The sequence below is a fragment of the Mesorhizobium sp. WSM4809 genome (assembly GCF_055811655.1).
The window spans coordinates 1-97,501 of sequence record NZ_JBVVQW010000019.1; the positions used below are offsets into that span (position 1 = coordinate 1).

Consider the following 97,501-nt stretch of genomic DNA (forward strand, 5'->3'; position numbering starts at 1 on the left):
CTGAGACCATCGGCGGGATCATGCCAAAGGCCTGCACGATAACCTCGACACGTCTCTTGAGGCCATGCTCAAGCAAAAAACGCTCCTCGATCGAGCCTTTCAGCGTCGGCCCAAACTTGGCCGCAACGTGCCTCATCGACATGTATCTCTCGAATGTAAGCTGCTGCGGCAGTTGCTTGTTCCTGGGGCAGCCCACGCACACGAACGTGTCGTCGAACAGCGCCGCTCTTGGATGCGCGTTCGACATGAACAATTCTGGACAAATCAGAAAATCGACGTCACCGCGCCGGAGAAGCTCACCGGGGTCCTCGTCGAGCGGCAGCAATTCGAAGCTGACGGCGGGAGCTTCGCGTGCAACACGCTCCACGACCTTTTCAAAAAACACGAGTGTGGCGAAATCAGAAAGGGTGATCCTGAAACGGCGATCGGACTGAGCCGGATTAAACGGATCCCAAGAAATAATCGAACTCTGGATTTTCAAGAGTGCGCCGCGAACAGCGGGCGCGAGTGTTTCCGCACGTGGGGTTAGAACACGTTCGCGGCCGTTCATCGTAAACAGTTCATCCTTGAAATAGTCGCGCAGCCGGGCGACGGCCGCGCTCATGGCCGGCTGACTTAAGTTGATGCTGCTTGCCGCCGCCGTAAGGTTGCGTTGGGTCAGCAGCGCGTCAAGCACAACGAGAAGGTTCAGATCAAGGCCTTTGAAGCGCATCGCTTTCACTTATCCATAGCGTGGATGCTCGCGATCTAAACAATCGATTTTACCAAACTTCCAGGGCGCTGCATAGACGACCGCACCTGAGATGCACCCGATCAGGCCACTGCTTCTGAGTGTGTGCTGGGAAAATGACTTGCAAGTAGCCGATTATTTCGAACTCTCCTCCATCTTCCGAAATGGCTATCGGCCGACAAGGGTTTTCAGGTGGTCGTAGCTGGGCCGGTGCAAGTCCGCAGGTTCGCGAAATCGGCCCTATGTGCACAGCGCAGTGGCTCACTTGGACCCGCCGTTTCATCCTGGTTGGCGAGTTTGATTTCTTGGTAGGCGAACTCGGATTGTACAGTGTGCATCCGGATCTTGAGAGACTCGAATGAGCCATTCTGTCCGCGTCATGCGTCCGGTGCTGCAGCAGCTTGTCATTCCATTCGCATTTGGCACGGTTCGGCACGCGCTGCGGAACCGTAGCGAGAGGTCCTGCAGAGACGGCCTGGCGACGATAGTTCCGGGCGTTCGCGTCGCCACACTTGATCGCGACCGCCACTGCGCTCCAGCTTTTGCGATCAGGTACTGGGAATTTGTCCGCTCGGTTGCAGCCAGTCGGCCTTCGATACCACGCCGCGATCCGCGCAAGTCCCGATCCTTTTCACCGAAACTGGCGCGCTCGCCGTGCCCACGGCCGGTAGCAACCGCAACTGATGGGCTTGAGTCTGATGCTTGATCAAATAACAGGTGGAGCGAAGGGACGCGGCTCGCGCCCAGAGGAAATAAAAGACCGAGACCTAAGCCTCGATTTCGCCAAAGGTGTGCTAATTACTTTGGTAATAATTGGACACCTAATACAATATATAATTTATAGAGGAACTGACGACTTCTGGACGTCTCCGTATTATAACATAATATACATATTTCATATGCCTCTCTTTATGGCGATAAGTGGATATGTCTCTTCCGGGGCAATTATTCGAAAATCGTTCACTCAAGGGGTCCGTGATCGAGCAGTACAGTTACTACTGCCAATGTTTGTTTGGTGCGCGTTTATTTTCGCTCTAAAGTCCGCTACGATTTATCCAACGAAGGGTCCAACTGATGTATTGCTGGATCTATCGATGGAAATCATGGGAACATACTGGTTCATATGGGCGGCGTTTATTTCATTCGTTCTAGTTCGTGTTTTTGCAACTTTCAAACAGCTACCGATGTGGATCATAAGCGCATCCGCAATCGGGGTCGCATTCGCGCCCGTCACATTGTCAATAAGCCCGTTGGTAAGATACACTTACCCATTTTATTGTTTGGGGGTCTTGTTTGCCCAGCCAATTGGATGGCAGAAAAGTATCATCTGGACTCACAAATCGACCTTTGTACTCTTGCTTTCGATAATAGCTGTCATATCATTACTTCTGTGGGATAAGCAGACCTACGCCTTCAACAATCATGTTTTAATAGATGATGAAGAATCAGCCAAACAAGTGCTGCTGATGTTCGCCGGCTCTGCAGCGGCTTCCGCGGTGGCAATGCAGTTTATGGTCCAATGCTGGAGAGCTGCCTCCTCAACTAGAATAGCTCAGTTTGTCGCGATGCAGCTCGGTCAGAGCACGCTGCTCGTTTATCTTGTTCAGGGTGCCGCGTTTCGCCTCATGGATTTCATCCAGTTTGGAGAAGCCTGGAATCTCACGACCAGAATTGCGTTCGCAAGTGTGCTTGGAGTGACGATTGTCGCCGCAGCGATGGCAATTCGCAAGATTGCGCGCGACCTTGGATATGTGTCGCAGATCCTTGTCGGAGCGCCGCCACGCCCACGTCTGCTCAAATCTCAATCTGCAATAAATTAGCCGCCCACAATGGTCGCGATGACAAGCAACGACGTTACGGACAGATGAGGCATGCGTTTCAAAGGCCTTGATCTGAACCTTCTCGTCGTGCTCGACGCACTGCTGACCGAGCGCAACCTTACGGCGGCGGCAAGCAGCATCAACCTAAGTCAGCCGGCCATGAGCGCGGCCGTCGGCCGGCTGCGCGATTATTTCAACGATGAACTGTTTACGATGAGAGGCCGCGAACGTGTTCTAACCCCACGTGCGGAAACACTCGCGCCCGCTGTTCGCGGCGCACTCTTTCACATCCAGTGCTCGATTATTTCTTGGGATCCGTTTAAACCGGCTCAATCCGATCGCCGCTTCCGGATCATAGTTTCGGATTTCGTCACACTCGTGTTTTTTGAAAAGGTCGTGGAGCGTGTTGCACGCGAAGCACCCGCCGTCAGCTTCGAATTGCTGCCGCTCGACGACGATCTCGATGAGCTTCTCCGGCGCGGTGACGTCGATTTTCTGATTCTTCCGGAATTGTTCATGTCGAGCGCGCATCCGAGAGCGGCTCTGTTCGACGAGACATTCGTGTGCGTAGGCTGCCCGACGAACAAGCAACTGCCACAGCAGCTTACATTCGAGAGGTACGTGTCGATGAAGCACATTGCGTACAGGGTGGGCCGTGCCCAGATGCCATCCATCGAGGAAAGGTTTTTGCTTGAGAATGGTCTCAAGAGGCAAGTCGAGATCATCGTGCCGGCCTTTAGCATGATCCCGCCGATGATCTCAGGCACAGCCCGCATAGCGACCATGCCCTTCCGGCTGGTTGAGCATTTCAAAAAGACCTTCCCTCTGCGGATCGTCGAACTTCCGCGGCCACTACCCACGTTCACCGAGGCCGTCCAATGGCCCACCCTTCACAACAGCGATCCGGCAAGCACCTGGATGCGGCAGATAATGTTGCAGGAGGCATCTCGCATGTGAAGCCGCGGGCCCTCCGGGTCAACGGCACGCAATTCGATGATCTTGCATGACAGTGTGGTGCTGATTTTCCGGCGATGCTGAAGATGCAGTCGCATCAGCCGCGCGGTGCGCCGCGTGCTGCACTGGCGTGCGTGAGGCGGTCTAAATTACCAAGCAGCGCAATGTCATCCCGCTTTGGTAGGGCTGATCAACCCGTATCAGCGACGAACCGATGAGGCTCGCGAAAGGCATGATCGCAATGCCGCGCGAGCGGGCACGGGTCGAAAACCATATTTGCGAGTCTGCCGGATGTGGGATGCGTGCGCCGTTCGGCTTTGCCAAGCCAAAGGCAAGAGCCGCATTGGTTCTGCTTCGGGCACCGAGCGCACAGTGAACAGTATTTGCAGGGGCAAGATGATCACTCCGCCAAACGTCAAAATTTGACTACTCGCATCGCTCGATCGATTGCCAGCAGGCTATGGAGCAGGATCTCTCAATACTTTCTTTACTGCGGCTAGTGCGACATTCCGGCAGGAGCAACGGAGGTCGGAAATTATGGCCCGCAAAGTCGAGTTCCAGGATGACGATGTGCTGGTCACGTCGCACAACCCGCTGAGAGGCACCTTGCTGCTGATCATGTATGACGATGATGAGATCGCACTGCAACTCGACAAGGAAACCGCCGAGGCGTTGCTGAGTGCGCTGGGAGCCTTTCTGATGGAAGGCGTGGTCGGTCCCCTATAGCCCCCCCTGCCAAACCCACAAGCGTGCGTTCCTGCCGACCGCGGTCGTACGCCGCCCTTGCCTGTACTCGCCTCGGACTTGCCGGCGGGGCGACTCCGCTCCCCGATGTGTCGAGGTTTCAACCACAGGTGTGGTCCGCTTCTCCTCAATCAAACGCGCGCAGTCGCCCAGCGTTGGGAGGTGCCAACACTCTTCGACGTTTGCCTCGTCGAGGGAAACGAACCACCATTCTTTCTTCCCGGCGACGGCCACAGATGCTCTTCCGAACCATCGCTGAGGTCGGAGTCGTCGAACCGCACCCGAAGGATCCCCAGGGCCTTCGAATAAAATAGCCTTCGTCGATACGGATCCGCTTCGAGCGGATCCGGCCGACCGGGCTCGGGCTCTCCATATCGGCAAGGCGGTCTTCAAAAGTGTGCCGCCTTCCACAACGCCGATGCCGCCGCGCGGGTCGCGGAGCAAGTCTACTCAACCCATTCACAGCGCGACTTGGTGCTGGCCGATCTCAGCCGACCGCGTTCCAGATCGTTTGAGAGTCGCAGTGGCGAGGTCACCGATGCGCCAAGAAGGACAGCTACCTGGGGACCTGAAAGACAAAGGCCATCCATCCGGAGTGCCCGGCCATTGAAGGTCTGTGCTGGGTTTCGCACCGGACCGTGCTCACAATTGTGCTCTTCGGCATCGGGTTGCTGCAATCGATCTCGCACGTGGACCCTTCAAGGAGCATGCTTGAGGATGTGGAACCTCTACTCTGACTTCCTGACCACTGACGAAGCTGTCGGGGTCAACGTGGTCGGCTACATGCCCGGCGCCGTGGCGGATTAGTTCGGCCGAGCAAAATGGCCGTGCAGGTCCTTGAATCCTCCAGCACATCGCTAAAAGCATGCTTGCCAGCTTAACTGCACAGTCTCTGCGCTCTGTCGGCCATCGGTCAGATTCGTTCTTCAGATCAAGGCAGCTTCAAGGACCCACACACCCGCACCATCCGGCTCCCTCAGCGATGCTGCCGGCGATTGCCGCGGTACCTCGGGTTCGTTACAGCCTGACGCTCAGCTCTCGAATTGACTTGCACCTGTCTTGGTCAACAGCAACCCATCGCACCAAACGTGGTCTACGCATCCCCACTCACAGGCGGCAGCCGCATCCGGAAAAAACCCACGTCCATTAAGATTTGCACTCGTGTTGCAGAGCAGCGAAATGCCCGTGAGCTTCTCATATTCTATCAGAAGTTCTGCAATTGGGTGTTCAGACGTTCTCGAAACTGTCTGTAGTCGCGCAGTCCCGTCGAGATGGACGACCGCCGGGATCTTCTCTTTCCACTCCGAACGGGTTCGGTGATCGAACAGCATGTAAGGATCCTGCGTGCCAGGGTCAAACATGTCAGGTGCACGATCCTCCAAGCATATTGGCGCTACCGGCCGAAAGTGCTCTCGAACTTTGATTTTGTTGAGATGGTCCTTCATTTCCGGCGAAGTTGCGGCCGCCAGGATGCTTCTGCCTCCCAAAGCACGTGGACCAAGCTCTGCGCGGCCTGCAAGGAACACAACAGGCTTGTTGTCGGCGAGCACACTGGCAAGTTCTTTCAGGCTGCAAGCAGCGGATTGCCAACCAGGTGGAACCTTGCCGTGGCTCACATTGGGCCCGCTGTAGACTGACCAGTCGAGATGCACGAAACCTTTGTCGGCGGCCAGCGCGCAGCAAGCGGCACCGATCGCCGATCCGCTGTCGTTTGGAAACGGAGGCACCCAGACTTCGTCGAACAAACCGCTCGCCCGGAGGGCGCTGTTCCATTTGATGTTCAGCCCGCATCCGCCGGCTATGCACAGGTTTCGGGTATTGGGAACCGAGTACGTACGCAGCGCGCTGGTCATCCCCCCGACGAGAAGACGCTCCACGAAGGCATGGAACGAAGCAAGTATGTCCTCGGGCGTTTCGGGGATTAACCGCGACGCGCTTGCATCGAAGAAGTTGTGCACAGCCGTGTGTAACGCGTCTTCGCTGTGGCTGTTTTCCCTGTAACCAAAGGCAAGGTCCGTATCCCCGGCGAAATGGTCGTCGTAAAGCTCCTGAAACACGTTCACGATGTGTTCATGGACCACTCCGAGCGCGATATAGGCCATCAACTTGCCGGCGATACCGAGATCCCAGCCAGTCCGCAGTTCTCGCATGTAAGGACCAAAATGTTGGCCCGCAGCGGCATACGCATGGCCTATCATCGGAAACAGGCACCCAACAAATCGGACTCCACTTGGCTCGACGTAGTAAAGCCGCGGAAAGATGCAGCCGTCCCAAACCAGACAAAATGCTGGTTCCTCTAGTTTGGCGAATGAGCTGGTGCAGTATGCGGAAGCAACGTGCCCAAGAACATGCGGGTAGCTTTCATAAGAAAATGCCCCATTGTCGAGCATGAGACCGGAACCTTGATAGGCTGTCAGGGGATTTTCGGCGTCCCGCTCCACATAAGGCGCGCCGTTGAGAGTGATAGGGGAGCCGTTACTCAGAACTTGAAATTCCGACTGGATTTCACCGTCCCATCCGTCAATAACGAACCGGTCGATATCGCTCGGAGCAAGCCCGTTTTCCGCCAAAACGGCGGCGACCGTCTCAAGCCGCTCGATATGCTGGTATCGCGGGTTATTGTCGAGCTTTTCCTGCTCGATGCAAAAGACTAATCTGCCGTCTTCCACGATAGCGATTCCCCCGTCGTGCGTCAGCTTGATACCGCAAATGCGCATAGTAGATCCTAGTCAAAGTGAGAGTGACCGCGGGTTTTGACGTCGCGCTATGCGCGATGATGGGGGGGGCGGTAAACTAGATTGTTTGGATGTGAGCATCCGCGCGGTGAATGATAAGATTTGCCGCGTGATCGAGAACAAGATGGCTGACATGCAATTGCGAGGCAGCACTGTGGGGCACAGTGAGAAGGGCTGTCCACCGCAAGCCGCTGGGCAAGGATGTGCACGGTCACACGTCACCGGCGCCACGGGAGGTGCCGCGCTCCCTCGGCACCGAGCGTGCGCGCGCTGAGCACGAAGGTGGTCGCTTAGAAGAGAGCCTTCCTCGATCAAGCCACTTTTTAATCTCTAGTCGAAAGTTTTTTCAACGGCGAGGGCAGCGCCCAAAGGAATATCCCGCCTGCAGCTAAGCGCGTGTCGGGCTAGCGCGGGGTCGGTAGAAAGGGCATTGTCTCGGCTCACAGATCAGTGGTACCGGGTCGGCTCGGTAAAGACGAGCTGGGCTCAATTGACGGATGATCGCCTTGGGGGGCGGAGAGATGACCGGCTTGCAAAGATTTGAGAGGGCGGTCGTTGTTCAGGTTGGCCGCCACAGTTCTGAGCGTATCGTATTCGATGTCAACCAGGCGGCCGTTATCCTGATCCGTGACCTTCATCGTCGGACCGAGAAACGGAAGGTAGCGATGGACGCTTGTCTGCAGGTATTGCGTGGTGAGGCCTATCCACCAGCTGCTCGAAGGGCTTTTGTGGCAGCCGCGCTTGAAGCAAAGATCCTGCGCAGCGATTGAATGCTGTTGGCGCATCAAGGCTTTGATGCTTCGTGTGGAAGTCGGAGAAATGTAGGGGGCAGGCCCGGAACGCAGCCTTCCTCCCTCGCCGATACGACGTTCTGCCAATCGAACGCTAAGATTGGCGTCGAGACCTGTCGATCCATCGGTGATCAACACGCAGCGCATTGTTCCCGACCAGATGAGGGAGAAGATCTCGGCTACTATAGGCCCATCGAAAGATCGGTGCGTACATTTTCTCCCGGCGATATGAAGTCGCGCGGCTTACGATCCGACACCTGATCCTAGACGGTCCAGGACGCCGGCGAGCTGGCACTTCGCGGCAGCGGAAAGTGGCTTGATCGGCCGTGGGGGCTCGGCGGAACAAATTTCGAGGAGCTCGGCGATTGCGTATACGACGCGAAGGCTCGAGAACGTCTTAAAAAGCTCCCACACCGGGGCCAGGGTGGCGTCGATCCGGTGTGCTTCAGCATGGTCGCCGTGCTGAGCGGCTCTGACCATCCTCAGGCACGGGTCGGGCAAGATGCCCCCGAGGACGCTGTACCATGTATCGGCTCCGGCGATCAGGGCCTCGGTGGCGTTCCAGTCGCCGCTGTAGCCGATCGAGAATCCTTTCGGCACAATTTTTTTCTGGTGCGCAAGTTGGCCTTTGATGGCATCGCCCCGGTCGGCCGAGTTCTTAATAGCGAGGATCTCAGGCAGCTGTCCCAGACGCTCGATGAGCGCTGGCGTGAAGCGAAAATGCGTGTTTGCGGGATTGTCGTAGATCACGATCGGCAGGCCGCTGTCGCGCGCCACCGTCGAAAAATGCTCGAAAACTTCGTCCTCAGTGAGCGGGGTGTAGGAAACAGCCGCGAGCAACCCCGCGGCTGCGCCGAGGGCCTTCGCATCACTTGCACATTTTACCGCTTCATCGGTGCGCAAAGCGCCCACGCCGATCACGAGCGGGACTCGTCCACCCGTCTCGTCCAGCGCCTCGCAAAGCGCCCGGCGGCGTTCCTCGCGCGACAGATAAATATAGGTGCCGGTGCTGCCGAGCAGGCCGATAGAATCCACCTTTGCTGCGCAAAGCCGCGCTATCAGCTTTCGAAGCGCCAGGACATCGACGCCGCCGTCGCTGTCGCTTGGCGTTATTGGGAAGGCCGAAAGGCCGCTCAGGAATCCCATGCTGAAGCTCCCGTTGTTATATTGGGTCAAGCGTTGGGCATCAGACCCAGTCCAGCGCCTGCTCTAGATCCGCGATCAAGTCGGCGGCGTCTTCGAGCCCTACCGACAGACGCATGAGATCGTCGCCGACTCCGTCAGGCAAATGCGCGTCCTTGCGAATTGACTCGCGCGAGCGGGTCAGGCTTGCTGGATGATAGATAAGACTGTCAGCGTCGCCGAGACTGACCGCCCTGATGATGAGCTTGAGCCGGTCCATCATACGGCGCGCGCCCTCGAACCCCGTCTGGAGGCCGAGTGCCAACATGCCCGAGCCTTTCGACGTCTGTCTGCGCGCGATCTCATGTTCGGGATGAGAGCCGAGAAATGGATAGCTAACCCAAGCCACAGTCGGGTGCGCCTCGAGCGCCTGGGCGACCGCAAGCCCAGAGGCACTGTGACGCTCCATATGCAACGTGAGTGTCTTCAACCCGCGCAAGATCAGGAACGCCGACATGGGCGAGAGCGCTGCCCCGGTGAGATAGCGCAGGCCAGTTTCGCGCAGCAGGTGCAGTGTTTTTACGTCGCCCAGTATCACCCCGCCCAGAGCATCGTCATGGCCATCGATGTACTTGGTCAGCGAATGGATCACGATGTCGGCTCCAAGTTCCAGCGGACGCTGGAGGGCGGGCGAGGCGAAGGTGCTGTCGACGGCGACCTTCACGCCGCGAGAATGGGCGTGTTCGGCAATGGCGGCGATGTCGAGGAAACGGCCCAGCGGGTTGTTGATTGGCGTCTCGAAGAACACGAGCCGGGCCCTGTCAGTGATGGCGCCATTGAGATTGCTGGGATTAGACAGATCGACGGCAACGACCTTGATGCCAAACTGCGGCAGCCCCTGTTCCACCATGGCGAGCTTATTCGAATAGAGTGTCTTGTGGACAATGAGTTCGTCACCTTGGAAAGCAGCGAAAGGATCAGCGTACCGAAGGCGGCCATCCCCGAGGCGAGTACCAGCCCAGCTTCGGCTCCTTCTAGATTGGCGAGCCGCTTTTCGATGTTTTCGGTGGTCGGGTTGTATTCGCGTGCGTAGAGCCTTCCCCCAAGCGCTGCGGCGGCTTCGTTTGCCGCCACGCTTTTAAATCCATAGGTCGATGTAAGAAACACCGGCGTCTGAACGGAATTGGAAAAGCCCGCCGGATCGAAGCCATGATGGATGGCCCGGGTGGCGAATGCGAGACCGACGTCGTTCCGGGACGGCGTTGATGTTGTCTCGGCTTCAAGCTGATCTTCGGCGCTGGTCATCGGCTTTAGCCCTCTTGATTTCGGCGACAATGCCTTCACACTAACCCGGGTGGAACGTCCAGTTGGCGATGAAAGAAATGGTCCAGCCTTCTCCTTCCGCGTCGATAGCTCGCTCGCAAGGTCTGGGCGCGCGCCAGATCTGCGAAGCTCTTCGCGAGCAGATCCTAGGTGGAATCTATGAAACGGGCAGCCAGCTGCCGTCGTCCCGCGGCCTAGCAAATGAACTCGGTGTGTCGCGGACCACGGTCACCGTGGCATATGACCAGCTGGTCGCCGAAGGTTTCATCGAGGTCATTCAAGGCGCAAGACCTCGCGTTGCATCTTCGCTCGTGCGGAGTAAAGAGACCAGCGCGGTGCCCAAACGGACTGGCCCGATCCATCTTTCCCGTTACGGGGAGCGACTGCGCGCCAGTCCACCACGGCGCGATTACCTCCCCAACCGCTTCAAGGTCGATTTCCGTTATGGCGACCTCGCCCCATCTGATTTCCCGGCGCTGACGTGGAAGCGTGCGATGAACGCGGCAATGTCACAAAGTCCCGGAAGGCTAGCCTATCACGATCCACGCGGCTCGCATCGCTTGCGCCAGGCGCTGCAGGGATATTTGTGGCGTGCCCGAACGCTGAGCTGCCAGGTCGAGCAGATCCTCGTCGTAAGCGGATCACAGCAGTGCCTCGACATGTGCGCGCGCCTGCTACTCGATCCTTCCGACAGCTTCGTGATCGAGGATCCCTGCTATAGCATGGCGCGCCAAGTCTTTGCCAGCACAGGAGCCACGCCCGTCGCTGTCGCCGTCGATAGCGAGGGCATGAAGACCGAGCTGCTGCAGGAGATCCCAGCGCGGCTAGCCTACGTCACCCCGTCGCACCAATTCCCGCTCGGCGGCGTCTTGTCGATTTCGCGGCGGCATCAGCTCCTCGAATGGGCTCGGCGCAATGACGCCTATATTATCGAGGACGATTACGATGGCGAGTACCGGTACGACATTCGACCGGTGCCCCCGCTGCATAAGCTGGAAGACCGCAGTTCCGTAATCTATGTTGGCACGATCTCCAAGACACTGTCGCCGATGCTGCGCATCGGCTACCTGGTGGTTCCGGCCGAGTTGCAAGACGTCTTTGCGATGGCCAAGCAGCTTCTCGACAGGCATTCTCCGGTTGCGGAACAGGAGGCCCTGGCCTCACTCATTGAGAGCGGTGGTTATGAAAGCCACGTGCGCCGCGTCCGCCGTCTTAACGGGGGGCGGCGAGAGGCACTGCTTGCTGTCCTTCGACGTGCGTTCGCAGACAGCATTGCCATCGAGGGGGCCGATGCAGGGCTGCATGTCGTCGTCTGGTTCAAGGATCTTTCTCGGTCGCTGGAGGAGGTCATGGTTGAAGAGGCGCGGCGGGTCGGGGTTGGCATCCATCCGATTTCATCGCTGTACAACCGAGATGAAGGCCGCGCTGATCGGATTGGATTGGTGATGGGCTATTCTGCCCTGACCATTCGGCAGATCGAGAATGGTGTTCGCCTCCTTGCTGGCGCTGTCCAACGGGTCAGAAGCTTTGCCGAAGATTCGGCAAGACGCTCAATGGCCGCCCTGACAGCGAGGGGGCCTGGCTCCTGACCTCAGAGTCGCGCCGCATTGATCGCAGACTGGATCAGCAAGACTTGCCAGGACTGGCACTGTCGGCCAGTCCGGGTCCAGGACAGGAGTATGCCCCTGGGACGGGGGAAGGGAATTCTTGTGGAGCTCTCAATTCCGGTCGAAGCAAAGGCGCCCTCGCGACTGGCTTAAAGGAGAAAGGGTTGTTGGATTTTCCGCTCATCGACGAAGAAATAGCAGAGGTCGCACCTGACTTTCGCGCAATCAGCATTCTTGTTGATGCACAGGACAGTGCGCGAGGCGTCATGGCTCGGGACGTGTTGGGGGAGGCTTGCGATTTCGTCCGAGCGGGGGGACCCGCCTGGGGAGAAGCGCACTTGGCCAATTGGGCGCAGGCATACGTTCGGTTCGGCGCGAAACCAAACCGGACGCCGTGCTCGGCGCAGGCATTGAAAAAACGGGTGGAGAAGGATGGCCGAATCCCATCAATAAATCCAATCGTTGACCTCTACAATGCCGTGAGCCTGCGTTTTGCAATACCGATTGGCGGCGAAAATTTTGATGCATATGTCGGCAAACCGCGGCTGACGATTGCCATAGGAACGGAGTCTTTCCACACTGTTTTGAATGGGGAAGCGGTCGTCGAAAGCCCTTCCAAGGGGGAGGTCATCTGGCGCGACGATCTGGGAGCTACATGTCGCCGCTGGAATTGGCGGCAGGGCACGCGCACCCGGTTGGAGACGGTGGGCGGCCGCATGTGGTTTATCTTGGAAAGCTTGGCGGCCATGCCGGAAGAGGCGCTCGGGCAGGCGGCTAACATGCTGGTGAGCGGTCTGAGAGAGCTGGCACCAGGGTGTAAGGTCTACAAGCAGGAAATCACACCGCTAAAGCCTTTCGCCGCCGGTCTCGACAGGCGGGTCGGTTGAGGAATGTGCCCGCCCCGGTGTGATCGGTTCGCTTGCAACCAGTGTTAGTTCCTTTGCGGCTGGGTCTCCTAGTGCTGCGATGGGAGGGGACGCCTCTGGCCATTTCGTACTCAGCAGGCCAGCGGAAGGTGCACCGCATTATGATTCGACCCTGCGCCATGGTAAAGATTGCTCGGGTTGATTAATCTCGACGTCAGACGCCAGTCCTGGCACTCCAAGCCGTCATAACATCTCGTGGCGAAAGCCGGATGGAATTCGGATCGAAGCGGTCTCGAGACATCTGCCATCCTTGGGCAGACTCGTGGCTCCGCCGAGGAGGGGATGCGGATGATGATTCATTCCGCTTGCCTTATCGGGGGCAACCACGGCAGTTGTACCCGATCCGCCCTCGGGCCGCGGCTGCGTGCGGCAGTGCTCGATCGCCCCATGACCTTGAGCTGCCGAGGCTGAACTGGCCTGCATGCCATGCGCGACCTGATAGGCAGGCCGGGCAGCACGGAGCATATCGGCGATCTCAATCGAGTGGCCGCACGGGCGAGCTTTCCGCCTCCTTGAAAAGGCCAAGTTCTCGCGCGGACTGGCCTGCAGCACATCTACAGGTCGGGCTTGCGCAGAGGCCGTGTGTGTCGAGCTTGCTTCCCCCCAGAAGGACCTGGGTAATTCCGACGTCGGCGCCGGCCTCAAGGCCTGGCGAAGCTTTGACGCAGCGTGTGCCGGCCGGACCCCTTGACGGTGTTGGCGCAGTTGCAGTCTCGGCGACGACCCGATGGATGTGCAGCGTCGGGTAATCGCGTGCTGCGCCGGGAACAGCCAGCCGCGCAACGGCGCCCGAGCTTCCATCTGTAGCGCAGTCGGCCAAGCCGGCCGGCCGACAGCATGGCATCACGGCATCGTGCGCCGTGCCACGCTCGATAGGAAGCAGCATGCGCTCGTTGTGGCCGTGGGGCCATAATGCACCGGCCGCTCCTACTTCCTTGAACGAGCCGCCGAGGTGCGCCATCTCCGGCGTAGATGTCTTCAACAGCACCCATCAGGGGCGCCAGAGAGGCTGCCCCTGATTCTATCCTTATCGCCGGAAACTCGGTAGCACTACGCTGGCGACGGCGGAGCCACTGACGGTTGAGTCAGACATTTCGGGGCGCAGAAGCCGTGGAGGGCCTCTCTGTTGGATCGCCAAATATTAGCCCGATGATCCGGCCCGCCATGCCACTTCACCAACTGGACGGCTTCAAATGCAACTAACTGGCTGTTTCCAGAGGGCCAGATTGCAAGTATCTGATCTGTAACGCACACACGGAGTTCCGCCGATGTAGACCTCTCCGGCCTTCCGAGATGATGATGATATCGATTTCCTGCGAGCGAGCATCCGCGCAGCGCCGCTGTCGAACTTAGTCTCTGCCACGGCCCAATGCTCTTCGCCTCGTCACCGCCCTCTTGCTTGATGCGAGCGAGGGCGAGCACGGCGTGATCTACGGGCTACCTCGCGAAGGCTACGCATGCCGATCACAAGGCTGGAGACCAAGCGCAAACTGACTCGGAACCGGAACGCTGCCGATCGCGCTGGCGTGGCTGCGGGCCTTGCGCGCCGCTGGGCGACGGCTTGGCCATCTCATGGGGCCGGACACTTATGGACGCCGGCATGGTATGCGGCCAAGCAGGAAGCGGGAAGGTCGTCCCGACTTGGAATTACATCGCCGTCCACGCCTATGGCGTTCGGGAAGAGTGCTGGACGTCGTGAATGGCCTGACTGACCACCACGAGGGCGAGCGCGCCTCGCCTTGGGCGGTGTCGGACGCCCGCTGGATTTTGCACAGGCGCAACTCTCGCGGAATCGTTGGCTTGCGGCCGAGCGAACGGGCATCTGACCGCGAGATCGCCGCTTCCAGAATAATCATGAACTTTGTCGGAATGAACCAATGATGCCAGAACTGACCCCATTCGCCCTGTACCTCGCCGCGGCCTCCGTGCTCGCCATCACGCCCGGTCCGCGGAGACTCTATGTTATAGCCCGCAGTCTCGCCGGCGGTCACGCCGATTGCGTTCAACACGCTGGCCGACATGTTGCCCTTGTTGCCAGCGGCATTCAAGGCCGCACGGCAGCGCGTCCTGGATGGATCCAGAGCCTGAGGGAGGGGCGGAGAGGCGCGCTAGGATCGCGCTGGGCACCTCGCTACGAAGAAGCAGCTGCCACATCAGTTTGGCTCCGGATCGGTCCAGCTTCCTTTCCGGGCGCCTACTCTGCGGAAACAACTGGATAGCCTCGAGCGATCTTCCGTCATTTCGCAGCAGATCAATGTTCTCAAGAGGCGCGGCAGTATCCGTTGCGTGAAAGTCGGCTCACAATGAATCACGATCGCGTGAATAAAGAGCGGGTCAGTTCGATTGGCTCGCCTCCCTATGCCGATCATTTCGGCCAAACGGCAGAGGCCAGTCAGCCGAGAATGGCGGCCGCCTTCATGAAGGAAAGCCACTCCGTGCGCCAGGCGCCACTTCGGTTTGCACTCGACTACATGGCGGCGCCCGGACTTGACGTCAAGACGTTCTTCGCGCTTGCCCGCGATCTCGGTCTGACCGACGTGCAAATCCGGAATAGTCCCTGCAGCAAGGCTGTTGTGCGCGGCAAGCCGCCGGCGGATGTCCGGTCTGCCGCTGCCGAAGCGGGCGTCACCATTATCTCAGTCAACGCCCTACAGCGGTTCAACGAATGGACTCCCGCCCGCAGGGCCGAGGCCAGCAAGCTCGCCGATTATGCGGCCGCTTGTGGCGCTCAGGCGCTCATGCTGGTGCCGGTCAACGACGGTTCGTGGTCCGCCAATGGCGGGCGCAATGGCAATCTGCGCGCCGCCTTGAAGGCGCTCAAGCCGATACTTCAGTCGCGGGGCCTGATCGGACTCATCGAACCGCTTGGCTTCCAGACCTCCTCGCTTCGGTCAAAGAACGAAGCGGCTAACGCTATTGCCTGGGTTGATGGCCAGTCCGTCTTTCGGCTTGTGCACGATACATTCCACCACACGCTCGCCGGCGAGACGTCTTTCTTCTGCGATCTGACCGGTCTCGTGCACCTTTCAGGCATAAACGATCCAACCTTCTGGGTTCACCCGGATCGCATCCTGGGAGGTTCCGACAATTGCAGCCAGATTGGGGCGCTACTTGATGGCGGCTATACGGGTCCCTTTTCTCTTGAGCTCGTCGAGGAAGTCCACGCGTTGAATGACTCTGCAGGCGCATTTGCCGCCAGCATTGATCTCATCCGAAACGGGCTACTGGCGCGAGTGCCGGTCTAAGGCTATGAGCTCTCGGAGGTCGGACAAGAATTTCAGGGTTATTGCAACCCCAGCTTCCTCTTCAGTTCCGCGTTTTCCTTGCGCAGGCGTTCCGCGAGCAGGCTCTTCAGTCGGTTGTTTTCTTCCTCAAGAGCGACCAGGTCCTTCAGATCGTCACCAACCGGTGTAGGCAACGCAGCTTTCTTCCATTGATAGTAGGTCTGTTCCGAGATCCCGGCCTGCTTTACGGCGCCCTTGTGAGTGGCGCCACCACTGATAGACTTCTGGATCAGGGCGAGCATCTGGGCGCGCTCCTTTTCAGAGTAGATCTTACGTCCGGTCCGAACAGCCGCTGCTTCCTCCGCCTGAGACGCCGCATTGGGCACATTCTTCCGAGCAGGCTGCCTGGGCTCGGCCTTCGCTTTCGGCGACCGTTGGGCATTCTTCTTCTGTGGCCTCTCTACTTTGGCTGCCGGTTGCATAGCGGTTGCTATTGGTTCTGCGTCCAGGGAATTTGCCATGTGATACTCCGCTCGCGGTTTGTTAATGTGTTCAGCATCAATTGCAACAACACTTGAGTCAACAGGGCGACCATTTGGCAACTCCATCTCCTCGAGTTCCCTTGTTGTCTCGGCCATTGCTGCGGTAAGATCGACATCGCTCCAGATCGAACCACTCCGCTTTTGAGAGCTGCGCTTCTGTTTGATCTCCACCGTGAAAGCTCGGGGCTGCCGCCTCATAGGTCGTTCCTTGTTGAACACGAATTATGCAGTAAGTCGCGGCAGACGACGAATGAAGGTCTGGCCGCCTCTTCTGTAGCCGAGCTATATACATCCGACCGCCCGAGCAAGCCCTGCTGGCGACGCACACTCCGGAACAGAGCGGTTCCTATGAGTACCTGGGAGCAAGTAGGCAATGCCATGTCGGACGAGGAGGTGGTGGATTCCCGCAGCATGCAAAAGCTATCTCCCGTGTTTTCAAGGGCAGAGCGACGAGGGCTGACATCGGAACTGAAAGGAGCTGCTCAAGAGCTGTGATCCAATCTGCGTTGGCAGTGCAGGACGGCATACCTCCGAAGGGCGCTGCCACCGACGCTAGCCTGCTGATTAAAAACAGAGAACCGCCATCGGTTGCGCCGAGGGACGAACAGCTGCCGGAATTGGGGCGCGGGGAGAGTGGAGGACATGAGCCGTGTCGAGCTCGCAGGAGCGTCGTCCGGCAGCTGCGTGCATGACAGGCTTCAACGCGCCGCTCCTGTTCGGGACACCGCATAAAGCGAAAGAGCCATTTTGGTGGACCCGTATGCTTCGTCCAGCAAACGATCGGCGCCTTGACGGACGCGAGGGGCGGAATGCATCCGAATGCAGCGTCCACAATTGACGGAGCTCCTTTGTAAGAGCTGCACGCTCAGCTTCATCTAACTTATTGAGTTGAAGAGATCCCCCAGCACGGCTTTGCCCTCGATCTGAATGAGCAGAGCGTACACTTCATTTGAAATACGCACACCGTCCCCAGCGCAGTGGACTGCGGCGTTTATGAAAGGAATGTCGGCCAGGGCGATAGTTCGCATCATTTCAGATGTTTTCCGGCAGGTAGATGTCAAACGGGAGAAATGTCTGCCCCGGGGCGTCCGCGGTGCTGGTCTTGATGGCGCGATCCATCAGCAACATCAGCTCCTGGCAAAGTCGGCGCAGCGGCGTCGCCACCGCCATCGTAATGATGTCGTCCGCGAGGGCCGCCCGCGACTCCGGCGTGATCTCATTCACGATCGCGACGAGATCCTGGCCTTTGCCCTCTTCCCGGAGCGCGGCGATAGCCCCCTCCATGCCCCCGCCGGCCATGTAGAAGCCGACGAGCTCAGGTTCCCGGTGCACAAGATCCAGCAGCGCCTCGTAAGTGATCTGTCGCTTCTCAAGATTGACGAGCGTATCCAGCACCTCGAATGCCGGCTCATTCTCACGGAAATAGGAGCGAAATCCGCTTTCCCGCAGCTCATGACCCTGGAAACGGTGGCTGCCGACGAACACGGCCACCTTGCCGGACCGTTTAGCGACCTTGGAGAACATCCAGGCTGCCGTCCGACCCACGCTGCGATTGTTGAGACCTATGTAACCCTCGCGCACGCCCGCGGCGAAGTCAGAAAGCAGCGAAAAGACCGGGATGCCTTTCGCCTTGAGCTCCTCGACTGCTGCCGTGATCTTCGGGTGGTCTGGCGCCACCATGGCGATGGCGTGGCATCGGCTACCCAGATCCTTAAGCAGTGCCGTCAGATCCCCCGGCAAATGTGACGGCGCGAATTCGATGAGCGGAATGCCGTGGAAGCAGTGGGCCGAACTGACAGACGCCTCGACCTCGCGCGCGAACTCCCGGTAGAAATGCTGGGACGGTTTTCTCAAGATGAAGCCCAGCCGGTAGCGCGGCAGGTCCTGTCGCATGCGCTGTTTGATAAGTCCCGCATTATGATAGCCGATCGCGTGGGCCGCGTGGTGAACGCGCCGCACGGTCTCCTCCCGCACCGGAAGGCGAGCGTTCAGGACCCGATCGACCGTTGCCACGCTCACCCCGGCTTCGCGGGCGAGATCGGCAATTGTAGGGCGCTTTGCCGTTGCTCCAATTTTGATCGGCTGGCTCTCCGTCATCAGGTGCATCCCGGCGATGAATTGCGGCGGCAACCTGAAGATTTCGGCATCCTCCCCGATCGACGGCCCATACAGTGAACAGCGCTCCATGCGCACCTGGGCGCTTCTCGGTCTACGGTCCGTTTTCTCAGGGCGTCCATGCTTCTTGTCCTCACCGCGTTTGGTGCTTCTGATCTGTGGCCCCGCGAAGCGCTGTGTAGACCAGCGAGCCGATTGTTGGTGCTGATGAGCCCGGCGAGTTGGTCGCGCTGCAGCAATCTTGCCGGGCGAGGGGCTCTTAATCTCTCGGCCAACCCCTGAAGGCGGAATTCATGCGCGTTTCGTCCAGTTCGCCTTCCCAGCGTGCGACAACCAGCGAGGCCACCGCGTTGCCGACCACGTTCGTCAGCGCTCGGCATTCGGACATGAAGCGGTCCACGCCCAGGATCAGAGCCATCCCAGCAACGGGAACGCTTGGTATTACGGAAAGCGTAGCGGCCAAGGTGATGAAGCCGGCGCCTGTTATACCTGCGGCACCCTTCGAGGAAAGCATCGCGACGAGCAATAGCAGCATCTGGTCATAAACCGACAAGTGCGTGTTCGTCGCCTGCGCCAGGAAGAGGGCGGCGAGCGTCATGTAGATATTGGTGCCGTCCAGATTGAAGGAATATCCAGTGGGGATGACGAGACCCACGACGGAACGCTTGGCGCCGGCCTTCTCCATCTTCTCCATCAGCGAGGGCAGCGCGGCCTCGGAGGAGGACGTTGCCAGGACCAGCAGCAGCTCTTCCTTTATGTAGCGCACGAGAGAGAAAATCGAGAAGCCGTTATATCGGCAGACCGCACCAAGAACCCCGAAGACGAAGAGGAAGGCGGTGAAATAGAACGTCGCGACCAGCACGGCGAGGTTGGCCACCGAACCGATGCCAAATTTGCCGATGGTGAAGGCCATGGCGCCGAAAGCGCCGACAGGCGCAGCCCGCATCAGGATGCCGACCAGCTTGAACACCGGCGCGAGAAGCGCCTGAAGCAACGAAAGCACAGGCTTGCCCTTCTCGCCGACCATCGCGAGAGCGACTCCGAACAGAACCGAGAAGAACAGGACCTGCAGGATGTCGCCGTCCGCGAAGGCACTAACGATCGTTGATGGAATAATGTTCATCAGGAAGCCGGTCACCGACTGGTCATGGACCTTGGCGGCATAGCCCTTCGCGGCCTGGGCATCGAGCAAGGCCGGATCGATGTTCATTCCGGCACCTGGCTGAACGACGTTTGCGACAATGAGACCGACAATCAATGCGAGACTCGAGAAGGTGAGGAAATAGATCATTGCCTTGCCGGCGACCCGGCCGACCTTCTTGAGGTCATTCATGCCGGCAATGCCGGTCGTCACGGTTAGAAAGATCACCGGCGCGATGATCATCTTGACGAGCTTGATGAACGCATCGCCGAGCGGCTTTAGGCTCTCGCCGACGGCCGGGTAGACATACCCAACTGCGACACCCAGCGCGATGGCGGTAAGCACCTGAACATAGAGCTGCGCGTAGAAGGCCTTGCGGGGCGTTGGACCCGCGCTTCGGATTGGTGAAACCAACAGCTTTTCTCTCCCTGACCGAATCGGGCTGGGCCTCCTCCCTTCCCGCGCTTCTCCCATCGCGGCGCTCCGGTCACGCGCTGCTGGCATGTCGCCGCAAGTCTTGTGCCAAGTTGAGGCGCGCCCAAATACGCGCATTCCTCCGCTCGGTGAGGCAGCCTCAGTAAGGGCGGGTTGTGCGGGTTTTCGCACTTTTGCCGTCATCTCGGGCGAAATCCCGCCCTTGCGCCCAGCTTTGCACCCCTGGCTGTAAGCTTGGCAGCCACAAGTCGGTATCCCGGGATCCGCCGTGCCCGTTCGCATCTTGGTCGCACTTGCGACCCGGCCGGGCGCGGCAGTGGAGGACTCCCTACACGACCGGTTTCTAACTGCTCTTCCGCTGCAGCCACGACCACCCGACGGGTCGTTTATACGACCGAATAGTTCGCCGGACCTGGCGCGCATCGATGCGAGTCACAAGATGCTTCATAGCGCCAACACCTTTGCCGCTCGACGACACTTCTAGCCGTACTGTGTGCCCAAGCCGTCTCAATGCCGACAGCGTCCCGCAAGCTTCGACATCAGCAGGCTTCGCGCGCCGGGCATTGAAAGCCGGGGTAGCTTTGCTGTTCGACGTCCATCTGTCGGCAAGTCTCAGTTGATGGATTTCTATCATGTCCTCCTGCTTTCCTTTCATAAATGCAAGAAAAGCTCGGTTGACTAGCCATCCTCATTCCCGCTCTGTAGGGCAACGTGTGGTTGCGCTCCGGAGCCTGAGCCGCGCCTCCGTTCAGTAAGGATAGCCAAGCCATGCATCAAGCCTTGCCTCCGGCCTCTTTCGTGCTTGCCCCTGGTCAGGGCCTGACGGACGCCCAGAACCATGACCCAATCTTGATCCTATGCAAGGCAGTATGTCACCTGCGGAAATCTGGCGCACTGCCGCCGACACATCACGATTACCCGCATCAACGTCTCAAGCGTTCCGGCAAGCGGCTCCCAGGCGCGAGCAAGTTCGCCAATTATTTGGCGGCTCGTGTGGCGAAGACATTCTTGTTGCTGCCGGCCATCGGTGGCTTGGGTCCTGATGCCATCTGATGCGTCTGCGCCGGGGGACATCGCAGATCCAGGTGGCGCGGCGTTGCTGTCGCGGCCCAAGATCGAGGATGACATGTCAGATCAGAACAATGGTCGCCGAGCTGAAGACAGTGCTGAGGAGACTTCGTCAAGCTGCATATCACTCCAAGACTCCAAAAGGGACGACTGGGAACCCACCATTCTGCCGTCGCGCGCGAGCGCGCTTGCCGGCATCCACGAAATTTCGAAAGCACTCACCGCCTCCTCCGCGCTCGAGGTCAGGCTGGCCAAGGTCGTAGATCTGCTGCGATCGTTTCTTCAGATGCGGCACGGCTTCATCTCACTTGTCGACGCTGACGGCGAACTGGAAATCATCGCAGGCGCCGACCGGGCCGAGAGCTGCAGTGAGCGCTGCCGGACCTACCTGCCGCGGAATGCAATCGACCAGGTTTTGGCAACGGACAAGCCGCTGGCCACCGAGAACATCGCGGTTCATTCGGCTTTCACCGCCGCCGACAGGGACGTGCTCGGGGGTTGCGACGACATACCAGTATCCTTCATCGGCGTTCCCATTCGCGTCGATGCAAATGTCGTGGGCACGCTGACCATCGACCACGCACTGCGGCATGGTTCCAGAGTTTGGCTCGATTACGGCCTTTGTCTGCTCCCGCTAATCGCCAACTTGGTAGGGCAGACGGTGAAGTCGCATCGCTCTTTGGAGGGCGACCGCGAGCAACCGACGGCAAGGCAGGACTCCCTGCCAAAGCAGAAGCGCCTGGCCCCGCAGCGTAACACTCACGTGGAGGGGATGATTGGCAACAGTTTGGCCTTGCGCGGTTTGCTTGAGAAGGTCGCGCTCGTAGCCAAGGCCAAGATTGCGGTTCTGTTGCGAGGCGAATCCGGTACCGGCAAGGAGCTGGTCGCCAAGGCTATCCACGAATTGTCCCCGCGCGCCAAGCGGCCCTTCATCAAGCTCAATTGCGCGGCGCTGCCCGAGACTGTGCTGGAATCCGAATTGTTCGGCCATGAGAAGGGTGCATTCACGAGCGCGTTCAACTCGCGCAAGGGGCGCTTTGAGCTCGCCGACAAGGGGACATTGTTCCTGGACGAGATCGGCGAGATTTCGGCCTCGTTCCAGGCAAAGCTGTTGCGCGTGCTGCAGGAGCAGGAGTTTGAGCGCGTTGGGGGCAACCAGACCATTAAAGTCGACGTCCGCATCATCGCCGCCACGAACAAGAACCTGGAAGAGGCAGTTGCCAGAAACGAGTTCCGTGCCGACCTCTACTACCGCATCAGTGTTGTTCCGTTGCTGGTGCCGGCGCTACGCGAAAGGCGCAGCGATATTCCGCTCCTTGCCGCTGAGTTTCTCAAGAATTTCAACGATGAGAACGGCCTTATGCTGACGTTCGATCCGAGCGCAATCGAAGTGCTGATAAACTGCGACTTTCCCGGCAACATTCGCGAACTGGAAAATTGCGTGTATCGGACCGCGGTTCTGGCGGCGGGGCCATCAATCGGGAAAGAGGACTTTGCATGCTGCCAGGGCAAATGCTTCGCCGAGGCGCTGCATAATTGCAAACTTGGCAAAGTCGCGCTGCAACCTTCGCCCATCGGGGCGCTGCCACTGGATCGGGCCGCACCGCCGGCTGCTGGGGTTAGCTCTGCCGCCGTCGCAGCCCCATCAGACACCCTAGGGCAGCCGCCGCTGAACGCAGCTGGGGTCGTCCACTCCGCAAGAATGGCCGATGCCGAACGTGTCATCCAGGCGATGGAGAGATGTGGCTGGGTTCAGGCAAAGGCGGCACGCCTGCTCGGACTGACGCCGCGCCAGATTGGCTACGTGTTGAGGAAATACGGTATCGAGATCAAGCGTCTTTGAACAAATCACCGAGCCGAGCATCTGGGACAATAAAGCGCTCGTGACTTTGCGCCTTGAGACGAGTGATGCGGTGCTCGTCCAATTCCGATCCGATCCCATAGGCCGCGCTGCCCCCACGGTAGTCCCCACGAGGCGGTCCGACGGCGGCGCTTTCGGTGGTCCAGCCCATGTCTCAATCCCAAATCGTGCCCGACACACGGAACCAGAAACGGAGAAAAATTAATGTCTGATGCAAAACTTCAAGCTGTGCTTTCTTCCCTTTCGCAAGTCGCGAGACAGCTGGATGTTCTGCTGTGCGACAAACCGGCGTCGGATCCTTGTTGCGTCAAGCTAAACACGAACGAGAACCCGTTTCCGTTGCCGGAAGCCATAATGCAAAGTGCGATGGCTGCTCTCGGACAGCAATATCTATATCCAGAAGACGACAACGCCAGCTTGAGGCAAGCAGCGTCGAAAGCCTACGGCGTCTCGAAGGATCAGGTGATCGCCGGAAACGGATCGTCTGAACTGCTCGGGCTTATCTACAGAGCTTTTCTGGTTCCAGGAGACAGAATGGCGATGTTGTCGCCGGGGTTTTCGTTCAACCGCAAACTTGCCCGTTTGCAGGGTGCCCAATTCACCGAAATCGGATGGGGCGCGGATCATTCCTTGCCCGTCGACGACTTGCTTTTGGGACCGGCAAAAGATGCCAAGTTCATTCTGCTGGCTAACCCAAACAATCCCACCGGAACGTTCGTTCCTGTGGCCGATGTCGAACGCCTGGTATCACAATCAGACCGCCTGATTGTGTTGGATGAGGCGTATGTCGATTTTGCACCGGACAATGGTCTGCATCTCCTCAATCGTTATCCAAACCTCCTGATCTTGAGAACATTCTCGAAAAGCTATGCCACCGCCGGCATTCGCGTCGGTTTCGGACTTGGCCACCCTGAAGTCATTGGCAGGCTGCGGGAGCTTCAGAACGTCTTCAACATGAACGTGATCGGCCAGGCTGTTGGCATCAGCGTGCTTGGGCACCGTGGCGCCTACGCCGAGAACCATAAGCGCATCAAGCATGAAAGACAGCGAGTGACGGTGGCCCTGTCGAAACTCGGATTTTCCGTAATACCTTCTCACGCAAATTTCCTACTAGCGCGTGTGCCAGCGGGGCAGGAAGGCTCATGGTGGCAAGCAGCCTTGGAAAGGCAAAAGATACTCGTTGCCTTCTTTGAGGATGCAGGGCTGGAAAATTACATCCGCGTCAGCATCGGTACAAAAGCCGAGATGGATGAATTTCTCGAGGTCGCCACAGAGATAGCTGCAACGGCGAAGGAAACGATCCCGTTGTGCCGGCCCTCGGCGGCCGCTGCTTCTGCCTTAGCCAGTCGGTAGTTCCCCGGCGATTTCAGCGCACCATTAATTTGAACTTGCTTGCACCATAGCGAGCCACGAACTGTTGCAAAGAGTTGGAGAAAATTCGTGAAGAATGCCTTCCCCGGCGGCCTAACCTTCGGCATATTCGTCCATCTCGACGAGGACGGCTGCGAGATTGCGCGGCAATACGCCGATCGCCTGAGTTTGGCAGAGGCGTGCGACGAGCTTGGCTTCTACGCATATCATCTGGCAGAGCACCACTGCACTCCGCACGGGATGGGGCCATCGCCGAATCTGTTCTTATCCAGCGTCGTCCAACGCACCCGGCACCTTCGCGTCGGCCCGATGGTAATGCTCCTTGCCCTTTATCATCCGCTGCGTGCCTTCGAGGAGATCTGCATGCTCGATCAATTGAGTGGTGGCAGGGTCGAACTGGGTATAGGGCGCGGCTCTCTCCCGGTCGAACTGGGTTACTTCGGGATTGCTGCGGAGGCGGCGCCAGGTCACTATGCGGAAGCCAGCGAAATCCTCATCAAGGCGATGAAGGGCGACACGCTGTCCTATCGTGGCCGCCATTTTGAGTTGAATGACGTCCCTTTGACGCTGAGATCGCATCAGCGCCCCCATCCACCGACATGGATCGCCACCAATAGACCGGAGTCCGCCACCTGGGCCGCTGTCAGTGGCGCCAACATCGCGTGCTTGGGGCCGGCCTCTTCGGTTCGCAGAATTACGGATGCATTCCGAGCCTGCCTGGAGCGCAGTGCCGACGCGGACGAGCGACATCCATTTCTTGGGATGCTCCGAATGGTCGTGATCGCGCGATCGGAAACGGATGCACATGCGCTCGCGGCACCCGCTTACGAACGATGGCTCAAGAGCTTCAGGTTCCTCTACGACCTTAATGCGCTCCAGACGCCCCCCAAATCTGCCGCTGAGCTTGGATGCAGCAATCGAGAGCGAGTTGTGCGTGGTGGGGACGGCATCTTCCGCGCGACAAGCTCTTCTTGATCAGCTCGAAGAGGCCGGTGCTAATTATCTACTTTGCCAACTTGCATTTCGGAATCTGTCCTTAGACGCTTCGCTATACACCGCCAGGGCGATCCAATCTGAAATCATGGCTCAAGTTACCTGACGGAAATGCGCGTTCGCGTTCGGAGTCGAATTTCTCGGCGCACCGGTCCCGCGCATGATGCCGACATAGTGCTTGGTGTGTGGGAGGGCGGGCACGCTTGTGGAGGCCGTGGACAGTTGGAGCGACCGGCCCGCCGATTAAGAAATCGCCCCGATTGGAACCGCTGGAAAGCGAATTCCTGCTGCGATCGGGTGAGTTCCTGGGTGTCTTTCCGCACGTCGATTCTAACGACCGCGACCAGATATGCATCGATCTTATCAGCGAAGAGGCCTTGAAGACCTCAGCAATCGAAGGCGAGTACCTCAACCGCGAGAGTCTCGCGATCAGAAACTCCACTACAGGTGAACAGCTATGGGAATTTGCATCTCCAAATCCTCCGGATCGACTCGACATGCCACAGACACGGAAGAGTCGCCGCGAGAATCAACGGCGTCGGGGATTGAGGGCAGCATATCAGCGCTGAGAGTCTCCCTGGGAACGCCTGCCGACAGGTTGCGACGGGGCGGAGATGCTCCTCTGGAGCCACATCAGATCCAGCAGGCCGCCTACCATATGGGAGCATGTGTCGTCGGTGACGACGTCACGAGCCCGACAAGACTCGCGACAGCGGGGCAAACAGTTCACGACGTTCGCCTGCTGCTCAAGCATGGCCGGGGAAACGTTAAGGTGGACGACATTCCCTCTCACGGCCACAACGGCATCGGATCGTCGGTTGCAATGATGGGAGCAGACCACAACATTAAGGTTGCCGTGGCCGTAGTCATGGGAGCCGCGTGCTGCAATCAGACCGCTCCCCTTTCCGCTATCGTCCACGCCCCACACATGGCGGCCGACGAGCGGAGTATTACCTCTAGTGCTTCCGTGTCAATGAAGGAGATAACCGACGAAGGTGATGAGATCCCAGTTAAGACGGGCCACATTTGGAACGAACTGCGGCGCGGAAGCCGCGACCCGAGGTCGACCGTTGTCATGGATGCCTGGGCCAACGGTCCCGCTGTTCGGTTGAAAGACAGCGCATGGAGCGGAGTGCCGGCCAGGGAAGGTCATTGGTCGATGGACAAAAGCACCGCCGAATTCCTGAAAAACCGTGTTGAGGGGTTGATTCCGTTCGTGCACCCGGACACAAATGAACAAACTGCCAACGATTTGCGCCGGAAGCAAAACGCACCCGTGTCGTGGGAGAAATATGCAGAAGTACAGGTGATCTCACCCGAGTTCGCCGATAGTGTACGCAACGCATTGTCCCGTATTCCTGAAGACCAACAAAGGGAAATCGCCTCACTGATGATTCAGGAAGCCTACGGAATGGATCCTTCCTTGTGCACGCACCAAGACGCAGTGGAATCAGTTCTGGTGGCCGCCAACCAACTGGACTCGCTGCCCCGGCCTCCTGTCGAGCCGCCGGAATTGGCGGCGTATCACCAGTTCGACGCAAATCAAGAGGCCCAAGCTCACGCAGTTCCTGGCATGCAAGATATCTTGCCGCACATGACTCCGCCGCAGCATGCAGCAGAGGAACGGAATGCGAATCTGGACGGCCACATAGCAGATCTTGAGGCTGAAGTCCGTGCGACAGGTACGCAAATCTCCTATGAACAGCTGCGGCGGGGTGGTCTAGTCGGACAGGCCATAAACCGCGACTTCAGTCACGCCCGAGACGACCTGATGGCTGCCTCGAGAAGCAGAGATCGCTCCGGCCGTTGAGGTCTCGGCCATGGTAAGCAGCATATTCGATCTTTTCGTGACACACGAGATCGGTCACGAGCTGAGAGCGATGTCGTAATGGCTGGATGAACATCGTGATCTGCTCGGATTGGTGAGCCGAGACCTGGGTCGAGACGACGTCAAGGCCACCCGGATGGCAAGGTCTGCCCGCCGAAGCCGTCTTGCGTTGCGCGTTGCTCAAGCAGTACCGCCAGCTGAGCTACCAGGAGCTGGCGTTCCATTTCGAGGACTCCGCGTCGTTCGAGCCTTTGCCCGTCTGCCGCGGTCATGGAGCTCGCAGAAGTCGGTGCTACAAAAGACGATCAGCGCGATCCGGTCCGAAACCTGGGAAGCGATCAATCGCGTGCTGATGACCAATGGGCCGGCGGGCAAAGCCGGAAGACGGCGCTGTCGTGCGGCTGGACAGCACTGTGACTTCAGCACTCATGCACGAACCGAGCGACAGAAGCCTGCTGTGGGACGCAGTCCGGGTCATGATGCGCCTGTTGAAGCACGCTCATACCTTGATCGGCAGCGCAGGTTTGGCATGGCGCGATCATTGCCGCGCGGCTAAGAAGCGTGCCCGCAAGATCCAGTTCACACGTGGTCGACCCAACCGCGTCGAACTCTACCGTGAGCTGATCGGGATCACCCGCGCCACACTGGCCTATCCGCAGCAGGCAGCGGCGCGGGTTGGCGGTGGCGACCACTCCGTTCGTCGAACTTTGGCAAGCTCAGGTTTGCCACTATCGGCCGCTGATCGAACGCATCATCACACAGAGCGAAAGGCGAGTGTTGGGCGGCGAACCGCGGGCGTCCTGTTGTAGTTGTGCCTGGATCGGTGATGGCCAATCATTCTTCACGATTGCTGCGTGTCACTCGAGATGTTTCCCGTCGGCTGGACCACATGCGGAGGGACGAGCGCGCGGGCTAGACGATCAGATACGGCTCGCAAGGAGCATCAGGTACGAGAGGCGGCTTGTCCGTTCGGATCGGCTCCCTCTTCGGGAATATCGTCAAATGACGAGTAGTTCAGATTATAGAGTTTGGAATAGAGCCCGCCCATAGCCATCAGTTTTTCATGGTTGCCGGTCTCAATAACCCGGCCGTTCTGAAGCACGATGATACGATCGGCACCTCGGATTGTGGCGAGACGGTGAGCGATGACAAGCGCAGTCCGGCCTTCAAGGAGCTTTCTGAGGGCCTTCTGGATCAGCATTTCCGTGTAGCTGTCGATGCTGGCGGTGGCCTCGTCAAGAACGAGGATCTTGGCGTCGGCGACGAGAGCGCGGGCGAAACTGACAAGCTGGCGCTGGCCGAGAGAAAGATTGCCGCCGCGTTCGACGAGTTGAGTTTCATACCTGTCGGGAAGGCTCATGATGAAAGCGTGGGCTCCGACCACCTTGGCGGCCTCGATCACTTTGTCCCGCGTGGCTTCCGTCTTGTGGTAGCGGATGTTCTCGAAGATCGTGCCGGTGAACAGAAACGGCTCCTGCAGCACCATGGCGATCTGGTTGCCTAGCGATTCCTGTGTGAGATCGCGCACATCATGTCCACCGACCATCACTTGGCCTTGCTGAGCATCATAGAAGCGGTGAACGAGGGCCATCGCGCTCGATTTGCCAGAGCCGGTCGGCCCGACTAATGCGACCGTCTCGCCGGGATTGACCCGGAAGGAGACGTTTTTCAGCACCGGATGGTTGGGCTCGTAGCCGAACGTGACGTTCCTGAACTCGACCGAGCAGTCAATTTCCGGCGAAAGGACCCACGCATCCCGTTTGTCCTGGACTTCCACCTTGACGTCGAGCACATCGATCAGGCGCTTGCCGGAGGCCATTGCGCGCTGCATGACTGAATACTGCAGGGTAAGGGATCGAATTGGATCAAAGAAGCGTTGAATATAGAATATGTAGGCCACCAATACGCCTACACCGATGCGGCCATTCATAATCATGGAGCCGCCGACCACAATGACGACGGCCATGGCGAGACCGGTGAGGCCATCGACGATCGGGACCATGACCTGTGCATACCTGGCAGCAGTCAGGTGAGTCCGGAGGTCGGCATGTGCCTTATCGTCATACAATACGAAGTTTACGCACTGGCGGCCCATGGACTGGACGGTGCGCACGCCCTGAATCGCTTCGGCCAATGCGCCGTTGACGACTGAATTGGTCTCTTGCGCAGCCATGAAGGCCTCGCGAGCACGCGGCAGCCACACGATGCGAATAATTAACAGGGCCGGTAAGACCGAGAGCGTCAGAAAGCCGAGGCTGAAGTTGACCGACAGCATTACAAAAATGATGCCGAGGAGAAGCGCAATGTCGCCCACGGAGTAGATCGAGTTTTCGAGAAATTCGTGGATAGAGTTGACGTCGCCCTGAAGGCGAGACATCAGGCGTCCTACCTCGGTCTTGTCCATGAAGGAGAGCGATACCTTCTGCAGATGGGCAAACATGGCGCGGCGAATGTCGAAAAGGACGCTCTCGGCCATTTTCCCTACCACGGTTTCCTGCGCGTAAGCGGCCCCGAAATTAACCAGAATGGCAAGCGCAAACGCGACGGCGGCCTTAAGCAGGGCGGAGGCATCAGCGCCCGCGGGAGTTATGGCGTGGTCGATGGCGTAGCGGATGATCAGCGGGATAAGAAGCTGCGTGCCAGTGAAAATCAACAATGTGGCAAGCGAGACGACCGCCATGGCTCGGTAGGGATGAACGAAGGCCCATATGCGGCGAATGATGTTCTTGTCAAAAGCTCGGCCAAAGATCTCCTCCTCGATGCGATGGGACCCGACGACCGCGCGCGGAGGACGTCTACCGCTATCATTCGGTTCGACTTCGAGTTCGTTGGCGTGCCGCTTGGGCATCAGGGCGCGCCTCCAAACGTGGTCGCAATGTCATCTCCAGGGCGCAACTGAAGATCATAAAGGGCCTTATAGCGTCCTCGCTTGGCCAAAAGCTCTTGATGGGTGCCGCGTTCCACGATCTCGCCGTTGTCGACAAACAGGATCCGGTCGGCGTGCTTGAGGGAACTCAGCCGGTGCGCGATGATGATCGTCACCCTATCTTTGGCGAAACGCCCTATCGCCGCGCTGATGCGCTGCTCTGTGGCGGCGTCGATCGCGGCCGTTGAGTCGTCGAAAACGACGATTGATGGGCGCAACATCATCGTGCGAGCTATAGTGAGACGCTGACGCTGACCACCAGAGAGAGATCCACCACGTTCGCCGACGACCGTCTTGTAGCCCGCGGGCAGGCCAAGGATGTAATTGTGCAACTGGGCGGATTCGCTAGCGCGTTCAATCCGCTGTTCCTTCGCCCAGGGGTCGCCATAAGCGATGTTGTTCTCGATCGTGGTGGTGAACAGGTATGCATCCTGCTGTACGACGGCGACCGCCTTGCGAAGCGTAGCCAGGGTCACCCTGCGGATGTCCTGCCCGTCAAGCATGATGGTGCCGCCAGTCACGTCATAAAAGCGAGGAATTAAGTGAGCGATTGTCGATTTTCCCGAACCCGGCGGACCCACGATCGCGATCGTCTCGCCCCTATGGGCGCTAAACGTGATGTTCTTCAGAATAACGCGGTTTCCGGCGCCGGGATATGCAAACGAGACATTGTCGAAGCGCAGGGTGCCTTCGCCGATCTCGAGCTGTCTTGCACCGGAAGCATCCCTGATCGTGATGTCCTGGTCGAGCAGACCGAATACACGCGAACCGCAAGTGTAAGCGCGGGCGAAGCCGTTCACCATCAGCCCGATCTGGCGGACGGGCATTTGCAGTATGGTCATGAACGTCAGGAACATCGTCAGCGTTCCAACGCTGATCTGGCCGGCGATGACCTTGTTGCAACCGATCCAAAGAACCAACCCCATGGCGAAAAAGAAGGCGAGGGTCATTGCCGAGGTATTGGTCACATAAACGTTAACCTGCTTGTGGGCGAGTTTGAGCGCATTTTTCGAGGCGCGGTCGAACTTTACCATTTCATAGGCTTGTGCCGAAAACGCCCGGACAACGCGGATGCCCGCGAGGTTTTCCTCCATAACGCGGCCTAAGACGGAAAGCCGCTCCTGCAGCTCGAGCCAGATAGCGCGTAGCTTAAGCTGTGTGACCGACGACCGCCAGGCCACGAAAGGCATGAAGCTCAGCGCGATGAGACCGAGCACCGGGTCGGTAGAAATCATCGTGCCCGCGCCGATCCCGATCAGCATGATGAGCATAAGCAACCGAACCAGAGCGGTGGAAAAATACATCCGCACGCCGTCGAGATCGAGGATGCCGAGGGTGATCAGGTCGGCTGAATGCACCCGGTCGTGAAAGGAAAAGCTCAGGCGCTGGACCTTCTCATAACAAGCCAGTCGCAGTTCGTACGCGGCGTGGTGCCCGACGGCTTCGGAAAAATAGTTTTGCGCCATCGTGAAGAGGCCGCGCAGCAAACTCGCTGCGAGCAGCAGGAGAGCCAGAGTCCAGAGCGTTTGTTCTACAGCCTTCCCCGTGAGATCACTCCCGATTGCCACCTGGGTCTGGTCGACAGCCCAGCCGAGAAGCCACGGAATTAGCAACTGCAGGATCACGGCTATGATGGTCGAACCGAAAGCTAGCGCGACCTGCCACGGGTGCCTCAAATTGATGCGCGTAATGCGCAGTAGTATGTTCAAGCCCCCGCCCCACGCGGCCGCTTTCACATGCGCGGAAGATTTGAGAAGGGTCGCGCCAACAGCATCACTGCCCACAGAATGTCCCCGACTGAATTTTGTGCCTTCGGAAGCGAGCCGGTCGACTCACACCAAAGATTTCCTCCAAGGTGATCCTGGCCACCATCGGCTCAAGACGCGGATCCGGCGAGTTGCGCCACGGCTTCGCTCGCTGGCATGTCGATCACAGTGATTCCGCTTGCCGCAAGGAAACGGGCCTCGTTTCTGGTCAGCGTTTCACCATCCATGATCGCGTAACGGGGGCCTTCCGAGCGCTTCATGATCTGCCTGGCGTAGATGCGCAGCATCTGATCATTGAAGCGGCAGCCGACGAAGAAAAACCCTCGGTGGACGCGTCGTTCCTTGACCACGTCAGGAATGGGCGTCTGGATATCGATTTCAGTCAGGGCTTCGACATAATCAGAGTCGGCGATGAGGAAATTCCCGGCCGGCCTGATACTGCCGTGAGGCGCATAGAGAACCGTCTCTGTCGCTGCTCCGGCCTCGAGCTCCTTTCCGAACAAATCGTAGGTTCTGGTCCAGATGTCGCGAATTTCGTTTGCCCGCGTGACGCCTTGTATCTCGGCAACGTCGGTTCGCCCGGTCTCAGCCAGCGCCGCCCTCATGGCGCCTTCGTACCAGCTGTCGATGATGAGGGAGAGCGGGAGCTTTGCGAGCCATGTGTGCAGGAGCGTCGGCGCCGTCGGCCCGGCGAATATATCTGTCATCCAGGCTTGAAGTGTGCGGCGATGCCGGCGCTGCTCGATGAATTGCGCGACTGACCACATGTTGGTGCGGATCTTCGAGGGGGCTGGCGCCCGCGTGTTGAGCGCGGCGGCGACGGCCTCCGGGGTACACGGTACAGCCGACTCCGCTGAGCTTAGCCGCAGCAGACCCGGACCGAGATATGGGATCACCTGATCCGAGACGAGCGCTTGTCTGGCCAGCTCAAGCAGCTTTCGGGCGAAACTGTCCCGCACGACGACGAGGTGGCCCGAAGTCGGGATCGTGTTCATGCTCTTTTCCTCTTGACGCCTCTCATTGAAGGGGCAGCATCAGTCCTCGCCGGGCAGCTTCCTTGCCTCGACGGTGATTGGCAGGCGCGTATGTGGCGGAAGATCGGGTAGGAGGAGCCGCCACCCGTTCCTGAGCGTTACGACCCCGCCCCAGAGGTCTTGGTTCTCGAACTTGATGATCGGCTCTTCGAGATCCTTTTTGGGGACATACGCCGACAATCCCGAATCGGTCCTGCGGATCATTACTTTCATCCGGCCGTTCCTTGTTTGGCGTTTTCTTCGGGTTTGTCCAGGCTCATCAATTCACGCGCTCGCATGCCCACGACCGTCCCACGGTCGATCCATTCGACCGCGTAGATGAAGAACTGCTGGAGAAAAGTGCCAATGTCGCGCACATAACCCTCTTCACCCTTGCGCACGAGATTTTCGCCGATCTCCCTGCCAGGATAGGTGCCGTCATTCCTAACGTGACGAGTGGCACGGACCCGCTCTCCCGGCTGAAATTGGGGAGGTCTGCGGATTTCCACCTCCTGTTCGCGTCCGAGCCACATGGCGAATCCTTGGTTCTTTAGGGCTACTGTCATTGATGAGGCGCGCAGGCATTCCCGGGGGCAGCCACTTGTGTGGGTAACCAGTGGACTCAGGCAGGAACGCAGGTCTTCGGCACAGGACACACCGAAGCACATTGCTGCGTTTCGAAAGCTCCCTCGCATTCGGTGCACTTCTGCAGCTCGACCACGTAGCTCTCGCCTTTGAACTTGATAGCGCCCGACGGGCATTCGAATTCGCAAGCGCCGCATTGTGTGCATTGGGATGCGATGATCTTGAAAGCCATTTTGACTCCTGATTCGAGTAAATGAGATGGGTTCAGGCCGTCGCCGCGCGTGCCTGGACGCCGAACTCGGCGGCGTAAACCGCGCCGATTGCCGTTTCGATGTAGTCATGGCCGTAAGCGTCGGTTGCTCGGATGCCGGCGGCCGCGAGCTGATCCTTGGGGCGGTCCCCGATTTTGACGCAAAGCACGACGTCCACGCCTTCCAGCGCAGCGATGACCCCGTCGAGAGTGGCCTTCTCGCCCCAACCCCCGAGGCAATACTGCTCAACCTTGCGATGCCCGACAAAGTTGATCCCCCGCGTTGAGGCTTCATACATCTGGAATTCCTTCGCATGGCCGAAGTGTTCGTTGACGCGACCGCCGCCCTTCGTCGCCACCCCGATGAGAAGGGAGTTCCCGGAACTCGATGTCTTCATCACTCCGATCGCTTCGCTCCTGGCCGCCAAGTGATCGCGGCGCTCGTCCGCGACCAACCGCCGGTAGGCTTCACGTTTGCTGGCATCGTAGGTGAGCTCACCGGGGATGTGGTCGAGCGTGAATTCCTGGCCACGATCCTCACCCAGCAGGCCGACGGCATCGGCCCGGCACTGCCGGCAGTGGCGCATCAATTTGGCGCCGCCTTCAAGACGATCCTGAAGAGCCTTCAGCTCCATTGCATTGGGGCCACGCTGTCCGGTCAACCCGTAGTGGGTACCGTGCGCCGGGTCCGAGATCAGAGGCATGACGTTATGGAGGAACGCGCCGCGCTGCTTGACCCACTTGTTCACCTCAATCAGGTGCTGGTCATTCACTCCAGGGATCATCACCGAATTGATTTTGGTGAGGATGCCGCGTGCGCTGAGCATCTCCAACCCCAGCATCTGCCGCTCGTGCAGGATTCTGGCGCCTTCGACGCCGCAATAGCGGCGGTGACCGTAAAAGATCCAGGGATAGATTTTTGCACCGATTTCCGGATCGACCATGTTGATTGTGATCGTCACGTGATCGACATTCATGTCGGCAAGCTGGTCGACATGGTCCGGCAGCGCGAGCCCGTTCGTGGAGACGCAAAGCCTGAGGTCGGGGATTTCCCTGACGACGCGTTCGAACGTGGCCTTCGTCTTCTCCCAATCGTAGCAGGCATCACCCGGTCCGGCGATGCCAAGCACCGAAAGCTGCGGCACTTCATTGGCGACCGCGATCACCTTGCGTACTGCCTGATCGGGCGTCAGCCTTTCCGAGACAACCCCGGGCCGGCTTTCGTTGGCGCAGTCATATTTGCGATTGCAGTAGTTGCACTGGACATTGCAGGCCGGGGCGACGGCGACGTGCATGCGCGCGAAATAGTGGTGCGCCTCTTCTGAAAAGCACGGGTGGTCCTTGATCTTGTCCCAGATGGTCGGATCCACATCGTCCGGCCCTGTCGACGCTCCGCAGGAGGAAGATGTGCAACCACCCGACTGGGCACTCACCAGCAACCGGTCGGAGACCCTCGCGCCGGTCAGGCTCTCAACTGAAATCGCCGGTGCGGCCATTGAGCGGCTCCATTACGGGTTAACGTCGCCGTTCGAAGCGCAAGAGCAATGCCAACTCAAAACGTGGCGCTAGCTCACGAATTGGGTTTCCGCGTCTGAGATCATGGAGTTGCTCCGACATAGCTTTGTCGGACTTCTAACAGGGGCACGCTTAGAAGGAGGGGAAGACGACTGTGGCCGGACAATCAGTTCAAGAAAGACAACATGCTCGTCGGAAGACCGGTCGGAGTTGCGCCGAGGGCGATCACGCGCGCCGACCGCTCAGCCGGCTCTCGGCCACGCGCATTCGTCCGTGGTGAAGTTGCCACTGCTCGACTGAGTCTGCAGGGTTCCGGTCCAGGAGGGTGGGGCTCTCCTTTCTGCGATCGGCAAGACGACGGAAAGGGCAGGTGATAAAGGGGGCGTGACCGCATCACACGCTCGCGCTACTTTGGCCTGGGCTCCGACACAGTTCGCGTAGCTGGCGCAGTGTTCTCGTTCTCCACCGTCATGAGGATGCTAAAATTTCTTCACCTCGATACCGTGTCGGCGCAAAGCGTACCCGACCTGTCGCGGCGTGACGCCGAGGACACGAGCGGCCTTGGCCTGAACCCAGCCGACCTTCTCCATCGCATCGATCAGCCGGTCGCGTTCCGTCAGGCGCGGGCCTATTGCGGGGAGAGCGGGATCCTCCTTTGCAGGGTCGGCAGTATGGGGTCGCACGTTGTCCTGCGGGGCGCCGAAACGCCCGCCCGGCATCGGCAATCCGGCGGGCATCATATTGCTTCGAAAGCGCTGGTTGCCGGTATTGCCGCTGTGCGAGTGATCAGCTCTTTTCCAAAGGAGCCAGGACAGGCATTGGTTATTGTTGCAGGCAAAATCCGATGGAGCGATTGTCCTTGAACGCGCTAGCGTAGCCGTCCTTTGTATGCAGTTCTCCAATTCGCGGACGTTACCGGGGAAGTAGCATTGCGAGATAAACTCGAGCGCCGGCGGCGCGAAGGCGAGTTCGAGATGGTTCTCCTTGTTGAATCGCTCGAGGAAGGCGTTCGCAAGCCGAGGAATATCCCCCGGTCGCTCTCTGAGCGGAGGCAGGATGATTGGCACCACATTGATGCGGTAATAAAGGTCGGCCCTGAAATCCCCGTTTACGACAGCCGATTCGAGATCCCTGTTGGTGGCGCATATAAGTCGCACGTCGACCTGCAGCGTCTTGCTACCACCGACACGCTCCAGTTCGCCTTCCTGCAAGACGCGTAACAGCTTGGCTTGGAAGGCAGGCGAAATCTCGCCGATTTCGTCGAGGAGCAGCGTTCCCCCATTTGCCAGCTCAAAACGGCCGGCGCGCTGGGAAATTGCCCCTGTGAAGGCACCTTTTTCATGTCCGAATAGCTCCGACTCCAGAACGCTTTCGGACAGTGCGGCGCAGTTCAACTTGACGAAAGACTTCGCTCGCCGGCGCGAGAGCCTGTGTATGGCTTGCGCGAAAAACTCCTTGCCGGTGCCGCTCTCGCCCCTCAGAAGCACGGTGGAATTCGTCCTTGCTACAATGGAGACTGTTTCGAGCACCTGCTTGAGTGCGGGGCTTTCCCCGATGATCCCATCAATTCTGACAGGCGCACGCGGGACCGCGTCGGTCCGGGCCTCATCGGACGAAGTCTCCGCTCCCCAGAGCTCATCGACGCGCCGCTCACGATCGTTGGTCAAGCCGCGATGGAGGCGAACGGTGCGGCCGACGAGGTCGGCCACCATCGTCAGGAAGCAGATGTCCTCATCGTAGCGGGACCCGCAGGCGTTGTCTCTTACGATCGACAACGTCCCAAGGATCCTGTCCTCGGCCTTAACCGGGACGCCGATAAAGGCCATCGGGAGAAAATTGACGCCAGGACGTGTCTGAAGGTCGCTCTGAAAAAACTCGGACGTGCTGAGGTCCGCGATGACGAGCCGCGTGCCGGTAGCGACAATTTGATTTATTGCGGCCTTTGGTATGACGGGACGCGTGCCTGATGGGGCGCCGCTGCCAGCACTCGCGGCGATCTCCGGCTCACCTTCTGACTCAAGGACAAAGATGGCTCCATGACGCATTGGCACAAATGACGGGAGTGTGTTCACGACGTCGGTGAGCGTAACCTCCAGCCGGGTGGGAGCCATCAGCGCCTTCGAGAGCTCGTAGAGTCCCCTGAGCCAGTCATCTGCTTCGAACATCCCCTCACTGGCGGGTTTGCGGAAGGTGTCTCGACGTCCTGCTTCGTTGACCCGATCCGGGGATATGTGAGCCATGGAAAGACCTCAGCGGTTGTGGTCAGGGGTGCTCCTCCCAAGCACCTTTTCATCAGTTCAGGACGTTTCACCCCTCCGCACTTGGGGCGCGATGGTGCCGACAAGATTGCGCTTCGTCGAATTTCGGGGTGCACAGCTGCACACCCACTGAAACGGGTGCCAAGGCCGATCATCCGAACTTGAAGAGGACGCCGAAGCCACCACGCGGATAGTTCCATTCGATCTCGCCGCTGGCCTCGCACAAAACGCGGCAGGTGCCGCACTCCATGCAGCCATCGGCGGTTATTTCAACCTGACCTTTGTCGTTCAGCTCATAGCATTTCGCGGGACAGACGTGGGTCAGCGCGAGCAGACTTGCGCTCGGTTGCTCGTGCGGTCGCACCTTTATATGCGGACGGCCGGGGTCCACCAAATAACGGTTCTGGTAAAGCTTGTCTTCGACACGTGATTTCGTCACCGGGTTCGCCATGTCGTCAGTGCCCTCACCGCCACGCCAACGCCAAGCGAACCGCGTCGCTGATCAGCCCGCAGCGCGAGCGCGCCTTGATGAAGGCGGCCGTCGTCGCCTTTTCCTTCTCGATCTTTGGCGTGCCGTCGACACGCATGAAATTCTGCGCGGCTTGCGACATCAACCAAGGGTAGGTCGTGAAGAAATTGGAGGCGTTTGTGTGCAGTAAAGCGGGCATGTCTTTGTATTTCCGCAGGTCTTTGATCACGAAGGATTTGTCCAGTATTGCCTTGTATAGGGCCAGGTTTCGCTTGGTCATAGGATCGTTGCGTCTCTTGACCTGGATGATAGCCTCCGCCGCCATGCGGCCCGAGGTCATGGCAAGATTAGAGCCCTCGCGGTGAACGGCGTTGTTCAATTGCGCGGCATCGCCGACAACCACCCAACCGTCGCCAAAGAGCTGCGGAATTGCTTTGTAGCCACCTTCGGGAATGAGATGCGCGGCATATTCTTTCACCTCCGAACCGGCAATCAGCGGCCGGACCGAAGGATGGTTTTTGAATGCGTCGAGAAGGGCGTACGGGCTCTCCATCTTGGCGGCGAAATCCGAGACGAGGCAGCCGATGCCCAGTGAGATCGATTCCTTGTTGGTGTAGAGGAACCCGAGCCCGGCCATGCCGCGGGAGATCGTGCCGACTGCTTCAATCACACAGCCTTCACCCCCTTTCACGCCGAACCGCTGCTCAATGACCTCTTCGGGCAGGAAATGCATTTCCTTGACTGCGAGCGCAACGGATTGCGGCTTCAGCATCTTGCGCAGGCCGCCCCGTGTGCCAAGCAGTCCGCAGACACCCTCTGCAAGAACAACCACGTCCGCGTAGATCACTCCGCCAGCCCGATCCGTGCGGACGCCGATCACCTTGCCCTTGGTATCGCGGACGAGGTCCGTCACCGTGGTCTCGCACAAAACGGTCGCACCGGCCTCCCGCACCCTGCGCGAAAACCATTTATCGAACTGGGCACGGATGATCGTATAGCGATTGGGCTTTACCTCGTTGAAGTCGTCGGACCGATAGTGAATTCCGGTGTGGGAGGTGTCGTCCATAACCCATAACCGCTGTTCAACCAGATGCCGCTCGAGAGGTGCATCATCGCGGAAATCCGGAATGATCTTCTCCAACATGTTCGCATACATGATGGCACCCTGGACATTCTTAGAACCCGGATATTCACCTCGCTCCAACTGGAGCACATTCAAGCCATCGCTTGCCAAAGTGTAGGCAGCTGCGTTCCCGGCCATTCCGGCGCCGATGACAATGGCGTCGAACTCTTCCTTGATCATCTGCATCTGCCTTAGCTCGCAAGCTTGTCGCGACTGTGTGGTGACAGCCGCCGGGTGAAGGCCTCGATCAAAGCCGGCAAGAAGCGCACCGCATCGGTGACGATCCCGAGGTGAGCGAAATCGAAAATCGGCGCATTCGGGTCGGTGTTGATGGCCACGATGAGATCGGCTCCCTCAACTCCAACGCGGTGCTGGATGGCGCCGGAAATGCCGGCCGCTATGTAAAGCTTTGGCCGGATTGTCTTGCCTGTTTGGCCGATCTGCCGATCGGCCGACATCCAGCCCTTTTGAACCAGGGGCCGCGAACAGCCGAATTCGGCGCCTATCACGCGCGCGAGACTCTTTATAAGCTGCATGTTCTCCGCTCCGCCGAGACCAAGCCCTCCCGCAACAACCACGTCCGCATAGGCGAGATTGGCGATGCCCGACTGGCTATCCGGAAGGAATCCCAGCACCTTGGTGACGATGTCGTCCTCGGCGAGCGACAGCTTGTGCGGGATGACACGCCCGATCGCTCTGTCGGTCCGCTGCGGCATTGGCATGACCCTCGGTCGCACCGTCGCCATCTGCGGCCTGTAGTTGAGCGTGTAGATCGTGCATAGCAAGGAACCGCCAAAAGTCGGGCGGGTCGCGGCGAGCGAACCGTCAGCATCCACGTCGAGTTCGGTGCAGTCGGCGGTTAGCCCTGTCAGCAAGGTGGTTGCGACGGACCCGGCGAGATCCCTGCCGAGCGTGGTTGCGCCCAGAAGCAGGATCTCGGGTTTGTAAGTATCAACCAGATCCGTCATCGCCTTGGTGAAAGGCTCATTGCGATAGTCGGTGAGCAGCGGCGCCTCAACGAGGTAGACGAGATCGGCGCCATAGGCGAAGGCCTCGGCGACTGCGTTCTGGGTGGCATCTCCCGGGGGTCCGAGCACAGCACCCGCGAGCTGGACGCCAAGTTCGTCCGCCAGCTTGCGGCCCTCGCCCAGCAGCTCGAAGGATACCGGGTGGACATGGCCGCGTTCGAGCTCGATGAAAACCCAGACGTGCCGATAGTCCCTGAAACGCTCGGGAAGCTCTTTCTTCATCCCGGCACGGCCTGGGGGCCGCCGAGGGGCGTCTGAGTTCGTGCTCGACATATGGTCTGCTCCTTGCCGTCACGCGCCCTCGAAGGCGAGTTCCGGTTCCAGCGCCGGCTGGCGGGTGAAGATTGCACCGATCAGTTCGTCGGCGACATCGCGCAGTGTCTTCTCCGCGGTCTCAATCTGCGCGGCCTTTTCCGACCGGGCGCTAGGGGCAAAAACGCGTTTGACGACCGTCGGCGAGCCACGCAAGCCGCATTTGGTGAGATCTTCAATGCCGGCCTCGGCCGCGCTCCATTTCACAATCTGGCTACGTGCGGCGCAAAGCGCGTCTTCGATCGAACCCCGGCGCATCTCGTTTGTGCCTTCCAGCATGGTGATGAGGCATGGCAGCCTGCTCTTCAGCTTCTGGGTGCCGCCTTCGCAGCGGCGCTCGACCGTGATCTCGCCTGCGGCGAGATCAATGGAGGCGATTTTCGCGACATAGGTGAGTTGGAGCAGATCGAGACGCTTGGCGATGCCGGGCCCGACTTGGGCGGTGTCGCCGTCGATCGTCTGTTTGCCCGTGAAGACCACGTCCGGCGTGCCGAACGTATCGCCGATCTTCGCGATTGCCTGGGAAAGAGCAAAGGAGGTGGCCAGCGTGTCGGAACCGGCAAAGTAGCGGTCGGTCAAAAGCACCGCGCGATCGGCGCCGTAGCCAAGCGCCTTGCGCAGGGAGTCCTCGGCCATAGGTGGTCCCATGGTCAGCACGGTGACCTCCCCACCATAGGCGTCGCGTAGCCTGAGTGCTTCTTCCAGCGCGAACAGATCGTAAGGGTTGATGATGGTCGGCACGCCCTGGCGCATGATGGTGTTCGTCACCGGATGGACCCGTATCTGTGCCGAGTCCGGCACCTGCTTGATGCTGACGACGATATGCATTGGCGTTCTCTGCGTTATCCCGATGCGGGCTGGCGGTGCGCGTTCCTGTTTGCATCATTCGTGCCAGGCATTTTGCGGGCGCCCGTGTCCATTGAAGCCCCCGGTTTCGACGTCCGAATTGTCGGTTTGTCGACATTGTCGCGTCGCAACTATGTGGCTTATTCGCCGAACCGCTTCAGGACTGTGTCGAACGGAACGAATGTGCGGCCTGGCGTGTGAGATTTGTCCGGATCATGGTCTTTGAGCACCTTGAAAATCCGGTGGGTGAGCGGCGAGGAAATCGCGAATTCCTCGTAGGCGCGTACCAGCATGGCGCGCATGCGCGCGGCGATCACCTGGTCGGGCAGGCCGGAGAAATCTTCCTCGACAAGGTATTGGCCCACACGCTTGAGGATATGCAGACGCGAGACATTGAGCACCTTCGGATCATACGTGACGCCAAGGACAGCGAAGAACTCCTCGGCAGATGAGAGGCCTTTCAGGCGCGTGAGTATGTTGGTGACGTCGATGGGACTGCTGTCAGCGGAACAATTCATTGCATTCTCCCTTGTCGGAAACGGTGGTTTTGTGCGTTCGTCGCACATTCGACATGCAGCCCCGAAAGCCGCGGTTTGATGAACGAATGCGGCTCAGCCAGACGCGGCAATCGCCTCGTCGACACAACTGGCCTCGTTGCCTGGCGCTCGGCCACACGGAGGTCTGGCGCGAGCACCAGTGACAAGAGAGGCCGGATTACGCGCCTTGAGAGCCGGTCGCGGCCGCGCCCGACCATCTGCTCGATGAGCTGTAGCGCTCCTTCCCTGAGCCCGCTTGGTGGCAACTGCACATATCCGATGGAAGACAAATTGAGGGCGCAGACGCCGCTCTCGACTGACGCATGGAGGTCCTGTGAGGTCATCCGGCACCATGTCGTGAGCGCACCGAGACCCTCCGTACGACCACGGCGCAGATTGCCTCGAACCGTCAGTCCCCATGACCGCGTGCCGATCTCGATCCCAGGCAAGCCGGCTGCCGCAAGCCGGCGGTCGCAAGCTTTCCGCCCTCGAGGCAACGCCGGGAGCCTGCTCGACCTCGCGCAGGGTGGCCTCCTCGAGAAGACCTGGCTGCTCACGAATGGACGCCAGTTCTTCTGCCGCTGAGACCTGGAACGCATTGGAGAGCATCGGCGCTGCTTCTATTCGACCCGGAACTGTGGGCGTGGCGCAGCTTCTCCACAATCGAAGGCAAGACCTCGAGCACCCGGTCCACGTCTTCTTGTCCGTTGTCACGCGCGAAAGAGAAGCGGACCGCCGCATGTGGCATTTCCATCGCTCTCAGCACATGGCTTGGCTCCGCACAGCCTGATGTGCAGGCGGACCCCGAGGAGCAGACGATACCCTCGCGGTCCAGGAGATGCAGGATCCCATTGCCTTCAATACGTTCGAAGGCGATGTTTGCGGTGTTCGGCAAGCGCACCAGGGGATCGCCATTGACGAAGCTGTTTGGGACACGCTGGATAAGCCCGTTCTCCAGCCGGTCGCGGAGCCACTTTATCCGCTTGGTCTCGTCATCCATGAATTTCAAGGCAAGTTCGGCGGCCATGCCGAGCCCGACTATGCCGGGCGTGTTTTCGGTGCCCGCACGCCGGTCGCTCTCTTGGTGACCGCCCTTGATCATAGCGTGGAACGGCAGGCCGCGCTTGACGAAAAGTGCGCCAATCCCTTTTGGCCCATGGAATTTATGGCCGGAGAGCGACAGCATGTCGATAGGGGCTGATTTCAGGTCGATCGGGAGCTTGCCGACGGCCTGCACGGCATCAGTGTGGAAAATGGCGCCGACATCCTTGGCCAATTCGGCGAGCTTGATGACCGGGAAGATCGTACCAGTCTCGTTGTTGGCCCACATGATCGAGACGACCGCCACGTTTGGGGTAAGCGCGGCCCGGTAAGCATCGACGTTCAGCCGGCCATGGCGGTCCACCGGGATCCTGTGCACCTTAGCGCGGCCCGTCTCCTCAAGATGAGCGCACAGGGTCAGCACAGCAGGATGTTCCACAGCGGACGTCACGATCTCCGTTCGGTCCGGCATCACCTCGAGCGCCGAAAGAATGGCCGCATTGTCGCTTTCCGTTCCACCCGAGGTGAAGGTGATCTCATCGTCGAACTGCGCCCCGATCAGCGCCTGCAACTGACGCCTCGCCTTTGCCAAAGCAGCGCCGGCAAAGGCGCCAAAACGGTGCGCCGACGAAGGGTTGCCGAATTGATCGGTAAGGAACGGCAACATCGCATTAACGACCGCGGGATCGACCCGGGTCGTTGCGTTGTTGTCGAGATAGACAACTGTCATCGGTGGTCTCCAATCGAGCGGAATGCCGTCAAGCGCGGCCTGGTCGCATCGAGCCTGCGCCGTTGAGAGTGCGATCCAGAGCCTGCGCAAGTCTCCACAGATTGAACGCAGGCCCGGGACCAGGGCCACCGCCAAGCTCACCGAAGGCGCCCTCTCCCTTCTTCGACGATCAGCCGAATGACTTGCCGCAGGAGCACTTTTGTCGCGCGTTAGGATTGTCGAAAACAAAGCCGGAGGATTCGAGACCCGTGACGAAGTCGACGGCCATGCCGGCGACATGCGATTGGGAGTCGGCGTCAACAAACACCTTGATCCCATCTGTCTCGACAATGGCGTCGCCCTCGCGCGAGACGCTCTCCAGGCCCAATGAATATTTGAAGCCGGAGCAGCCGCCGGCCTCAACCATGATACGAAAGCCGTCTGCGGGCTCGCTAGCGGCGGACAGAGCGGTCTTGACGGCGGCAACCGCCTTGTCGGTGAGCGTGATCATGGCTCGTTTCTCCTCGATGCGGACGAATTGCGGATTACCGTGCATGGACCGTGCCAATGGAAAAAGCCGTTTTCGAACAGCGTGACATCCTCAACACGCCCAGGATTCCGCTTTCGGAATTGCCGCGTATACGTCGAGCATCGACGAGTATTGTCGGATTTGTCGGTTTCGCCACACCTGCATGGACCCGAGTTCCTCGTCGAACTGCATGCAAGCGAGGTTTCCGGGATGATTCCAGGAATTGGTACGCCTTTTGAGACTCCTCGTGGCGAGGGCTAAGGCTCCCAACACCGACAATATGCGCAACGGAGGGGTTAAAACATGCACCAGCGCGAGGAACTTTCGCCGGAGGCAATCCGGCGTGCACGCGAAGACTGTCCCACCATCCGCGGCCGCGATCTCGCCGCCAAACTGGGCATTTCGGAAGCGGAGCTCTACGCGGCACATTGCGGCTTTGGCGCGCTGCGTATCGAGCCGCGCGTCAATGATGTGCTTACCGGCCTCGAGGCCGTCGGCGAGGTGATGGCGCTGACCCGCAATGACAGTGCCATGCATGAAAAGATAGGCGTCTACGACAAGGTGTTCACCGGCAACCATCGCGCCATGGTGCTCGGCAATGACATTGATTTGCGCATCTTTCCGAAGGTGTGGACGCATGGCTTTGCCGTGGAGACACGCGAAGCGGAGGAAATCCGCCGCGGGCTGCTGTTCTTCGATGCGGCAGGCGAGGCAGTGCACAAGGTATATCTGAGACCGTCCTCAAGCGTCCATGCCTATCGAAAACTGATAGACGAGCTCCAATCCTCCAACCAGGAGCCGATCATCTCGGTTGAAACGAGGTCGGCCGAAAACGACGCAAAGATTCCGAACCAAGCCGCTACGGTCGATGACCTGCGCGAGCACTGGAGTCAGCTGACCGACGTACACCAGTTCTTTGGCATGCTGAAGGCGCTCAACCTTAGCCGCCGCCAGGCGGTGCGCATGGTCGGCGAAGACTACGCGTGGCTGCTCGACCATGCTGCGCTTGGCTCCATGTTCCATCGTGCGGCCGAAGACGAGATGCCCATCATGTGCTTCGTCGGCAATCGTGGCTGCATCCAGATCCATTCCGGCCCAATCAAGACGATCAAGCAGATCGGGCCATGGATCAATGTGCTCGACAAGACCTTCCGCCTGCATCTCAGGACCCACCACATCCGCGAGGTTTGGGCCGTGCGCAAGCCGACCCGGGATGGCCATCTCACGTCACTTGAAGCTTATGGCGCTGACGGCAAGATGATCATCCAGTTCTTTGGGATGCGCGAGGAAGGCGCACCCGAGCGCGACGACTGGCGGTTACTAGCCGAGGACCTCCCGCGCATTCCCCGTTCGACCGCTGCTTGATCAACAACGATTCGTCTTGATTTCCGTTCTCGCGCGGTGTGCAGGCCGCCACTTTGGACTTCCGACCATCGCTGTGCCGCGAACCCCAACCAGGGCACAGCTGCGATTTGGGGCCGCCGCGGATCGCCTCCAGTCACAAGCTCCATTCCCTCGAGCGTTTCCGCGTTTGGCGAGAATCGCTGCCGTTGCGGTGAGCCCCAACCCGAACCCCGCGGTAAAGCTGCTCAATGCAGGCACAACGCGTCCGCTGGCCGCCGGCGGTGTGTGTCAATCAATTTTCCGGGTGCCCGCCATGTACGGCAGCGGCGGCAGGAATTTGGTCCAGGTGAAGTCGATTGGCGGCTGCGTCAAATTTCCAGAGGAGGCCTCCTCAAAGGCATCCTCGAATTTCCATCAGCATCAGGGGCCTAGGCGGCTGATGCCGAGCTCGAACAGCTAGTCTAGCGTCCGGATGCTTATGCACGGCCCGACATAGGTCTTCTTTCGCCTCCGGCCAAGCAAAATTGGGCTTAGGCCGGCCCGAGTGCCACACACGGGGCGTTACACATGGTACTTGGTATGAGCGTCTGGGTCGTTCGCATTCCCCCCGGTTAGATGCGCGTTCGCATCGATATGGAGGGCATGTTCGGTATCGGGCGCGTTACAGCCGGTGGATGAATTTCAGCGCCAATGCCGTTGAATTGGGTGAACCGTTTTTGACAGAGACTGGTTATCGGAGCTTGCGGGCGCATTCACGCGGAGCTCCTACCTGACGCGTTCGCGATCGAGATCATCGCCTTCCGGCGGGCAGGCAGTTCCTCATCCAAACTGCGCCCCTCCGCCTAGTATTTCACTGCTGTACGCATTTTCAGCAAATGCTGAAAGCCGGCATCATAATGAAATTCTGTAGACGGCATTCACCAAATATGGGCTTGCTGACATGATGCGTTCGACAAAGATCCCGTCAAAAGCCAGGCGCAATTTCCCTCGAAATCCAGAAAATTAATGCCGGCTTCGGTGCAGATGTCCCGCGTCTGCGGCGTTAGCAACGGGGTGATAGAAATCAGAACGGCTTGCTTTTCTAGCCGCGCGGCTGACCGCTGTAGCTGGGAAATAGCGTCGCGAGCCTGACGGGGCTGCCCTATTGATTTGACCTCAGCCAGCAATGTGCGTCTCAGGTCGGTCCTCGAGCCTCCCTCGGATTGGTCTCAGCGATCCGAGTTATCGAGCAAGTGTCGACGACGACGCAAAGCCGCTCGCTCGCTACGGCGCTTGTGGAGGGCGCGCGGCGAGCGGCTTTTCTGCCGCCGAGATGCGTCCGGAGTGGCAGGTAACCTCGATCGATACTCGGCCTCGGTCCACTAGGCTCCCCGTTCGATCTTCATGCGCCATCCTGTCGTGTCTGGAACGGACAAGAATGTCTGATGCCCGCCAAATGTTAGCCCCATACGGACCGCCGCAACGCAGAATGAGCGGGGTGCCGATGGTGCGCTTGCTCGGCACGCAACTTGCTCGATTTGGTCATCGGAGGCGTGTCGGCGGTGCATTGTGCCCAGCGGTGGCGAACAGCCTTGCGATCTCAACCGAGCGTAAACGCCTGAACTCAGGAGAACCAAATGGCGACCCACCCGGTTCCAGATCATGTCCCGCCGGAAATGGTAGGCGACTTCAGCCTCTTTTCGTCGCCAGGCATGGCTCCGGCGCCCAACGGCGACCCGCACGCAGCAATCGCTTGCGTGCATGCCGGACCGCGAATCTTTTATTCGCCCTGGAACACGCGTACCGGGGAGGGTGCTTGGGTCATCACTCGCGCCGCAGATCAGCGCCGGGTGCTGCAGGAGACCGAAAACTTTTCCAGTCATCGCAACGTTTTCGCATCCGCACTGGGCGAAGACTGGCCGACGATCCCGCTCGAACTCGATCCCCCTTCCCATGCAGTCTTTCGCTCATTGCTCAATCCGCTCTTTTCGCCGAAGCGTGTAACGGAACTGGAGCCCGCCATCCGCGAGCGAGCGATAGCGCTTATCACGAGGATCGCCTCGTCGGGCACAAGCTGCGATGCCATGAAGGATTTCGCCTTTCCTTTCGCGGTCAGCATCTTCCTTCGCTTCATCGGACTGCCGGAGCACCGTCTTGAGACGTTTGTTGCCTGGGCGAGAGATCTGCTCCACGGCGATGATGTGAGAAGGCCGGCGGCGGCTCGGACGATTGTAGCGTTCATAGACGAGCTGGCGGCGATGCGCCGCAAAAAGCCCGTCGACGATTTCATGAGCTTCATTGTGCACGCGCAGGTCGAGGGCCGCGGGCTGACAGACCAGGAGGTCCGTGGCATTGGCGTGCTCGTTTTGGTGGCGGGGCTCGACACGGTCGCTACAGCCATAGGCTTTGACTTGGCCTATCTCGCGCGAAACCTGGAAGATCAGGAATTGCTCCGAAAAGAACCGGACCGGATCGTGCGCGCAGCCGAAGAACTGCTGCGCGCCTTTCCGACCGTCCATCTGATCCGCGTGGCACGAAGAGATATCGACTTCGAAGGCGCGCCGATCCGCAAGGGGGACTTTGTTTCCTGTGCCACCATGATCGCAAATCGTGACCCGGCGGAATTCGAAGACCCCAACACCGTCGATCTGGCGCGAGAAGGCATCCGCCACGCCGCCTTTGGCTATGGTCCCCACCGTTGCCTTGGCTCACATCTCGCCCGGCGGGAAATTGTCATTGGCCTGGAGGAGTGGCTGGCGCGCCTGCCGCCCTTTCGGATCAAGGAGGGAACAGCACCCATCACCCATGGCGGCCAACTGTTCGGGATTGAAAATCTGATCCTGGAGTGGGGCTAAACCTAGCCCGGCCTGAGCCGGGAGCACAGACGTTGGAGGTCGCCTTGCGCATCATCGTTCACCAAGCCAGATGTCAGGGTCATGCGCAATGTTCGGCGCGAGCGCCGGCAGTCTTCAAGCTGGACGACGCAGGTTACATCCTGCCCGGTGACATCGAGGTTCCGGACGGGGAGCAAGTGCTTGCGTCGGATGGGGTGCGATCCTGCCCCGAACTTGCGCTGGAAATCGACGATCCCCCCGCTGCGCGAATGGTTTCGGAGGCCCCCCTCGAACCGAAGACAGAGGTCCCGGGACACGTCGGAACCGCCGAATCTGCGACAGACCCGTCTGGCCAAGCAAGAATCATCGAACTGCTCGACCGCGAGGCGATCCGCGACTGCCTCTTTCGGTATTGCCGCGGGACAGACCGCGCCGATGAGGCGGTGCTGCGCAGCGCCTACTGGCCGGACGCGCATGACAGCCACGGGGCGTATCGCGGCTCGGCCGAGGGCTTCATTCGGTATGCGCTCGATGTCTTCAAGACCGGACCGCGCAACATCCATCAGATCACGAACGTCCTGATCGAATTCATTGACGCGGCGGAGGCCACGGTCGAGAGCTATTTCACCGCGCTGCAACGCGGACCGGACAAAGGCGGAGAAGTGCGTCAGATCTTTTTATGCGGGCGCTACTGCGATCTGTTTCAAAAGCGGGAAGGGGAGTGGCGGATTGCCGAACGGACCGTTGTCTATGACTGGCTGGAGGAGCAGATCCCAACCTTGGTCCTGGAGGCAGAACGCTTCGGCACGCGACAGCCGATTGGAGCACCGTATCCGCACGATCCGGTCTATGCGCTGGGCAAGCGTCGCATTGCTTCTCATGACGATGCCTTCACAACCTCTGAACCGCATCAATATGACTACGGACTGTGAGCCTTCCAACGCCACCGCGACACCTGCAAGGCAGGGATGGGCCGGCAGGAACCCCGGCGTGAGAGCGGCAACGCCCCGGTCTGAAACCGTGAGCGCACCGAGGACGCCGGTGGTTTCGATTTGCTGGAGCTTGGCAGAGCCGCTCATCGATCTTGAACTGGTCTAATCGCGCTACGGACCGAGTTGGGAGACTTCGACCAGGGACAATGATGCCAGACCCGAACTGGGGAGACCGGATCATCCCCATCAACAACGCTATGGGTCATGTCTAGCGCGGTGACTTCGAAGGCCAACTTGGTCAGCTGTATTGGCGTTGAGCCCGCGCCGGCGCGTGCCCGTAGTCGGACCCATGCGCTCTCGGCAGGGCCGCTGCATCGCGAAAACAAACCAGGAGAACGGGACCATGTCCGCCCAGAAAGACGCATGTGTCGGCGCCGGCCAATGTCCCGCCATCGAGCCCGAGAGGGGGTTCGACGAGCATGTTCTTGCCTGCGTTCTCTCGTGTGCGCTCAAGGAGGTCGAGGCTGGCGAAGCGACTGCGACGGAGTCGACAGGCCTGTCCCTCGCCGAGCTGCGCCAGGTCCTGCCTCGGGGTTTTTCCGCAACCGCACTGGCAACCTTAGCCTTGGAAGACGTCAGCGATCCTGAGACGGGCATGGAGGAAGAACTTCTGCGCGGCCTGCTCCTGGCGCATGCCCGGCCGAGCGACCCGGCGAGCGCGCGCTTCGCCAAGATCGTTGCCCGGCGTGCCATGCACGATGACCACCTGTGGCAAGATCTTGGTCTTCTCAATCGGGCCGAGCTCAATCGCCTGCTTGCCACGCATTTTCCGATGCTCGCGGCCGGCAACACACGAAACATGAAATGGAAGAAGTACTTTTACCGCAAACTCTGTGAGGCCGAAGGGTTCTCGCTATGTCCTGCGCCCAATTGCCGGGAATGCAGCGATTTCGACAGTTGCTTCGGCCCGGAGGAGCACGAACGCGGAGAACGCATCACCTTTGATCTAGGGGCCACGCTTGGTCACGAGGCCTTGAGGCCTTGATCGCCGTCGCGCCACAAGCGCTTTTCCCGGCGCCGCTGTATGGAGGAGGGGATGTTCATCGCCTCGCGATATTTGGCGACCGTGCGGCGAGCGAGATCTATGCCGCATTCCTTGAGCCGGTCAGCGATGTCGTCGTCAGAGAGCATGTTATCAAGCGATTCTTCGGCGACCATCGCTCTGATCCGATGGCGGACAGCTTCAGCGGAGTGCGCGTCACCGCCTTCGCAGGAGGCGATCGCGACAGTGAAGAAATATTTGAGCTCGAACACACCGCGTGGGGTAACCATGTACTTGTTCGACGTAACCCGGCTGACAGTCGACTCGTGCATGTTGATCGCCTCAGCGACCGTCCTGAGATTGAGCGGCCGCAGGTGGGCAACGCCATATTCCAGAAAAGCATCCTGCTGGCGCACGATTTCCGTGGCGACCTTAAGGATCGTCTTGGCGCGCTGATCCAGGCTGCGGATCAACCAGTTCGCGTTTTGCAAGCATTCATTGAGAAATGTCATGTCCTTCGATTTTTTGGCGGCTCGGCAGGAAACCTCCGCTACATAGCTTTGGTTGATCAGCACCTTGGGCAGCGTGTTCGGATCAAGTTCGATCTGCCATCCACCTCCGGGCGAGCGCAGCACCCATACGTCCGGTATCACGCACTCCGGCGTTCCAGACTGGAATGTGTTTCCAGGCTTGGGGTCAAGCGCGCGGATTTCCTGCAGCATGTCGAGGAGATCTTCTTCATCGACGCCGCAGCGCTGCTTCAATGCCTGAAAATCGCGTCGCGCAAGCAGCTCAAGGTTGGCAACCAAAACCGCCATCGCCGGGTCGAAGCGGTTTTTCTCGCGCAACTGTATCTCGAGACATTCGCCGAGCGATCTTGCGAAGATTCCCGGAGGATCGAGGCGCTGCAAGACGCCCAGCACCCGTTCCACTTGAGCCAGCCCGACGTTTAGGGTCTCGGCCAGGTCGGAAGGACTTACCCGAAGATAGCCAGTGTCATCCAGATGACCGGCGAGCTGATGAGCTATCAGCCGCTCATGCGGTGTGAAGGCGGTGAGGGAGATCTGACGAGCGACATGGTCGTGCAACGTTTCGGCTAGGGCGACAAACTCCTCGTAGGCAGGACGTTCGCCCGGCGTGGCGTTTGTCGCGTTTGGCTGGGACTTCCCTTGCCTGGGCAGGTCCGGGGACCCTGCCCAGGTCGGTCCCTCAACCTCGCCAGACAGCCCTTCGTCTTTTGGCGCATGCTCCAGCAGCGGATTCTTCTCAAGCTCCTGGTCCACGAACTGATGCAGTTCGGCATGCGTCAGTTGCAGCAGGCGAATCGACTCGATGAGTTGAGGCGATGCTGCGAGAGACTGTTTCTGAAGGAGGCTGAAGGACGATTTCATGTCGGTTCGGTGTTCCTGTCAAAGAAGCTCTTGGCCGTGGCTAATTGGATCTCTCACAGGTCGACGCTGCAAAGCCGCGTCACGTTTGAACGACCTCACGGGCCGCGGGCTTCAGGACCTCGCCCTTTGTCCCAAGCGTCGCCCAAAAACGCAGTTGCGCATGGTCGATCTGCACCAGGTCACGCCGCGTCCTTCAACGATTGAAGGACGTTCTGCGGGGATGAGACGCCATAGGGGTCGGTCTCGCAGTTATCGGAGAAACCTTCCTCCTCGAACCACTGCTCCACCACGCCATTGTTGAGCAGAGCCGCGTAGCGCCAGGAGCGCATTCCGAAGCCCAGATTGTCCTTGGCCACCAGCATGCCCATTTTGCGCGTGAACTCGCCAGACCCATCCGGAATAAGTTCGACCTTCTGCAGCCCCAAGGACTTTCCCCATGCATTCATGACAAAGGCATCGTTGACCGAGAGGCAGTAGACCGCGTCGACCCCTTGTTTCTTGAAATCCTCGTAGAGATCTTCGAAATTGGGCAGCTGGTAGGTCGAGCATGTCGGGGTGAAAGCGCCAGGGAGCGAGAACAGGATGACACGCTTGCCGGCAAAGTAGTCGTCGGATGTTTTTTCTTCCCAACGATATGGATTTGGCCCCTGGACCGAATCATCGCGAACACGCGTGAGAAACGTGACGAAAGGGACCTTCTTCTGACCGGTCATCAACTTGCTCCTTTTGAAGAAACTGGCGCACTGGATTTTACTGAGGCTGGCGGATTGCCGCGCTGGGGTGCTGCCGAGGTGCGAGACGATGCCTACGCGGCTTCCCACTCTTTCCCCCGTCGGATGTATGGGGAACGGCCCGGCTCCAGATGCTCGGATCTCCAAACCGGGCGATGCCCAGTGCTCAGCGAGGACAACCGCCGCCGTCTTTGTCGATCGTTTAGAGCTTGGCGTGCCAGCCATGGTTCGGTATCGGCTTTCATCGTGTTCAATGGGCTCCGAGCACGAGCAGCAAGAGGCATGCCATTTGCAACGAAGCTGCTTCTGCACCAAAGTTTCGAGGTCAGGTGTGTAGCGCTTGAGCTTCCGCAGGCTGGCAAACGATGCACCATAGACCGCAAGCACATGCGCACGGCGCGGCCGCGGGCATCACCGCAGCGAAGGGGCACGGTGTGCGCGTAGCCGTGTTCGCAGAGGCATGACTGACGCGAACGCAGGCCTGTGGCAGCAGTTCATGGCGGCCTCTCTTCGGTATTGCCATGGTCCAGAGTCGATGAAGATCGAATTCGGCTCGGTCACGGTCATTGCGCGGTTTGCTTTCCAACGCAGTAGGCGTCCATCGAAACCTTCTTGTGTCGGAAACTGGACCAGAATTGTCGCAAGGCCGACCCAAACGTCAGGAACAAGTGCCGCTGATTAGCGCGAACCGGCAGAATGCAACGGAGTGCCACGGGCACGCAACTTGCTTCAATGATCTTGTCGGTGGGATGGCCGCGAATGCGAGGAGAGCCTAGCCGACTCTAACGGCGCTCGATGCAGAGCTTCCGCTCACCTCAACTCGCAAAGGATTCTGCTGTGACCGATATCGATTGCTATGTCTGGCAAGCACTAATTCGCCATTTCAAAACCGATGATTTGACAGGTCTCGCCAGCTCGCGCCGAAAATTTGCTGCCCATTTGCTGCCGGACGTTCAAACTGTCATTGAAGAGCAGATTGCGCCCTTGTCTCCCAAGCTCATCGGCGTCCACCAGCGGCACCAGTCCGATGCCATGAAGCTGTCCGACATGGTCATTCGCGAGGGTGGAGCCGTCATTGCGGTGACACCCTTGCAATATCAGGACATGGATATCGGCGAAGACGTGCCCTACGCGGCACTGCACAATGGCCTGTGGCTATTCCTTATCGGCGAAGAGCCTGTAGCGGTCCTCCTGTCGCAGTTTTTTGACCGCTGGGGCGGCCGAACGGTTCAAGTGGAAATCGCTTATCTGCCTGGCGAGCAGGCATGTGCCTTCTCGCGCGGATTTCTTAGCAAAATCCAGGCGGCAGGCGAAAGCTCGCAATACTACCGCAGCAAGGTTCTCTCTTTTGAATACGATGCACGCAACTGGGGGATGCGGGGAGCGATGCGGGTTCATCGCCTACCTGCCGTACCCCGGGACGACGTGGTGCTTTCGGAAGCAACTATGGCGCGTCTTGATGCCAACATCTTCGACCATGATCGACACCGAGAGGGGTTGAAGCGCCTCGGCCAGCACGCGCAAAAGGGTATTCTGCTTTATGGTCCCCCTGGTACAGGCAAGACGCACGTCATCCGCTATGTTTCTGCCAACCTGCCCGGACGCACTACTATTCTGGTTACGGCTGAGCAGACAGCGGCGATTGGGTTCTACATAGCGTTGGCCCGCACGCTTCAGCCGAGCATCGTCGTACTGGAGGACGTCGACTTGGTGGGTCGGTCGCGAGAAAACGTATCTAGCCCGAACGCTGAACGACTGCTCAACCGTCTGTTGAACGAAATGGATGGTCTTGGCTCAAATGCAGATATCCTCTTCCTCCTTACGACGAATCGGCCGGACGACATTGAGGACGCGCTCGCCTCGCGCCCAGGCCGGGTGGACGAAGCAATTGAGATCCCGCTTCCCGACGCCGGCTGCCGCGAGCGGCTGATCACGCTGTATGGTCGTGCGCTCGTCTTCCAAGACGGAGCGCTTGCGGATGTCGTCGCACGGTCGGAAAACAGCAGCGCGGCCTATATCAAGGAAATGGTCCGCCGTCTGGCTCAACGGAGCCTGGCTCGGGATGGCGGGGATGTCGTCTCGCGCGAGGATGTGGAGATGGTCTTCGGCGACACCGAAACTTTGTCGAGCCGTCTCAAGAGGCGGCTTGTCGGCCTCGGCGAGAAAACCTCAACGGGGTAAAGAGCAGAAGATGAGAGTGGCTGCTGCAGCTGGTGTTCTGCTGCGCTGGTTTTCAAAGCTGAGCTCTTGCACGGCGCGGAAGATGCCGCATAAGTCCGGCCTCTTCGGGCGCTCATGCCCCTGCCAGGCCACCTGAGCGATCGTGTGGTTTACCACCGGGCTGAAGCTGGCCGCGATCACTGGGGCCCGCGCGGCATGCTGGTCGGATAATCCGCTGTCGCTGCGCCTCTCGCAGCCTGTTCAGTGAGCCCCCGGGCCGGCCATCCGTCCAACACGTCGGCTCCGCGACACAGGTGTCGGAATTGTCAGGTCCGCGCCACAGTCTCGGGGGCCTAAGTCTGTGATTGCCGCAGGCTATACCTCGATCTGACGGATTTGGCACGAGCTTTGCGCCCTGGGGCAAGACCACGGCAGCAGCCGACGGCCATCCTATCGTCCCGCGATGGACGCAACCAACGAAGGAATTCCAATATGGCAATACCGCACCGCATCTTCGGGAGCGGGTCACGAGACGGGTGGGCTGCAGCTCGGCTGGTCGGCATCGACCTTGCTCGCGGTTTGGCAGTCTTCGGCATGTATGCCGTCCATGTGGGTCCCCTAGACCGCGAAGGAGTGGTCGGGAGTGTGATGGACTTCGCCTTTGGGCGCTCGTCCGTCCTGTTTGCCGTAATAACCGGGTTTTCGCTCATCCTGATTACCGGCCGCAACCCGCGGAAATCGACGCTAGCCGGTAGACAGGCCATTGCCAAGGTTGCAATCCGCGCCCTTATCCTGCTCGCCCTTGGCGAAATCCTCACCTATGTCAACGCGCCTGTCGCGGTCATTCTGGCATACTACGGCGTCTGCTTCCTGTTGGTCCTGCCGCTATATCGGCTCAGCGCACAGCGGCTCGGGTTGCTCGCGGCGGTGACAGCATTGGTTCTCCCGCAGGTGCGTTTCCTCCTTCTCAAAATGCTTGGCTCCGGGAGCTCAGACCCCGAGGTGTTCACCCTCCTGGTCAGCGGCACTTATCCCGCCTTGACCTGGGTTCCTTTGCTGATCGCCGGCATGGCCATTGCGCGCTTTGACCTTCGCACGCGCGCAATGCATTTGCGCCTTGGTATAGCCGGAGTCGCGCTGGCCGTGTTGGGCTTCGGAGGATCCTGGCTTGCGCTGCATTTGATGCCTGGCGTAAGCGCAGAGCTGGCAAATTTGAAAGAACTTGACGTGAGTCCTCACCACTGGTGGATGCTGGATGTGGACGAGCTCACAGCGAGTTGGCTATGGATTGCCTCGCCTCATAGTGAGACGACGTTTTGGATTTTTGGCAGCGCCGGTTGCGCAATGATCATCGTGGCGGCTTGCTCGCTTGCTATGGATGCGCTCCCGTTCGTGCGAAAGCTGGTCTCGCCAATAATCGCGGTCGGTTCGATGCCTCTGACGGCCTATCTTCTGCACATTCTGGGAATATTTATGCTTGGAAGAGCTCACTCGCTGTCCGCGTTGTTTGGCTTCATCGTGGTTGTAAGCGCTTTCGCGGTGCTTTGGCTGCGCTTATTCCCGCGAGGACCGATGGAAGCGCTGATGGGTTGGATCGCAGATCGAGCGACGCGGCGTCCGCTAGCCCGAGTTTTGGATCGACAGTGACGCTCGCCAAAGGAAGTTACCTGACCGATGGACCGATATAGCTGATAACAGAATAGCGCGCCTGCTCGGTACCATCGTGGGGTCCTACTGCCGAGCCTTGCAACTGTTGCCCTGCGCGCAGCTTTTGAGGGCACAAACACCAAGTATCCTGGCGGCATTGTGCGCGATGTGTTTAACCACCGCCGCAGAAGGTCCTTAGTTTCGGATGAACGAAGCGCTGTCGAACTCCACGATCGGAGGTTGCGAAACCAGCAAAACGCCGTTCCGGCGCTGAAGCGAAGTCGCATTGCGATGAGGCGGCGGCATGCGCAGGTGCTTGCCAAAGCTGTCGCTGTCGGTTGACCATACCGTGTCCCTGGCCTGGCAGAGCTCGTTGATGATGGGCTACCGATTCCGTACATCGCATTCGCTTGCCGTCGACAGCAAGCTGGTCAGGTCGCTCTCAAAGAGAGGATTAACGAGCTGACAGTGAGTTGACGCTTGGTAAATTCCTCTGGCGAGCGACATTCTGCGTGCGCCTTCTCTTTGGCCGGCATTCGCGCAGCCTATCGTGTGGGTTGGAATTGACATTAGGGTCATGCAGGTGTGCTGCCGGGAATGCTGTTCTCTCAGCGGCGGTTTCGTACGATGGTGGCGCGCACAAGTCGACCTACGGAGGGTCCGGCGTTTCGCGCGGAGTTCCAAATCGAGACCTGGAGGGTCGGCACCTCAAGAACGGCGCCCGGTCGCCCCCCGCTGCAAAGCGCGACCGCGCTCGCGCGGGCTGCGTAACCTGGCCAACTCCGCCCGGGCGAACGCTGATGCACTGCCCGGAGCCGCGAACGGCTATGGCCGGCGAGGCGCCCGGTAGTGGTCAAAGCCCCCTCGGCAGTAGCCCGCGATCCATGTGGCCTAGGCGAGATGACCGACAAGGTGTGGGGCAGGATCGCGCCGCGCGGCTGGTGCGGCTGCATCGCAAGCGCTGAGCTGTGGGCCTGCCCCGTCAGAGGTTAGGTTTCGGGCCGAATAAGAACACTGTGAGGGCGGCAAGGAAGGTGGCAACCGCGCTGTAGGCGAACACACTGGCGACGCCCGCATTATTCACAAGCAGTCCGCCGAAGATCGCGCCGGCCGCGATGGCAATTTGGAAGGTTGAGGTCATCAGCACACCGGCGCTTTCGGCCTGCTCGGGAACGGCGCGCAGCACCATCCAAGTCTGTACCCCCACCGGCACCGCACCGAAGCCAAAACTCCATACAGCAACCGCAATGGCCGAGGTGAAGGCCGATGCTCCAGGCATCAGCAACGAGACAGCGGCTATCGCCATGAGCAGCGGCGGCAGCGCCGCGACCGCCTTGAGGCTGTGTTTGGCCAGGAACGCGCCGGCTAAATTCCCGAAGAATCCGCATACCCCCGAAACGAGCAACAGCAGCGAGATCGTCTCGATATGGAGCGCGGGAATCATCTCGAGATAAGCCCGGACATAGGTGAAGCTGGCGAAGTGCCCAGAAGCCACCAGCAGCACCACCAAAAGCGCGACCTTGATGGTTGGCTTCTTGACCACATGCAGCAGGCCGCGGAATCCAGCCATTTCAACCGGGGGCAACGTCGGAAGGGTTACGAGTTGCACCAGCAATGTAACGGCATTGACGGCTGCGGCGATCATGAAGGTGGCTCGCCATCCCCAGATGTCGCCGACATAGGCGCCGATTGGAGGCGCGCAAACGATAGCGACCGAGACGCCGGTGAGGATGATTGATAGTGCGCGCGGCAGGAGGTGATTTGGAACCAGTCGCATCGCCAGCGATGCCGAAATCGACCAGAAGCCTCCAAGCGCAATGCCGAGCACCACGCGTGCCGCCAGGAAAGCCGGCAGCGACCACGCGACCCCTGCCAGAAGGTTGGACAGGATCTGAAGCAGCATCATGGCCCACAGGACGACTCTGCGGTCGAGGCGCTTTGTTATAAAGGCGATCGTCGGCGCCGAAATCGCCGCGGCAATCGCAGTCGCTGTCATCGTCTGTCCAGCCGCACCCTCTGTGATATGCAGATCATGCGCGAGCGGCGTCAGCACGCTGGCAGGCAAAAGCTCAGCCGCCACAAGCCCGAAGGTCCCCAGGCCAAGCGATATGACCGCGCCCCAAGCGGGACGAGACCGTCGATCCGGCTTTTCTGGGCCGTGCAGAAAAGTCTCCATGAAGCCTGTCGCGGATTTGGTCATGAAGAAGCTCGCCAGCTTGGGTGCAACGGCAACATGGGTTGGCTGCATTGACCGGCATTCAGGAGCACGTTGTTGCCGGCCCCGCACGCAGGGAATGTTCATCGCTGCCTGACATGTTGTGACAGCCGCGTGCAATATCAGTGCCGGGTTCTTCGAGCCGGAGGAGGATGTGATCGTCGGAGTCGTAGCATCACGCATGTTCCATGCCGACTTCGCGGGTCAGTCTCGAACAGCCATGCGCAATCAGCTGCCAGCACGCACGTCTGATGACCCGCGACGGGAGGCGCGCAAGCCGATCATTTACCGCCGCCTGTACGCAGGCCAAAGGTCGGCTCTGGCTCGAAGGCCCAAGTTCTTTCGGTATCGGTCTCGAAGCTGACGCCTTGTGTCGGGCATTGTCGGGTCCGCTACAGCGCTTGTTCCGACGATCACTTGTCTGGCAGCAAACACTTGTTTGTGCTCAGGCTAACTCGCGGCCAACAAACGAAAAAATCCCTGTTGGTTATCAACCAGTCAACTTGGCACGAGTCTTGAGACCCGTTCGGTCTGAGGCGGCAAGAGCTGCCCATCGGCATTCATATTGCGGCCAGCCGCGACGGATGGAACGAAGGAAGGAAATCTATAATGTCAGGTCTGCGTCAGATCGCCTTTTACGGAAAGGGCGGCATCGGCAAGTCCACCACCTCCCAAAACACGCTCGCCGCCCTGGTCGACCTCGGCCAGAGAATCCTCATCGTCGGCTGCGACCCTAAAGCCGACTCCACCCGCCTGATCCTGAACTCGAAGGCTCAGGATACTGTCCTGCATCTGGCGGCACAGGAAGGTTCGGTGGAAGATCTCGAGCTGCAGGACGTGCTCAAGATTGGCTACAGAGGAATCAAATGCGTGGAGTCCGGCGGCCCGGAGCCGGGCGTTGGCTGCGCCGGCCGAGGCGTCATAACATCGATCAACTTCCTCGAGGAAAACGGCGCCTATGACGATGTCGACTATGTCTCCTACGACGTGCTGGGCGACGTGGTTTGCGGCGGTTTCGCGATGCCGATCCGCGAGGGCAAGGCGCAGGAAATCTACATCGTCATGTCCGGGGAGATGATGGCGCTTTATGCCGCCAACAACATCGCCAAGGGCATCCTGAAATATGCGCATTCGGGTGGCGTGCGGCTCGGCGGCCTGATCTGCAACGAACGTCAAACCGACCGTGAGCTCGACCTCGCTGAAGCCTTGGCTTCCAGGCTCAATTCCAAGCTCATCCATTTCGTGCCGCGCGACAACATCGTCCAGCACGCCGAGCTCAGGAAGATGTCAGTTATCCAGTATGCGCCGGATTCCAAGCAGGCCGGAGAGTACCGCGCGCTGGCCGAGAAGATCCATGCCAATTCTGGCCAGGGCACCATCCCGACGCCGATCACCATGGAGGAGCTCGAGGACATGCTGCTCGACTTCGGCATCATGAAAACCGACGAGCAGATGCTTGCCGAGCTGCAGGCCAAGGAAGCGGCCAAGACGGCCGCCCAGTAACGACCGATATTGGTCGCCTCTCGAGTTGGGGCGCCTTGCCAAGAACGACGCCTCATCGGTGAGGCGTCATCAGACACCTTGAAAGGGGTCCCATGAGCCTGGAATATGAGAATGATGGTGCTCTCCATGCGAAGCTTATCGAGGAGGTGCTATCGCAATATCCCGACAAGGCGGCGAAGCGCCGCAAAAAACACCTGAGCATCGCAAAGAGCGGGGATGAGGCTGGCGGGGAAAGTGAGATCCTTTCCGAATGCGACGTCAAATCGAACATCAAGTCCATCCCCGGGGTGATGACAATCCGTGGCTGCGCCTATGCCGGCTCAAAGGGCGTGGTCTGGGGCCCAGTCAAGGATATGGTCCATATCTCGCACGGCCCCGTCGGCTGCGGCCAATATTCCTGGTCACAGCGCCGCAATTACTATGTGGGCACAACGGGGATCGACACATTCGGGACAATGCAGTTCACCTCCGATTTTCAGGAGAAAGACATTGTCTTCGGCGGTGACAAGAAACTGGAACAGATCATCGACGAGATCGAGGTGCTGTTTCCGCTGAACAACGGCATCACCGTGCAATCCGAATGCCCGATCGGTCTCATTGGTGATGACACTGAGGCAGTTTCTCGCAAGAAGGCCAAGGAGTACGAAAAAACTATCGTGCCGGTGCGCTGCGAGGGCTTCCGCGGCGTCTCGCAATCACTCGGCCACCACATCGCCAATGACGCGATCCGCGACTGGGTCTTCGACAAGAAGGAAGTCGACTTCGAGGGCGGTGCTTACGACGTCAACGTGATCGGCGACTACAATATTGGCGGCGATGCCTGGGCCTCGCGCATCTTGCTTGAGGAGATAGGATTGCGCGTGGTCGGCAACTGGTCGGGCGACGCAACACTGGCCGAGATTGAACGCGCGCCAAAGGCCAAGCTCAATCTCATCCACTGCTACCGCTCAATGAACTACATCTGCCGGCATATGGAGGAAAAGTATGGCGTCGCCTGGATGGAATACAATTTCTTCGGACCGTCCCAGATCGAAACCTCCCTGCGCAACATAGCCAAGCATTTCGGGCCGGAAATCGAGGACAAAACCGAGAAGGTGATCGCCAAGTACAGGCCGCTCGTCGACGCTGTGATCTCCAAGTACCGGCCGCGTCTCGAAGGCAATACCGTCATGCTCTACGTCGGTGGCCTGCGCCCACGCCACGTCATCACAGCCTACGAGGACCTCGGCATGGTCATCGTCGGCACCGGCTACGAGTTCGGCCACAATGATGATTATCAGCGCACCGCTCATTACGTAAAGAACGGCACGCTGATCTACGACGACGTTACCGGTTACGAGTTGGAGAAATTCATCGAGGGAGTTCGCCCCAACCTCGTGGGCTCCGGCATCAAGGAAAAATACCCGGTGCAGAAGATGGGCATTCCGTTCCGTCAGATGCACTCCTGGGACTATTCGGGACCCTATCACGGCTATGACGGCTTTGCCATTTTCGCACGTGACGTGGATCTTGCCATCAACAATCCGGTCTGGGATCTCTACCACGCTCCTTGGAAAGAACGCCCGCCCAGTGGGCGGGCGATAGCTGCCGAATAGACGCCCAGTCCTTGGCCCGGTCTCCCCAGATAGACCATGAAACCCCGCGAGCTTGTGAGCCTCGGGACTACCGGAAACGTCTCGACTATCTGAGCTGCGGAATGGCGCGGCCAGATTAAAAAGAGGAATACCAATGCCGCAGTCGGCCGAAAAGATTCTCGACCACGCTCCCCTGTTCCGCGAGCCGGAATACAGGCAAATGCTCGCCGAGAAGAAGCTGAATTTCGAATGTCCGCACCCGGATCAGGTCGTTACCGATCAAGGCGAATTCACCAAGACCTGGGAATACCGCGAAAAGAACCTCGCCCGGGAAGCGCTTGTGATCAATCCCGCCAAGGCCTGCCAGCCGCTTGGTGCCGTATTCGCGGCAGCGGGCTTCGAGCGGACCATGTCCTTCGTCCACGGCAGCCAGGGCTGCGTGGCCTATTACCGCTCGCACCTGTCACGCCATTTCAAGGAACCTGCTTCGGCGGTTTCCTCCTCGATGACAGAGGACGCGGCAGTGTTCGGCGGCCTGAAGAACCTGGTCGACGGGCTCGCCAACACATACCAGCTTTACGACCCCAAGATGATCGCAGTGTCGACGACATGTATGGCCGAGGTCATAGGCGACGACCTGCACAGCTTCATCCAGAACGCCAAAGACGAAAACTCGGTCCCGCGCGACTTTGACGTGCCTTTTGCCCACACGCCAGCCTTCGTCGGTAGCCATGTCGACGGCTATGACGGCATGCTCAAGGGTATTCTGGAGCACTTCTGGAAAGGCCAGCAGCGCACGGAAACCAAGGGGAGCATCAACGTCATTCCGGGCTTCGATGGATTCTGCGTTGGCAACAACCGGGAACTCAAACGTCTGCTCGATATGATGGGTGTGTCCTACACCTTCATCCAGGACGCGTCTGACCAGTTCGACACGCCGTCGGACGGAGAATACCGCATGTACGATGGCGGCACGAAGATCGAAGAGGTGAGGGGGGCACTCGACGCCGAGGCAACGCTTTCGCTGCAGCACTACAACACGCGAAAAACGCTGGACTATTGTGGGCAAGTTGGGCAGGCCACGGCTTCCTTCCATTATCCGCTCGGCGTCCAGGCGACGGACGAATTGCTGATGAAGGTCTCGGCGCTTTCCGGCAAGGAAATCCCCGAGGCAATCCGGCTGGAGCGCGGCCGACTGATTGATGCCATGGCGGATAGCCAGTCCTGGCTGCACGGCAAGAAATACGCGATCTACGGCGACCCGGACTTCGTGTACGCCATGGCCCGATTCGTCATGGAAACGGGCGGCGAGCCGACACATTGCCTCGCCACCAACGGCACCTCGACGTGGGAATCCGAGTTGAAGGAACTGCTTGCATCCTCGCCCTTCGGCAAGGACGCTCAGGTCTGGGCGGGCAAGGACCTCTGGGCTATGCGGTCGCTGCTCTTCACCGAGCCAGTGGACCTGCTGATCGGCAATTCCTATGGCAAGTATCTGGAGCGCGACACCGGCACGCCGCTGATCCGGCTGACGTTTCCGATCTTCGACCGGCACCATCATCATCGCTTTGCGCTCATGGGCTACCAGGGCGGATTGCGCGTGCTGACCGCGATCCTCGACAAGATCTTCGACAAGCTCGATCGCGAGACGAGCCAGACGGGCGTGACGGACTATTCCTATGACCTCACCCGCTAGAAGACACGGACCGGCTTTTCGCCCAGGCGGTTCATTGCCGAATTGGCTTTGCGGACTGACGCCATGAGCTCGCTCAGTGCGAAGATCCAGGACGTTTTCAACGAGCCCGCCTGCGACAAGAACCGCGGCAAGGATGCCAAGGCGCGCAAGCAGGGCTGCGCAAGGGCGCTGACGCCAGGAGCGGCGGCGGGCGGTTGCGCCTTTGACGGGGCCAAGATCGTCCTGCAGCCGATCACCGACGTTGCGCATTTGGTCCATGCGCCGCTCGCCTGCGAGGGCAATTCCTGGGACAACCGCGGTGCAGCTTCGTCCGGGCCAAGCTTGTGGCGCACCAGCTTCACGACCGACCTTACCGAACTCGAGGTGGTGATGGGGCAGGGCGAGCGGAAGCTCTTCAAGGCGATCCGCGAAATCAAGGACGCGTATGCGCCACCGGCAGTGTTTGTCTATTCGACCTGCGTGACGGCGCTCATCGGCGACGATATCGAGGCCGTCTGCAAACGCGCCGCCGAAAAATTCAGCTTGGCCGTGGTTCCGGTCAATGCGCCGGGCCTGGCCGGCTCCAAGAACTTCGGCAACAAGCTCGCCGCCGAGGCGTTGCTCGACCATGTGATCGGCACGGTGGAACCCGATGACGCCGGGCCGTACGACATCAACATCCTCGGTGAATTCAACCTCTCCGGCGAATTCTGGCTGATAAAGCCGCTCCTCGACCGGCTCGGCATCCGGGTTCGCGCCTGCATTCCAGGCGACGCGCGCTATCTCGACATCGCTTCCGCGCACCACGCCCGCGCGGCTATGGTGGTGTGCTCGACGGCCCTCGTCAGTCTAGCCCGCAAGATGGACGAGCGCTGGAGCATCCCTTTCTTCGAAGGCTCCTTCTACGGGATTTCGGACACTTCGGGGGCACTCCGCCAAATTGCTACGCTGCTGGTGAGGAAGGGGGCCGATCCGGAAATCCTGGACCACACAGAGACGCTGATCGTCGAGCAGGAGGCGATTGCATGGAAGAAGCTCGAGGCCTACCGAGCCCGCCTTCAAGGCAAGCGCGTGCTGCTCAACACGGGTGGTGTCAAGTCCTGGTCGGTCGTCCATGCGTTGATGGAGATCGGCATCGAGATCGTCGGCACCTCGATCAAGAAATCCACCGTCGAAGACAAGGAGCGCATCAAGCAGGTCCTCAAGGACGACAATCACACATTCGAGCAGATGCCAGCGCGCGACCTTTACGCCATGCTCTCTGGAGGCAAGGCCGATATCATGCTGTCGGGCGGGCGCACGCAATTCGTCGCGCTCAAGGCCAAGACGCCCTGGCTCGACATCAACCAGGAGCGCCAGCACCCGTATGCCGGATATGACGGCATGGTGGAACTCGTACGGCAGATCGACATCGCCATCCACAACCCGATCTGGGCCCAATTGCGCGAGCGCGCTCCGTGGGATTGCCCGCACCATGTGGAGGACAAACCGCCGGGCAAGAGCAACGACACCGAGAGCGTGCACGCCGTCCGGGAATTCGCTGGCAAGGCGCCGTCGAATTTGATGGACGTTGAGGAGATGCGATGACCCGTATCCTTCCCCAGACCAAATCAGCCTCGGTCAACCCGCTGAAATCGTCACAGCCGCTGGGTGCAGCCTTGGCCTTTCTCGGCATCGACGGCGCCGTGCCGTTGTTCCACGGCGCCCAGGGCTGCACCAGCTTCGCCCTCGTGCTGCTCGTGCGGCATTTCAAGGAAACGATCCCCCTACAGACCACCGCGATGGATGAAGTAACAACCATCCTCGGCGGGTCGGACAATCTGGAAGAGGCGATCCTCAATCTCAAGACCCGCACGAAGCCAAAGCTGATCGGGGTCTGCACCACGGCCCTGGTGGAAACCCGTGGCGAAGATTGCGCAGGCGATATCACCGACATCAGGCTGAAGCGGGCGGCAGAACTTGCTGGCACGGAGATTGTCCTGGCCAACACGCCGGATTTCGCCGGTGCCCTCGAAGAGGGCTGGGCCACGGCTGTCACTGCGATGATGGAAAGTATTACGCGACCTGGCGAACGGGCGCGCCAGTCGAAGAAGGTCGCAATCCTGCCCGGGTGGAACCTCACTGTGGCTGATATCGAGCATTTGCGCGAGATGGTCGAAAGCTTTGGGCTTCAATCGGTGATTTTGCCGGACCTCTCAGGCTCGCTCGACGGTACCGTGCCAGACCACTGGGTCCCGACCACCTATGGCGGTACGAGCATCGAGGATATCCGCGAGCTCGGCACGGCTGGGTACTGCATCGCCATCGGCGAGCATATGCGCCGCCCGGCCGAGGTCCTTTATAGGGCGACCGGCGTGCCTTACGTGCTGTTTCAGTCGCTGACTGGATTAAAGGGCGCCGATCAGCTCGTTTCCCTGCTGTCCTCTATTTCTGGCCAGCCTGCGCCGGCAAGTGTCCGCCGCCGACGGGCGCAATTGCAGGATGCGCTGCTCGACGGACATTTCCATTTCGGAGGCAAGAAAATTGCGATCGCAGCTGAACCAGACCAACTCTACCAATTGGCAACCTTCTTCGTCGACTTGGGCTCCGATATCACGGCGGCGGTCACGACGACCGATATGTCGAAAATTCTGGAAAAGGTACCGGCGGAGTCGATTCAGGTCGGCGATCTCGGCGACCTGGAAGCGCTTGCGGGCGGCGCTGATCTTCTGGTCACCCATTCACATGGACGCCAAGCGTCGCAACGCCTTGGCATTCCGCTCATGCGCATCGGCTTCCCCGTCTTCGACCGGCTCGGCAGCCAGCACAAGCTCTCGATCCTCTATAAAGGAACCCGTGATCTGATCTTCGAGGTTGCCAACCTGTTCCAGGCCGACCGGCGCGCGCCGACGCCTGAGGAGGTTGATCCATTCCGCAGGCGGCAAACGCCAGGTGAGCCCGATGCGTCGCCTCTCACTCGTCACTGACGAGGTTCACCGTCCGATGCGTGAACGACAAGCAGGCGCCTTGCGGGTGGCAATCGCTACTCAGGACGTCAAGCAACTCAATGCCCATTTCGGGTCGGCCAAGCGCTTTGTCATCTACGATATGACTCGCGAGGAGTGGGAGCTCGTGGAAGTCATCGAGTTCGACGACGTCTCCGACGAAACTGGGAAACATCGGGCCGAGAGGGATGACCGCATCACACCGAAGGTTGAAGCGCTGAAGGGCTGCCACCTCCTGTTTTGCCTGGCGATCGGCGGACCTTCGGCAGCCAAACTTGTTTCGGCAAAAATCCATCCGATCAAGGTGCGGCAGGCTCAGAGCATCCAGGAGGTGCTGTTTCGCACGCAGGTAATGCTCAGGAACTGCCCTCCACCTTGGCTGCGCAAGGTCCTGGCTGAAGCCGGCGTTGCGAAACAGAAACCGTCCTTTGAGGACGAAGACTGAAATGAGGAGGCGAAATGACCGACCCTGCGGTTAGCCCTGCTGTCGCCGAAGACGAGGTGGCGCTTGCCAGCCCGTTTCTCCAATGCCTCGAGCGGCTTATCCGTGCTCAGGATTCCCACGGGTCATGGGACGGCAAAGCGGACGCTGAGTTGCTGGCCGATTTCATTGTCAGCAAGGAACAGCGCCGTACGATTCCAATCATCGGCGATCCCGATCCGGACGTGCTGTGGAGGCTCGACAAGTTCTACACTGCCGTCGCCCTTGCAATCGAGGAGCGCTGCGGCCTGATGGCATCACCGATGATCGAAATGAGCCATGAGGGCTTCGGGCGCGTGCTTTTTGCCGCCGGGCGGCTGGTCGTTCTGTCCAAGACCCTGCGAGACGTCCATCGGTTCGGCTTCGAGACGTTCTGCAAACTCGCCGCGGCCGGTACGAAACTGGTCGACGAGGCAATCGCAGCCATCGAAACCTATCCCGAGGTGGCGCGTGCGTAATGGAAACGGAATTGGAGCATAGGGCTCATGATAGGTCTTGAGCGGTGCGACGGCCTCTACTCAACCGAACAGGCCGATGGGCTCTTGAGGCAGCGACGATGAAGCCACTCGTCCTGATCTGTTCGCAAGATGCCGAGTTCTATATGTTCCTTAGCCACATACTGGAGGTGGACGGCTTCGACAGTGAGCCGGCAGGCGGCGCAAAGGAAGCGCTTGCACTGGCGGACGAACGGGAATTTCAGGCCGTGGTGCTGGACTGCGGGCCAGCGAGCATATCCGGATCCCCAATCTGCTCCCGGCTCAAACAGCAGCCCCGGACCGGGGGGCTGCCCGTTATCGCCCTGATCGCGCCCGGCGCCGAGAACCAGCACCTCAGCCTCCTCAAGGCTGGGATTGACGAGAGCTTTGTGCGGCCGATCGCACCGGCCAAGCTGCTGGACTGTCTGCGGGCGAAGCTGGCGCTGCCCCTACGGGGCGAAAATGGTCTTGAAAACGGCGGCTGGCTCTCCTGTGGCGGCCTCGAGATGAAGCTCGATGCCCACCGGGTTCGCGGCAACGGCCACGACATTCATCTCGGACCCATCGAGTTCAACGTGCTGCGGCTTTTAATCAAAGCCCCCGGGAAGGTCTTCAGCCGGGACGACCTTATCCGCGCGGCCTGGCCGCCCAACATCCATGTCGGTGCACGCACCGTCGATGTCCATATCAGCCGGATCAGAAAAGCCCTTCAGGCGGCTTCGCCCGGCAGCGTCATTCGAACCGTCAGGTCGGCCGGCTACTCGCTCGATAATCCGGACGGCTAAATCACCTGCCAGGTCTGGTCCCACAGCCCTTTCCTCGCTGTGAGCCGGTTCGGCTTGAACGCCTAAACGAATACTCGGGAAGAAGCAGGCAAATGGGTTTCAAAAGCGTACTCTGCGTGACCGGCGATGACGGTTCCGATCAGGACGTCAGAACTGCCGCCGGCTTGTGTGCCGAAGTCGGCGCGCACCTTTCCGTGCTGATCCTACCGCCTCCGATGCTCCTCATGTCGTATTATCCGTCGATCGGAAATGGTGTCCCCGAGTGGCCTGTGGGATGTGGACTGGCCATTGCCCGATTGAACGATCGTTTTCGGGAGATCGATCGATTTACCCATGACATCGCGAGACTGGAAAGACGCTCCAAAGATCTTCAGAAGCTGCTGGGATCCATGTCGCTCTCATTTGACATCGACACCGACTGCTGCGATCCGGCTAGCCTGGGTGAATTGGCACGACAGCGGGCGCGCTGTTCCGATCTCACGATCATCGGACCGGGCCTTCTCAATGACGAGACTCTCGGCCCTCCTGTAGTCAATGGCTGCTTGTTCGATACGGGAACGCCGGTGCTCGTTGTGCCGAAGGGGGCTAAGGCGACCCTGTGGCCACGGCGCGTCCTGGTCGGTTGGGATTCGCGCGTCGAGGCTTCCCGTGCGGTTCGGGAAGCGCTGGGTCTCCTCTGCGTTGCTGAGGACGTTCGTGTCGCCCTGGTCGATCCGAAGGCGAACTACAACGGGAACGGCTCGGAGCCTGGAGCCGACATCGCTGACTATCTCGCTCGACACGGTGTTCGGGTGTCGGTTGACGTGTTGGCAAGTGCCGGCAAATCGGTCGCCACGGTGCTTGTGCAGCACGCAATCGACACGTCTGCCGAATTGATCGTCATGGGCGCTTATGGCAGCCGTGGATTACGTGAGCGGCTCTTTGGCGGTGTGACGAGATGGACATTCGAGAAGCCGACATTGCCGCTGTTTTTGGCGCGCTGACTCGTCCGGAGTTGCGACGACGCTGTTCGACGCTCTGCTTCTTCCCGGGTGACCTATTCTGATGCCAGCTTTAGAAGAAAGGGGACGGCGAGAAGCCCCTTGCAGGATCTGCACGCGGCGCCACCGGGAATATAACCCCTTCTTCAATTGCGCCTGCGGTTCTGCTCACCCGAGATGACACCGCACGCGCTGGGCAGGAAGATTCGTCGAACACGGCGGGATAGACGTCCAGTAACGAGAATTCGCCTCTCCGCTCGACGATGTCGGAGTTGATCAGAAATCCCGAGGTCACAAAGAAGATGTCGACCCCAACGAAACGCGCGGCTGACAGCTGACGAACCAGCATGACATAGGACAACTGAAACAACGGCGACGGCAGCTGATCGTCCTCAGAAGATCCAGCCCGTAGACCGCTCGTATCCGCTCGGAAATTGATGCAGCAGCGATTTCATGTCCGTTGCTGTTCGTAAAATTGATCGTTTTTCGATGAAGCGCATCAACGGCAAGAATCGGGGCCACCAAATGCGACTAAGGGCTCCACGCCAGATCGCGACGCGAATTCAGGTTCTACCTTCATAAGGCGGCGGACATTTAAGAACGGGCTTTCAGCCGACTTGCCGGGCGGCAAGAGCTTTCGCGGGCAGTGCGTGGACCACCACCAACATTGCCCACCAGCGCGAAATCGATGAGACCGTCCTGAGGCTTCATCAAACTGCGAAATGCCATCCGCGTTCGCCCCGGCTGGGCAATCCTGACCAACTCCGCGCGGCGAAAGCAGACCGCCGCATGATACAAAAATCCCATGATGCTGGTCATGCGGCTTGGCGTAGAGCGAGCTTCTTGTGCTCGCGCAGGTCGTCCATATTGATGTAGCGGTTGGCCTCCATCCAGTTTTCGTTGGTCTCGACGGCCAGCGCCCTGACGAGGCGTAGGCAGCTTTCGGCGTTGGGGAAGATGCGCACGACATAGGTGCGCCGGCGGATTTCCTCGTTGAGCCGCTCGAGCATGTTGGTGGACTTGAGATGTTTGTGATGCTGTCTCCGCAGCCTGAAGAAGGTCAGGGTCTGTTCGATGGCATCCTCGGCCCAGCCTGTCAGGCGTGGATAGCGAGGCGTGGCGAGCCATGCGGCGAGATCGGCCCTTGCCTCAGCGAGATCGCGCCGGTCGTAGAGCCAGCGCAACTCCTGCAGGCAGTCGTCGCCGTGCTTGCGCGGCAGTTGATCGAGCGCGTTCCTGAAGAAGTGGACGTAGCAGCGTTGCCAGGCGGCTTCCGGGATCACCTCGCCGATCGCCGCCACGAGGCCGGGCATGGTCGTCGGAGACGACCAGCTCGACACCCTTGAGGCCGCGCGCCTTCAGTGCGACGAGAAAGTCCTTCCAGGCCGAACGGCTCTCGCGATTAGCCATCTCCACAGCCAGGATCTGGCGCCGGCCGTCCCAGTCGATGCCAACCGCGGTCAGCACCGCCTGGCTCATGACGACGCCGGCTTCACGCACCTTCTCATAGCGCGCGTCGAGGATGAGGTAAGGAAACGGCTCTTGAAGGGGGCGCCTGGCAAAGGCAGCGAGGCTCTCGTCCAGCCGCTAGAGCGGGATGAGATTTATGGGAGTCGTGGGATTCCCAAATCAGCGTTGATCTGATTCAACCTTGATGCAGGGCAGGAGGCCAGCATGGATGGTTGGATACTCGATGGACCTGCGCGAACGGGTTGTTGCGGCGGTTAAGGTTGAAGGGCTTTCGCGGCGCGCGGCGGCTGCTCGATTTGGCGTCAGCTACAGCGCGGCGATCGAGTGGCTGAAGCGGGTCGAACAGACGGGCAGCGTGGAGCCCCGCCAAGTGGGCGGCTATAAGCCGAGGAAGATATCGGGAGCGTGGCGCGACTGGCTTGTCGAGCGCTGCCGGGAGAAGGACTTCACCTTGCGCGGCCTTGTGGCCGAACTCGGCGAGCGCGGCCTGAAGGTCGACTACCGCTCGGTGTGGGAGTTCGTGCACGCCGAGAAGCTGTCTCACAAAAAAAGACGCTGATCGCCAGCGAGCAAGATCGTCCCGATGTTGCGCGCCGACGGATGCAATGGGTCCTGTATCAGGACCGGATCGATCTCACCCGCCTGGTGTTCATCGACGAGACCTGGACCAAGACCAACATGGCTCCGCTCAGGGGCTGGGCGCCGGTCGGACAGCGGATCAAGGCCAAAGTGCCGCATGGCCACTGGAAGACCATGACCTTCCTGGCTGCGCTGCGCCATGATCGCGTCGAAGCGCCCTGGCTCATCGACGGGCCGATCAACGGCGAGAGGTTCCTCCTCTATGTCGAGAAGGTTCTCGTGCCCACCCTCCAGCCGGGCGACATCGTTGTGATGGACAATCTCGGCTCTCACAAAAGCAAGGCCGTTCGGCGCGCCATTCGCAAAGCCGGTGCGAAGCTCTTCTTCCTTCCCAAATACTCGCCCGATCTCAATCCAATCGAACAGCTCTTCGCCAAGCTCAAGCACTGGCTGCGAAAAGCCGCAAAGCGAACCGTCGAAGCCGTCTGCGACGCAATCGGCCAAACCCTCAATCGTGTCACTCAACACGAATGCTCAAACTATTTCGCAAACTCAGGCTATGACCGGAGATAATCTCATCCCGCTCTAGTTGATGCCCGAGATCGACGAGGCCGAGAAGGCATGGCCGCACAGCTCCTCGGTGATGGCCTTGACCTGCGGGTCGACACACCCTGCACATACATCTCGGCCAGCGTCGCCACCAAGGCCCGCTCGGAACGCTGGCAACGCTCGAACAACTCGGTGGAGAAGCGCCCGACACGGTCCTGCGGAACCCGAAGTTCGAGTTTGCCGACGCGCGTCACAAGGGTGCGGCCATAGTAACCCGAGCGATAGCCAAGCCGCTCCGGCGTGCGCTCGCTCTTCGAAGCACCCAGCGCTTCGTCCATCTCGGCCTCGAGCACCTCCTGCATCACCGCGCGGATCACTTCGTGAAATCCGTCCGGGTTCGAAAGCAGAATGTCTTTGACGGCAGTGCTGGCGGATTTATCTTCAGTCTTGGTCATGGTGCCGTTCCTTCGCGGGAATCGGTGACGTGAACAATCACCAGCCTGCCATGACCGCCCTCTCTCAGCGAATTTGCAGAACTCTCAGCACACTACCTTGGTGCGCCCCTGAAGCCGGACAGCAACAATATTACGCCACCCTGGCTTATGGCCTTGGGATTCTGCGATCAAGCCTCACCCCAGCTGTTAGCTGGATTCGGTTTGCGCTCGCCACAAGCGGGCATAGGCGCCTTCGATTGTCACCAGATCAGCGTGCTTTCCCTCCGCAACGACCCGCCCCTTGTCCAAGACCACTATTTTATCGGCGCCACGGATGGTGCTCAGTCGATGAGAGATGACGACGACAGTCTTGCCGTCCCGACGCAGATCCTCAACCACCCGCAGGACAAACGCCTCGGCGACGGCGTCGAGTGATGACGTCGCTTCATCGAGGATCAGGATCTCCGGATCCCGGTACAAAGCACGAGCCAACGCTAGGCGCTGCTTCTCGCCCCCGGAGAGGCGCACGCCGTTCTCGCCGAGATAGGCCTGGAAGCCACCCGGCCAGCGCTCGATCACATCCCTCAGCCCTGTTTGAGCGCAGATTCGATGGATTTTCTCGATGTCCGGCTCGAATTCGCCAATTGCGATGTTGTCGATGACCGAGCCCGAGAACACGTCGATCGATTGAGGCACCGCAGCGACAACCTTGCGCAGGGATACGGTCGAGAGGTCTTGGATAGCATAGGGGCCGATCCGGATGTGCCCACCGTCAAGGGGGTACACATTCTGCAGCAGCGCCGCAAGGGTGCTCTTGCCCGAGCCACTTTCACCCACAACCGCAGTCATTCCCCCGCGGGGGAAGGTGACGCTAAGATCCTGGAAAAGGTCCAGCTCCCCGCCATAGCGGAATGTGACATTCCCCAGGTTGATGTCGCCAATGCCGCATTTGGTGGCGTCGATGCCGCCACCGCTTTCCGGCTCGAGGTCGAATATATCGAACAGGCGATCTGCCGCGATGAAAGCATCCTGAACGACCCGGTTGGTCTGGATGAGGCCGGCAACCGGCCGGGTGACATAGCCCAGCAAGGTATAGCAGGACAGCAATTCCCCGGGTGTCACGGTTTGATCCAAGGCAAGCGTCGTTCCGTACCACATAAGCACGATGGTGAATAGCGTTGCAAGGAAACTCGAGGTGCTGTTTCCGAAGATCGAGATCAGGCCGGAGCTGTAGACGGAGTGCAGCATCTTGATGAAGCGGGTCTCCGTCTTACAGTTGGCAAAGCTCTTCATGCTGGAGGTCTTGATCGTGGAAACAGCACCGAGTGATTCCACCAGTTGCGTCTGCAGTTCGGCAGCGCTCTCCATCACAGCGCGCTGGCGGCCCCTATTCAGCCGGTTGATGGTCCAATAGACTGACAGGTACAAGGGGATGGAGACCGCCACGACCAAGGCGATCTTCCACGAGTAGATGAACATCAGCCCTAACGAGAACAGTATCGTTAGCACGTCGACGAACATGTTGATCGAGACGTCGTTCAGGAAGCTCCTGATCTTCACCGCGTCGTTCATGCGGGAAATGATTTCGCCCATGCGCATGCTGTCGAAGAATTTCTGAGGCAAGCTCAGGATGTGATTGTAGTAGCCGAGGATCAGCTGTACGTCGATCTTCTGCCCCGTTTGCAGGACGAGCCGGTTTCTGAGGAGATCGACCAGGATCTGCACAACCAAGATCAGCAGCATGGCGACGCTCATGAGGTTGAGCAGATTGCGGTTGCCCCCTGTAATCACATGGTCGACGATCTTCTGAACGTAAATGGCCGTCGAGAGGCCAAGGATCGTCGTCACCAGCGCCCCGACGAGAGCCTGCGCCATTGCCGCCCTGTGTGGTGCGAGCAGACGCGCGAAACGAGCTAGGGGCGAGGTGGTCTCGTCGCGGCGCTTGAAGGTGTCTGCCGGAACCAGGAGCACCAGGGCTCCAGTCCATTTCTTTTTGAATTCCTCGTGCGCCAGCTTGCGGACTTCACCATAGGCTGGGTCCATGACGGTGACCCACCTTGGGTCGACCGCCTGGATTACAACGAAGTGGTGCAGGACCTCCTTGACGATCACGTGCGCGATGGCGGGCTTGGGGATCTTGTATAGGCTGTCGAAGCCGCCCTTCACCCCCTTGGCAACAAAGCCCAGCTTCCGAGCCGCTTCCATGAGGCCCAGCACCGTGGTGCCGGAGCGGCCGGTCGAGGCATACTGGCGAATGCGCGACAATGGCAGCTTGTGGCCATAGAAGGCCGCGACAGAAGCAAGGCTGGCGGCCCCGCAATCGGTGATGTCGCGCTGCTTGAACTTGACGGCTTTGCTCGACATGGCGGCTCGCTTACTGTTTGGAAAATGAAGAATCAGTGGCCCGCCAGGAGCGGATTGAGCCAATCGTCGACCTCACTGTAGAGGAGTTGCAGGAGAGTGCGGTCGCCCAGGAGGAAGCGGGCCCGTACGGTCATGCCTTTCTTCAGGTGACCGGTGACCCCGTGCTTGAGGGCGAGATGGCGGCGCGAGAGCGCGCAGCGGACCTTGAAGACCGGGTTCCCGTCGTGGAGAATGAAGTCCTGCGCCACGTCAAGCACGGTCGCGTCAATGATGCCCGATTGATTGTAGTTGAAGGCATCCACTTGCAGACGCACCGGCTGACCGGGGCGCACAAAGCCGATGTCGCTCGGGGAAACGTAGATCTCCGCCACCAGTTCGGCGTCCGGCGAAACCCAAGCGACCGTTTGCCCGGCCTGGACATAGCTGCCTGGGCTGAGAGCTGTGAACTGCTGGAGGGCGCCCGACACGGGGGCTCGAATGCGGGTCAGATCCCGTTCGTTCTCGAGCTGATGCAAGGTGGCCGTAAGTTCATTGAGGCGCAGCCTAGTATCGAAGAGCTGCTGGCTCCATTCGGCGGCCTTGCGGCCGGCGAGGATCTCGCCCTGAACCTCAATTGTCTGGAGGGCGAGAGCCTTTTCCTCAACAGCCTTTGCAGGCGCTACAGCGGCGGAGAGCAGTCGCTTAGCACGGTCGAGTTCCGCGGCGGCATTATCGCGGGCGTTTTGGTTCTCGCGCAGCAGGTTGAGGAAATGCGCGCCCTCGGCCGTGGCGGACTCGGTCAAGAGGAGTATCGGGTCTTTGGCCGTGCCGGAAGAGATCAGGGTTTCGAGGTCACGGGCAAGATCGCTCTGTGCGCGAATTTCGCCTGTAAGCGCCCTGAGCTTTTCCTCGACGACCTTATCATCGAGGGTGAGGATCTCCTGCCCGCGGGCAACCAGATCATTCTCAGCGGCAAGGATGCCGGAGATGCGTCCCGAGAGCGGCGCCACTAGGGGCGTCTTTTCGATGGTGGGGCGAATGCTACCGGCACTTTGGACAGACACCGGTATGGTGATGAGTGGCAGCGACAGCAATGCCCCAACCACAGAGAGCACAAGTACCTTGTAGATGGCCAAAGATCGCCCTGATCGCCGAGCAAGGATGCTCTCTGCAGTGCAGTTGACCCGTTCAGAAGAAAGAGGAATCAATGAGCTATCGTCAGTATGAAGCATAGTTTTGGCAGAAATTATGTTCAATCCTTGTATCCATGGTTGACAAGCACCTCACCTATACTCGCAGCTACAAGAGCTAATAGGTTACAGCTGCCAAAAGCCAAAGGAACCCTCCCGAAATTGCAGATGCTTCTACAAGGCTCAATTCGGTTACAGCATAAGCCGACAGGTCCGTCTTCATTGTTTCTCCTTCCTTGAAGCTAAAATAGGATACGGAATCAGTGATTCCGCTCGGCGGCTTTCGCGACGTGTGCCGCCGCACAACGAGAACATCAAGAATCGTGCCAACTCGCAGAAATCTCAGAACGGCGCTTACGCATTTAGATTTACCGGCTTACTTGAGAGCGCGGCAGAACGCCGGGCCGAACATCACCGTGTCGCGAACTCGACAAACCCGACAGCAGGGGCCAACGCGAGGTACTTGGCGCTGAAGTCACGTTACCGCCCTTTCTGTCAACATGCTGTTTGAGCTGAACCTGCGATGTGTTCTGCCGAGAACCTCCGAAGTCGATCTCGCGGCAGGGCTGTTTGTCAGCTGGGCTGATGAAAATGCGTTGTCTAAGCCGGAGCCCCGAGGTGTTTTCATGCGGGCTTCGTAAACGCCATCATCGAACCGTTTGTTGGAATCTTAGCGCAAACAATCGGACCCGACGATCACAGGCCGCGGCGCTCGCCCACTGCCAGTCAGACTTGGCCCATATTCTGATGGCCGTCAAAACAGTCGCCTTCATCCGACGAACCCATTCTTGCACAGGAAGATTCCTGTGAGGATACCGAAAGCTCATTGGAGCGGGTTCGGAATAGCCACGATTGCGAAGCAGGAATTCCAGCGGCGGAGCCTGTGGGCAACGGCTCCTCTTTTACGAAGCACTTCAGGCATTGAGTAAAGAACACTGGTACATTTCGGACAGGTGGTCGAATGGCAATCATCAGAACCTCACCTGGTCCGCCGATCAGGGTGAAGAACCTGGATGGAGCGCTGCACTCAGCCTAACCCGAGTGGGCGATCGGCAATATGCCTGACCAGCGAATTGATGCTTTCGTTGCCCGGAAGGACCGCTCTCCTCGGTTCTTGCTCTCTCAGTTGAACTTGATGCTAGCCTGCACGAACACGCCATAGCGCTCTACCTCCCCACTTCTCGACCTGCGGGGAAAAACCGACCTTTTCGAAATGAGCGGTGCCGTTATTCGACACGCCCCAGTAGCGGGAGCCGACCCCGATGTTGAACAAATCCGCGACCTCGTACTTCAACACCGCCTCGATCTGGACACCATGCCCATCGCCGTCCTCGGGGATTTGCCCGATGAAAGAGCGCATATGGTGCTGATCTTTGCCGTCGAGCCGCGTGAACAGGAGCGCCACCTCAGCAGAAAGGCTGAGGTGCCCGGTGAGTTGCATCTGGCCGGCCAGGCCGAGTCGCAGCGAATGCCAATCGCCGCGCGATCGACCGAGACAGTTATCTAGGCCCCCTTTTTGCCGTCGCGGCCTGCTGGTGGGCGCGAACAGAGGTGCTGTCGATCATCTGGATGTCACCGTCGCGCGCGGCGGTGATGGCATCCATCAGCCGGTCCCACACGCCCGCCTTCCGCCATCGCGAAGCGGTTGTAGCAGGTGGTTCGTGGTTCGTAGCGGCAACGCCCAACATCCCGCCTAAAAGCAATCGGCGCTGGAAGCGTGCTTCAGCAAACGGCTCTACGGTGATCGCAATCTGATCGAGCGCTTCTTCTCCAGGCTGAAGCACTTCCGCCGCATCGCCACCCGCTACGACAAGCTCGCCAACAACTTCCTCGCTATGGTCCAGCTCGCCTCAATGCGCCTGTGGCTGCGCGCTTATGAGTCTACGGCCAAAGATACTGTTCGCCTATCTGTCAGTAGCCATTTAGCTCTTATGTTTCAGAATTCTATCTACAAATATACCCATAATTACCAATCCAGCAATTCCGAAAATGGCGAAGCCAAGAGGTGATAACCATCCCCCCGAAACTGAGGATGCTTCTTCAGGAGTCAATTCTGTAACATTAAGCTGGCATATCCATAAGGTCTCTTTCCTGGCCGGTTGTTCCAATGATAACCTTCTGGCAGCTCTAGCTGACAGCAGGCTGAAAGCCTCCCGATATTTTTCGCCGCAGCGGTTCAGCGTAGGGTCGCTATAGTGGCCTCGCGTGATCGTGAAGTACTGTTTACTGGAGGCATAAGCTAGTAGAATCGCGTCCCCGCACATCGTCTTAATGATGCTTAAGATATCTTTCCAATGCTGCTATAGCCAGTCCTAACGCACCAACTGCGCCAAATCCTGCCACCGCTGCCCAGAACCACCGCCCTCCGGAGGTTGCGCATGCTTCTTCGCGCGTTAACTCGGTCACACCATAGGCTTGCATATTGGTCTTCATCTTTTCTCCTTTCCTAGCTTGAATATCAGGGGTGAAACAATAGCTTCACCGTAGCAGCGTGTGCCGCTGTACAACGAGATCATCAAAGGTCGTGCCAACTGACAGAAAACCCCAAACAGCGTTTATGCATGTTCTTTGACGGCTTAGTTGCGAACGCGGCCGAACATCGCCATGTAGCGAATTCGACAAACCCGACAAGAGCCTACCAAAGGTCATTCTATATCGTCTGGAGAGGATGCTCTCTTCCGCACATGTCGGCTTCATTTGTTCTCCGTAGAGAAAAGGCAGATCGGTCAACGATGCTGTCGGCCGGCAGATCGCCGGTCCTCCTTTCATAGAGCCCAAGAGAGAATGAATCCGTGATGCCGGTCGGCGGCGTATGCTGCCAGGGAAAGAGAACCCGATCTCGGCCTTGAGCCGTGGGAAGGCAATTGCGACATCCCAATCCCACGGGGAACGTCTTAGAACCCTGTTCAGCAGATGCAAAACATGGAGTGCGCACATCACGGAAAAGCATCGCGGATGGCGGACCCGACAACAGGAAACCTAAAGCAGCACTAAGTCCGTCGCGTTGGGTTGGCGATGAGGTCAGGACCCTTATGTCGGACAGCGGCCGGACGGCCTAAGCAACCGAGGCTGTGTCCACTGGGTCACAGTTGCCTGCCATGACGCAACTCGACCGATCGGCCGCTTGGGCCTTGGCCGGCGTACGGTTACCCCTCACTGTCCAATATCGGTCAATTTCCTTGTGGCACGCTAGATGCAGGGGTCCTTCCGAACACATCAAGGATGCGTCCTATGATCAGGCCCACGGAAGAATGCTATCGCTGTATTCGAGACCGCGCCCTCGCGGATCCCCAAGCTGCTCAAACGTCGACGGGTTATGTTGGAGGGAGCGACTGCGCCCGATTAAAACACGGGATAAGCTTGGAAAGCATCTCGCTGACCGAGACGCGATCATTCGAAGCGGGGAGCGGGCCGTCGATCGCGCCGCCCCACACCTCGCCGACATGAGTGTCAATCTCACCACTATGCTGGGATCCATGGGCTTCACAGCTGACCACACGAAAGCTTCTAGCAACTCCAGCGGCACGGAGGAGAATGCCCGTGTGGAGCGTACACCAAGTGGCCGATATTCGCCGCGATCGTCGCCTGATTGGGAAACACCTACACGAACAGAGCGAGTAGAGCTCTCTTGCATTGGAGTGGGTGCCGGACCGTCCAATTTGAGCCTTGCGTGTCAGATACACGAGCAAATGGGGCAAGGGGCCCTGTTCCTGGATCGGCAAGTCGATTTCCGCTGGCACCCAGGTAGCGCATTCGATTCCTCGGAGCTCCAGGTCAGCCACTTCAAGGATCTGGTCACGCTCGTAAATCCGCGATCAGCCTACACTTTCATAAACTACCTGCACGAGAACGGGCGTCTCTACCATTTCCTGAATGCACAGTTCGAGGCCGTGCTCAGAGCTGAGTTCGAGCAATATCTGAGCTGGGCCTTCCAAAGGAACCCGCTTGTTCGCGGCGGCCAGACAGTGCGCGAAATTCGCTTTGACGGCGAGTTTCGGGTGCGCACGGATAACGCGGCTCTCGGCGCCAGAAACGTCGTGATCGGCATTGGCAAGCAGGCGAAAGTTCCGCCTCAGTTTAAGGGGTGGACTGGACGCAACCTGTTCCACTCATCTGAACTACGGCACATCCACCCTGAGGTGCACAAAAAGCGTGTCTGCGTGGTCGGCGGAGGACAGTCGGGAGCCGAGGTGCTGTTGCATCTCGTCGGTCGGCCGGAAGAAGGGCGGCCTGCCTCAATCACTTGGGCCTCGCAACGCGAAAACTACCTACCCCTCGACGACAGCCCGTTCACAAACGAGTTGTTCATGCCCTGCTTTTCGGATCGTTTTGCGGCTATGAGCGAGTCACACCGCAGGCTGTTCCTGCGGCGTTTTATGCTTGCTTCGGACGGCATTTCGGAAAGCACGTTGCGCGCTGTTTATCGGGCGCTGTACCGCCACGCATTTCTTGAGCCAAACCGATGCGCAATCGCACTGCGGCCGGGCTGCACGGTCTTGCACTGTACCAATGCCGGCGCGGCTCACAGGCTGACCCTGCGGCACGGCATGGACGAATTCGAAGAAGTCACGGCCAACATCGTCATCCTGGCCACCGGTTACGAGAACGCGGTACCAGCCTTCCTGGAACCGATGGCGGACCGGCTGGAAAAGATCGACAATGAACTGGCCATTGGCGACGATTTTTCGGTGGGCTGGGACGGACCGTGTGACAGACGCATCTTCGTACAAAACGCGAGCCTCGGGCAGCGCGGGCTGGCTGATCCGAATCTAAGCCTACTGGCCTGGCGAGCGCGTCGCATCCTCGACAGCCTTCTGGGGCGCGCGCCTCGCGCCGACTCTGAGTATCCCGGCTTCATCAGCCCTACCTCCGTCGACAGCTGGTTCGACCCCGTTGCAGAAATGGGTGGCGGGATATGACCCGCCGACTACGGATCATCGGCAGTGGCATCCAAGGAACGATGGCGGCCTTCGCCGTAGCGAAAGCCGGAGCCTTCTCCGAAATCATCGCAGCTGAAATAGTTGGACTCAGCTGCCCATCTCATTACTCCGCGGGCCAGCATTTCTCCTTCGGCCGCAAAGACCTTAGCAGGTCGCTCACTCGAAAATGCGCAGTGGCCCTGGTGGCCATTGCTGGGTCGACGCTCAGCGGAGGGTACCGGCCCGTAGCAGTGGGTGTCGTGGCTCATCGTTGGAGCTCATGTCGCGCATGTGCCGGCCCTGATCGCCCAGCCTCAATGGGACCGTGTCGCAGAAACTTGTGTGGGGAACGGCTTGCGCTGGGTCAGACTGCACGAAAGGTCGCCGACCGAGCAGTCGCATCATCAACAGCATGGTCGGCCGTGTACCCTTCAGACGTACCGCTCCGCAGACGTTTACAAGCCTCGACGATCTCTCCAGTGAGGAGGGACAACAAAGCCCTGCAACATACCCGGAGCGGAACGTGCTTAGCACCGCCGCCCCAGATGCCGTGGAGTACCGTCTGCGTCGATGCACAGCCTGACCCGAGCCCGACTGCCATAAGCGGGATGTTAGACCACTGTCCTACGAACAGGAGGCCTTTCGCATGTTGACTGATGCACATAGAGAAAAGTGGCAGAAGGACGGCTATGTCAGGCTCGAAAGGTTCTTCGATGCCGTGGCTGTGGAACGCATTTCCAGCTTTGTTGAAGACGTATCACGTTGGGAGGTCAGCGATGACAAATGGCTCATGTGGTTCGAGAAGACGATGGATAATCGAAAGATCACCTCCAAGGCCGAGAATATTCTCGACATCTATCACATTCCACACGGGTTGCCCTACCGGATGGTCCATGCGGTCGTTGCGGTAGGCGTCGACCACTCCGACCCGGGCAACGGCGGGTTTTTCTTCAGCCCCGGCAACCATAAGAAGGGGATCGTTCCCATGGATGCCGGTGGGGTGATTAATCCCGAGGTCGCCAAAACATTCTCCTTGGAACCCGTAGTATGGAAGGCTGGCGACATCTTCATCTTCGACGATTAGCACCGCATTACTCGCAGCCGAATAAAAGCAACCGTTCGCAGCCGACGCTCTACTTGGTCTTCCAGCGTGCTTCAACCGGTGGACCGACCCGCGCCGAATATAATGGGCTTAAGCGTGCCCTCAATCCACCAGAGGGGAAAGTGGCTGATTTAGACAACCCTCAAGCCGCCAAACGGCATTTTCTATCGCGATTGAACCAGGCAACAGGCGAGGCATGCACCCGAATGATCGAACGTTCAAAAAATGCGGAGAGTTTGGCGATCTGATTTGTGGCCACGAGAGCATTGCCGAAGCCCCGTTACGATGCTTCCGGCACGTCGATCATTGTGGTGGGCGGCCGGTCTTCTCTGACGCCCAAAGCCCCATTGGCGTCCGTCGTCGCCAGCCTGGGGCCAGAGCCGGATTATTCTGACGGATGCGCCAACGTGTCCGGGCTACCGCCTCTCTTCGCAGCAGAGGTTGTTTCGTTGGCAGCAGAAGATACCACTGCTTCAACAGCTGAGGTTCGTCATGCGGAAATCCACGTTTTCTCGAACGGAGCTGTCGCGGGCGTTCGGTATCGACATGGCCACGCTTGGAACAGGAAGCGCGGGCACTGGGTTTTCCTTCGGCAAGGTGGCACCGGGCACCACATCTGAGCCCCATCGACACGACGAAATCGAGGCTTTTGTGGTCCTGTCTGGCGCGGGCAAGGTCAGGACCGACCTTGGGGAAATCTCGGTCAAAGCCGGCGATGTCGTTCTGTTTCACCCTTTTGAAGCACATGTGCTGCGCAACGATGGTGACGAAGACCTAAATTTCGTCGATGTCTACTGGCGTGACGGCAACGCCGCCCTCGATGCAGCTGTAAAGACCGCGACTCCGCGCGGACCGATCTTCGTCTTCTCCACGCCGCCGGCGCCCAATGGCGATCTGCATCTAGGGCATCTTTCTGGCCCTTGTTTTGGCGCCGACGTGTACACGCGTTTCCTGCGCATGAAAGGGGCCGAAGCTTACCACCTGACTGGGAGCGACCATTACCAGAGCTACGTCGCGACGCGTGCCGATGCCGAGCAATCGACGCCCGCAAAGGTGGCGCGCCAGTACGCCGACGAGATTCGAGCCACGCTTGCGCTTCTTGACTGTGAGGTCCACAGCTTCCTCCCCGCTTTGGGCGATAGCGCCTATGCAGAGTTTCAAGCCGCGTGTTTTCGTAGTCTTCTGAGCAGCACAGCGGTAGATCTGCGCGAAAGCCCCGCGCTCTTCGATGCTTTGAAAGGCGACTACCTTTACGAACCGCATGTAAGCGGCCTCTGCCCGGATTGCCGCAGCTCGGCTGGCGGAAATATCTGCGAGGAATGCGGCGCGCCGAACCTATGCCACAACTTGGGTACGGCCCGGTCGCGGCACTCGGCCGAGACGCCCGTGGTCGGCTCTGTGCGTCGTGCCGAACTTGCGCTGGAACGGTGCTACGTCAATATCGACAGGCACTTAACGGCGTCGGGCGCCCCCGTTCGGATCATGGACCTCTTCGCGCGTTTACGCGAACGCGGCGACTTTTCCGTGCCCATTACCCACCCCGCGGACTGGGGCCTGCCGGCCGAAGGGCTCCCGGGGCAGGTGATCTCGGTTTGGCCGGAGATGGCTTTCGGATTTGTTTTCAACATCCAGGCGCTAGCTCGCTTGCTTGGGCGCGACTGGAATGCGGCGATGCCCAGCAATGACTGGCAGATTGTCCATTTCTTCGGCTTCGATAATTCCTTCTACCACGCGCTACTTTATCCCGCGCTATATGCTGAGGTCTTCTCGCACTGGACGCCGCGCATCCGGTATCATGTGAACGAGTTCTACCTGCTCGATGGTAAGAAGTTCTCGACCAGCCGCGGCCAGGCGGTTTGGGGCAAGGAGGTTCTTAGCCCAAAGACAGTCGATGCCGTGCGTCTCCATTTGGGCCTGACACGGCCGGAAGGCGAGCGGGCGAACTTCACTCTGGAAGCGCTACGTCGCACCGAGGACGAGGTGTTCCAAGGGATTTGGCTGAAATGGCTTAATGCGCTGCACGGCGAAATCAAGCAGCATTTTGGCGGCTGTGCGCCCGACGCAGGCGACTGGGGACCCGCCGATCGCGCTTTCTTCGCTCGGATAGAAATCCATCGCGCGGCGATGGAACGCACCTATTCGGATGATGGCTTCTCGGTCCGGCACGCGGCCGCGCAGGCCTGCGATTTCGTGCGCGATTGCGTGACCTACCGTCAGGCGCAAAACTATGCAGCGGCGCGGCGTCTCTACCCCGCCCGCACCCGGACTTCACTCGCGCTTCAGGCTACAGCCGCTGCGATCCTGGCGCAGACACTCGCACCACTGATGCCCCGATTTTCCAGCACGCTGGCGCGAGGCATCGATGGGGTCTCAATCGAAAGATGGCCCACGTCCGTCCGGCGCCTTCCGCCGGGGACGACCTTTGATCTCGGACCCGTGCTAGGGACCTACCTCAATCCTATTCTCAATCCCCCCGAAGCGGTATAAGACACCCTAGTCTCGACCAGATCTGCCCGGCAATAAACGCTGTGATGCCGAAAGATCTCCAGGTGTTCAGTCCCGATGTCAAGTGGACCGGATAGATGCGGAAGCGATCTGGCTGTTTGGCCATGCCGTGCAGATAGCTTCGTAACGTGTAAGGCCATGAAGGGTCTTGAGCCGCCTGGCGAAGTTGTATCCATCGAGGAGGGCGGCAAGGTGATTTTCAAGTTGCCGGTGGGTCTCACGGTGATATCGCCGGACGGTTGCCTCCTTCAGCGTCCGGCTCATCCGTTCGAGTTGGCCGTTGGTCCATGGGTGGTTGGGCTTGGTGAGACGGTGATCGATGCCATGCCTGCAGCAGGTCCGGTCGATGGGGTGGCCGCGCCACGGCAGCATGAGCTTCACATATCAGCGGAGCAGACGCGAATGCCAGAGCAGCCCGGTGTACCAGGAACCTGCAAGGCTTCCCAACCTCCGTCACGAAAACATGGAAGATGCGTGCGAAGATTCCGGCGCAGTGCGAAACAGCATACGCCGCATCCGGCGGTTCGCACTTGATGCGCTGGGCCTCATCGATTCGGCTCATGATAAAAGATCAGCCATGAGCCGGAAGGCAGTCGCTGCACGCGGGAGCCAGTGTTGGAGATCGCCCGCGCACTTTCGGGCGGTGCCGAAGTGCTGCTGCTCGACGAGCCGATGCCAATCTTACCTCAGCAAGACAGCCCCGGTTCTCTGCCCTCAAGCGTCTGACGCATGAGTGATGCGTGTCCCAAAGCTGACAGGCGTAGAAAAATGTCGGGTTCAAAACAACCGCCCGTCTTAGGCTTCTGCGGTTTTTCGAAGCCGAATCCCGCAGTTGCTTCACGCTAAGCGCGCTGGCACGGCCTTTGCTGGTTAAAATGCGGAGATACTGAGTGAGGGCTGCCCGCATGAGACACGCAAAACGATTGATGGTCTCCTAACTCGTTATTCCGTTCTGAAAGAAGAACCAGCTCGCGTATTACGTACGGAAAGGTGTGGGAAATGGATTTGGAGACAAGAGGGTGTTGCGTAGTGAGTCCCCGGCTCCTCGACCAAAGTCGACGACTGGCTACGTCGGGAGCCCCTCTCGAGCTTTGAGCCCGGCAAAGTGTACCTCGTGGAATTTTGGGCGACTTGGTGCGGACCCTGTGTGGCGGCGATGCCCCATCTGATGCAGTTGCAAGAAAAGTATCAAGACAGCGGATTTGAGGTCGTTGGAGTGGCAGCTAGCGAAGAGGACCCGACCGCTGGGGACGCACGGACCAGCTTGGATGCTTGGCTGACCGAGAGGTTCCCGAAGCTGGTTCATGGGATCGCGTTCGACTACGCAGATGAAATGAATGGATTGTGGATGGAAACCAGTTCTTCTCTCGGCATTCCCACCTGGTTCGTGGTCGACCGCGATGGCCACATCGCTTTCATCGGAAAACCGGCGGAACTTGACGATGTTTTACCGAAGGTCCTCAACGGCAGCTGGCGAGGCTCCGATGAAGCGAAAGCCGCCGATCTAGGGCCGATCTCTAGCAATCAACGTACAACGCGCGAACTATCGCTGAGCGAACCGATATTCGCCAAACTTCGGCTGGCGATCCACGCCGGGGACTGGACGGGGGCACTCTCGGCCGTCGAACAAGGCCTCCCCTTGATGCGCGATAAGATCGGGTTCCGGGAAACTCATGCGGATCTGCTGCTGCCCAAGCTACGCGACACTCAGACCGGCTTCCCAGCCATGCGCCAGCCAGCTGAGGACGCCATCGACAAAAAATTCGAGTCCGTCTCTTGGGTGGTCATGGCCCTGAATCAACTCTTCGATCCGGCGATGGAAAATTCTCATCTCCCCCGTGCGGAGCGCTCTGCGATGGGCGACAAGCTCTCGGAACAGATCCTGAGCTTGAATCCCCCGCAAGGCGACAGACCCTTAAATTCCGATGGTACGTCCCGGTCGCTCAACATTATTACGAGAGCGGCAACAAAGATCGCGGATCGAGCTGGCACTGAAATCTCTGGGCGATCCCGAGACGATGCCGGACCACATCAAACAGTACTACCTTACCCCATTGCTACAAGCCCTGGCCATGAGCAGAGATCGCAAAGGGATCACAAGTGGAATTGGAGGCCTGGTCAATTCGCCAGTTTTCTGCGGGGTGCCCGCTGTAAGTATGTCCATGCAGCAAAGGGCGGATCGTTCGCTGCAGGTCAAGGCTTGTGTCTTATGACCTTCAACCGAATCGCCGCGGGCGCGATGTTCGACGCCACTCTGGCCCGTCCTAGGAGACGTCACATTCCAGAACTTTGTTCAAGATCAGCCAAAAGGACGGCATTAACGTGGAAACGACCCGGCCAAGCCGGACGTTGGCTGCGTAAGCGGACCCGAAGTCCGCGTACCCGAAAGCAGAAATTGTCTTTCGTGACGAGCACTGAAATTGAGGAAAACGAAATGTCACACAGCGCCTGGCCCTGCCGTCAAGAAGGACGGCGAGGCTTGCCCGCCCGTTCGGCATACCTAGTGCCGTGGGCCGGTGCTCAGGGCTTCCATGACTCGTTGCTTTCATCATCACGAAGGAACTCCGTCGGAAGACCCGATCATTGGCAATCCGGATCCGGACGTGCTGCGGAGGCCCGACTCCTTCTACACCGCAGTGGGGGTTCCGATCGAGGGCCGCTCCAGCCGTGATGACATCGCCACCAAAGTGAAATCGGATCGGGAGTCGGGCGTGCGCTTTTCAAGGTCGGGCAGTCGCGTTTTGTCGAGATGTTCACCGGTTCGGCATCGAGACTTTCCGGAACGCCCATGCCGGTACGAAACTGGTCGACGATGCGACGGGAGCCTTTGCCTGTCCCGATGTTGGCGGGGGTGAAGAAACTGATTTTAGAGGAATGATCATGTCAAACCTAGATGAGATCATGAAGAAAGTCCGAAAGCTTCAAATACGCGCGGCAATTGCTAAGTCGAACTTGCGCGATCTTGCGGAGGGCCTCCCGGTCAAATGGACTGAGATAGAGGAGGTCGCGGAGGAAACGCACGCCGTCTATGCCGAGTTGGATGTCGCCAGGAGAGAGCTCGCTACAATGAAGACATTAGGATGACGAGCACATTCAATAGCCGCGATGGCTCCATATGGGTGCCGCAATATCTGATTGCGATAGATCGCAAGATCTGTATCGGCTGCGGCCGCTGTTTCAAGGTCTGCTCACGCGAGGTCATCCATCTTTACGGCGTCGATGACGCTGGTGAAATCCTCGGAGCCTGCGACGGCGATGACGATGACTTCGGTGGCGAGCTCAATCGCATGGTCATGGTCGTCAACTATGCCGGCCGATGCATTGGTTGTGGAGCCTGCGGGCGCGTCTGCCCAAAGAACTGCCAGACCCATGTTCCGGCTGACCAGATCGGAGCATGAGCAGCATGAGCTGCATGATTCGACGGGACAAAACCAGGAGAACGGGGTTGCGTTTCATAGTTTTTTGTCGGTTCCTGGGGCTGGCCCTGTGCGGCAATGCTATGATTGCTTACTTCGCTTTCCATTCGATCCCTCTCGCGATCGTAACGACGCTGGCCTGCTCGTTGCTGTTCCAGGTGGTGTATTTCGCAAGCGTGCTCTTTCTGATCTGGCGATCCGGTTCCGCTCGCGAAGCTCGCCATAGTGCTGACGTTTTGGATCGTGGCCACCAACTCCGATACCACCGGCCCGATGATGGTGATGAGGGTAGGAATGAAACTTCAGATGTGTCCCAGCGAAATCAAATGCTCGGCATATCGCTGCTCCTCCTTTGAGGCTTCGTGATGTTCGATTCATCAAATTAGAACTCGAGCCGATTGTTGGAGGAACACTGTCCTTGTTATGCTCGAGCCGAATGCATTCGGGTCATTCCCGCCCAAAGATCCGGTATTCCGGTTGTTTAAGCTCCGAAACCTGCCGCAGCATGCCCACCCGGGGGGTGTTTCGTCTCACTAACCAACGCAGCTGACCTCAACGAACGGCGCGTTCAATAACCTGGTGCGCAGCTGGTTTTTTCAAATCGCCTGTTGCTGGAGAAAACATCCTGGAACAGTTCGAACGCCATACGCTCACCTTCGGACCTCTGATTTCATGAGGATCTTGGCGGTGACCGCGGCGACCATGCGGGTGTGGTTGGAATGTACGCCGCCGATGTTGACTAGCGTATCGACATCGGACGCAATCGCGTCGGGAACGATGTATTCGAGCTTGCGCAGCTTGTTGCCGCCCAACGCCAGACCAGAGTTGCAGTCTTCGCGTTTGGCGAAGATTTCGACCTTTCCCCCAGATGCTTGCCAGGCGGTCAAGCTTCTCGATGGGCGTGGACGCAGTCTACGACCGGGTCGGCAACGTTCTTTTGAGCCGCAACATGGGCGCAGAGGTGCGCCTGGTTGACGATGCTTTGACATCGGCATCCGCTACAGCTGGGATGTCTATGACTGGTAGCATTCCGAATATGGAGATCCTGGACGGCCGTGAGCGTCGACGGCCGGTGACGACGGCGGAGAACCTGTCGATGCTCGAGGAGACCTCCGCGCCGGACGTGACGGTAAGCCCTGTCGCGCTCCTCCCGAGCCTGATGGCGAATTCGTTGCCTGGATCGAGGAGGTCATCGGGACACTGCCACCCCCTATGGCTATCGCCGCGTTCACGCCGTGCTGCGCAGAAAAGCCTGCACCGCAGGCACCGGCGCCGAACCACAAGCGGTTCCACCGGGTCATAAAGCTGTATGGCCGTCTTCTCAACGGACATGCGGGAGGCCATGAAGAACGCCGCCGTGACGGGCGGGTCGCGGTTGATTGCTCGAACCTGCACAGGTGTTCCGTCGGCTTCCAGATCAGCTGTGACAATGGCGAGAAGGTTCGCGTCGCCTTCGATCTCGACTGCCGCGACCGCGAGGCCACCGCCCATGTCGCCACCACCGTGGAATCAAGGGCCGGACTTGGGTGACGATCGGCTATTGTTCACCCCGCGAGTTCACCGCGGAACAAACCCAACCCGGATCGTGTCCGATCATTCTGGGGCAACAACAGAGGCTGCGGATTGCTCCTGTTCGCCATGGGTCGGAAATGGCGTAATCGACAATTCGAGTAAATCCAGGGCGCGCTCAAGTATCGGCTTGGTCCCATCAAGAGTGCTTGACGTGGCGATTACATGTCCGATGCGGTCTCGGCAATCGCCTTTTCTGACGATTGACGCCTTAGCTTTCACGTACAGTTTCACCTCTACTATACCTGGTACAGCAGCCGCTTGACACTCGCCGCCGATCCAATCCAAGCAGCCATCGCGATTAGCAAGCAGAATCCTTGCGGCCGCAAAGTGCGAATGCCTTTTGTGCAAATTCCATTCCTCCCCGATGACGAGCTTAATGTGCTCTGTGACGAGATCTACACCGTAAGCTAGTTCGACTAGTCGAGGAGTAGGGGTGCCAGCAAGACGCGGATTGACCTCAATGACGACTGGACCACGCTTCGTCCACCGGAGATCAATATTCGCCGGCCCCCAGCCAAGGCTGAGAGCTCGCAAGCAGCTCAGCGAAACATCTGCAACGCGCCTATGCTCGTCATTCGTGAGCGAGGCCGGGTAGATATACTCACGACTGAGAAAATGCGGGGGGGGGCCGAACTCAGCAGCGCCGATCCCAATGAGCTCATTTTCCATCATTTCAGCGCTATAATGGTGGCCTTGCGCGAATTCTTCGACCAGGATCTTCGGTGAAGTCCGCCACGGGTGTTTCCCCCCCAACAGATGGGCCGTATGTTCGACTAACTCATCGAAGTTGCGGCATAATCGCACACCGATGCTGCCGATGCCTACGGCAGGCTTGAGAACCACCGGCAGCCCGATCTCTGCGGCAGCGCTTTCTATGTCCCTGGCGCTCGCTGCCAACCGATAAGCAGGTATTGGGATCCCACCCTCCGCTAGGAGCTGGCGTTGAATGAATTTGTCACAGCATCGCTCAATGGATGTGGGATTCGGTCCGGGCATGTCGAAATGCTGGCAGAGCTTGCTAACTGCCGCATAGAACTGCTCCTCGGCGCCCGCGATGCCAACAATATCGTAGGTCTCCAACAGCTGGGAACATTTGCAGATCAGCGCATCGAGATTATCCGTATCGACGCGGGTTACCTCAAAGTGTTCTGGGGCAAGATAGTCAAAGCGAGCTGGATCAGCCGACAGAATAATTGGAAGAAGGCCAAGACGCTGGGCCGCTTGAACGTACAGAAGAGTGTTGCTGGCACCCTCGACCATGATTAACGCTCTTCTTGCCATCAGCTCTATCTCCGACCATTTATGTTGGATTACGCGCGCAAACATCAGTGGCAAGTGTACCACATCAGCGATTTGGAATCGAAAATCTTTTGTGAAGAGATGCGAAGATCTGTGAACGGCGTAATAGCCAGATTGTAGGGGGCGACCGCGAAGGTAAAGGCCCAGCCGACCCGGTCGCCGCCACGGACCGGGAATTGTCCTGTCCGGCGACCGTCTTGATCCAGCCGAACGCCTCTTCGATGCGCTTTCTGATCCGCTGGCTGACGATAGCCGCCAGGCGCGTGGTGCGCGCGTCAATTGCCGGACGACGTCCGCTCGTGTCCTGCGCCACTTGCGGCGTCACCTTCATCGAGCGCAGTTCGTTGACGAATCTTCCGCATCATAAGCCTTGTCGGTGCCGAGCGTGATGGCCAATGTCAGGCAGCCGTCGACCAAAAAGATGACCGTGGCGATTTTCCATCGGCCCGTGTCCATGAAGCACAGCTTGGCCTTCGTTCCTTTCCCCTTCTTGTAGAGCCTGGCAAAGGGATTGGTGGTCGAGGCATGCGTCTCGTTCGTCCGCTTCTGGCAATGGAAATCGGCTTCCGCATTGCGGCCGCCGCTATTTTCTGGCGGCTCGCCGCCCCATTCCTCGGCTTGACACTCTTCATCGATGCCCAGGCCTCAATGCGAGTGTGGTCGACCGAGAAGTGATCGCTGGAGAGAAGAGTCCCAGTAGGACGCACGAGAGGAACCGTCATCATTTCATGTTCCACGCTCTCCGCTCGGCCGTGTCCGGTTAAGACGACGTCTATATGCGAAACACGACACACTGAGGCGCAAGTATTCTGGCGGGGAGCCGCGAACGCATGGATTTTCTCGCGTTGCTCGCACGATCTCTTCGATGGCACGCCGATTGCAATGGACACCGTGAGGCCGCGCGGGGCCTGGACGATCCGTAGCACAGTCAGACAATTAAGCCCGACCCGATGAAACGACAGCGGGCACAAATCCAAGGAGTCGCCACATGCGGGTAGCCGTTGTTTGGAACAATGATCGTACGGGCGTGATCAACCGGTTCGGTCAGCCTCGTCGGGGCGAATACGGCCGCGAGACTTTCGATGACTTGATGGCAGCACTGCAGGAGGGCGGTCACGAGACGCTGCTTTGCGAAGGGGACAAAGGACTGCTCACAACGCTTGAGCGGTTTATGCCACCCGATCGGCAAGCCCGTCCTTCGGGAATCGCCTTCAACAGGGCGTTCGGAATTCAGGGCGACTGCTATTACACCCACGTTCCGGCCATGCTCGAGATGGCCGGCGTTCCATACACCGGACCGAGCCCCCTCGGGCATGGGCTGGCGGACGATAAGGTGATAACCAAGACGCTCATACGCGACTGCGGCGTGCCGACTCCAAATTTTCGCGTTATGCGCCGCGGCACCGAGAGTACCGGCGACCTCCGATTCCCAATGGTAGTGAAGCCGCGTCACGAAGACAACAGCTTTGGTTTGCAGCTCGTACATGAGCCCACTCAGCTGAGTGAAGCCGTGGAAGTAATCGTCACGCAGTATGCGCAGGATGCGCTCGTGGAAGAATATATCGACGGCCGAGAAGTCTGCGTTGCGCTGCTAGGAAACGGAGAACTCGACGTGCTTCCCGCGGTGGAGATCGACCTCGACGAGACTGGTCTTGTGACCTGGGAAGCGAAGTACCTGGCGGCGGCGAGCCTACCGCAGATTTGCCCGGCGCAAATCGGAGGCAGCCTTGCGAAGTTGCTGCAGGAAATTTCGGTTGCCTCGTTCCGTGCCTGCGAGTGCCGGGACTATGCCCGGATCGACCTCCGGATCGACCGCTCCGGCCAACCGTTCGTCCTCGAGATCAACTCGATGCCAGGGCTCAGTCTGCACTCCCCTTATACCACAGCGGCGATGACTGCCGGACACAGCTACTCGAGCATGGTCAATTGCATCCTTGATGCCGCCCACATGCGATACTTCGGGTTCGGCATCCCCTAGTTGCCGGCCATCGATCGCTCGAAAGACATTCACCGGCCACGATGCTTGAGATAATTTAGTCGACATGGCATCTACCGGTACTATCGCTGACCGGACGAACCGGCCACATAAACATCGTAATCTCCCGAAGCTGGTCGAGCCGACCCGCACCACAGCGCCCGGACGCAAAAAAGGTTGCAACAGATCCTTTAAACAAAACCACGCAATCTTTGCGACCGCTGAGATCTGACGCTGAGGCCTGCAACCCGAGATCTGAAGTCGGCCGCCGGCAGACTCGCGATCTAAACTGGCGGATGGAGATCGACGCGGACAAGATCGATGACGCGGCCTTGGCGCTGCTTTGGCTGACGCTGCACAATGAGCGATGCGCCTGGAGGGAGCGAGCGGCTGAACCAGGAGATCAAGCGGCGTACCCTGGTCGTGCGCATCTTCCCCAACCCGCAGAGCTGCCGCGGCTGGTGCGGGCGTTGGTGGTGGAGATCCACGAGAACTGGCTCGAGGCGACCCGCTATCTCAACATGGAGCATATGCGCGAGCACAAGAACGAGAGCCTGAGGGCATTTGCCGCCTGAGCACCGCCATTGTGTCCGCCGCTCCGCGAGACGCGGGGGCTGCGCCGCGGACACGCCAACGTCACCGCTGAATGCCACGCCATCTTTGCATAACTTGACGCACACAACTACGGAGCGGCAGAAGACGGCTCTCCCGTGTTCTGCGCCTGCAGTTTTTCAAGTTCATCGCGAGTCAACTCGCATGTGTCGTGGCGATGGAAGCCCGCGGCAGTTCCCACCACTGCGCCCGTCAGATGGCTCGGCTTGGCCATGAGCCAAGACTGATCGCCCCAGCCTATTTCAAACCATCAAGCGGCAGAAGAACGACGTCGCCGATGCGGAGGCGATCGTCGAAGCAGCGCAACGACCGATAATGCGCTTTGTCGAACCGAAGACCAAGGAGCAGCAGTCCCGGGCTATCGTGTTCGTACCAGAGAGCAGTTCGTGAATCAGCCAACCGAATTGGTGAATGCGCTGCGCGCGCACCTCTATTTCGGTTATGCTTGCTCCGCAAGGCATCGGCCACCTACGACGGCTGGCAGAAATCGTCGAGGACGAAAGCGCAGAGCTGCCGGATCTGGTCCGCGACATGTGCAGCGCTCTCCTGACCAGATCGACCAGTGAGCAGCCGGCTCGCGGCATTGAAGAAGACGATGGCACGCTGTCCAACCAAGCTGCAACATCTCGATGCTTGCAAACCATGCCCGGTGTCGGCCCTATCACTGCCCTTGCCATTGAAACCTTTGCTGCCGATGCAGGCTTTCAAGTGCAGTCGCGATTTCGCAGCCTGACTCGGGCTGGTCCCTCGGCAGAAGTCGAGCGGCGGCAAGCAGCGACTAGGGAAGGTATCGACTGGGCCAGCGTGATATTCGGCGGTTGCTCATCATCGGTGCCATGGCCGTGGCCCGATGGGCATCTGTGAGGCGCGCGCCCCACGGCTACTGGCTTGCCCGCTTGACGTGGAAGAAACCGCGCATGCTGGTGGCAATCGCGCTGGCCAACAAGATGGCGCGTGGCATCTGGGCCATGCTGACGAACAGGAGGACTACCGAGATTCGGCGACTGTGCCTGCGTGGCTTGCTGAGACCGAGACGTCGGAGATGTGAGGAAGGCATGAACCGCATGGCAAATGATCGATCAGATCGGGGTCAAGGAAAATCAGAGTCAGTTGAGAGTCCACGCAAGCTCGCTTTGCTGATTTGGACCTGATCCGCGCATCACCATACTGGCCCGCGGCATATGGAACGCCGCAAATCAAGGCCTGACACATGACCGCACTCGATCACATGCCCAATGCTTCAGTCTTCCTTGCATAACGGCTAACATCCACACATGACTTGACGTGTCTTTGGAAGAGACCGAGATCTTTGTCGTCGACGAGAACGGCCGGATCGTGAAGGAAGGCGAGCGGCGAGTGAGCCGAGGACGCTTTATGTGGCCCTGCGGAAAATTATTCTGGCGCTGGAGCGTATCGGGGCTCGAAGCCTGCTCGGTGACAACCTGGCCTTAGGACGGTACTCAGGGTGACTCCCAGATTATCGCGTTAGTCCACTTATTGAGTAGCGATCCCGAAGCTGAGAAAAAATAGAGCACGTGGAGGTTAGGACATACCGTTATAGATTACTCTACATGTTTCATTCAACGAAGTTTGTAAGATCTGCATATGAGGATATATTGGCATACCAGTGAGTAATTTCCTCGTCGACCGAGATATGCTTTGTCGCAACAATGCTAACCCACGCGCCGGACTCTTCGTCGGTCCACACGATTTTAGCGTTTGGGTTAAAAGAGTGATTAACGATAGAGGTTAAACCGAAAACGACATAACCTATCAGAGGACGCTCTGTGACATGCCTATCGCATCGAACGAAGTAGTATTGGATGAGTTCTGTATGATCTAAGAACGTCGCTGCTGAGTCGTCAAATCCCCACGTCGGTGCGTGTTCAATCACGTCGCCAACATTAAAAGGCATGTTTGCAAATACGCCACGACCTTTTATGGGGACAATTTTAACGTAAACAGCCTTACTACGGTCAAAGACCTTGTTGACCATTGTGAATTCCTTTGTTGCTGAGCGTGACGATTTTCTTAATTGTGTTGATCTCTGTCGGATTCGTATCCACCTTTTGGCCTCTGTAGCGGCTGGGGGGGGGCGAGATCCATGCCGATACCTGAATTCATCCAAATCGAGGTATCGGCATCCCGCTATGCCCTCCACCGCCAATCCAACATCTCGGTACGTCCTTCCGCTGAGAAAACATCATGGGATCGGTAGGGCGCATATTCTGCAGGAAGAACTTGAAGTTTCATTTCACAGGAATTCCCTTCAGCGCTCGTTTTTCGGTAGCGAACATAGCCCATCACCAAGCTTCGTATACCTATCAATGCTAGTGGGTAGCTTGAGCTGCGTACGTCACTTGGAGCACAATCAAATGCCGACTTGCTGGGCATGACGTTAGGACTGTCAAGGGAAGTGAGATTTGACGTTCCCGAGCGTGTTGCTGCCAACATGACCGCGTATTCATCCGGCCGCCGTCGAGGATGATCCGCTCCGCCGTTTCCGCGCGCCATGCCTTCACGGTCAGTTGCACTGTCCTACGCTCTTCTTCGTGAAGCGCCACGATCGGCACTCATGAGGCGCTGCAGCGCCGTGACTGTCGAGAGTGTCGGCTCGGCTTCAAGCCATGCCCGAATCGGGCCTAATACGGCTCCGCCACCCTCGGCCTCTTTGGATAGGGTTTGGCTCGCCGCTGCGACCTTCCATGCGTGACCCCTTTCTCCCAGCCGCCCAGCCATCTTCAGGCTCGCGGCGAAGCGCTGAGAGTCGAAGGCGACAAGTGCCTCGGGCTTCCCATCAGCGAAAGGTGAGAACGCTGTCGTGCGCGACTTCTGGCTTGGCGCGGACCGCCATAGTGACGAAGAACATGAGCTGACCACCGCGACTAGGCCGAGGAACTTCGCCAGCTTCTCGGCGGTCTCGAGCCTCGCCTCCTCGGCACGGCAGCCGGATTTCATGACCTTGTGGAACACCTCCGCCTCCAGCGCAGGGCGTACCAGCTGAGCTTGTCGGCCGCCACGGAGAGATCTTCGACCGGCAAGTTGGTCACCAGTTTGCAGTCGATCGGCTCGTGGCCGGGCGGCGGATTCTCTTCGAGTGCGTGGATGTAATTCAGAGCCTGCGGACTGTAGATGAGCAGGATCGTGTGGGGCAGCATCGCAGGCCGCTCCGCCAGTCTGTTCGTCTGCACGCGCACGAGGAAGGCTGGCACCAAGGTCCTGCGCAGTGCAATAGAGCTCGTAGATGTCGCTCTCCCGGTCACCCACATGTACGCAGCGCTCGGGCGCGCCAACGAGCGCGATGGACTGGCGCAGGTTCTCCAGCCAGCGGTAGCTCTCCTTCGTCTCGATCGGCATGCGCGCGGGATTGATGTGCCGCTTGAGCGCGAGCGTTCCCTTGAACTTCGTTCGTGTCCAGACCTTCGCCGCCGTCAGACCGAGGGCGGTGCCGGTGAGGGTGGCGGTCAGGCTCGTATGCATCAGCACCACGCACGAGGTCAGCACGTTGGGCTGTCCGGCCTTGTAGCGCCCGGCGTTGATGATTTCGGTGAAGCCAATTCTGCCCGGCTGCGCGCGGCTGCACTCGCCGCCGCCCAGTCGCCGCAGGCCGCCGGGATCGACTTGCCCGGCGCAGCTAACATCTGATCCAGCAACCGTTGCCGCCGACAGGCGCTTGTCGGGAAGGGCCGCCGCAGAAAGCCTTCCTCCTGCCAAGCGGCTTCGCTGCAGCTGGCGTTGTCTCGCATTCGTAACGCCTCCTTGATTCCGCGTCACTGACAGAATCACAGCAGATGCGTATGGCAGTAGACCCGCCGACGGTCTGAGTACTTGAAAGCTTCGCCGAATGGATACGATTCAGGAGCAAATCTCGTCGAAAATACTACGCGGCGAGCGGCCTTGACCGGAAACAACGATTGGAGAGAGACACATCCCAATCGAACGGTCTGAATAGAAGCCTCGCCGCTTAGTCTATGTCAGGGCACCGCCCCTGATCGAGCCAACCGAGCTGGCTCGTCGCTGGCATTGTCCTGCGTTGACTCCAGCCGTGGGGGCACGAGCCGGACAAACAGCGCTAGTGACAGCCGCACCATAAGCTGGTTCAAGGCCGCGACGCTCGTCTGGCCGGTGGCACGGGCTTCTGGGTGGCACCCTGCGCACCGCCCCGCTGAGTGGCGTCTAACCGCGGACAATGTGAGACTGCATCTCGAAGCATAGACGATGACGAAAGTGCTTCTTTGGCAGATCGAATGGACGGACGACGATCACTGCAGGCGCTCGCGAGGGTAGCTCCCTTTCAACCCGGCGCCAGCCGATCATTGCCCTAGACCGTCTCCTTGTCGATCAGCTCCTGATCGGTCAGCGTGCGCAGGAGATGGTTGGACAATAATCGCAAGCACATAGGCGCGTCCGTCCACGCGGCAGCGCAGTTATCTGCTTGTCAGTTGAACCAGGCATTCAAGCCACCTATGAGTTGAATCCTCACGGTGAGCCGATTGCAAGTCTGATGATTCCGACATCGTTCTCAATGTCGATCTCTGTTCCAAATGGCTCGGAGAGCTTCTGCAGA

Annotated in this window: 71 protein-coding genes and 16 pseudogenes; 45 read left to right on the forward strand and 42 right to left on the reverse strand. The window is 59.1% G+C overall.

What is annotated here, in order from left to right:
* A partial coding sequence (locus AC0L24_RS29170) for a LysR family transcriptional regulator (RefSeq protein ID WP_473564585.1) occupies window positions 1–712 on the reverse strand: 712 nt, incomplete at its 3' end.
* A 91-nt stretch (window positions 713–803) separates the two neighbouring features.
* Between AC0L24_RS29170 and AC0L24_RS29175 the strand changes: the two are divergent.
* The 4 genes and pseudogenes from AC0L24_RS29175 to AC0L24_RS29190 all read left to right on the forward strand — a co-directional run bounded on the left by AC0L24_RS29175 (window position 804) and on the right by AC0L24_RS29190 (window position 4,230).
* A pseudogene (locus AC0L24_RS29175) lies at window positions 804–1,436 on the forward strand (GNAT family protein).
* Window positions 1,429–2,550: a nodulation factor fucose acetyltransferase NolL gene (nolL, locus tag AC0L24_RS29180; protein ID WP_473564645.1), complete on the forward strand. Its 1,122-nt coding sequence runs from the start codon at window positions 1,429–1,431 to the stop codon at window positions 2,548–2,550. The pseudogene AC0L24_RS29175 and the gene nolL overlap by 8 nt, the downstream one beginning before the upstream one ends.
* Window positions 2,551–2,601: 51 nt before the next feature.
* On the forward strand, window positions 2,602–3,507 hold the full coding sequence (locus AC0L24_RS29185; RefSeq protein ID WP_473564586.1) for a LysR family transcriptional regulator: 906 nt from the start codon (window positions 2,602–2,604) through the stop codon (window positions 3,505–3,507).
* Between the two features lie 534 nt (window positions 3,508–4,041).
* Complete coding sequence (locus tag AC0L24_RS29190) at window positions 4,042–4,230, forward strand: hypothetical protein (protein WP_473564587.1); 189 nt, start codon at window positions 4,042–4,044, stop codon at window positions 4,228–4,230.
* A 1,049-nt stretch (window positions 4,231–5,279) separates the two neighbouring features.
* Here AC0L24_RS29190 and nodU read toward each other — a convergent pair.
* The 4 genes and pseudogenes from nodU to AC0L24_RS29210 form a co-directional block, all read right to left on the reverse strand.
* On the reverse strand, window positions 5,280–6,965 hold the full coding sequence (gene nodU, locus AC0L24_RS29195; RefSeq protein WP_473564588.1) for a nodulation protein NodU: 1,686 nt from the start codon (window positions 6,963–6,965) through the stop codon (window positions 5,280–5,282).
* Window positions 6,966–7,423: 458 nt separating this feature from the next.
* The gene (locus AC0L24_RS29200; protein ID WP_473564589.1) at window positions 7,424–7,912 is read right to left on the reverse strand and encodes a hypothetical protein; all 489 of its coding nucleotides are present in this window, start codon (window positions 7,910–7,912) and stop codon (window positions 7,424–7,426) included.
* A gap of 105 nt (window positions 7,913–8,017) precedes the next feature.
* Window positions 8,018–8,920: a dihydrodipicolinate synthase family protein gene (locus tag AC0L24_RS29205; protein WP_473564590.1), complete on the reverse strand. Its 903-nt coding sequence runs from the start codon at window positions 8,918–8,920 to the stop codon at window positions 8,018–8,020.
* Between the two features lie 40 nt (window positions 8,921–8,960).
* A pseudogene (locus tag AC0L24_RS29210) lies at window positions 8,961–10,201 on the reverse strand (trans-sulfuration enzyme family protein).
* Window positions 10,202–10,269: 68 nt separating this feature from the next.
* Between AC0L24_RS29210 and pdxR the strand changes: the two are divergent.
* The 4 genes from pdxR to AC0L24_RS29230 all read left to right on the forward strand — a co-directional run bounded on the left by pdxR (window position 10,270) and on the right by AC0L24_RS29230 (window position 15,997).
* On the forward strand, window positions 10,270–11,808 hold the full coding sequence (pdxR, locus tag AC0L24_RS29215; protein WP_473564646.1) for a MocR-like pyridoxine biosynthesis transcription factor PdxR: 1,539 nt from the start codon (window positions 10,270–10,272) through the stop codon (window positions 11,806–11,808).
* Window positions 11,809–11,990: 182 nt separating this feature from the next.
* A complete protein-coding gene (locus AC0L24_RS29220) occupies window positions 11,991–12,713 on the forward strand; it encodes a B3/B4 domain-containing protein (RefSeq protein WP_473564591.1) in 723 nt (240 codons plus the stop codon).
* Window positions 12,714–14,352: 1,639 nt separating this feature from the next.
* Complete coding sequence (locus AC0L24_RS29225; protein ID WP_473564647.1) at window positions 14,353–14,451, forward strand: FMN-binding negative transcriptional regulator; 99 nt, start codon at window positions 14,353–14,355, stop codon at window positions 14,449–14,451.
* Between the two features lie 703 nt (window positions 14,452–15,154).
* On the forward strand, window positions 15,155–15,997 hold the full coding sequence (locus AC0L24_RS29230; RefSeq protein ID WP_473564648.1) for a TIM barrel protein: 843 nt from the start codon (window positions 15,155–15,157) through the stop codon (window positions 15,995–15,997).
* A gap of 38 nt (window positions 15,998–16,035) precedes the next feature.
* On the opposite strand, the gene AC0L24_RS29235 is transcribed toward AC0L24_RS29230, so the two are convergent.
* The 3 genes from AC0L24_RS29235 to AC0L24_RS29245 all read right to left on the reverse strand — a co-directional run bounded on the left by AC0L24_RS29235 (window position 16,036) and on the right by AC0L24_RS29245 (window position 20,248).
* A complete protein-coding gene (locus AC0L24_RS29235; RefSeq protein ID WP_473564592.1) occupies window positions 16,036–16,689 on the reverse strand; it encodes a transposase in 654 nt (217 codons plus the stop codon).
* Between the two features lie 861 nt (window positions 16,690–17,550).
* Window positions 17,551–18,615 (reverse strand): LacI family DNA-binding transcriptional regulator, encoded by a 1,065-nt coding sequence (locus tag AC0L24_RS29240; protein ID WP_473564649.1) that lies wholly within the window; start codon window positions 18,613–18,615, stop codon window positions 17,551–17,553.
* Window positions 18,616–18,892: 277 nt separating this feature from the next.
* Window positions 18,893–20,248, reverse strand: coding sequence for a dicarboxylate/amino acid:cation symporter (locus AC0L24_RS29245; RefSeq protein WP_473564593.1), 1,356 nt, complete (start codon window positions 20,246–20,248; stop codon window positions 18,893–18,895).
* Window positions 20,249–21,335: 1,087 nt separating this feature from the next.
* Here AC0L24_RS29245 and nifA (AC0L24_RS29250) point away from each other — a divergent pair.
* From nifA (AC0L24_RS29250) to AC0L24_RS29275, 6 genes and pseudogenes are all read left to right on the forward strand, one after another.
* The gene (gene nifA, locus AC0L24_RS29250) at window positions 21,336–23,120 is read left to right on the forward strand and encodes a nif-specific transcriptional activator NifA (RefSeq protein ID WP_473564594.1); all 1,785 of its coding nucleotides are present in this window, start codon (window positions 21,336–21,338) and stop codon (window positions 23,118–23,120) included.
* A gap of 222 nt (window positions 23,121–23,342) precedes the next feature.
* A complete protein-coding gene (hisC, locus tag AC0L24_RS29255; RefSeq protein ID WP_473564595.1) occupies window positions 23,343–24,491 on the forward strand; it encodes a histidinol-phosphate transaminase in 1,149 nt (382 codons plus the stop codon).
* An 87-nt stretch (window positions 24,492–24,578) separates the two neighbouring features.
* Window positions 24,579–25,608, forward strand: a pseudogene (locus AC0L24_RS29260) (LLM class flavin-dependent oxidoreductase).
* Between the two features lie 97 nt (window positions 25,609–25,705).
* Window positions 25,706–25,927 (forward strand): annotated as a pseudogene (locus tag AC0L24_RS29265) (DUF4172 domain-containing protein); the annotation flags it as partial.
* A gap of 347 nt (window positions 25,928–26,274) precedes the next feature.
* Window positions 26,275–27,312 carry a type III secretion protein gene (locus AC0L24_RS29270; RefSeq protein WP_473564596.1) on the forward strand — a complete coding sequence of 346 codons (1,038 nt, stop codon included), beginning with the start codon at window positions 26,275–26,277 and terminating at the stop codon, window positions 27,310–27,312.
* A gap of 10 nt (window positions 27,313–27,322) precedes the next feature.
* Window positions 27,323–28,119: pseudogene (locus tag AC0L24_RS29275) on the forward strand (ISNCY family transposase); the annotation flags it as partial.
* A 154-nt stretch (window positions 28,120–28,273) separates the two neighbouring features.
* Here the strand turns inward: AC0L24_RS29275 and AC0L24_RS29280 are convergent.
* The 15 genes from AC0L24_RS29280 to AC0L24_RS29350 all read right to left on the reverse strand — a co-directional run bounded on the left by AC0L24_RS29280 (window position 28,274) and on the right by AC0L24_RS29350 (window position 44,218).
* A complete protein-coding gene (locus tag AC0L24_RS29280) occupies window positions 28,274–30,178 on the reverse strand; it encodes an ABC transporter ATP-binding protein (RefSeq protein WP_473564597.1) in 1,905 nt (634 codons plus the stop codon).
* On the reverse strand, window positions 30,178–32,040 hold the full coding sequence (locus AC0L24_RS29285; protein WP_473564598.1) for an ABC transporter ATP-binding protein: 1,863 nt from the start codon (window positions 32,038–32,040) through the stop codon (window positions 30,178–30,180). The genes AC0L24_RS29280 and AC0L24_RS29285 overlap by 1 nt, the downstream gene beginning before the upstream one ends.
* Before the next feature lie 92 nt (window positions 32,041–32,132).
* Complete coding sequence (locus AC0L24_RS29290) at window positions 32,133–33,017, reverse strand: SIR2 family NAD-dependent protein deacylase (protein ID WP_473564599.1); 885 nt, start codon at window positions 33,015–33,017, stop codon at window positions 32,133–32,135.
* 39 nt (window positions 33,018–33,056) lie between these two features.
* Window positions 33,057–33,269, reverse strand: a complete 213-nt coding sequence (nifT, locus tag AC0L24_RS29295; protein ID WP_027162785.1) for a putative nitrogen fixation protein NifT — start codon at window positions 33,267–33,269, stop codon at window positions 33,057–33,059.
* Window positions 33,266–33,568 (reverse strand): nitrogen fixation protein NifZ, encoded by a 303-nt coding sequence (locus tag AC0L24_RS29300; protein WP_473564600.1) that lies wholly within the window; start codon window positions 33,566–33,568, stop codon window positions 33,266–33,268. Before AC0L24_RS29300 ends, nifT begins: the two co-directional genes overlap by 4 nt.
* A gap of 89 nt (window positions 33,569–33,657) precedes the next feature.
* Complete coding sequence (locus AC0L24_RS29305; protein WP_027162783.1) at window positions 33,658–33,852, reverse strand: 4Fe-4S dicluster domain-containing protein; 195 nt, start codon at window positions 33,850–33,852, stop codon at window positions 33,658–33,660.
* Between the two features lie 32 nt (window positions 33,853–33,884).
* Window positions 33,885–35,366, reverse strand: a complete 1,482-nt coding sequence (nifB, locus tag AC0L24_RS29310; RefSeq protein WP_473564601.1) for a nitrogenase cofactor biosynthesis protein NifB — start codon at window positions 35,364–35,366, stop codon at window positions 33,885–33,887.
* Between the two features lie 498 nt (window positions 35,367–35,864).
* The gene (gene nifA, locus AC0L24_RS29315) at window positions 35,865–37,625 is read right to left on the reverse strand and encodes a nif-specific transcriptional activator NifA (protein ID WP_473564603.1); all 1,761 of its coding nucleotides are present in this window, start codon (window positions 37,623–37,625) and stop codon (window positions 35,865–35,867) included.
* Window positions 37,626–37,794: 169 nt separating this feature from the next.
* Window positions 37,795–38,094 (reverse strand): ferredoxin family protein, encoded by a 300-nt coding sequence (locus AC0L24_RS29320; protein WP_473564604.1) that lies wholly within the window; start codon window positions 38,092–38,094, stop codon window positions 37,795–37,797.
* Window positions 38,095–38,107: 13 nt separating this feature from the next.
* Window positions 38,108–39,415, reverse strand: a complete 1,308-nt coding sequence (locus AC0L24_RS29325) for an FAD-binding protein (RefSeq protein WP_473564650.1) — start codon at window positions 39,413–39,415, stop codon at window positions 38,108–38,110.
* A gap of 11 nt (window positions 39,416–39,426) precedes the next feature.
* Window positions 39,427–40,536 (reverse strand): electron transfer flavoprotein subunit alpha/FixB family protein, encoded by a 1,110-nt coding sequence (locus AC0L24_RS29330; protein WP_473564605.1) that lies wholly within the window; start codon window positions 40,534–40,536, stop codon window positions 39,427–39,429.
* 18 nt (window positions 40,537–40,554) lie between these two features.
* Entirely contained in the window at window positions 40,555–41,403 is an 849-nt protein-coding gene (locus AC0L24_RS29335; RefSeq protein ID WP_473564606.1) for an electron transfer flavoprotein subunit beta/FixA family protein, read from the reverse strand.
* Between the two features lie 158 nt (window positions 41,404–41,561).
* Window positions 41,562–41,939, reverse strand: a complete 378-nt coding sequence (gene nifW / locus AC0L24_RS29340) for a nitrogenase stabilizing/protective protein NifW (RefSeq protein ID WP_473564607.1) — start codon at window positions 41,937–41,939, stop codon at window positions 41,562–41,564.
* 571 nt (window positions 41,940–42,510) lie between these two features.
* Window positions 42,511–43,728 (reverse strand): cysteine desulfurase NifS, encoded by a 1,218-nt coding sequence (gene nifS / locus AC0L24_RS29345; protein ID WP_473564608.1) that lies wholly within the window; start codon window positions 43,726–43,728, stop codon window positions 42,511–42,513.
* Between the two features lie 169 nt (window positions 43,729–43,897).
* Complete coding sequence (locus tag AC0L24_RS29350) at window positions 43,898–44,218, reverse strand: iron-sulfur cluster assembly accessory protein (protein WP_473564609.1); 321 nt, start codon at window positions 44,216–44,218, stop codon at window positions 43,898–43,900.
* 321 nt (window positions 44,219–44,539) lie between these two features.
* Between AC0L24_RS29350 and AC0L24_RS29355 the strand changes: the two genes are divergently transcribed.
* The 5 genes and pseudogenes from AC0L24_RS29355 to AC0L24_RS29375 all read left to right on the forward strand — a co-directional run bounded on the left by AC0L24_RS29355 (window position 44,540) and on the right by AC0L24_RS29375 (window position 50,370).
* Window positions 44,540–45,601, forward strand: coding sequence for a hemin-degrading factor (locus tag AC0L24_RS29355; RefSeq protein WP_473564610.1), 1,062 nt, complete (start codon window positions 44,540–44,542; stop codon window positions 45,599–45,601).
* Window positions 45,602–47,196: 1,595 nt separating this feature from the next.
* On the forward strand, window positions 47,197–48,414 hold the full coding sequence (locus AC0L24_RS29360; protein WP_473564611.1) for a cytochrome P450: 1,218 nt from the start codon (window positions 47,197–47,199) through the stop codon (window positions 48,412–48,414).
* Window positions 48,405–48,629, forward strand: a pseudogene (locus AC0L24_RS29365) (ferredoxin); the annotation flags it as partial. The gene AC0L24_RS29360 and the pseudogene AC0L24_RS29365, both read left to right, overlap by 10 nt.
* A gap of 126 nt (window positions 48,630–48,755) precedes the next feature.
* A complete protein-coding gene (locus AC0L24_RS29370; protein ID WP_473564651.1) occupies window positions 48,756–49,325 on the forward strand; it encodes a nuclear transport factor 2 family protein in 570 nt (189 codons plus the stop codon).
* A gap of 403 nt (window positions 49,326–49,728) precedes the next feature.
* Window positions 49,729–50,370 (forward strand): nitrogen fixation protein NifQ, encoded by a 642-nt coding sequence (locus AC0L24_RS29375; RefSeq protein ID WP_473564612.1) that lies wholly within the window; start codon window positions 49,729–49,731, stop codon window positions 50,368–50,370.
* Here the strand turns inward: AC0L24_RS29375 and rpoN are convergent.
* Entirely contained in the window at window positions 50,349–51,758 is a 1,410-nt protein-coding gene (gene rpoN / locus AC0L24_RS29380; protein ID WP_473564613.1) for an RNA polymerase factor sigma-54, read from the reverse strand. The genes AC0L24_RS29375 and rpoN overlap by 22 nt on opposite strands.
* Before the next feature lie 179 nt (window positions 51,759–51,937).
* The gene (locus AC0L24_RS29385; RefSeq protein WP_473457759.1) at window positions 51,938–52,471 is read right to left on the reverse strand and encodes a redoxin family protein; all 534 of its coding nucleotides are present in this window, start codon (window positions 52,469–52,471) and stop codon (window positions 51,938–51,940) included.
* An 855-nt stretch (window positions 52,472–53,326) separates the two neighbouring features.
* On the opposite strand from AC0L24_RS29385, the gene AC0L24_RS29390 reads away from it, so the two are divergent.
* Together AC0L24_RS29390 and AC0L24_RS29395 are read left to right on the forward strand one after the other, a co-directional pair.
* The gene (locus AC0L24_RS29390; protein WP_473564615.1) at window positions 53,327–54,670 is read left to right on the forward strand and encodes an AAA family ATPase; all 1,344 of its coding nucleotides are present in this window, start codon (window positions 53,327–53,329) and stop codon (window positions 54,668–54,670) included.
* A gap of 471 nt (window positions 54,671–55,141) precedes the next feature.
* Complete coding sequence (locus tag AC0L24_RS29395) at window positions 55,142–56,296, forward strand: DUF418 domain-containing protein (RefSeq protein WP_473564616.1); 1,155 nt, start codon at window positions 55,142–55,144, stop codon at window positions 56,294–56,296.
* A 982-nt stretch (window positions 56,297–57,278) separates the two neighbouring features.
* Here the strand turns inward: AC0L24_RS29395 and AC0L24_RS29400 are convergent.
* Window positions 57,279–58,496: an MFS transporter gene (locus AC0L24_RS29400; protein WP_473564652.1), complete on the reverse strand. Its 1,218-nt coding sequence runs from the start codon at window positions 58,494–58,496 to the stop codon at window positions 57,279–57,281.
* A 624-nt stretch (window positions 58,497–59,120) separates the two neighbouring features.
* Here AC0L24_RS29400 and nifH point away from each other — a divergent pair.
* The 9 genes from nifH (at window position 59,121) to AC0L24_RS29445 (ending at window position 68,972) form a co-directional block, all read left to right on the forward strand.
* The gene (gene nifH, locus AC0L24_RS29405; protein ID WP_404926324.1) at window positions 59,121–60,014 is read left to right on the forward strand and encodes a nitrogenase iron protein; all 894 of its coding nucleotides are present in this window, start codon (window positions 59,121–59,123) and stop codon (window positions 60,012–60,014) included.
* A gap of 92 nt (window positions 60,015–60,106) precedes the next feature.
* Window positions 60,107–61,609 carry a nitrogenase molybdenum-iron protein alpha chain gene (nifD, locus tag AC0L24_RS29410; RefSeq protein ID WP_473564617.1) on the forward strand — a complete coding sequence of 501 codons (1,503 nt, stop codon included), beginning with the start codon at window positions 60,107–60,109 and terminating at the stop codon, window positions 61,607–61,609.
* 133 nt (window positions 61,610–61,742) lie between these two features.
* Window positions 61,743–63,284: a nitrogenase molybdenum-iron protein subunit beta gene (gene nifK / locus AC0L24_RS29415; protein WP_473564618.1), complete on the forward strand. Its 1,542-nt coding sequence runs from the start codon at window positions 61,743–61,745 to the stop codon at window positions 63,282–63,284.
* Between the two features lie 63 nt (window positions 63,285–63,347).
* On the forward strand, window positions 63,348–64,850 hold the full coding sequence (nifE, locus tag AC0L24_RS29420) for a nitrogenase iron-molybdenum cofactor biosynthesis protein NifE (protein WP_473564619.1): 1,503 nt from the start codon (window positions 63,348–63,350) through the stop codon (window positions 64,848–64,850).
* Window positions 64,847–66,229 carry a nitrogenase iron-molybdenum cofactor biosynthesis protein NifN gene (nifN, locus tag AC0L24_RS29425; RefSeq protein WP_473564620.1) on the forward strand — a complete coding sequence of 461 codons (1,383 nt, stop codon included), beginning with the start codon at window positions 64,847–64,849 and terminating at the stop codon, window positions 66,227–66,229. Before nifE ends, nifN begins: the two co-directional genes overlap by 4 nt.
* A complete protein-coding gene (gene nifX, locus AC0L24_RS29430; protein WP_473564621.1) occupies window positions 66,195–66,692 on the forward strand; it encodes a nitrogen fixation protein NifX in 498 nt (165 codons plus the stop codon). The genes nifN and nifX overlap by 35 nt, the downstream gene beginning before the upstream one ends.
* Window positions 66,693–66,706: 14 nt before the next feature.
* Window positions 66,707–67,186 carry a NifX-associated nitrogen fixation protein gene (locus AC0L24_RS29435; protein WP_473564622.1) on the forward strand — a complete coding sequence of 160 codons (480 nt, stop codon included), beginning with the start codon at window positions 66,707–66,709 and terminating at the stop codon, window positions 67,184–67,186.
* 98 nt (window positions 67,187–67,284) lie between these two features.
* On the forward strand, window positions 67,285–67,989 hold the full coding sequence (locus tag AC0L24_RS29440; RefSeq protein ID WP_473564623.1) for a response regulator transcription factor: 705 nt from the start codon (window positions 67,285–67,287) through the stop codon (window positions 67,987–67,989).
* 92 nt (window positions 67,990–68,081) lie between these two features.
* The gene (locus AC0L24_RS29445) at window positions 68,082–68,972 is read left to right on the forward strand and encodes a universal stress protein (RefSeq protein WP_473564624.1); all 891 of its coding nucleotides are present in this window, start codon (window positions 68,082–68,084) and stop codon (window positions 68,970–68,972) included.
* A gap of 70 nt (window positions 68,973–69,042) precedes the next feature.
* Here the strand turns inward: AC0L24_RS29445 and AC0L24_RS29450 are convergent, their stop codons facing one another.
* The 3 genes and pseudogenes from AC0L24_RS29450 to AC0L24_RS29460 all read right to left on the reverse strand — a co-directional run.
* Window positions 69,043–69,330 carry a hypothetical protein gene (locus AC0L24_RS29450; RefSeq protein WP_473564625.1) on the reverse strand — a complete coding sequence of 96 codons (288 nt, stop codon included), beginning with the start codon at window positions 69,328–69,330 and terminating at the stop codon, window positions 69,043–69,045.
* A gap of 233 nt (window positions 69,331–69,563) precedes the next feature.
* Window positions 69,564–69,788, reverse strand: coding sequence for a hypothetical protein (locus AC0L24_RS29455; RefSeq protein WP_473564626.1), 225 nt, complete (start codon window positions 69,786–69,788; stop codon window positions 69,564–69,566).
* Window positions 69,785–70,556: pseudogene (locus AC0L24_RS29460) on the reverse strand (IS256 family transposase); the annotation flags it as partial. The gene AC0L24_RS29455 and the pseudogene AC0L24_RS29460, both read right to left, overlap by 4 nt.
* 91 nt (window positions 70,557–70,647) lie before the next feature.
* Between AC0L24_RS29460 and AC0L24_RS29465 the strand changes: the two are divergent.
* Window positions 70,648–71,591, forward strand: a protein-coding gene (locus AC0L24_RS29465) for an IS630 family transposase (RefSeq protein WP_473564653.1) whose coding sequence is annotated in 2 segments (ribosomal slippage) — window positions 70,648–70,984 and window positions 70,984–71,591 — 945 coding nt in all. Because the reading frame shifts where the segments join, the coding sequence is not laid out codon by codon here.
* A gap of 15 nt (window positions 71,592–71,606) precedes the next feature.
* Here AC0L24_RS29465 and AC0L24_RS29470 read toward each other — a convergent pair.
* The 5 genes and pseudogenes from AC0L24_RS29470 to AC0L24_RS29490 all read right to left on the reverse strand — a co-directional run.
* Window positions 71,607–72,022 (reverse strand): annotated as a pseudogene (locus AC0L24_RS29470) (transposase); the annotation flags it as partial.
* 186 nt (window positions 72,023–72,208) lie between these two features.
* On the reverse strand, window positions 72,209–74,365 hold the full coding sequence (locus tag AC0L24_RS29475; protein ID WP_473564628.1) for a peptidase domain-containing ABC transporter: 2,157 nt from the start codon (window positions 74,363–74,365) through the stop codon (window positions 72,209–72,211).
* 32 nt (window positions 74,366–74,397) lie between these two features.
* Window positions 74,398–75,480 (reverse strand): HlyD family secretion protein, encoded by a 1,083-nt coding sequence (locus tag AC0L24_RS29480; protein ID WP_473564629.1) that lies wholly within the window; start codon window positions 75,478–75,480, stop codon window positions 74,398–74,400.
* 1,192 nt (window positions 75,481–76,672) lie between these two features.
* Window positions 76,673–76,975, reverse strand: a complete 303-nt coding sequence (locus AC0L24_RS29485; RefSeq protein ID WP_473564655.1) for a hypothetical protein — start codon at window positions 76,973–76,975, stop codon at window positions 76,673–76,675.
* Between the two features lie 36 nt (window positions 76,976–77,011).
* Window positions 77,012–77,208 (reverse strand): annotated as a pseudogene (locus AC0L24_RS29490) (IS5/IS1182 family transposase); the annotation flags it as partial.
* Between AC0L24_RS29490 and AC0L24_RS29495 the strand changes: the two are divergent.
* Window positions 77,209–77,402, forward strand: a pseudogene (locus AC0L24_RS29495) (transposase); the annotation flags it as partial.
* A 400-nt stretch (window positions 77,403–77,802) separates the two neighbouring features.
* Here AC0L24_RS29495 and AC0L24_RS29500 read toward each other — a convergent pair.
* A complete protein-coding gene (locus AC0L24_RS29500) occupies window positions 77,803–77,967 on the reverse strand; it encodes a hypothetical protein (protein WP_473564630.1) in 165 nt (54 codons plus the stop codon).
* A 1,043-nt stretch (window positions 77,968–79,010) separates the two neighbouring features.
* Here AC0L24_RS29500 and AC0L24_RS29505 point away from each other — a divergent pair.
* From AC0L24_RS29505 to AC0L24_RS29515, 3 genes are all read left to right on the forward strand, one after another.
* On the forward strand, window positions 79,011–80,453 hold the full coding sequence (locus tag AC0L24_RS29505; RefSeq protein WP_473564631.1) for a lysine N(6)-hydroxylase/L-ornithine N(5)-oxygenase family protein: 1,443 nt from the start codon (window positions 79,011–79,013) through the stop codon (window positions 80,451–80,453).
* 646 nt (window positions 80,454–81,099) lie between these two features.
* Complete coding sequence (locus AC0L24_RS29510) at window positions 81,100–81,537, forward strand: phytanoyl-CoA dioxygenase family protein (protein WP_473564632.1); 438 nt, start codon at window positions 81,100–81,102, stop codon at window positions 81,535–81,537.
* A gap of 510 nt (window positions 81,538–82,047) precedes the next feature.
* Entirely contained in the window at window positions 82,048–84,042 is a 1,995-nt protein-coding gene (locus AC0L24_RS29515) for a class I tRNA ligase family protein (RefSeq protein WP_473564633.1), read from the forward strand.
* 64 nt (window positions 84,043–84,106) lie between these two features.
* Here AC0L24_RS29515 and AC0L24_RS29520 read toward each other — a convergent pair.
* Window positions 84,107–84,414: pseudogene (locus AC0L24_RS29520) on the reverse strand (integrase core domain-containing protein); the annotation flags it as partial.
* A gap of 760 nt (window positions 84,415–85,174) precedes the next feature.
* Here AC0L24_RS29520 and AC0L24_RS29525 point away from each other — a divergent pair.
* The 4 genes from AC0L24_RS29525 to AC0L24_RS29540 all read left to right on the forward strand — a co-directional run bounded on the left by AC0L24_RS29525 (window position 85,175) and on the right by AC0L24_RS29540 (window position 87,832).
* Window positions 85,175–86,731, forward strand: a complete 1,557-nt coding sequence (locus AC0L24_RS29525; protein WP_473564654.1) for a TlpA disulfide reductase family protein — start codon at window positions 85,175–85,177, stop codon at window positions 86,729–86,731.
* Between the two features lie 209 nt (window positions 86,732–86,940).
* On the forward strand, window positions 86,941–87,144 hold the full coding sequence (locus AC0L24_RS29530) for a CCE_0567 family metalloprotein (protein WP_473564634.1): 204 nt from the start codon (window positions 86,941–86,943) through the stop codon (window positions 87,142–87,144).
* Window positions 87,141–87,458, forward strand: a complete 318-nt coding sequence (gene fdxB / locus AC0L24_RS29535) for a ferredoxin III, nif-specific (protein WP_473564635.1) — start codon at window positions 87,141–87,143, stop codon at window positions 87,456–87,458. Before AC0L24_RS29530 ends, fdxB begins: the two co-directional genes overlap by 4 nt.
* A gap of 47 nt (window positions 87,459–87,505) precedes the next feature.
* The gene (locus AC0L24_RS29540; protein ID WP_473564636.1) at window positions 87,506–87,832 is read left to right on the forward strand and encodes an exopolysaccharide production repressor protein; all 327 of its coding nucleotides are present in this window, start codon (window positions 87,506–87,508) and stop codon (window positions 87,830–87,832) included.
* Window positions 87,833–88,144: 312 nt separating this feature from the next.
* On the opposite strand, the pseudogene AC0L24_RS29545 reads toward AC0L24_RS29540, so the two are convergent.
* Window positions 88,145–88,373 (reverse strand): annotated as a pseudogene (locus AC0L24_RS29545) (1-aminocyclopropane-1-carboxylate deaminase); the annotation flags it as partial.
* Between the two features lie 7 nt (window positions 88,374–88,380).
* Here AC0L24_RS29545 and AC0L24_RS29550 point away from each other — a divergent pair.
* A pseudogene (locus AC0L24_RS29550) lies at window positions 88,381–88,487 on the forward strand (1-aminocyclopropane-1-carboxylate deaminase); the annotation flags it as partial.
* A 201-nt stretch (window positions 88,488–88,688) separates the two neighbouring features.
* On the forward strand, window positions 88,689–89,006 hold the full coding sequence (locus AC0L24_RS29555; RefSeq protein ID WP_473564637.1) for a hypothetical protein: 318 nt from the start codon (window positions 88,689–88,691) through the stop codon (window positions 89,004–89,006).
* 63 nt (window positions 89,007–89,069) lie between these two features.
* Here AC0L24_RS29555 and AC0L24_RS29560 read toward each other — a convergent pair whose 3' ends face one another.
* Window positions 89,070–90,329 carry an ATP-grasp domain-containing protein gene (locus AC0L24_RS29560; RefSeq protein WP_473564638.1) on the reverse strand — a complete coding sequence of 420 codons (1,260 nt, stop codon included), beginning with the start codon at window positions 90,327–90,329 and terminating at the stop codon, window positions 89,070–89,072.
* 44 nt (window positions 90,330–90,373) lie between these two features.
* Window positions 90,374–91,036 (reverse strand): annotated as a pseudogene (locus AC0L24_RS29565) (transposase); the annotation flags it as partial.
* A gap of 299 nt (window positions 91,037–91,335) precedes the next feature.
* On the opposite strand from AC0L24_RS29565, the gene AC0L24_RS29570 reads away from it, so the two are divergent.
* The 4 genes and pseudogenes from AC0L24_RS29570 (at window position 91,336) to AC0L24_RS29585 (ending at window position 93,798) form a co-directional block, all read left to right on the forward strand.
* Window positions 91,336–92,325: a D-alanine--D-alanine ligase family protein gene (locus AC0L24_RS29570; protein WP_473564639.1), complete on the forward strand. Its 990-nt coding sequence runs from the start codon at window positions 91,336–91,338 to the stop codon at window positions 92,323–92,325.
* 293 nt (window positions 92,326–92,618) lie between these two features.
* Window positions 92,619–92,702 (forward strand): annotated as a pseudogene (locus AC0L24_RS29575) (DUF6429 family protein); the annotation flags it as partial.
* Window positions 92,703–92,706: 4 nt separating this feature from the next.
* Window positions 92,707–92,897, forward strand: a pseudogene (locus AC0L24_RS29580) (transposase); the annotation flags it as partial.
* Between the two features lie 448 nt (window positions 92,898–93,345).
* Window positions 93,346–93,798: a hypothetical protein gene (locus tag AC0L24_RS29585; protein ID WP_473564641.1), complete on the forward strand. Its 453-nt coding sequence runs from the start codon at window positions 93,346–93,348 to the stop codon at window positions 93,796–93,798.
* 712 nt (window positions 93,799–94,510) lie between these two features.
* On the opposite strand, the gene AC0L24_RS29590 is transcribed toward AC0L24_RS29585, so the two are convergent.
* The 3 genes from AC0L24_RS29590 to AC0L24_RS29600 all read right to left on the reverse strand — a co-directional run bounded on the left by AC0L24_RS29590 (window position 94,511) and on the right by AC0L24_RS29600 (window position 96,680).
* On the reverse strand, window positions 94,511–94,930 hold the full coding sequence (locus AC0L24_RS29590) for an SET domain-containing protein-lysine N-methyltransferase (protein WP_473564642.1): 420 nt from the start codon (window positions 94,928–94,930) through the stop codon (window positions 94,511–94,513).
* Window positions 94,931–95,472: 542 nt separating this feature from the next.
* A complete protein-coding gene (locus AC0L24_RS29595) occupies window positions 95,473–96,438 on the reverse strand; it encodes a hypothetical protein (RefSeq protein ID WP_473564643.1) in 966 nt (321 codons plus the stop codon).
* Window positions 96,432–96,680 carry a transposase DNA-binding-containing protein gene (locus AC0L24_RS29600; protein ID WP_473564644.1) on the reverse strand — a complete coding sequence of 83 codons (249 nt, stop codon included), beginning with the start codon at window positions 96,678–96,680 and terminating at the stop codon, window positions 96,432–96,434. Before AC0L24_RS29600 ends, AC0L24_RS29595 begins: the two co-directional genes overlap by 7 nt.
* Window positions 96,681–97,501 lie beyond the last annotated feature (821 nt).

What these genes read in the sequence shown, in the direction of transcription:
- AC0L24_RS29440 (WP_473564623.1), top strand. Translation starts at nt 67,285, where the DNA reads ATGAAGCCACTCGTCCTGATCTGTTCGCAAGATGCCGAGTTCTATATG.
- nifA (WP_473564603.1), bottom strand. Translation starts at nt 37,625, where the DNA reads ATGGCTCACATATCCCCGGATCGGGTCAACGAAGCAGGACGTCGAGAC.
- pdxR (WP_473564646.1), top strand. Translation starts at nt 10,270, where the DNA reads ATGAAAGAAATGGTCCAGCCTTCTCCTTCCGCGTCGATAGCTCGCTCG.
- AC0L24_RS29300 (WP_473564600.1), bottom strand. Translation starts at nt 33,568, where the DNA reads ATGTGGCTCGGACGCGAACAGGAGGTGGAAATCCGCAGACCTCCCCAA.
- nifD (WP_473564617.1), top strand. Translation starts at nt 60,107, where the DNA reads ATGAGCCTGGAATATGAGAATGATGGTGCTCTCCATGCGAAGCTTATC.
- AC0L24_RS29245 (WP_473564593.1), bottom strand. Translation starts at nt 20,248, where the DNA reads ATGGGAGAAGCGCGGGAAGGGAGGAGGCCCAGCCCGATTCGGTCAGGG.
- AC0L24_RS29360 (WP_473564611.1), top strand. Translation starts at nt 47,197, where the DNA reads ATGGCGACCCACCCGGTTCCAGATCATGTCCCGCCGGAAATGGTAGGC.
- nifA (WP_473564594.1), top strand. Translation starts at nt 21,336, where the DNA reads ATGTCAGATCAGAACAATGGTCGCCGAGCTGAAGACAGTGCTGAGGAG.
- nifT (WP_027162785.1), bottom strand. Translation starts at nt 33,269, where the DNA reads ATGAAAGTAATGATCCGCAGGACCGATTCGGGATTGTCGGCGTATGTC.
- AC0L24_RS29205 (WP_473564590.1), bottom strand. Translation starts at nt 8,920, where the DNA reads ATGGGATTCCTGAGCGGCCTTTCGGCCTTCCCAATAACGCCAAGCGAC.
- nodU (WP_473564588.1), bottom strand. Translation starts at nt 6,965, where the DNA reads ATGCGCATTTGCGGTATCAAGCTGACGCACGACGGGGGAATCGCTATC.
- AC0L24_RS29510 (WP_473564632.1), top strand. Translation starts at nt 81,100, where the DNA reads ATGTTGACTGATGCACATAGAGAAAAGTGGCAGAAGGACGGCTATGTC.
- AC0L24_RS29505 (WP_473564631.1), top strand. Translation starts at nt 79,011, where the DNA reads ATGGGCTTCACAGCTGACCACACGAAAGCTTCTAGCAACTCCAGCGGC.
- AC0L24_RS29515 (WP_473564633.1), top strand. Translation starts at nt 82,048, where the DNA reads ATGCGGAAATCCACGTTTTCTCGAACGGAGCTGTCGCGGGCGTTCGGT.
- AC0L24_RS29190 (WP_473564587.1), top strand. Translation starts at nt 4,042, where the DNA reads ATGGCCCGCAAAGTCGAGTTCCAGGATGACGATGTGCTGGTCACGTCG.
- AC0L24_RS29445 (WP_473564624.1), top strand. Translation starts at nt 68,082, where the DNA reads ATGGGTTTCAAAAGCGTACTCTGCGTGACCGGCGATGACGGTTCCGAT.
- nifE (WP_473564619.1), top strand. Translation starts at nt 63,348, where the DNA reads ATGAGCTCGCTCAGTGCGAAGATCCAGGACGTTTTCAACGAGCCCGCC.
- AC0L24_RS29555 (WP_473564637.1), top strand. Translation starts at nt 88,689, where the DNA reads ATGGCTATCGCCGCGTTCACGCCGTGCTGCGCAGAAAAGCCTGCACCG.
- nifW (WP_473564607.1), bottom strand. Translation starts at nt 41,939, where the DNA reads ATGAATTGTTCCGCTGACAGCAGTCCCATCGACGTCACCAACATACTC.
- AC0L24_RS29240 (WP_473564649.1), bottom strand. Translation starts at nt 18,615, where the DNA reads ATGACGGAGAGCCAGCCGATCAAAATTGGAGCAACGGCAAAGCGCCCT.
- AC0L24_RS29375 (WP_473564612.1), top strand. Translation starts at nt 49,729, where the DNA reads ATGTCCGCCCAGAAAGACGCATGTGTCGGCGCCGGCCAATGTCCCGCC.
- nifK (WP_473564618.1), top strand. Translation starts at nt 61,743, where the DNA reads ATGCCGCAGTCGGCCGAAAAGATTCTCGACCACGCTCCCCTGTTCCGC.
- nifN (WP_473564620.1), top strand. Translation starts at nt 64,847, where the DNA reads ATGACCCGTATCCTTCCCCAGACCAAATCAGCCTCGGTCAACCCGCTG.
- AC0L24_RS29500 (WP_473564630.1), bottom strand. Translation starts at nt 77,967, where the DNA reads ATGAAGACCAATATGCAAGCCTATGGTGTGACCGAGTTAACGCGCGAA.
- hisC (WP_473564595.1), top strand. Translation starts at nt 23,343, where the DNA reads ATGTCTGATGCAAAACTTCAAGCTGTGCTTTCTTCCCTTTCGCAAGTC.
- AC0L24_RS29350 (WP_473564609.1), bottom strand. Translation starts at nt 44,218, where the DNA reads ATGATCACGCTCACCGACAAGGCGGTTGCCGCCGTCAAGACCGCTCTG.
- AC0L24_RS29455 (WP_473564626.1), bottom strand. Translation starts at nt 69,788, where the DNA reads ATGACCAGCATCATGGGATTTTTGTATCATGCGGCGGTCTGCTTTCGC.
- AC0L24_RS29305 (WP_027162783.1), bottom strand. Translation starts at nt 33,852, where the DNA reads ATGGCTTTCAAGATCATCGCATCCCAATGCACACAATGCGGCGCTTGC.
- AC0L24_RS29320 (WP_473564604.1), bottom strand. Translation starts at nt 38,094, where the DNA reads ATGGCGAACCCGGTGACGAAATCACGTGTCGAAGACAAGCTTTACCAG.
- fdxB (WP_473564635.1), top strand. Translation starts at nt 87,141, where the DNA reads ATGACGAGCACATTCAATAGCCGCGATGGCTCCATATGGGTGCCGCAA.
- AC0L24_RS29355 (WP_473564610.1), top strand. Translation starts at nt 44,540, where the DNA reads ATGCACCAGCGCGAGGAACTTTCGCCGGAGGCAATCCGGCGTGCACGC.
- AC0L24_RS29585 (WP_473564641.1), top strand. Translation starts at nt 93,346, where the DNA reads ATGCGCTGCGCGCGCACCTCTATTTCGGTTATGCTTGCTCCGCAAGGC.
- AC0L24_RS29590 (WP_473564642.1), bottom strand. Translation starts at nt 94,930, where the DNA reads ATGGTCAACAAGGTCTTTGACCGTAGTAAGGCTGTTTACGTTAAAATT.
- rpoN (WP_473564613.1), bottom strand. Translation starts at nt 51,758, where the DNA reads ATGAAATCGTCCTTCAGCCTCCTTCAGAAACAGTCTCTCGCAGCATCG.
- AC0L24_RS29225 (WP_473564647.1), top strand. Translation starts at nt 14,353, where the DNA reads ATGGTATGCGGCCAAGCAGGAAGCGGGAAGGTCGTCCCGACTTGGAAT.
- AC0L24_RS29570 (WP_473564639.1), top strand. Translation starts at nt 91,336, where the DNA reads ATGCGGGTAGCCGTTGTTTGGAACAATGATCGTACGGGCGTGATCAAC.
- AC0L24_RS29280 (WP_473564597.1), bottom strand. Translation starts at nt 30,178, where the DNA reads ATGCCCAAGCGGCACGCCAACGAACTCGAAGTCGAACCGAATGATAGC.
- AC0L24_RS29600 (WP_473564644.1), bottom strand. Translation starts at nt 96,680, where the DNA reads ATGCGAGACAACGCCAGCTGCAGCGAAGCCGCTTGGCAGGAGGAAGGC.
- nifB (WP_473564601.1), bottom strand. Translation starts at nt 35,366, where the DNA reads ATGGCCGCACCGGCGATTTCAGTTGAGAGCCTGACCGGCGCGAGGGTC.
- AC0L24_RS29330 (WP_473564605.1), bottom strand. Translation starts at nt 40,536, where the DNA reads ATGTCGAGCACGAACTCAGACGCCCCTCGGCGGCCCCCAGGCCGTGCC.
- nifH (WP_404926324.1), top strand. Translation starts at nt 59,121, where the DNA reads ATGTCAGGTCTGCGTCAGATCGCCTTTTACGGAAAGGGCGGCATCGGC.
- AC0L24_RS29325 (WP_473564650.1), bottom strand. Translation starts at nt 39,415, where the DNA reads ATGATCAAGGAAGAGTTCGACGCCATTGTCATCGGCGCCGGAATGGCC.
- AC0L24_RS29185 (WP_473564586.1), top strand. Translation starts at nt 2,602, where the DNA reads ATGCGTTTCAAAGGCCTTGATCTGAACCTTCTCGTCGTGCTCGACGCA.
- AC0L24_RS29400 (WP_473564652.1), bottom strand. Translation starts at nt 58,496, where the DNA reads ATGACCAAATCCGCGACAGGCTTCATGGAGACTTTTCTGCACGGCCCA.
- nolL (WP_473564645.1), top strand. Translation starts at nt 1,429, where the DNA reads ATGCTTGATCAAATAACAGGTGGAGCGAAGGGACGCGGCTCGCGCCCA.
- AC0L24_RS29335 (WP_473564606.1), bottom strand. Translation starts at nt 41,403, where the DNA reads ATGCATATCGTCGTCAGCATCAAGCAGGTGCCGGACTCGGCACAGATA.
- nifS (WP_473564608.1), bottom strand. Translation starts at nt 43,728, where the DNA reads ATGACAGTTGTCTATCTCGACAACAACGCAACGACCCGGGTCGATCCC.
- AC0L24_RS29395 (WP_473564616.1), top strand. Translation starts at nt 55,142, where the DNA reads ATGGCAATACCGCACCGCATCTTCGGGAGCGGGTCACGAGACGGGTGG.
- AC0L24_RS29560 (WP_473564638.1), bottom strand. Translation starts at nt 90,329, where the DNA reads ATGGCAAGAAGAGCGTTAATCATGGTCGAGGGTGCCAGCAACACTCTT.
- AC0L24_RS29290 (WP_473564599.1), bottom strand. Translation starts at nt 33,017, where the DNA reads ATGAACACGATCCCGACTTCGGGCCACCTCGTCGTCGTGCGGGACAGT.
- AC0L24_RS29485 (WP_473564655.1), bottom strand. Translation starts at nt 76,975, where the DNA reads ATGCAACTCACCGGGCACCTCAGCCTTTCTGCTGAGGTGGCGCTCCTG.
- AC0L24_RS29230 (WP_473564648.1), top strand. Translation starts at nt 15,155, where the DNA reads ATGGCGGCCGCCTTCATGAAGGAAAGCCACTCCGTGCGCCAGGCGCCA.
- AC0L24_RS29435 (WP_473564622.1), top strand. Translation starts at nt 66,707, where the DNA reads ATGACCGACCCTGCGGTTAGCCCTGCTGTCGCCGAAGACGAGGTGGCG.
- AC0L24_RS29475 (WP_473564628.1), bottom strand. Translation starts at nt 74,365, where the DNA reads ATGTCGAGCAAAGCCGTCAAGTTCAAGCAGCGCGACATCACCGATTGC.
- AC0L24_RS29385 (WP_473457759.1), bottom strand. Translation starts at nt 52,471, where the DNA reads ATGACCGGTCAGAAGAAGGTCCCTTTCGTCACGTTTCTCACGCGTGTT.
- AC0L24_RS29530 (WP_473564634.1), top strand. Translation starts at nt 86,941, where the DNA reads ATGTCAAACCTAGATGAGATCATGAAGAAAGTCCGAAAGCTTCAAATA.